Source organism: Paenibacillus sp. J22TS3 (assembly GCF_018403205.1).
Taxonomy (GTDB): domain Bacteria; phylum Bacillota; class Bacilli; order Paenibacillales; family Paenibacillaceae; genus Fontibacillus; species Fontibacillus tuaregi.
On record NZ_BOSF01000001.1, the window covers coordinates 690,899 to 806,241 of the forward strand.

The 115,343-nt window shown below is 49.8% G+C and carries 115 protein-coding genes, 3 tRNA genes and 1 other annotated feature (2 of these 119 running past the window's edge); of the genes, 14 read left to right on the forward strand and 104 right to left on the reverse strand.

Annotated features, from left to right (window positions below; translation table 11 throughout):
- Window positions 1–425 carry the 3' portion of an HD domain-containing phosphohydrolase gene (locus tag KJS63_RS03295; protein ID WP_244862474.1) on the forward strand. It extends 703 nt beyond the left edge of the window, so only the last 425 of its 1,128 coding nucleotides appear in the window; its start codon lies beyond the left edge, outside the window; the stop codon is at window positions 423–425.
- 99 nt (window positions 426–524) lie between these two features.
- Window positions 525–716 (forward strand): hypothetical protein, encoded by a 192-nt coding sequence (locus tag KJS63_RS03300; protein WP_213617925.1) that lies wholly within the window; start codon window positions 525–527, stop codon window positions 714–716.
- A 185-nt stretch (window positions 717–901) separates the two neighbouring features.
- On the opposite strand, the gene KJS63_RS03305 is transcribed toward KJS63_RS03300, so the two are convergent.
- Together KJS63_RS03305 and KJS63_RS03310 are read right to left on the reverse strand one after the other, a co-directional pair.
- On the reverse strand, window positions 902–1,861 hold the full coding sequence (locus KJS63_RS03305; protein WP_213617926.1) for a 3'-5' exoribonuclease YhaM family protein: 960 nt from the start codon (window positions 1,859–1,861) through the stop codon (window positions 902–904).
- 87 nt (window positions 1,862–1,948) lie between these two features.
- Complete coding sequence (locus tag KJS63_RS03310; protein ID WP_213617927.1) at window positions 1,949–2,419, reverse strand: general stress protein; 471 nt, start codon at window positions 2,417–2,419, stop codon at window positions 1,949–1,951.
- Between the two features lie 263 nt (window positions 2,420–2,682).
- Between KJS63_RS03310 and KJS63_RS03315 the strand changes: the two genes are divergently transcribed.
- The gene (locus tag KJS63_RS03315) at window positions 2,683–3,204 is read left to right on the forward strand and encodes a DoxX family protein (RefSeq protein WP_213617928.1); all 522 of its coding nucleotides are present in this window, start codon (window positions 2,683–2,685) and stop codon (window positions 3,202–3,204) included.
- A 191-nt stretch (window positions 3,205–3,395) separates the two neighbouring features.
- On the opposite strand, the gene KJS63_RS03320 is transcribed toward KJS63_RS03315, so the two are convergent.
- From KJS63_RS03320 to KJS63_RS03335, 4 genes are all read right to left on the reverse strand, one after another.
- Entirely contained in the window at window positions 3,396–3,980 is a 585-nt protein-coding gene (locus tag KJS63_RS03320; protein ID WP_213617929.1) for an LOG family protein, read from the reverse strand.
- Window positions 3,981–4,166: 186 nt separating this feature from the next.
- A complete protein-coding gene (gene glpX, locus KJS63_RS03325) occupies window positions 4,167–5,141 on the reverse strand; it encodes a class II fructose-bisphosphatase (RefSeq protein ID WP_213617930.1) in 975 nt (324 codons plus the stop codon).
- Window positions 5,142–5,169: 28 nt separating this feature from the next.
- The gene (locus KJS63_RS03330; protein ID WP_068616661.1) at window positions 5,170–5,973 is read right to left on the reverse strand and encodes a pyruvate, water dikinase regulatory protein; all 804 of its coding nucleotides are present in this window, start codon (window positions 5,971–5,973) and stop codon (window positions 5,170–5,172) included.
- A 13-nt stretch (window positions 5,974–5,986) separates the two neighbouring features.
- Window positions 5,987–6,604: a helix-turn-helix transcriptional regulator gene (locus tag KJS63_RS03335; protein ID WP_068616660.1), complete on the reverse strand. Its 618-nt coding sequence runs from the start codon at window positions 6,602–6,604 to the stop codon at window positions 5,987–5,989.
- Between the two features lie 504 nt (window positions 6,605–7,108).
- Here KJS63_RS03335 and KJS63_RS03340 point away from each other — a divergent pair.
- Window positions 7,109–7,315: a hypothetical protein gene (locus tag KJS63_RS03340; protein WP_213617931.1), complete on the forward strand. Its 207-nt coding sequence runs from the start codon at window positions 7,109–7,111 to the stop codon at window positions 7,313–7,315.
- Window positions 7,316–7,317: 2 nt separating this feature from the next.
- On the opposite strand, the gene KJS63_RS03345 is transcribed toward KJS63_RS03340, so the two are convergent.
- From KJS63_RS03345 to KJS63_RS03355, 3 genes are all read right to left on the reverse strand, one after another.
- Window positions 7,318–9,135, reverse strand: a complete 1,818-nt coding sequence (locus KJS63_RS03345) for an APC family permease (protein ID WP_213617932.1) — start codon at window positions 9,133–9,135, stop codon at window positions 7,318–7,320.
- A gap of 182 nt (window positions 9,136–9,317) precedes the next feature.
- Window positions 9,318–9,485, reverse strand: a complete 168-nt coding sequence (locus tag KJS63_RS03350; RefSeq protein WP_213617933.1) for a hypothetical protein — start codon at window positions 9,483–9,485, stop codon at window positions 9,318–9,320.
- 147 nt (window positions 9,486–9,632) lie between these two features.
- Window positions 9,633–10,655: a LacI family DNA-binding transcriptional regulator gene (locus KJS63_RS03355; protein ID WP_213617934.1), complete on the reverse strand. Its 1,023-nt coding sequence runs from the start codon at window positions 10,653–10,655 to the stop codon at window positions 9,633–9,635.
- Window positions 10,656–10,761: 106 nt separating this feature from the next.
- On the opposite strand from KJS63_RS03355, the gene KJS63_RS03360 reads away from it, so the two are divergent.
- Window positions 10,762–11,676, forward strand: coding sequence for an ROK family protein (locus KJS63_RS03360; RefSeq protein ID WP_213617935.1), 915 nt, complete (start codon window positions 10,762–10,764; stop codon window positions 11,674–11,676).
- A 30-nt stretch (window positions 11,677–11,706) separates the two neighbouring features.
- Window positions 11,707–12,651: a mannose-6-phosphate isomerase, class I gene (gene manA, locus KJS63_RS03365; RefSeq protein ID WP_213617936.1), complete on the forward strand. Its 945-nt coding sequence runs from the start codon at window positions 11,707–11,709 to the stop codon at window positions 12,649–12,651.
- A gap of 441 nt (window positions 12,652–13,092) precedes the next feature.
- On the opposite strand, the gene KJS63_RS03370 is transcribed toward manA, so the two are convergent.
- The 8 genes from KJS63_RS03370 to KJS63_RS03405 form a co-directional block, all read right to left on the reverse strand.
- Window positions 13,093–13,608, reverse strand: coding sequence for a DinB family protein (locus tag KJS63_RS03370; protein WP_213617937.1), 516 nt, complete (start codon window positions 13,606–13,608; stop codon window positions 13,093–13,095).
- Between the two features lie 29 nt (window positions 13,609–13,637).
- The gene (locus tag KJS63_RS03375; protein ID WP_213617938.1) at window positions 13,638–13,850 is read right to left on the reverse strand and encodes a DUF3006 domain-containing protein; all 213 of its coding nucleotides are present in this window, start codon (window positions 13,848–13,850) and stop codon (window positions 13,638–13,640) included.
- Between the two features lie 7 nt (window positions 13,851–13,857).
- Window positions 13,858–14,748 (reverse strand): ComEC/Rec2 family competence protein, encoded by an 891-nt coding sequence (locus KJS63_RS03380; RefSeq protein ID WP_213617939.1) that lies wholly within the window; start codon window positions 14,746–14,748, stop codon window positions 13,858–13,860.
- A gap of 308 nt (window positions 14,749–15,056) precedes the next feature.
- Complete coding sequence (locus KJS63_RS03385; protein ID WP_213617940.1) at window positions 15,057–15,464, reverse strand: DUF4395 domain-containing protein; 408 nt, start codon at window positions 15,462–15,464, stop codon at window positions 15,057–15,059.
- Between the two features lie 136 nt (window positions 15,465–15,600).
- Entirely contained in the window at window positions 15,601–17,760 is a 2,160-nt protein-coding gene (locus tag KJS63_RS03390) for an Ig-like domain-containing protein (protein WP_213617941.1), read from the reverse strand.
- 126 nt (window positions 17,761–17,886) lie between these two features.
- On the reverse strand, window positions 17,887–18,321 hold the full coding sequence (locus tag KJS63_RS03395) for a hypothetical protein (protein ID WP_213617942.1): 435 nt from the start codon (window positions 18,319–18,321) through the stop codon (window positions 17,887–17,889).
- 73 nt (window positions 18,322–18,394) lie between these two features.
- Window positions 18,395–19,057, reverse strand: coding sequence for a uracil-DNA glycosylase (locus KJS63_RS03400; RefSeq protein WP_213617943.1), 663 nt, complete (start codon window positions 19,055–19,057; stop codon window positions 18,395–18,397).
- A gap of 138 nt (window positions 19,058–19,195) precedes the next feature.
- Window positions 19,196–19,281: transfer RNA gene (locus KJS63_RS03405), tRNA-Leu, on the reverse strand.
- A 282-nt stretch (window positions 19,282–19,563) separates the two neighbouring features.
- On the opposite strand from KJS63_RS03405, the gene KJS63_RS03410 reads away from it, so the two are divergent.
- On the forward strand, window positions 19,564–20,349 hold the full coding sequence (locus tag KJS63_RS03410; protein ID WP_213617944.1) for a polysaccharide deacetylase family protein: 786 nt from the start codon (window positions 19,564–19,566) through the stop codon (window positions 20,347–20,349).
- 76 nt (window positions 20,350–20,425) lie between these two features.
- Here the strand turns inward: KJS63_RS03410 and KJS63_RS26550 are convergent, their stop codons facing one another.
- The 22 genes from KJS63_RS26550 to KJS63_RS03515 all read right to left on the reverse strand — a co-directional run bounded on the left by KJS63_RS26550 (window position 20,426) and on the right by KJS63_RS03515 (window position 37,559).
- Window positions 20,426–20,728 (reverse strand): hypothetical protein, encoded by a 303-nt coding sequence (locus KJS63_RS26550; protein WP_213618343.1) that lies wholly within the window; start codon window positions 20,726–20,728, stop codon window positions 20,426–20,428.
- Window positions 20,729–20,899: 171 nt separating this feature from the next.
- Window positions 20,900–21,196, reverse strand: coding sequence for a holin (locus tag KJS63_RS03420; RefSeq protein WP_213617945.1), 297 nt, complete (start codon window positions 21,194–21,196; stop codon window positions 20,900–20,902).
- A 13-nt stretch (window positions 21,197–21,209) separates the two neighbouring features.
- The gene (locus KJS63_RS03425; RefSeq protein WP_213617946.1) at window positions 21,210–22,070 is read right to left on the reverse strand and encodes a glycoside hydrolase family 25 protein; all 861 of its coding nucleotides are present in this window, start codon (window positions 22,068–22,070) and stop codon (window positions 21,210–21,212) included.
- 161 nt (window positions 22,071–22,231) lie between these two features.
- Window positions 22,232–22,438: a hypothetical protein gene (locus KJS63_RS03430; protein ID WP_213617947.1), complete on the reverse strand. Its 207-nt coding sequence runs from the start codon at window positions 22,436–22,438 to the stop codon at window positions 22,232–22,234.
- A 3-nt stretch (window positions 22,439–22,441) separates the two neighbouring features.
- Window positions 22,442–22,726 (reverse strand): hypothetical protein, encoded by a 285-nt coding sequence (locus KJS63_RS03435; protein WP_068616464.1) that lies wholly within the window; start codon window positions 22,724–22,726, stop codon window positions 22,442–22,444.
- A gap of 578 nt (window positions 22,727–23,304) precedes the next feature.
- Window positions 23,305–24,774 carry a hypothetical protein gene (locus tag KJS63_RS03440; protein WP_213617948.1) on the reverse strand — a complete coding sequence of 490 codons (1,470 nt, stop codon included), beginning with the start codon at window positions 24,772–24,774 and terminating at the stop codon, window positions 23,305–23,307.
- 21 nt (window positions 24,775–24,795) lie between these two features.
- Window positions 24,796–25,176 carry a hypothetical protein gene (locus KJS63_RS03445; RefSeq protein ID WP_213617949.1) on the reverse strand — a complete coding sequence of 127 codons (381 nt, stop codon included), beginning with the start codon at window positions 25,174–25,176 and terminating at the stop codon, window positions 24,796–24,798.
- Between the two features lie 11 nt (window positions 25,177–25,187).
- On the reverse strand, window positions 25,188–26,672 hold the full coding sequence (locus KJS63_RS03450; protein ID WP_213617950.1) for a phage tail protein: 1,485 nt from the start codon (window positions 26,670–26,672) through the stop codon (window positions 25,188–25,190).
- 1 nt (window position 26,673) lies between these two features.
- Window positions 26,674–27,240, reverse strand: a complete 567-nt coding sequence (locus KJS63_RS03455) for a YmfQ family protein (protein WP_213617951.1) — start codon at window positions 27,238–27,240, stop codon at window positions 26,674–26,676.
- On the reverse strand, window positions 27,233–28,351 hold the full coding sequence (locus tag KJS63_RS03460) for a baseplate J/gp47 family protein (RefSeq protein WP_213617952.1): 1,119 nt from the start codon (window positions 28,349–28,351) through the stop codon (window positions 27,233–27,235). Before KJS63_RS03460 ends, KJS63_RS03455 begins: the two co-directional genes overlap by 8 nt.
- Window positions 28,351–28,806, reverse strand: coding sequence for a DUF2634 domain-containing protein (locus KJS63_RS03465; protein WP_213617953.1), 456 nt, complete (start codon window positions 28,804–28,806; stop codon window positions 28,351–28,353). The genes KJS63_RS03460 and KJS63_RS03465 overlap by 1 nt, the downstream gene beginning before the upstream one ends.
- Window positions 28,799–29,158: a hypothetical protein gene (locus tag KJS63_RS03470; RefSeq protein ID WP_374706253.1), complete on the reverse strand. Its 360-nt coding sequence runs from the start codon at window positions 29,156–29,158 to the stop codon at window positions 28,799–28,801. Before KJS63_RS03470 ends, KJS63_RS03465 begins: the two co-directional genes overlap by 8 nt.
- 40 nt (window positions 29,159–29,198) lie before the next feature.
- Entirely contained in the window at window positions 29,199–30,173 is a 975-nt protein-coding gene (locus KJS63_RS03475; protein WP_213618316.1) for an XkdQ/YqbQ family protein, read from the reverse strand.
- Between the two features lie 17 nt (window positions 30,174–30,190).
- A complete protein-coding gene (locus KJS63_RS03480) occupies window positions 30,191–30,832 on the reverse strand; it encodes a LysM peptidoglycan-binding domain-containing protein (protein WP_213618317.1) in 642 nt (213 codons plus the stop codon).
- Between the two features lie 28 nt (window positions 30,833–30,860).
- Complete coding sequence (locus KJS63_RS03485) at window positions 30,861–32,492, reverse strand: hypothetical protein (protein WP_213617955.1); 1,632 nt, start codon at window positions 32,490–32,492, stop codon at window positions 30,861–30,863.
- Between the two features lie 102 nt (window positions 32,493–32,594).
- The gene (locus KJS63_RS26395; RefSeq protein ID WP_262363151.1) at window positions 32,595–32,726 is read right to left on the reverse strand and encodes a hypothetical protein; all 132 of its coding nucleotides are present in this window, start codon (window positions 32,724–32,726) and stop codon (window positions 32,595–32,597) included.
- Between the two features lie 23 nt (window positions 32,727–32,749).
- Window positions 32,750–33,184 carry a phage tail assembly chaperone gene (locus KJS63_RS03490; RefSeq protein WP_213617956.1) on the reverse strand — a complete coding sequence of 145 codons (435 nt, stop codon included), beginning with the start codon at window positions 33,182–33,184 and terminating at the stop codon, window positions 32,750–32,752.
- 286 nt (window positions 33,185–33,470) lie between these two features.
- Window positions 33,471–33,878, reverse strand: a complete 408-nt coding sequence (locus KJS63_RS03495; RefSeq protein ID WP_068616443.1) for a phage tail tube protein — start codon at window positions 33,876–33,878, stop codon at window positions 33,471–33,473.
- A 24-nt stretch (window positions 33,879–33,902) separates the two neighbouring features.
- Window positions 33,903–35,363, reverse strand: a complete 1,461-nt coding sequence (locus tag KJS63_RS03500; RefSeq protein ID WP_213617957.1) for a phage tail sheath family protein — start codon at window positions 35,361–35,363, stop codon at window positions 33,903–33,905.
- Between the two features lies 1 nt (window position 35,364).
- Window positions 35,365–35,598 (reverse strand): YqzN/YkzM domain-containing protein, encoded by a 234-nt coding sequence (locus KJS63_RS03505; protein WP_213618344.1) that lies wholly within the window; start codon window positions 35,596–35,598, stop codon window positions 35,365–35,367.
- A 6-nt stretch (window positions 35,599–35,604) separates the two neighbouring features.
- Window positions 35,605–36,444, reverse strand: a complete 840-nt coding sequence (locus KJS63_RS03510; protein WP_213617958.1) for a hypothetical protein — start codon at window positions 36,442–36,444, stop codon at window positions 35,605–35,607.
- A gap of 662 nt (window positions 36,445–37,106) precedes the next feature.
- Window positions 37,107–37,559 carry an ArpU family phage packaging/lysis transcriptional regulator gene (locus tag KJS63_RS03515; RefSeq protein ID WP_068616433.1) on the reverse strand — a complete coding sequence of 151 codons (453 nt, stop codon included), beginning with the start codon at window positions 37,557–37,559 and terminating at the stop codon, window positions 37,107–37,109.
- 155 nt (window positions 37,560–37,714) lie between these two features.
- Here KJS63_RS03515 and KJS63_RS03520 point away from each other — a divergent pair, with 155 nt between their 5' ends.
- The 3 genes from KJS63_RS03520 to KJS63_RS03530 all read left to right on the forward strand — a co-directional run bounded on the left by KJS63_RS03520 (window position 37,715) and on the right by KJS63_RS03530 (window position 39,083).
- Window positions 37,715–38,044: a helix-turn-helix domain-containing protein gene (locus tag KJS63_RS03520; protein WP_082926844.1), complete on the forward strand. Its 330-nt coding sequence runs from the start codon at window positions 37,715–37,717 to the stop codon at window positions 38,042–38,044.
- A 77-nt stretch (window positions 38,045–38,121) separates the two neighbouring features.
- Window positions 38,122–38,769 carry an ImmA/IrrE family metallo-endopeptidase gene (locus tag KJS63_RS03525; protein WP_213617959.1) on the forward strand — a complete coding sequence of 216 codons (648 nt, stop codon included), beginning with the start codon at window positions 38,122–38,124 and terminating at the stop codon, window positions 38,767–38,769.
- Window positions 38,757–39,083, forward strand: coding sequence for a hypothetical protein (locus KJS63_RS03530; protein WP_082926843.1), 327 nt, complete (start codon window positions 38,757–38,759; stop codon window positions 39,081–39,083). The genes KJS63_RS03525 and KJS63_RS03530 overlap by 13 nt, the downstream gene beginning before the upstream one ends.
- A gap of 58 nt (window positions 39,084–39,141) precedes the next feature.
- Here the strand turns inward: KJS63_RS03530 and KJS63_RS03535 are convergent, their stop codons facing one another.
- The 22 genes from KJS63_RS03535 to lspA all read right to left on the reverse strand — a co-directional run bounded on the left by KJS63_RS03535 (window position 39,142) and on the right by lspA (window position 64,688).
- Window positions 39,142–39,300 carry an asparagine synthase gene (locus KJS63_RS03535; protein ID WP_068616430.1) on the reverse strand — a complete coding sequence of 53 codons (159 nt, stop codon included), beginning with the start codon at window positions 39,298–39,300 and terminating at the stop codon, window positions 39,142–39,144.
- Window positions 39,301–39,377: 77 nt separating this feature from the next.
- A complete protein-coding gene (locus KJS63_RS03540; protein ID WP_068616428.1) occupies window positions 39,378–39,788 on the reverse strand; it encodes a hypothetical protein in 411 nt (136 codons plus the stop codon).
- Between the two features lie 290 nt (window positions 39,789–40,078).
- Window positions 40,079–40,186: a sporulation protein YjcZ gene (locus KJS63_RS03545; RefSeq protein WP_082926842.1), complete on the reverse strand. Its 108-nt coding sequence runs from the start codon at window positions 40,184–40,186 to the stop codon at window positions 40,079–40,081.
- A gap of 301 nt (window positions 40,187–40,487) precedes the next feature.
- Window positions 40,488–41,006, reverse strand: a complete 519-nt coding sequence (locus KJS63_RS03550; RefSeq protein ID WP_213617960.1) for a spore coat protein — start codon at window positions 41,004–41,006, stop codon at window positions 40,488–40,490.
- A 716-nt stretch (window positions 41,007–41,722) separates the two neighbouring features.
- Window positions 41,723–41,796: transfer RNA gene (locus tag KJS63_RS03555), tRNA-Ile, on the reverse strand.
- Between the two features lie 22 nt (window positions 41,797–41,818).
- A tRNA-Met gene (locus tag KJS63_RS03560) sits at window positions 41,819–41,892 on the reverse strand.
- Between the two features lie 422 nt (window positions 41,893–42,314).
- Window positions 42,315–43,811, reverse strand: a complete 1,497-nt coding sequence (locus KJS63_RS03565; protein ID WP_213617961.1) for an ABC transporter substrate-binding protein — start codon at window positions 43,809–43,811, stop codon at window positions 42,315–42,317.
- Window positions 43,812–44,023: 212 nt separating this feature from the next.
- A complete protein-coding gene (locus KJS63_RS03570; RefSeq protein ID WP_244862475.1) occupies window positions 44,024–45,520 on the reverse strand; it encodes an ABC transporter substrate-binding protein in 1,497 nt (498 codons plus the stop codon).
- On the reverse strand, window positions 45,517–46,407 hold the full coding sequence (locus KJS63_RS03575; RefSeq protein WP_068616422.1) for an ABC transporter ATP-binding protein: 891 nt from the start codon (window positions 46,405–46,407) through the stop codon (window positions 45,517–45,519). Before KJS63_RS03575 ends, KJS63_RS03570 begins: the two co-directional genes overlap by 4 nt.
- Window positions 46,408–46,410: 3 nt before the next feature.
- Window positions 46,411–49,299 (reverse strand): ABC transporter permease, encoded by a 2,889-nt coding sequence (locus KJS63_RS03580; protein ID WP_213617962.1) that lies wholly within the window; start codon window positions 49,297–49,299, stop codon window positions 46,411–46,413.
- The gene (locus KJS63_RS03585; RefSeq protein WP_213617963.1) at window positions 49,299–50,456 is read right to left on the reverse strand and encodes an efflux RND transporter periplasmic adaptor subunit; all 1,158 of its coding nucleotides are present in this window, start codon (window positions 50,454–50,456) and stop codon (window positions 49,299–49,301) included. The genes KJS63_RS03580 and KJS63_RS03585 overlap by 1 nt, the downstream gene beginning before the upstream one ends.
- Window positions 50,422–51,138 (reverse strand): ABC transporter ATP-binding protein, encoded by a 717-nt coding sequence (locus tag KJS63_RS03590; RefSeq protein ID WP_068622109.1) that lies wholly within the window; start codon window positions 51,136–51,138, stop codon window positions 50,422–50,424. Before KJS63_RS03590 ends, KJS63_RS03585 begins: the two co-directional genes overlap by 35 nt.
- Window positions 51,139–51,852: 714 nt before the next feature.
- A complete protein-coding gene (pyrE, locus tag KJS63_RS03595; protein WP_280520774.1) occupies window positions 51,853–52,494 on the reverse strand; it encodes an orotate phosphoribosyltransferase in 642 nt (213 codons plus the stop codon).
- Complete coding sequence (gene pyrF / locus KJS63_RS03600) at window positions 52,488–53,222, reverse strand: orotidine-5'-phosphate decarboxylase (RefSeq protein ID WP_280520775.1); 735 nt, start codon at window positions 53,220–53,222, stop codon at window positions 52,488–52,490. The genes pyrE and pyrF overlap by 7 nt, the downstream gene beginning before the upstream one ends.
- 49 nt (window positions 53,223–53,271) lie before the next feature.
- Window positions 53,272–56,493, reverse strand: coding sequence for a carbamoyl-phosphate synthase large subunit (gene carB / locus KJS63_RS03605; RefSeq protein ID WP_213617964.1), 3,222 nt, complete (start codon window positions 56,491–56,493; stop codon window positions 53,272–53,274).
- A 1-nt stretch (window position 56,494) separates the two neighbouring features.
- Window positions 56,495–57,631 carry a carbamoyl phosphate synthase small subunit gene (locus KJS63_RS03610; protein ID WP_213618321.1) on the reverse strand — a complete coding sequence of 379 codons (1,137 nt, stop codon included), beginning with the start codon at window positions 57,629–57,631 and terminating at the stop codon, window positions 56,495–56,497.
- Window positions 57,632–58,274: 643 nt separating this feature from the next.
- Window positions 58,275–59,555, reverse strand: a complete 1,281-nt coding sequence (locus KJS63_RS03615) for a dihydroorotase (protein ID WP_213617965.1) — start codon at window positions 59,553–59,555, stop codon at window positions 58,275–58,277.
- A gap of 54 nt (window positions 59,556–59,609) precedes the next feature.
- Entirely contained in the window at window positions 59,610–60,524 is a 915-nt protein-coding gene (locus tag KJS63_RS03620) for an aspartate carbamoyltransferase catalytic subunit (RefSeq protein WP_068616409.1), read from the reverse strand.
- 2 nt (window positions 60,525–60,526) lie between these two features.
- Entirely contained in the window at window positions 60,527–61,078 is a 552-nt protein-coding gene (gene pyrR / locus KJS63_RS03625; protein WP_213618322.1) for a bifunctional pyr operon transcriptional regulator/uracil phosphoribosyltransferase PyrR, read from the reverse strand.
- Window positions 61,079–61,582: 504 nt separating this feature from the next.
- Window positions 61,583–62,836, reverse strand: coding sequence for an LL-diaminopimelate aminotransferase (locus tag KJS63_RS03630; RefSeq protein ID WP_213617966.1), 1,254 nt, complete (start codon window positions 62,834–62,836; stop codon window positions 61,583–61,585).
- A 443-nt stretch (window positions 62,837–63,279) separates the two neighbouring features.
- Window positions 63,280–64,197: an RluA family pseudouridine synthase gene (locus KJS63_RS03635; protein ID WP_213617967.1), complete on the reverse strand. Its 918-nt coding sequence runs from the start codon at window positions 64,195–64,197 to the stop codon at window positions 63,280–63,282.
- Window positions 64,194–64,688: a signal peptidase II gene (lspA, locus tag KJS63_RS03640; protein WP_213618323.1), complete on the reverse strand. Its 495-nt coding sequence runs from the start codon at window positions 64,686–64,688 to the stop codon at window positions 64,194–64,196. The genes KJS63_RS03635 and lspA overlap by 4 nt, the downstream gene beginning before the upstream one ends.
- 202 nt (window positions 64,689–64,890) lie before the next feature.
- Between lspA and KJS63_RS03645 the strand changes: the two genes are divergently transcribed.
- Window positions 64,891–65,628 (forward strand): TraR/DksA C4-type zinc finger protein, encoded by a 738-nt coding sequence (locus KJS63_RS03645; RefSeq protein WP_213617968.1) that lies wholly within the window; start codon window positions 64,891–64,893, stop codon window positions 65,626–65,628.
- On the opposite strand, the gene KJS63_RS03650 is transcribed toward KJS63_RS03645, so the two are convergent.
- The 38 genes from KJS63_RS03650 to KJS63_RS03835 form a co-directional block, all read right to left on the reverse strand.
- Window positions 65,615–65,911, reverse strand: coding sequence for a DUF5665 domain-containing protein (locus tag KJS63_RS03650; RefSeq protein WP_082927094.1), 297 nt, complete (start codon window positions 65,909–65,911; stop codon window positions 65,615–65,617). The genes KJS63_RS03645 and KJS63_RS03650 overlap by 14 nt on opposite strands.
- 461 nt (window positions 65,912–66,372) lie before the next feature.
- Entirely contained in the window at window positions 66,373–69,465 is a 3,093-nt protein-coding gene (gene ileS, locus KJS63_RS03655) for an isoleucine--tRNA ligase (protein WP_213617969.1), read from the reverse strand.
- Window positions 69,466–69,525: 60 nt separating this feature from the next.
- Window positions 69,526–69,807 (reverse strand) — a binding site (T-box leader).
- 66 nt (window positions 69,808–69,873) lie between these two features.
- Entirely contained in the window at window positions 69,874–70,377 is a 504-nt protein-coding gene (locus KJS63_RS03660; RefSeq protein WP_068616394.1) for a DivIVA domain-containing protein, read from the reverse strand.
- Window positions 70,378–70,480: 103 nt separating this feature from the next.
- A complete protein-coding gene (locus KJS63_RS03665; protein ID WP_213617970.1) occupies window positions 70,481–71,263 on the reverse strand; it encodes a YlmH family RNA-binding protein in 783 nt (260 codons plus the stop codon).
- A 1-nt stretch (window position 71,264) separates the two neighbouring features.
- A complete protein-coding gene (locus KJS63_RS03670; RefSeq protein WP_262363149.1) occupies window positions 71,265–71,540 on the reverse strand; it encodes a YggT family protein in 276 nt (91 codons plus the stop codon).
- Between the two features lie 7 nt (window positions 71,541–71,547).
- Complete coding sequence (locus KJS63_RS03675; protein ID WP_068616389.1) at window positions 71,548–71,997, reverse strand: cell division protein SepF; 450 nt, start codon at window positions 71,995–71,997, stop codon at window positions 71,548–71,550.
- Window positions 71,997–72,689, reverse strand: coding sequence for a YggS family pyridoxal phosphate-dependent enzyme (locus KJS63_RS03680; RefSeq protein ID WP_068616387.1), 693 nt, complete (start codon window positions 72,687–72,689; stop codon window positions 71,997–71,999). Before KJS63_RS03680 ends, KJS63_RS03675 begins: the two co-directional genes overlap by 1 nt.
- A 7-nt stretch (window positions 72,690–72,696) precedes the next feature.
- Window positions 72,697–73,548, reverse strand: a complete 852-nt coding sequence (pgeF, locus tag KJS63_RS03685) for a peptidoglycan editing factor PgeF (protein WP_213617971.1) — start codon at window positions 73,546–73,548, stop codon at window positions 72,697–72,699.
- A 107-nt stretch (window positions 73,549–73,655) separates the two neighbouring features.
- Window positions 73,656–73,964: a YlmC/YmxH family sporulation protein gene (locus KJS63_RS03690; protein ID WP_213618324.1), complete on the reverse strand. Its 309-nt coding sequence runs from the start codon at window positions 73,962–73,964 to the stop codon at window positions 73,656–73,658.
- Window positions 73,965–74,108: 144 nt separating this feature from the next.
- Complete coding sequence (gene sigG, locus KJS63_RS03695; RefSeq protein ID WP_213617972.1) at window positions 74,109–74,891, reverse strand: RNA polymerase sporulation sigma factor SigG; 783 nt, start codon at window positions 74,889–74,891, stop codon at window positions 74,109–74,111.
- A 124-nt stretch (window positions 74,892–75,015) separates the two neighbouring features.
- The gene (sigE, locus tag KJS63_RS03700) at window positions 75,016–75,738 is read right to left on the reverse strand and encodes an RNA polymerase sporulation sigma factor SigE (protein WP_068616380.1); all 723 of its coding nucleotides are present in this window, start codon (window positions 75,736–75,738) and stop codon (window positions 75,016–75,018) included.
- Window positions 75,739–75,750: 12 nt separating this feature from the next.
- Window positions 75,751–76,707 (reverse strand): sigma-E processing peptidase SpoIIGA, encoded by a 957-nt coding sequence (gene spoIIGA / locus KJS63_RS03705; RefSeq protein WP_068616378.1) that lies wholly within the window; start codon window positions 76,705–76,707, stop codon window positions 75,751–75,753.
- Window positions 76,708–76,961: 254 nt separating this feature from the next.
- The gene (ftsZ, locus tag KJS63_RS03710) at window positions 76,962–78,071 is read right to left on the reverse strand and encodes a cell division protein FtsZ (protein WP_068616375.1); all 1,110 of its coding nucleotides are present in this window, start codon (window positions 78,069–78,071) and stop codon (window positions 76,962–76,964) included.
- A 55-nt stretch (window positions 78,072–78,126) separates the two neighbouring features.
- Entirely contained in the window at window positions 78,127–79,380 is a 1,254-nt protein-coding gene (ftsA, locus tag KJS63_RS03715) for a cell division protein FtsA (RefSeq protein WP_068616373.1), read from the reverse strand.
- Window positions 79,381–79,621: 241 nt separating this feature from the next.
- Window positions 79,622–80,389 (reverse strand): cell division protein FtsQ/DivIB, encoded by a 768-nt coding sequence (locus tag KJS63_RS03720; protein WP_213617973.1) that lies wholly within the window; start codon window positions 80,387–80,389, stop codon window positions 79,622–79,624.
- Between the two features lie 61 nt (window positions 80,390–80,450).
- Complete coding sequence (gene murA / locus KJS63_RS03725) at window positions 80,451–81,731, reverse strand: UDP-N-acetylglucosamine 1-carboxyvinyltransferase (RefSeq protein ID WP_244862476.1); 1,281 nt, start codon at window positions 81,729–81,731, stop codon at window positions 80,451–80,453.
- 16 nt (window positions 81,732–81,747) lie between these two features.
- Window positions 81,748–82,653 (reverse strand): UDP-N-acetylmuramate dehydrogenase, encoded by a 906-nt coding sequence (gene murB / locus KJS63_RS03730; protein ID WP_213617975.1) that lies wholly within the window; start codon window positions 82,651–82,653, stop codon window positions 81,748–81,750.
- 163 nt (window positions 82,654–82,816) lie between these two features.
- On the reverse strand, window positions 82,817–83,929 hold the full coding sequence (murG, locus tag KJS63_RS03735) for an undecaprenyldiphospho-muramoylpentapeptide beta-N-acetylglucosaminyltransferase (RefSeq protein WP_213617976.1): 1,113 nt from the start codon (window positions 83,927–83,929) through the stop codon (window positions 82,817–82,819).
- A gap of 5 nt (window positions 83,930–83,934) precedes the next feature.
- On the reverse strand, window positions 83,935–85,032 hold the full coding sequence (gene spoVE, locus KJS63_RS03740) for a stage V sporulation protein E (RefSeq protein WP_213617977.1): 1,098 nt from the start codon (window positions 85,030–85,032) through the stop codon (window positions 83,935–83,937).
- A 49-nt stretch (window positions 85,033–85,081) separates the two neighbouring features.
- Window positions 85,082–86,503: a UDP-N-acetylmuramoyl-L-alanine--D-glutamate ligase gene (gene murD, locus KJS63_RS03745; RefSeq protein ID WP_213617978.1), complete on the reverse strand. Its 1,422-nt coding sequence runs from the start codon at window positions 86,501–86,503 to the stop codon at window positions 85,082–85,084.
- A gap of 5 nt (window positions 86,504–86,508) precedes the next feature.
- Entirely contained in the window at window positions 86,509–87,474 is a 966-nt protein-coding gene (gene mraY / locus KJS63_RS03750; protein ID WP_213617979.1) for a phospho-N-acetylmuramoyl-pentapeptide-transferase, read from the reverse strand.
- A 25-nt stretch (window positions 87,475–87,499) separates the two neighbouring features.
- Complete coding sequence (locus KJS63_RS03755; protein WP_280520785.1) at window positions 87,500–88,912, reverse strand: UDP-N-acetylmuramoyl-tripeptide--D-alanyl-D-alanine ligase; 1,413 nt, start codon at window positions 88,910–88,912, stop codon at window positions 87,500–87,502.
- Window positions 88,912–90,402, reverse strand: coding sequence for a UDP-N-acetylmuramoyl-L-alanyl-D-glutamate--2,6-diaminopimelate ligase (locus KJS63_RS03760; protein ID WP_213617981.1), 1,491 nt, complete (start codon window positions 90,400–90,402; stop codon window positions 88,912–88,914). Before KJS63_RS03760 ends, KJS63_RS03755 begins: the two co-directional genes overlap by 1 nt.
- Before the next feature lie 77 nt (window positions 90,403–90,479).
- Window positions 90,480–92,426, reverse strand: coding sequence for a stage V sporulation protein D (locus tag KJS63_RS03765; RefSeq protein WP_213617982.1), 1,947 nt, complete (start codon window positions 92,424–92,426; stop codon window positions 90,480–90,482).
- A gap of 78 nt (window positions 92,427–92,504) precedes the next feature.
- The gene (locus KJS63_RS03770) at window positions 92,505–94,763 is read right to left on the reverse strand and encodes a penicillin-binding transpeptidase domain-containing protein (protein ID WP_213617983.1); all 2,259 of its coding nucleotides are present in this window, start codon (window positions 94,761–94,763) and stop codon (window positions 92,505–92,507) included.
- A gap of 73 nt (window positions 94,764–94,836) precedes the next feature.
- Entirely contained in the window at window positions 94,837–95,205 is a 369-nt protein-coding gene (locus KJS63_RS03775) for a hypothetical protein (protein ID WP_068616350.1), read from the reverse strand.
- Between the two features lies 1 nt (window position 95,206).
- Window positions 95,207–96,181 carry a 16S rRNA (cytosine(1402)-N(4))-methyltransferase RsmH gene (gene rsmH, locus KJS63_RS03780; protein WP_213617984.1) on the reverse strand — a complete coding sequence of 325 codons (975 nt, stop codon included), beginning with the start codon at window positions 96,179–96,181 and terminating at the stop codon, window positions 95,207–95,209.
- Between the two features lie 84 nt (window positions 96,182–96,265).
- Window positions 96,266–96,703 (reverse strand): division/cell wall cluster transcriptional repressor MraZ, encoded by a 438-nt coding sequence (mraZ, locus tag KJS63_RS03785; RefSeq protein WP_068616346.1) that lies wholly within the window; start codon window positions 96,701–96,703, stop codon window positions 96,266–96,268.
- A 256-nt stretch (window positions 96,704–96,959) separates the two neighbouring features.
- Entirely contained in the window at window positions 96,960–98,222 is a 1,263-nt protein-coding gene (locus KJS63_RS03790) for an adenosylhomocysteinase (protein WP_068616343.1), read from the reverse strand.
- A gap of 30 nt (window positions 98,223–98,252) precedes the next feature.
- Window positions 98,253–99,884, reverse strand: a complete 1,632-nt coding sequence (bshC, locus tag KJS63_RS03795; RefSeq protein WP_213617985.1) for a bacillithiol biosynthesis cysteine-adding enzyme BshC — start codon at window positions 99,882–99,884, stop codon at window positions 98,253–98,255.
- A gap of 151 nt (window positions 99,885–100,035) precedes the next feature.
- Complete coding sequence (locus KJS63_RS03800; protein WP_213617986.1) at window positions 100,036–100,971, reverse strand: ABC transporter ATP-binding protein; 936 nt, start codon at window positions 100,969–100,971, stop codon at window positions 100,036–100,038.
- Window positions 100,968–101,963, reverse strand: coding sequence for an ABC transporter ATP-binding protein (locus KJS63_RS03805; RefSeq protein WP_213617987.1), 996 nt, complete (start codon window positions 101,961–101,963; stop codon window positions 100,968–100,970). Before KJS63_RS03805 ends, KJS63_RS03800 begins: the two co-directional genes overlap by 4 nt.
- A 14-nt stretch (window positions 101,964–101,977) precedes the next feature.
- Window positions 101,978–102,925, reverse strand: coding sequence for an ABC transporter permease (locus KJS63_RS03810; RefSeq protein WP_213618325.1), 948 nt, complete (start codon window positions 102,923–102,925; stop codon window positions 101,978–101,980).
- A 9-nt stretch (window positions 102,926–102,934) separates the two neighbouring features.
- A complete protein-coding gene (locus KJS63_RS03815) occupies window positions 102,935–103,867 on the reverse strand; it encodes an ABC transporter permease (protein WP_213617988.1) in 933 nt (310 codons plus the stop codon).
- 163 nt (window positions 103,868–104,030) lie between these two features.
- Window positions 104,031–105,704 carry a peptide ABC transporter substrate-binding protein gene (locus KJS63_RS03820; protein WP_213617989.1) on the reverse strand — a complete coding sequence of 558 codons (1,674 nt, stop codon included), beginning with the start codon at window positions 105,702–105,704 and terminating at the stop codon, window positions 104,031–104,033.
- Between the two features lie 222 nt (window positions 105,705–105,926).
- Window positions 105,927–106,316, reverse strand: a complete 390-nt coding sequence (locus tag KJS63_RS03825) for a DUF3397 domain-containing protein (protein WP_068616326.1) — start codon at window positions 106,314–106,316, stop codon at window positions 105,927–105,929.
- A 62-nt stretch (window positions 106,317–106,378) separates the two neighbouring features.
- Window positions 106,379–107,329: a ketopantoate reductase family protein gene (locus tag KJS63_RS03830; protein WP_213617990.1), complete on the reverse strand. Its 951-nt coding sequence runs from the start codon at window positions 107,327–107,329 to the stop codon at window positions 106,379–106,381.
- 119 nt (window positions 107,330–107,448) lie between these two features.
- Complete coding sequence (locus KJS63_RS03835) at window positions 107,449–108,102, reverse strand: RsfA family transcriptional regulator (protein WP_213617991.1); 654 nt, start codon at window positions 108,100–108,102, stop codon at window positions 107,449–107,451.
- 289 nt (window positions 108,103–108,391) lie between these two features.
- Here KJS63_RS03835 and KJS63_RS03840 point away from each other — a divergent pair, with 289 nt between their 5' ends.
- Both KJS63_RS03840 and KJS63_RS03845 read left to right on the forward strand, forming a co-directional pair.
- Window positions 108,392–108,628 (forward strand): DUF2626 family protein, encoded by a 237-nt coding sequence (locus KJS63_RS03840; protein WP_068616319.1) that lies wholly within the window; start codon window positions 108,392–108,394, stop codon window positions 108,626–108,628.
- A 174-nt stretch (window positions 108,629–108,802) separates the two neighbouring features.
- Window positions 108,803–109,879: a coiled-coil domain-containing protein gene (locus KJS63_RS03845; RefSeq protein WP_244862477.1), complete on the forward strand. Its 1,077-nt coding sequence runs from the start codon at window positions 108,803–108,805 to the stop codon at window positions 109,877–109,879.
- On the opposite strand, the gene KJS63_RS03850 is transcribed toward KJS63_RS03845, so the two are convergent.
- Both KJS63_RS03850 and KJS63_RS03855 read right to left on the reverse strand, forming a co-directional pair.
- A complete protein-coding gene (locus tag KJS63_RS03850) occupies window positions 109,876–111,153 on the reverse strand; it encodes an ABC transporter substrate-binding protein (protein ID WP_213617993.1) in 1,278 nt (425 codons plus the stop codon). The genes KJS63_RS03845 and KJS63_RS03850 overlap by 4 nt on opposite strands.
- A gap of 412 nt (window positions 111,154–111,565) precedes the next feature.
- Window positions 111,566–112,897, reverse strand: coding sequence for a PhoH family protein (locus tag KJS63_RS03855; RefSeq protein WP_213617994.1), 1,332 nt, complete (start codon window positions 112,895–112,897; stop codon window positions 111,566–111,568).
- A 113-nt stretch (window positions 112,898–113,010) separates the two neighbouring features.
- Here KJS63_RS03855 and KJS63_RS03860 point away from each other — a divergent pair, with 113 nt between their 5' ends.
- Entirely contained in the window at window positions 113,011–113,706 is a 696-nt protein-coding gene (locus KJS63_RS03860) for a YhcN/YlaJ family sporulation lipoprotein (RefSeq protein WP_213617995.1), read from the forward strand.
- A gap of 39 nt (window positions 113,707–113,745) precedes the next feature.
- Here the strand turns inward: KJS63_RS03860 and KJS63_RS03865 are convergent, their stop codons facing one another.
- The 3 genes from KJS63_RS03865 to KJS63_RS03875 all read right to left on the reverse strand — a co-directional run.
- On the reverse strand, window positions 113,746–113,967 hold the full coding sequence (locus KJS63_RS03865; RefSeq protein ID WP_213617996.1) for a hypothetical protein: 222 nt from the start codon (window positions 113,965–113,967) through the stop codon (window positions 113,746–113,748).
- 113 nt (window positions 113,968–114,080) lie between these two features.
- The gene (locus tag KJS63_RS03870) at window positions 114,081–115,130 is read right to left on the reverse strand and encodes an LCP family protein (protein WP_068616305.1); all 1,050 of its coding nucleotides are present in this window, start codon (window positions 115,128–115,130) and stop codon (window positions 114,081–114,083) included.
- Between the two features lie 43 nt (window positions 115,131–115,173).
- A protein-coding gene (locus tag KJS63_RS03875) for a YlaH-like family protein (protein WP_213617997.1) crosses the window boundary here: on the reverse strand, window positions 115,174–115,343 show its 3' portion. Its footprint extends 127 nt past the window's final position; only the last 170 of its 297 coding nucleotides appear in the window; the start codon falls outside the window, past its right edge; its stop codon occupies window positions 115,174–115,176.

Below are 115,343 nucleotides of genomic sequence, written 5' to 3' on the forward strand. Positions count from 1 at the left end.
AGGTTGCCATTCCCGATGATATTCTCAACAATCCTGGCAAGCTGACTGAAGAAGAGTATGAGATTATGAAGACGCACGCTGAGATTGGCTACAACCTGCTCCGGAAGTCTTCCCGCCCTATTCTGCAGGCGGCGGCTATTGTGGCCTACCAGCACCATGAGAAGTGGGATGGTACCGGTTATCCTAGAGGTCTTCAGGGGGAACAGATTCACATTTATGGGCGAATTACTGCAATAGCAGACGTATTCGATGCGCTGGGCAGCCACCGGATTTACAAGGAGGCTTGGCCACTTGAGGATATTCTTAAGTATATCGAGTCTGAACGCGGCAAACATTTCGATCCCCGCGTGGTTGATGTGTTCATGGACCAACTTCCGGCCATCCTTCAGATTCGGTCAAGCTATTCCGATGTGAACCTGCGTTAAAAGACGATTCAATTCTAGATGATCGGGTTATCCTTACATATACCGGTTGTATCCGGAAGATTCTATAAGGGAATCTATAGGAAGGAGATGACACGGGTCATGAACCAGACGAATGAGAACCGAAAGCCAGGTTTTGACGAAGTGCCTGACGTTGATCCAAACCGGCCAGCCCCCACAGACGGTCTTGAGGATGTGGTTGGTGCCATTATGGATAATCTGGAGGGGAATTCAGACAAGTCCCCAAGCAAAAAGGAAACCAACGACAACAACGACGATACACAGCTCGTGTAGATTTATGGAGGCGCACACATAAAACAAGAGGTCGTCTCATAAGCAAGTAATCTTGAAGTAGAGGAACAGCTTTGGAAAAATTGCAAGCAAAAAGCGCCAGTCCAAGGATCCCGGGACTGGCGCTTTACTATTTTCGTCTACTCCATGCTCTTCAGAAGATTATCGGCAAGCGAGAGCCTCCATAGTTAGCTGTCCTTGCGACGGTATAGTGGCTTATTCTCCAGAGCCCTGATCGGAGGGGTCCAACCTCCCGCCTCAGCCATCGTATCGAGCGCATCCTCAGCAGCCTGCATCTTGGCATCAAGCTGGTCAATCAGATGGAGCGCAATCGCTTCAGGCAGCTGCGGCTGTACAGGGCTTCCCCACTCCCCGAGATTATGATGGGATAGAATTAAATGCTGCAGCATCACCAGCTTCTCAGAGCCCGTGTCAATTCCTTTCAAGAGCGCCGCTTCAATGATCCAGTTCACGGCTAGGGAAATATGTCCGATCAGTTTGCCCGTGAAGCTGTACTCCGAGACAATGCCAAGCTCTGCCGTGAGTTCCTCTGTCTTGGCAATGTCGTGGAGGATAATCCCTGCGATCAGCAGATCCCGGTTTAGGAACGGACGCTGAACAACGATAAATTCCGCCAGCTCTAGCATGCGGACCATATGATAAGCAAGCCCGGCATAGAAGTTGTGGTGCATTCCCTTCGCCGCGGGATAATGAAGCAGCTTATCCCCTACTTTGCGGATGCAATGATCCACAATAGAGCGCAGCTCTTCATCCTGAATACTGGCTGCGGCACAGGTGATCGTATAGAGCAGATCATTCGGAGGAACGGGCGCTGAACGAATAAAATCGGTAATATGATGCCCGTCATCCGGCGCGGCCGGACGCATTTGCATAACCTTGAACTGCAGCTTATCCCTGTACGTATGTACAAGACCCTTCACCTTAACCAGCATAGGGGCAAAAAATGTCTCTTTGTCCGTCACTGAAGCATCCCACAGCTTCGCGGTAATCTCACCTGTGGGATCAGCCAAGATCAGATCAAGGTAATCCTTGGGGACCGTCCCATTGGTTTGTTTGATACTAGCTGATTTGAGCAAATAGAAGCCTATGATCTCTTCCCCGTCAACAAACGCCTTAACTTGTTTCATCTGACAACTCCTGTAATAAAGTATAAATAGAATGCTTCTGCCCGAGATTTAAGTCTAGGTTGCTAGACTTCTATAAATCTACCATTTCTACTCGATTCCTACCACATGATGAGCTTTAAAAATATTAGCAACCCTGTCCGCTTCATGCGGCTCGCACTCCACCATGACAAGAACATGCCCTTTAAGCAGATGGGCTTCATACTGCTGTGCATCCTCCTTGGGAACTCCCGCACTCATCAGAGGCACGATGAAATCATCTGTCCCTTTTCCAATCTCGGTCCCAGCCATCTTCCGCGCTGCAGGCCCTGCTGCCACAACCTCTTTAGGATCATCCTCAATGTTGGCAACCATATTCTTTAGCATACCAAATACGCTGTTGCCCGCGTTGCCGGTCATCGGCTTCCCTATCCCCGTACTCTCGCTTATTTTATTCATTTGCTTAAGCTTTCGGGACAGTACGGATACCTCTTTATCGGAGTATCCCGTTTTATACAATTCGTCGATGACGATGGAAGCATCCTGTGTGGTCGAGAATATTCCTATTAGCAATTTTGCCATTTTCGCTACCTCCCCGGTTACTTACAGAGTATTACCCCACAGTCTTTTTGAGTAAAACATTGCTCCCAAAGAACGAGAAGTTATATCAATAATTAATAAGTCTGCAGGTCCCACAACTGATACTTATATCTTATATATTTGATAAAAATTACCATCTATAATGAGTTTATACCCTATACCAATAAGCTTAGAGAGGATTGATAAAACCGCCAAGTGTAACAATAGGAAACAACAAAATTTAAATTCGATGAAGGAGGAAATTAATGTTTATTGAATGGCTCAGGTCCAATGCGGCCGCTATGTGGTGTCTCACCATAATTCGCATTTATCTCGGTTATCAGTGGGTGACGGCAGGTTACGGCAAGATTAGCGGTGGTTTTGACGCATCTGGATTTTTGAAAGGGGCTATCAGTAAAAGCACCGGTGAGCATCCAGCAGTTCAGGGATGGTGGTCGGCCTTTCTACAGCATGGAGCTCTTCCAGGTGTAGGCTTTATAAACATTCTGGTGCCCTTCGGTGAATTCCTTGTCGGTTTGGGTTTGATTTTAGGCACTTTTACTACCTTCGCGGCATTGATGGGTGCGGTTATGAATACGGCCTATCTCTTCTCCGGAACGGTCAGCACCAACGCGCAGATGCTGATTCTGGAAGTGCTCATTCTGGCGGCCGGCGCCAATGCGGCCAAGATCGGATTTGACCGCTTCATCCTGCCTTCCCTGCGCAGCCGCACCAAGAATACTCATGTGAGTACCATACCTGCACAGACGCTGGTAGAAAAGCAGTAAGCCAAGGAACCTTCTTGTAGGCGGATGTATATAATGGGGGGACTTGGAAGCTTTTATTACAACAACACGATTCTGCCTTTAGTGCTGTACGAACTGCTTGTTATAAGTCTTCTGGCATAACAAAAGTCATAAGGAAACGCGATTCAGCCTTCAGGCCGATAAAGACCTGAAGGCTGAATTGATTTTAAAGCTTATTCACTAATCAATTGAGTCCACTTAGATCCCAGCTCCTGAGGCTGATACTCGCTCATTTGGTCCAGAAGCGCTTCAGGATCATCAGAAATCCGGATGAGACTTAAATGTGACTCATTCGAGAAGCCTTCCTTCACACTATGTTTGATTAGTTCAATAAGCGGATCGTAATAACCGTTAATATTTAAGAGTCCTATAGGCTTGGCGTGAATACCAATCTGTGCCCAACACAGCACCTCGAACAGTTCCTCGAACGTTCCAAGACCCCCAGGCAGCGCTATGAACCCGTCAGCAATCTCGCCCATCTTCGCCTTCCGCTCATGCATGCTCTCTACTTCAATCAGCTCGGAAAGCTCTCTATGGACAATCTCTCCCCTGAACAGCCCGCTCGGCATCACTCCAATGACATGACCCCCACGCAGCAGAACCTCATTTGCCACTTCTCCCATGAGACCCAGCCGGGAACCGCCGTACACTAGCCGGATATCCCGGTCTGCAAGTACACTCCCCAGCTGAATGGCCTGAGTCCGATATTCAGGCTTGACGCCCGGGTTGGAGCCGGCAAAGACACATACGGTTTTCATGTTCCTGATCATCTCCTTATCCCTGTAGCACTTTTACGTTTTCTTCCATTTCATATTGTACTATATGAATGGGCTGATGGAAATAAACGTGACTGACAGCAAATTCGCAGAATCCGCAGTTTCCTAGAATGATTCATGGCACCCTGCTGAGACAGCAAACTACCTGTGAAGACGATTATCTAAATTTTAAATCACGGCTGCCTGAAGCGTACTTATCTGTTTGGGATCATGATGGATTGTCCGCAGATAGCTGATCGTAGAAGTAACAGAATGCATAACTACAGAGTGGGTCTCAGCTTTATCCCCGGGAAGGTAGCGCACCCCGTTCAGAAAGTCTCCTGAAGTCACACCCGTAGCCACAAAGATGACGCTGCCGCTCCCAACCATATCTTCCATGGTTAAGAGTTTCCCTGGATCATCCATTCCCATGCGTTTGCAGCGAAGATGATCCTCTTCTTGTTCAGGCAGCAGCCGCCCCTGCATCTCCCCACCAAGGCATTTGAGTGCCGCTGCCGCCAGGACGCCTTCCGGTGCGCCGCCCGAGCCAACATACATATCCACTTCATTATCCATGGCCGTTTCGATCGCCCCCATCACATCTCCATGGCTAAGCAGCTTAATCCGCACCCCGGACTGCCTAAGCGCCGCTATCAAGTCACGATGACGTTCCCGGTTCAGAATGGATACCGTCATCTCCGGCAAAGACCTTCCCAGAATCCGCGAAGCCTTATGTAGTGTGGTCTCAATCGGATCGTCCAGGGAGAGCTGTCCCGCGAGCTTTGGACCCACAGCCAGCTTCTGCATATAGATGTCTGGCGCGTGCAGCAGATTCCCCTGCGGTGCGGCAGCAATGACCGAGATGGCGTTATCAAGCCCGTTCGCCACGGTCTCGGTTCCCTCCAGCGGGTCAACAGCGACGTCCATCCGCGGTCCGCGGCCATTGCCAAGCTTTTCTCCGATATACAGCATAGGGGCCTCATCCATCTCGCCCTCCCCAATGACAACAGTACCGTCCAGAGCCACAGAATCGAACTTGCTGCGTATTGCTCTTGTTGCCGCGTCATCCGCGCTGTTCTTATCCCCTCTGCCCGTCCATCTTGCAGATTCAAGTGCTGCGGATTCTGTAATTCGTACCAATTCCATAGCTAAATGACGTTCCATACTGTTCCCTCCACTCAAGTTATAGTAATTATAGAAACTTCATAATCAAGCCCGCTGTCTCCTCAATCGCCTTGTCGGTCACATCAATAACCGGGCAGCCCAGCGAATTGAACAAGGATTGCGCATACTGCAATTCCTCCTCCACTCTCTCAAGAGAGGCATACCGCACACCATCCGGAAGTCCCATGGCCTTAAGCCGTTCTGCGCGTATCTTCACCAAGTGTTCGGCTTCTATCGTTAAACCGAAGATTTTACCGGTAGTGACCTCCTTCAGCTGAGCTGGCGGGAGCATTTCCGGTACTACCGGGTAATTAACAACCTTCTTCCCTTTATGTGCCAGAAAAATAGACAGCGGAGTCTTCGATATCCGCGATACGCCAAGCAAAATGATATCCGCCTTCAGCAGCGCACTGACGTCCTTGCCGTCGTCATTCTTCACTGCGAATTCCACCGCCTCCACCCGGCGGAAATAGTCCTCATCCACCCGGTGCAGCAGCCCTGGAGTCCGCTTAGGCGAATCGTTAAACGTATCAATGAACGCCTGCATCATTGGGCCCATGATATCGACAGCACGTACATTAAGCCGAACAGCCTCTTCCTTAATGACCTCTCTCAGTTCAGGCTGTACGAGCGTGTAGACCACAAAACCGCCTCTGGCCGCCACCTCCTCCATCAGCTGGCTGAGTTCATCCTCATGACGAACATTCATGAACCGCTTAATCTCTGCCGATGGCAGTTCGAACTGCCGGAGAGTCGCCTGTACGACCGCCTCAGCGGTCTCCCCAACCGAATCCGAACAGATTGCTATGAAATGAGCCGCAGCATGATTCATCCCATTCCTCCCACTATTCCTCTGCTACTGTATCCAGCAGCATTTTTATAATATTTGTCTTGGTGATTCGCCCGACTACGTTCCACTCGCCTGGTTTACCAGACGGTGCAGGAACAACGACGGGCAGGCTGTCAATTTGGTAGGAAATAATCTTCTGTGCCGCTTCGAGAACAGAATCCTCGGGTGAAATCGTCACCACTTGGGGAAGTCTGGTCATAATTAGGCTTACAGGCATCGAGGATGCTGCCGCATTCCCCAAAGTCACTTTCAGCAGATCCTTACGGGAGACAATACCCGCAAGCTTCCCTTCTTCATCCGTTACAATCAGGTTCCCGACATTCTCCAGGAACAACGCTACCACAGCATCGTGAATGGTCGTCGTCTCACGCACAATAACCGGGACCCCATGCAGGTCCCCTACCTTCATATCCAGCAGGCGGACTTTGTTCTCGCGTTCCGCGGCTCCCCTTTTTCCCAGGAAATAACCGACTTTTGGCTTTGCATCGATATAATCCAGCATCACCAGGATCGACAGGTCGGAACGAATCGTCGGACGGGTTAAATTAAGCATTTCGGCGATCTGCTCCCCGGTAATTGGCGCATGTTTCTTGACAATATCAATAATTTCCAGTTGACGGGATGTCAGTTCGATATAGATCCCTCGCTTTTCAATTATGTTGGTGTTGATGTCCTCCTCCTATTAGAGATCATTTAATGAAGATATAATACGTCATATATAAACTAATTTCAATAAATAAAACGCATTATTTAAAAAATGTAAGTTAAATAAACGATTTTACGGGTAAAAAAATACGGGTGAAATGTCCTTTAGGCTGCTATTGCTCGGGGTTTGTTGGTTAAATCAGATCAGTTCAGTTCAGTACGTCAGAAATCTGTTCACTAATAAATTCTATTTTGCCGCGAATGAACCGGCTAACCTATGAAATGGGCGGTATTTCTAGTAGATTTAACTGTGCTTTTTAACCAACAAAAAAAGCGCCCAATGGCGCTTCGTATACGGCTATTACACGTTTTAGCCGAATCTATTTTCCTAAATATGCCCAAACCTTCGGCTTCCTAGAATCATACAATACGTTATGGGGTTATCCTGATTTAATAAAGGAGGTCGGTCAATATGAAACCGGTCCGTATCAAGCAGCAGCAGCCTACCAGCACAGAATCGGCTGTTGCACTAAGAAGAAGCAACCAGTCAGAATCCCGTGTGCTTGATTTCTGGTCTCTGGTCGCGGCAATCCTGGTGTTGGCAGCTGCTATAATCGGGGTCTATGTTGCCTACAGAACTGTAATTATTGGAGGAGGATCAGATGTGGTAATCGCCTAAACCTAACGGTCCATATGATATGGCACGGTTGCTACCACGACATTTTTGCGGTTAATAAGATAGGCTCTTATCATCAGGCTGGACTGATTATGCAGCAGATTCTGCCACCAATGCTTAGTAATGAACTGCGGAATAAGAACTGTAATATGATCACTCTCTGCTTTCTTCCATTCCACAGTATCGATAAATTTCCGGAGAGGGCCAAGTATGCTCCGGTAACGCGATTTTAGAATAATTAGACGGACGCCGGGATTCCACTCATTCCACCGCTGTTCAATCTTCCGGACCGACTCGTCATCAAAACCGACATAGACGGCAACCACATTGTCCGAGAGCGTCTTTGCATAACTTACGGTGTTAAGCACCACCCTAGTCACCCCGGCTATCGGGATAATCACGGTGTTCCCTTTAGCGATCGGCTTCTCATTGAACAGGTCAATGCGAAGCTGGTCCGCCGTGTTGGCGTAATGCAGCTTAATTCTCATAAAGATATATACAACCAAAGGCAGAAAGATAAATATGACCCATATTTGACTGAATTTGGTAAATATAAAGATCAGTGTGATCGACAGCGTTGTCAGCATCCCGATCGTATTGATTAACAGCTTAACCACCCAGCCTTTGGGCTTAAGCTTGATCCATCTGAGCATCATACCCAGTTGGGACAAGGTGAAGGGAATAAACACGCCTACCGCATACAGTGGAATCAGATTCTCTGTGTCCCCCTGGAACACCATAATCAGGATGGCAGACAGTATACTCAGGAAAATAATCCCGTTTGAGAAGCCCAGACGATCTCCTCTGACCATGAAGGCATGGGGCATGTATTTGTCCTTCGCCAGCATAAATGCCAGCAGGGGGAAAGCTGAATAAGCAGTGTTGGCCGCCAGGATCAAAATTACGGCTGTAACACCCTGAATTACATAGTATAAGGTTCCTCGTCCAAAGGTAGTCTCTGCAATCTGGGATACAACCGTCTCCTCTGCGGCTGGTTTGATGCCATACCAATAAGCCAGCAGGCTGATCCCGATGAACATTCCCGCAAGCAGGATACCCATCATCATGAGTGTTGCTGCTGCGTTCTTCTCTGCGGGTTTTCGAAAGTTGGGTATAGCGTTGGACATGGCTTCAACCCCGGTTAATGCTGAACATCCCGAGCTGAAGGCCTTTAGCAGCAGGAACAAGCTGACATTTGAGACGGTTTTGCCGAATTCAGGCGCAGCGGCATGGGCGCCACCAGAGAAATAATTGATAATTCCACATATAATCAATACATAAATCGCAACAACAAACAGATAGATCGGTATAGCAAGGACGGAAGCTGACTCCGTCACGCCTCTTAAATTCATAATGGTCAGAAACAGGATCATAACCAGGGCAATCAGCACCCGGTGATCATGCAGCACGGGAAAAGCCGAAGTAATCGCATCGGTTCCGGCCGAAGCGCTTACCGCTACGGTTAGAATATAGTCCACCAGCAGCGAACCCCCCGCAAGCAGGCTCGGAGATAAACCGAGATTGTCCTTGGCAACAATATAAGCCCCGCCTCCGCCTGGATAAGCAAAGATGGTCTGACGGTAGGAGACAATCAGGATGGTAAGCAGACCAAGAACCGCGATGGAGATGGGAATGGAATACCACAAGGCAGCAAAACCAGCCGCCATTAATACAATGAGTATCTGCTCCGTTCCGTAAGCTACCGACGATAATGCATCAGAAGACAAGATGGCCAGTGCCTTCAGCTTACTTAGTTTCTCGCCCTCAATCTCCGTGGATTTCATCGGTCTTCCGATCAGTAGGCGCTTAAATTTTCCTGCCATGTTCAACTTCCTTTACCTGAGTCTAGCGTCTCTTGGAAAAAGACACAAAACGTATTGTATATTGTTCGTTGGAATTAATCCAGTATATAGATTACTGTTTCTAATATTTTTTTACCCCCTATATTTGGAATGAAAAAAAATAAATCCCGCTCCGCACCCGGAGGGGATTATTTGGTGTATTTCTATAAGCCGATACGGACCGTATCAGACCCAGCATCCTTCATGCCTTTCTTGGAAAGGTATGTGATCGTAAGCGCACTGGCAAAGCAAAAGATTATAAGCAGCCTAAACGGCCAGCTGCTGAAATGACTGATTTCAAGTACAGGAGCAAGCACGACAATGCTTGCCACAATGAGCAGCAGCTCCCGCCATACCAGAATTCTGTTAAAAGGTTCATTAATACCTTAACACGCTTCAAGCCCAGAGAACATGTACAATCCGATAAAGCACATGAAATTTTTGATCATAAATCGGTAATACGGTTTTCGGCTGCTTGCCTACAGTTTGCTCACGGTGTGCCGCTCTATCAGCTTAGGCTGAATGCCCCAACGAATCGCGTGTCTTGTTCCGCTGAGCTCCGACATCAGCAGATCCACAGCGGAATCACACATTCCCTGTTTATCTACACGCATAGTGGTCAATGGCGGCTGTGCCGCTTCCGACATGTTCAAGTCGTCGAACCCCATAATCGACACATCTCCGGGAACCTGTATTCCACGTTCCTGCAGCAGCTCTCCAAGCAGCAGGGCGATCCGGTCGTTTCCACAAAAGAAAGCTGACGGCAGGGCTTCATGCCTATCCAGAAACCTGGCAATTTCATCCCGCGTGGCCTCAAAGCCCTCTGACTCAGTCAAGCACCAGGAGGGGTTAACCGCAAGGCCGCTGTCTTTCATCGCTCTCCAAAAGCCGTAACCACGCTCTTCATGACTCGTGGTCAGATTGCCTGGCCCGATGAACCCGATCCGGCTGTGACCGCACTGTATCAGATAATGTACGGCCTCATATCCCCCCTCGATATTGGCTGAGGTTACAGCCGGACAGGGCAGCTCCCGGTAATAGGAATCAAGCATGACCAAGGGGGCGTCCAGCTTCCAGATCCGCTCAGCATAGGGCTTGTCCATAATGCCAAATAAGATGATTCCGGCATAAGAAATATCCTCGAACACACCAGGCAGGACCAGATTCTTCTCCATAGCCTCATCAACCCGCACAATAATGGCATTGTATCCCTTTCTTCGGATGCTCGATTCCAATCCCCAGATCATATCATGGTAGAAATGAAAGTGGTCATTATCATCGTACCTGGTAATCCGGTCGGGAACGACAACCAGCAGGTTCGGATGCTCAAGCTGTTTCTTTCCATACGGTCCGTAGCCCAGCTCCTTGGCTGTTTGAATAATCCGGTGCCGCATTTCTTCACTTACTCCTTTTTTGTCCATAAGGGCAAGTGACACCGCATTTTTGGATATGTTCAGCTTATCCGCTATGTCCTGCATGGACACTTTTTTGGCACGTGCCATCCTCTTGCAATCCCTTCCGAATATGATACACTGACTTTAATCATACTTTACATTATTTAATTTAAGTCAAGTTTTGTCAAGTAAAACAGATCAGGGAGGACTTATCTTGAAGTATGCGATTGGAATTGACATTGGGGGCACCAAATCTGCAATCGGCTTAATTACCGATACCGGTGAAGTCGTAGCTAAAACCTCCATTCCTACAGATCCCGCTGTGAGCCCATATGTTATGGTTGAGCGGATTGCCGCTTCGGCAATGTCCCTCATTACTGAAAGCCAAATTGACACTTCCCTCATCAGCGGTGTCGGTATCGGCGCTCCAGGACCGCTCGATACCCGGAGCGGCCGGCTCACAGTTCCGCCGAATTTGCCAAGCTGGCATGACTTTCCGTTGGTTCAGGAGATGAGCAGATTGTTCCCGTTCCCGGTCAAGCTTGAGAACGATGCCACAGCAGCCTGCTTGGCAGAGAAATGGCTTGGAGCCGCCCAGGATGCGGACCATTTCGTATTCATCACCATCAGTACAGGGATTGGGGCAGGCCTCTATATGCACGGCAAGCTGATTACAGGGGCCAGCGGAAACGCAGGGGATGTCGGCCATTTCGTCATCGATCCCGCTGCCGGTGAATGTGTCTGTGGACAGCGAGGCTGCTGGGAATACATAGCCTCAGGCACTGCGGTGGCAAGGCAGGCCAGCGAGAAGCTCGGTCGCAAGGTATCTTCCAAGGAAGCCTTCGACCTTGCCGCAGCCGGTGATTCGCAGATGAGAGAGCTGGTTGATCAAGTATTCCGCTATATCGGTATTGGCTGCGTCACCTTGATCAACACGCTGGATCCACAGAAAATTGTCATCGGCGGCGGCGTGTCCCAGGTCGGCGAACCCCTGTTCCAAGCTGTTCAGAGCTATGTCTCAGCTCATGCGCTCAATCCTATCGGACGCAAAACGCCGATTGTGCCTGCCGCACTTCTGCAGGATGCCGGGCTTATCGGGGCAGCCGCCCTTGTCCATACTGAATACTAAATTATTCATCTGAAAGGAGATTTACTTACAATGAATCAACCTATTTTTCTAGAGCCCGTATTTAAAGACCGTATCTGGGGAGGAACCAAGCTAAAGGAGCTGTTCGGGTACGAGATCCCTTCGGATCAGACCGGGGAGTGCTGGGCTGTCTCTGCCCATCCGAACGGACAAAGTGTAGTTAAAGAAGGTCCTTACAAGGGCACTTCACTTGGAGACTTGTGGGCAGGCCATCCGGAACTGTTCAATTCCAACTCCAAAGTCTTCCCCCTGCTAACTAAGATTCTAGATGCGTCCGATGATCTGTCCGTTCAGGTTCACCCCGATGACGCCTATGCAGGAGTTAATGAGAACGGAGAGCTTGGCAAGACGGAATGCTGGTATATTGTTGACGCCGAACCGGGTGCCGAGATTATCTACGGTCATGGTGCGGACAGCAAGGAGCAGCTTGCGGACTGGATTCATCAGGGAAAGTGGGACCAATTGTTGTCCAAAGTTGAGGTTAAGCCCGGTGACTTCTTCTATGTGCCAAGCGGAACTCTCCATGCACTCGGTAAAGGTATCGTTGTCCTGGAGACACAGCAAAGCTCAGATACTACCTACCGCGTCTACGACTACGACCGGAAGGACTCAGAGGGGAACACCCGGGAACTCCACTTAGAGAAAGCCATTGAAGTGACCACGGTGCCTCAAGCTTATGTAAAAACAAACTACAAGGTTGCCAACCAACCGGGTGCCGTAGTAACGACTTTCGTAGAGAACGAATTTTTCACGGTTCAGAAATGGGAAGTTGGCGGTACCGCCGATTTCAAGTCCTCTGACAAATACCTCATTATCAGCATTATTGCGGGTGAGGGCGAATTATCGGCTGAGGGGCATAAGTATCCGCTCCATAAGGGGGATCATCTGATTCTGCCTGTCGGCTATGGTCCTTATCAGCTCAGCGGCAAATTCGAAGCGATTGCCTCCCACGAATAAGCCGCACTCATAAAATAAAAGAAGCCTGCCATACCAAGATGACTTGGTCGGCAGGCTTCTTTTATTTTATATAATGTGCTCCAGCAGCGGTTTCTCTTGGTGATGCTGCTTCGTGGTGTTGCTTGATAGTGTTACTTGGATTGCTTAGGTTCACTTGGAATCACCGGGGTTCACATAGTATCTCTTGGCTTACGCTTTGTATCGCTAAACGTCCCCTCGTGTCACTTGGCGCTGCTTGGAAATCACTTGGCGTCACCTGATGTCACTGGTCATCACTTGGAGCACTAGCTTTACTTGGAACACCAAGCATCACTTGATATCACTTCAAGTACCTGAAGTCACTCGGCTTCCATTTATGTAGCTTGGGGCTATTTAGCGCCCCTACTCGCCGCCTGATGGTTATTCACCACGTTCTGCCAATTACCACTTGCGAGACTACGCTCAAACTTCGTAGCGCTCTCTCAATATGCGCAAATGATGAGCCGTATGCCCTGCAATAGTATACAGCACAGCCCTTGCTGACGCTGGAAACCCATTGGCTACGCCCGTACGAAGCCAGGCTGCATCATCCAGCTGTCTTGCCAAGGCCAACGTTGAGGCACGTACCACCGCAAACTCGTTTACCAGCTCATCTACGGCCAGCCGCTCCGATCCCGCATGCAGGACATAATCATTCTCCTCAAATCCCGAAAGCGGCGTCTTGTCCCCGCGGGCGATTCTTAGCAAACGGTAGCTCATGATCCGTTCCGAATCGTTGACATGACCCAGCAGCTCTTTCACACTCCATTTCTCCGGAGCGTATCTGTAGTTACCCTTCTGATCATCCAAATTTTTGAGCGCTTCAAACTCTTCGGTTTGCGAAGCTAAATAAGCCAAAATATCTCCTTCAGGCAAGGCCTGAATGTACGGCTCATAATATGAAGCATACTCTTGCGGCAGCGGTTTTTGCAAAGACATAGTTCCAACACTCTCCCTATAATTTCCGGCTAGTCCTCCCAGACATCCTTCATCAGTGACTTAATCTCCTTGATCCGGATTTGTGTCTCCTCAGGATTCGTCACCCATTCATGACCATTCCACTCCACCACATCACAGGTCTTCACTGAAGAATTCACTTCATTAAGAGGCACATTCTTTGAATTTCCCTCAACTTCAATAATACAATAATTATCCTCGAAGCCTTCAACAATTCCCTTCATGTCCAAATCACCTCTCCGCTCTGATCTCAAACTGCTGTCCATCCGTTATGAATTCAACAGTTCCCTGCTTGTCGTTACGGTATACTTGGACGCCCTGCTTCTGCAGGCGCTTAAGCACGGTTTGGGTAGGATGCCCATATTTGTTATCTGCCCCAGACTGAATGACGGCATATTTCGGATTCACCTTGGTCAGAAAAGCCGCACTAGTCGAGGATTTGGACCCGTGATGGCCAACTAGCAGCACATCGGAGCGGAGATCCGCGCCGCTGGCCAGCATATCCTTCTCACTGTCCCGCTCAGCATCTCCGGTCAACAAGAAGGAATGCTGCCCGTAGGTCACCTTGATGACCGCGCTCATGTCGTTGGTATCCTCGTAATTCCGGACAGGCGCAAGCATCTTCACAGTCACCGCGTTATCCCATTCTAAATTGAGTCCTGCTTTAGCTGTGGATACCTTGAGACCTTTACGCTGAATAGAGCGAAGCACCGATTCGAAGGTTTTGGTTGTGGAGCTTACCTTAGGCATATAAATTCTCCCAACCTCATGCTGGTCAATGACCTTATCCAGCCCGCCAATATGATCCGCATCCGGGTGGGTGCCAATGACAATGTCAAGACGGCTGATCCCATACAATTTCAGCGCATCCAGCATCACCTGCTCCTTGTCGTTGTTCCCGGCGTCAATCAGCAGGGTCTTCCCCGATGGGCTGATCAGAAGCTGGGAAGCACCCTGCCCCACATCAATGAATATGACGCGGAGCTTGCCGCTTCCCTCTGTGAAGTCATGAGGCACCGGCAGGCTTCCTCTTGATGAGCACCCTGCTAGCAAAGCAAGGCAGAGAATCAGGCTCACAACCCCGAAGAGATGTGATTTGCACAAACGAATAAGTCTGATCATAGATGCATTCCTTTACATTAAGAACATTTGTTCCAATTATATTCCATAATCTGCACTTATTCAATCCTCGAGGCGGCCTGAACCGTAGGAGTTCGCAGGGAATTAGTAAGGCAGCGGTGTGAAATGTTCTCTAGGGTCGCTGTTGCTCCCAGACTTCCTGAATTAAATTCATAGGGTGAAAGTCCGGTCACAAAGGCAAACGCTTCGCTTCTCCTAAATCATTTCACGCGCTTGCCTTTTCGTAATTCTTAAGTCCAATTTACATAGCTGGGCCTTCAAATCAATAGTTCAACTTATATAGCCTGCGCTTATACCCGGCGCCATCTAGCCTTTAATTGCTTCAATTGAAAATATAACGTACAGCCGATACAGTAACCGCTTAAGGCGGCCAATGCCGCTGCGAATAATAACCATGAAAAGAGGTAACCCGCCCATGCTAATCCAACCAGAAAAGCTGCTAGGGAGAGGCTTAAGAATACAACCGCCAGCGTGTTGTTAAACCGCTGCAGCTCTGCAGCCTGGGTCTTACCCGGGTGAACCTTCAGAAAGGGCTTAGCCACAATCACAAACAAATTCCGGCCGGTTAGCAGACCCATGACCTGAACCAGCCACAAGCCTGCGAGCAGATATGGCTGTCTAAATAAAGAGGCAGCAATAACGAGCAGTACAATTCCAGTTTGGTTGGCTTTGACATAGGATTCCGGTATTTCTTTCAAGGAAGGTCCTCCTTTGCAAATATCTTACTTTAAACTATACCCGATTAATCCGATTTAAACAATCGGTTATACAACAAGAAAAAAGCCCCTTGCACTGAGCAAGGGACTGGAGACTAACCCACGGGGGGATCAATCTTTATTTTACCGAAATCGAGATAGTCACAATCTTGTTGTCAAACTTGGCCTTGATCGTTGCGGTTCCTTTGGCAACCGCTTCAATCTTGCCTGCACTCACCTTGGCAACCGAAGGCTTGGAGCTTGTCCATACGGCACTGCCTGTAACAGAAGTAGTTTTGCCTGTATCATATTCAGCTACTAAGTCAACCGTTTTGACAGCACCCGGTGCGAGAACGTATCTCTTCTCGTCTACAGTCAGTTTCATCAGCTTCGGTACGACTCTTATATCAACCTTAGCTGCGACCCCCTGGTAGGACCCGTTTAAGGTAGCTGTTCCTTCAGCCACTGACTTTACCGTTGATCCTGACACCGTTGCAACTTCTGGATTCGAGGATACCCAGTCCATTTTACTGGAGAGATTGATCTTCGTTCCGTTGGTGTAGAAGCCTGTTACCTTAATCGATTTGCTTCTCTTAAGGTTAAGCTCTAACGACTGGGGCTCTACAACGATCTTCGTAATTTGGGGCTCTACAGCAACCGGAAGTTTGAGACTCTGATTCAAATAAGTCCCCTTCAAAGTTGCATTCCCTTTCACCAGACCTTTGATCTTGCCTCCCTTAATTACAGCATTGGCTCCTGTCAGGCTCCATTCGATCTTGTCGGTTACATCCTCCTCATCACCATTGACACGAACCGCGGTGACTTTGGTAAGCGGCAGCTCTTTGCCTATAACCACACTAAAATTCTCTTTTTCAGGAAGAAGCACAAGCACCTTCTCCTGAACTACAACCTCAACCACAAGCGGAGCAGCTTTGCCAAGTTTGCCTGTCAGAGTAACCTTACCCGTACCCTTGGACACAAACTTGCCGTTCTCAACCACTACCGTATTGCTGTCGCTGGAAGTCCACTCCACATTGGAGGTGAAATCCTGTTTCTTCTCGTCAAGGGTAGTTGCCGTTACTTTTGGAACAGATATGCTTTCGCCCTTGAACATATCGAGGCTGGTTTTCTCTGTAGAGATCTTCGTAACAGTAGGGAATACAGTAACTTTGATCTCACGGCTAAGCCCCTTGTATGTCACTTTAACCGTTGATGTCCCCACCTGTCTAGGCGTGATGAGACCATTCTTGACAGTTACCGCAAGAGCGTTGGAAGATACCCACTCCGCCTTGTCGGTTACAATCTCACGTTCTGTATCCACACTATTACGAACTGATGCTTCAACTTGAACTGGTGAATCGCTGAGGAACAGCGTTTGGTCATTGGACGGATTTACAATAAGTGCCTCAAACTCTGTACGTACCAGCACGGTAACCTCAGCGGTAACGCCGCGGTACGAAGCTGTAATCGTAGCTTTACCGGTAGCTAACGCTTTGATTTTTCCTTTGTCTACCGAGACCACAGACGGAGCAGACGATTTCCAATCCGCCTGATCGGAGACAGTTTGCTTGGTGCCGCCCTCGCTCAGCTGAGCTACGGCATTCAATTGAAGCTCTTTGTCCCCTACGAGCATTTCAATGTCGCCATCGGGCAAGCTCTGTTCAGGAACCAATTTAAGCTCGGAGTATGGGGAAACCACGTTTACTTTGTAAGAAGCAGTTAACCCTTTGTATTTTGCCGTAATTGTGGATGATCCCTTGCCGACCAGAGTCAGCTTGCCGCCCGCCACCGTAATGACGGATGTGCTGGAAGATGTCCAATCGGCATTAGCGCTAACGTCATTGGAAGAACCGTCGTTATCGACAGCCAGCGCCTTGACGCTCAGGTTCTCATCACCCAGCTTATACTGCACTGTTCCACTCTGATCGAGCTTCAGCTCTTTGAACAGGTATGCGGAATCCGCGCTTAATGTAAGATTAAAGCCCTTATACTTGGCCGTAATCGTTACCTTACCGCTCTTGAGCGGAGTCAGAAGCCCTTTTTCCACTTTAATCACCGATGGATCAGAGGATACCCAAGTACTATCGCTGGTTACATCCTTCTTATCCGTCAAGCCTTCAATCTTAGCCAGCACCTTAAGCTGCTGGGTGGTTTCAGCTACATACAGATGTACTGCGGCCGGATTCTCAAATTCGATGGAAGTTACATCGCCGGAGGCTGCAAAGACGTTCGCCGGAAAAACCACTGCCACAAGCAGCATAACAAGAAACCACTTGGTCATTTTCCTGTTCCCAATCATTCATTTCTCTCCTTTGGTTATCTGATCTGTGTAAATTTTACCAGTCCTCCCCTAATTTATCGACAGTTATCTTCTAATTTGTTACCTTTTTTCGGAAATTGGTCAAAAATAAACACAAAGACCCATTCAGCCTCGAATGGATCTTACTACGAACAGATGTTTTTGCTTGTCTAATCTTTCCCCGCTCACGAGAATCACTTCATGCTCATTATGATGATGAATTGCGGTTCGGAAATGTAACAGATTATTGCCACTCCATACTGTGACTGGTGACTTAAAGTAAATCGCATTGTCGAACTGTACCTGGTTCTTCATTACATAACCAACGGAATGAGGGACTGCCCGGTCTGTCTTGGTTTTCATGACCTTTCTCGCATACCTTCGGTTCCGGCTGCCAGGCTGAATCTTAATAATGTCATCCAACGGCACCGCGATCGGCCTTGGCCCAAGGATCAGCTTATTCGCCGCCGCATCCCAGCTTTCAATGATCCCGGTATAAATATCATCCTGATTCTCACAATAAACAATGACTTCCTGTCCGATCCAGTCTTCATAACGCAAGCGCAGTTCCCCCTTTCTATTCATTATAAATATCCGTTATTTAGATCATTCCATATTTGTGGTCAAAATCCTGCTACAGGCTCTCCCACTTAATTGGAGTCTGTCCATGCCTTGAGAGGAAATCATTCGCTCTGCTGAAAGGCCGGCTCCCGAAAAATCCACGTCTAGCCGCCAGCGGACTCGGATGTGCCGAGGTAATCACCTCATGCCGCTCCTTATCCACGATCGCCCCTTTTTTCTGAGCCGGGGCTCCCCATAATATAAATACCATAGGCTCAGCTCTCCGGTTAAGCACTTCGATCACAGCCGTCGTAAATGTCTCCCAGCCCCGGCCATGATGCGAGCCCGCTTGTCCGGTGCGTACGGTCAACACATTATTCAGTAGCAGCACACCCTGCTCCGCCCAAGGAGTAAGTGTGCCACTGTGAGGAACCGGCACACCCAGATCGCTGGACAGTTCCTTATAGATATTTCGCAGGGAAGGCGGAATCTTAATCCCAGGCAGAACAGAGAAGCTCAGCCCATGCGCCTGACCCGGACCATGATAAGGGTCTTGTCCAAGAATAACCACCTTCGTGTCCGAATAGGAAGTCAGCTTCAGCGCCTGAAACAGGAACTCCCTTGGCGGGTACACCGTATGCTCCGCATATTCCTGATCAAGCCAAATCATCAGTTCCTTGAAGTAAGGCTTCTTTAACTCATCCCCCAGCAGTTCATCCCAATCATTGCCAAACATCGCAGTTCCTCCTTAACTAGCTCTGTCTCTCTATCTTATACCCAAATGGTAGATTCCGACACTACCCATAAGAATCAGAAAGACCGTCCCTGTGTGAACAGGAACGGCCTTGTCTGGTTTACAGCTATGTATTTCGGATGCCGAGGACCGGGATCGAACCGGTACGGTAGTCACCTACCGCAGGATTTTAAGTCCTGTGCGTCTGCCAATTCCGCCACCCCGGCGCGTATTCGCCAACTTACAGCAACGAATTAGATAATAACACGTTTTTAAGATACGTGTCAACACCAACATAGTCAGGAAGTTTAAAATCGCTTTTTCTAGCTTGTTGGCGATCTTAATTTATTGTAATTCTAACTTATCAATAAAAGAAATTAAATGCACCGGAACAGGCGGTGAATTACAACTTGCTTGTCCACCTCACCCACAGCATTTTTGCCAGAAATGCATGAATCCCCCCTTTCCTCACATACTAAACCGGATTATGGTTAACGAAGGAGGCAATCATGCGTAAATGGCAGACCCTTGCGCTTGCCCTGCTGCTTGGCACAGGATCACTTTCCTGCGCTTCACCTGCTGCCGCACTGGGAGCACCTAAGGGCAGAGATTATTATGAACCCCGCGGAGAGATTGTATGGGAAGTAGCGACTGATGATAAGGTGGTCGCCATAACTTTTGATGATGGGCCAGACCCTACCCAGACTCCGGCAATTCTCCACCTGCTTGACCAGTATCAGGCCAAAGCGACCTTTTTTGTCATTGGCAACCGGGTGAGCCGGTTCCCGGAGCTCGTTAAGACGGCCTCGGCTAAGGGGCACGAGATTGGCAATCACACGTATAACCATACTTATTTTAGCGCGGGAAATACCGCCCGTTTATTTGACAAAGAAGTCACCCTGACGGAGGAGAGCATATATAATGCTATAGGAAAACATTCAGCCCTGTTCCGTCCTCCTGGAGGCTACTATAACAGCATCATCGTGAACTCCAGCCACGCTAAAGGCATGCAGGTTATTCTATGGTCCTGGCACCAGGATACCAAAGATTGGGCAAGACCGGGAGCGAACCGGATTATTAATAAAGTACTTAATAATCTGCACAGCGGTGACATTATTTTGATGCACGACCATGTGGAAGGCAGCACGCAGACGGTCGCTGCACTAAAAGCTATTCTCCCAGAAATTCAAAAGCGCGGGTACCGCTGCGTCACCGTCAGCGAGTTAATGAAGCACCAGAAGCATGCGCAGCCAGTTAAAGACTCACACGATGAAAGCAAAAGATCAGGGTTGTGATCTGCCGACTCGAAGAAAGGCCAAGCGGGCCTGAAATGGCCCGCTTCGTGAGCAACTGCAGTAACCGCTGCGGCTTCTAAACCCACACTCCCCGCGTAATGATAACCAGCAGGATGAACAGGACGAGAATATAGCCTGTAGAGTTCCAAGGGGACGGAACTGGTGCAGGCGCATGACACACCGGAGCTTCATGCACCGGAGGGCAATGATGATGGTGATGATGGTAAGGGACGCTCTGCATGGTGGTGTGTGAGTCATATACAACACCGGTTACCTGAATAGGGGGAGTGGTATAGCTAGGCATAGGGCTGGTGTAGCTTGGGGAAGTGTAGGCCGGCCCTGGTTTTTTTTCTGGCATACCTCCAACGACACTGGTCATTTGTAAATTCCTCCTTGATAGTTGACTTACCCTACCATATGCCCTTGATGACCCGGTGGGCTGGGTGTACGCCCCTTTGACCAAAATAAACTTGTGCGGAAGTACCCTGGACAAGCCCAAATTGTTATATTGTAAATGTCAAGTCATCCTACAAGGATGGCTTGTTTATTTTTAAGGGCGGCCAGCTGAATTTGTATGATCTGTGGGCTTACTTTTGTTAAATGCGAGTTCGAACAACCCCGTTGCCGATAGCCCTGCAAGCCCTCCCGCCCACAGCCTGAGCACGAGTGTCAGCTCTGTAAAAGGATATGCGGCGACCCCAATAACCAGTCCGATGATTAGCCCGCTTAGGGGGATAAGCCGTTTAGGGATATCTATCGTTGATTTGACCAGCTGCACCAGCGCCAGCACAAACACAGCCAGTACCGAGGCAAAAGATAGGACATTCGTTAAAATCTCATTATTCATATGGACAGCTCCTTTATTTCGGTGAATTGTACAGTCTCGCCAGGATCGTGCCGAGTGTTCCGATGTCCACAGGGTCCCCAGGCTTCCAGTTCTCATGGATTCCCGCGTTGGCGATCAGCCATTTGCGGCCTTCTTCTTTCCATTGGGGAGCAGGCACAGGACTGCTTGGGGAAGAGGGTTTCGGCAACTCTTTATCCTTGTTATTTGGATTAGGCATGGAATTATCTCCTTTTGGCAAAATAAACTCATTCTTTAGCTCCTGCACCGTCCCGGCATATACGTTGAGGTCCACATTTCCTTGGATGCCAGGCACGCTTCCCTTGCTGCTCGTCTGCCAGAAATGCCATCTTGTCCATGCAGGAACATCACTTGGCACTTTACTGCTGCTGTATCTCGCAATCCACAGCTTGTACCCTGACAAGGCCGGGCCGAATTTAGCGGCAAAAGAATTCCCCGTGTACAGCATCGGACGACGCCCAGTCAGCTGCTCAATCTCGCGCAGGAAAGCGAGAGCAATCCCGGTGATCTGCTCATCATCCAGGCCGCCGGGATTGTTCTCGTAATCGAGCACCGGCGGAAGTGCAAAACAGCCCGGACCTCCGGCTGCCTGAATGGCTGCGGCGAAATTCCGGGCTTCTGCCCCGGCCTCTTCAGGAGTCCGGGCGTTGAGGAAATGATACGGGCCGGTGAGAAGGCCTGCGGCTGCGGCTCCTTTTACATTTTCCAGGAAGCGCTTGTCCCGGTAGGACTTGCCCTCACTAGCCTTCATAAAGGCAAACGTTATGCCGCTCGCTTTCACTTTGTTCCAATCAATTGTGCCTTGGTAATGACTGACGTCAATGCCTTGGGCGCTGTTTTGACTGCGGGGTTGCATATCAACTCTCCCCTTTCTGAGACCGTGAAAATAGTTAATATATGAACTAAACGACGGGCATTCGTTAGAATGTGGTCGAGCATATACGTTGTGTTCTAGAATGATCGATCTTTACGAAAATTATAAGCCAGACTAGAATACGCATCGAGGGCACAAAGGCACTAGTGAACTCTGTCCGAATGCAGTTCTTGAGGTGCATTTGGCGATGGAATATGAGCATAGTAGCTGCGCCCGATTTCCGTCTGGAGCTGTTTTGATGCGCTTTTGTATCTGGCAATGGTCAAGCTGATGCGGCTGGACGCATAGTTTAATTCCCTGTTTTTCTCACGATGGGCTGGAAAAAGCCGCTGCAAAATACGATTCAACACGTGTTACCCTCCCTTGTGATCCGATCCGTCCTGCTGCTTCAGGTTCTTCACCACTTCCAGCAGCGGTGTCATGAACCCCTCCCGTTCCTTATCGAGGATGGCCTGCAGCCGGTCCCGGTCCTCCTCCGCCTTGTCCAACAGACTGCGCGGCACCAGATCCCCCCGGATAATCATCCGGATGATGACCACAACGACGAGAAGCAGGATGAACGACAGCACAACGGCCAGGCCGTATCGCTCGGCGAGTGGGAGTAGATCCTTCAGACTGTTCATCTCTTCTTGCCCCATCTTCTCGCCCCTCTCTTTAGATTTGTAGATAGGTGGTGAGCCCCCGGGTGGGGGCGAAAAAAAGCTGCTATTACTTTTTCTTACTATGCGTCTGCCTCCCAGGATCGAAGCACGACAAAAAAACCTCCACAACTAGGAAGTTACTAGGAAACTATGTTATTTAAGTTAATTTATAGGGTTCTTCCCCTTACTAGCATCACATGAAAATGATGCAGGAGCTTGTTCGCGCAGGCGATGACAATGACTATCTAATACGGATTGCTGCCTTCAGCTTCCTACTCGAATAGCCCCTGAGCTTTCCGCTTGCGTCAAGAAGTCCACGTTGAACCCGCAGCGTCATTGTTTGTGAATGTTCTCCAATCTGCGAAATGTAAAAATACCTACTCTGTTTGTCAATCCTGAAACTTTGGAAAGGTAGTACGAATATACTAACTCTCCGCTAATAAACGAAGATCGCCTTGGCAATAGTTGAAGCAAGTAATAAGGAGTTACAGCAAGCGATTGCCGATTTAACCCTGAACCCTTGTTTGGTCATAGATTGTTTTTCAAGATTAAAAAAACATTTTATATTCCACTCCCTAAACTGAATTTAACTTGATCATTTGACTGAACAGGCTACACCCATTTGGTTGATAACCATTCACGAGGAATTCAACTTCTTTAGAGGATCTTGTTGTATTCTTTTCTATTGAAATGCCGTACCACCCTAGTGGGTTATCAGCCGAATAGTATTCCGGGGTAGTCCATAAGAGCGAATTATTGCTCCCCAAATATTTACTAAGCCTTGTTACTTTACGTTCACTATCACGTGTGAGAAGAAATAATGCTCCGTCACGTGCCACGTCAAAATCAAGTACCGTCTTATCGATACCAAAATCGTATACTTTACTAAGATCACTGGCTCTGAATTTGACGAGGTTATTAGCACCACTGCTAGCTAGTCGGTAGAACATATAGATATAACCATTTGCATCAAATGCCATTCTTTTTGTGTCCCCGCTGTAATAGCTACCTGTATTGTTTATCCAAATACTTGTTTGATAGAAACCAAGGCTATTGTATTTAATCATTGCCGCATTTCTTCCGCTATATTGACCGTCCGTCGCAAGAATTACAACATTACCGGAATCATCTAAAGTCGCGCCGGAAAACCAAGACATCCCAAGGCCGCCGCCGTAATTATTAGAAAACACTACAGACCCGTTTGAAGAAATCTTATGCCACGTAGTATCCCTAAAGATAAAGCACCCACCATCGCCAGTTCCTATAACTTTTCGGACGAGATAAATGTCGGGATTAGCGTTCCACGGTAACGGGTTGCCTGTCATGATGTTAAGCCTGATAGGATAGCCACTATTCCCAGATGAATCATAAAAAATATATCCATTCGTTAGGTCATGGTGTGCGTATCTGATGCCATTAGAACCGGAAACTGTCGTTACAAGTGCCTTGGTATCTAAGGCATAAATTGCAATACTGCTATATTCAACCACTGCCACTCTGTTTCTCCCGCGGTCAATAATTAAAGAATCATAGTTAGGACTAACGTATGTGTTTAATAAAGGAAATGAACTTTGGGGAAACGGAAAAGCTGTGCCAGGCACAAAATTGTCAATCGGAATCTCGTTTCCCACTTGATAAGCCGTAAGTGAACCAGGAACAACACCATTTTCCGTTCCAAACGTTTTACCCACGAGCACATCCGCAGCGGTCGCTGTTCCATACTCCCCCCCTTCACCCTGTAAGATAAAAGCCGTTGAGCCATTCCAGGCAACCGTGTATAGTCCGCCTAATTTAAAGTTTGCTGCGTTCCCGTTTGATTTAAGAATGGGTTTCGCACCAAGTCCATTAACATTAAGCGTAGGTGCCCCAGTACTATCTGCATTGACTAGTATCCGAATAGGTAATCCCGGTTCAAGCTTCGTAATATCCGATGATACCGTAACCGAGTATGCGTTACCGTTATTGATCGTTGTCCCGAATAGGCCAGTCTTAATGAGGGCAACTGTGCCCGAATCCATCTCTTGCAACGTAATTCGTTTTGACATTTGGGTTTCTTCCTCCTTTTCTCAGCTTCTTATGGTCGCAATGGCCCTAGTAAGATCGGCAATAGCTTGCCTTAGTTCCGTCACCTGTTCTGTAAGTGGTTGCTGTGGTTCTAATACCTCTCCGGGATTCGAATCGTCTGGATAATAAAACTGAATCTTTTTAGTGCTAGGGTCAAACCTCCAACTCGTTGATCTTGAAAAGTCTTCAGCGTATTGTCCATATTCAAAGGTGGTCATTTCAACAGCTTCCGGACTATAGCCAGCTAATTCTGCATATAACGCAAAGTCTTGCTCCTTCGTTGACTCGACAAGAGCACCTTCCATCTCGTTTCTTTGAGCAATAATATTTCCTGTGACTTTATCCCAAAAGAAGCGACGCCCGAGTCTATTTACCACTTCCATTAATCTACCTCCTAAATTCCAAATACAAAATAACTATCATACCAAGTTTTCATGCTGCTAGGAACAGCTCTCTCCAAAGCAATCGAATTTGAATAAAAGATAACACTTAGATACGAAGCAGCTTGCGGGCTACCACCATTCATATACAAAGCAACCTCTTTGCCATACCGTAGTGCTGACCCATCTAAATATGCGAGTGCATCCCCCACCGCGGTACCATTCACCTCATTTAAAGAACCAGAACAAGAGTAACGAACAACTACCAGCAGAGGTTTAAAAGCAAGATTAGATATAGTGTATGGTATAGTTGCAGATTGGCCTATTTGTCCGCTTGCAAATTTCAGACTTGAAGGTATCTGACCTATTTTCGCAGCCAACGAGTTGAAAGGATCTTCCATTGTCGCGGGCACACCTTTAGCAACCAGTGCATCTATAAACGCTCGCTTGCTTAAAGTGCCTGTCTGCTCTCCGCCATCGTTTGTAAATGTAAAGCCTGATTCAACTTGCGCAGGCTGCGCGTTACCCGTACCTCCTGCGCTATCTGCCAAAAAATCCGCACCCACCCGCCTGAATGTGTACGGCATCCCCGCTTTAAGCTTGGCCGCCGTATAAGCAATGCCCTTTTGGTCTTTTAACGCCACAGGACCTAGCCCGTTAATATTAAGCGTTGGGTTAGCACCGCATTCCGTATGCGGCACGACCGTTATTCCGAAGCCTGCCGGAATACTCGCAGGAACTGGTGACAAGGTAGCAGTATAGGCCGTAGACGTCCCGGAAGTCACCGCATAGGCTGGGGACCGCACATAATCAGCCTTCGTCACCGTTTCTGCCAATTGCTCGCTTAGCCCATTCACTCGATTAATCGGCACACTCCCCTCAGCCAGCACCGCCCCGTTAATCGCACCTTCCGCACCAATCGGTACGTTTTTAAGCACAACCATTGCGACCTCGGACGTTTTCGAGATGCCTTCCAACAGATTAAGCTTCGCCCGCTGGGTCACCATCCCGGACCCATTCCGAACTGTATTCGTAATGGTGTATTGCGTTGCATCCAGTGTTGCCCGGTTAATCGACACCAGCAGCGTATCAGTGTTTGAGTCAAAGGTATCGAGCGGAATCTCAAATGAAGTCTGATTATTGGTCGTTGCTGTCACCAGCAGCGGATAGCTAACCAATTTGGGTATGCCCGTTTCTGTTACAAGACCGATTTGTTGGTCGGTATAGGCTTTGGACTGCACTGTCACTTCTTCCTTCGCCTTCTTCACTGCATTCGGGGTTGCTGCATCCGTTACCGACGTGCTATTTGTTGAATCGTTAAGCTGCACCTTCCCCTTAGCCGTCAAGCTCGCGTCAGGGATATCAACCTTGATCCCCCCGACCGCCGCATCGATCTTATCCCAGTTGTCATTCAACATGGTCTTGATATTAAAAGTCTCGTTCCCATCTGTTACCGGGTCCTTCTTATGCAACCCTAGATTTGGTGTGCTGCTTGGCAAATCAAACACCTCCTGCAAATTTAGATAATGGGATTTTCTCGAGCTGGTTCAGCGTCTTAATCCCTTCAATGTCGCGGATCAGCAGGTAGCTGAACTCATACTCCACCGCCATATGCGCCGGCTTGATCTCCTCGATCACAGCCTTCAGGTCCTCCAGATTCGGTGGGATGCCAATCGTGTCCACGAACCGGATGGTAAAAGAATACTCCGCCGGCGCAAACGTCACGTTCACCGTCCCGCCGTCGTACGATTCCGCCACGTTCTTCACGAGGCGGCCGGTGAAATTCCCGGCTCCGCGGAGCCGGGACTCAACCAGCGCCCGGCGCTGCTCGACCGGCTTGCCCGGCTCGGGCGGAATGCCCAGCTCAGCCTCCCAGCGGTCTAGCCCCCAGGTGGCTGTTTTCACAAAAAACTGATCCAGCGTCTCGTCCATTGCCGCATAAAGCGAGTCCAGCTCCGCGCCCTTGGCATCCATGTCCGCCTTCATCACCCGGGATGTCTCGTAATACCCTGGCAGGAAGGAGAGCATCTCCTTCCCGCGTGTACTCTTCATCACAAAATCATTCATATACATCCACCGTTCCCAGCACTGCCACCTGACCCGGTGAGATCTGCAGGTTCGTATTATTCACGCCATTTACCGTCAGGTCGGCGTAGTCGATAATAGCGGAGAGATCCAGCAGAACAGCGGCAATGCGGGTATAACGGACGAGCGGATCGGCAAAAGCCACCGTTTTCAAATACTCGCGAACCCCCTTCTCAATCATTGCCTTCACCAAACCGAGTGAAGCTCCACTAGCCAGCGTAAGCTTCACACGGATGCTAACAGGCACCTCTTCCGCCGCCATTACCGTAACCACCGCACCAGCCGGAGCGGCTCCAAGTCCCTGACCGTCCTGGGACGGATCAATATACTTCTGAACGGCAGCGACCGTCTCGGCATTAGCGGCTCTTTTGTCCGTATCCAGCAAATAAATGCCAACTGTCCCCGGCCCTTTCCAGAGCGGACGGACCTGCACTCCACCAACTCCGGGCTGATCGAACGCCCATTGGGTGTACTGAGCCTTGTTTCCGCTAGTTCCCGGGCTGCGGACCTTGCCGTAAAACCGCTCCAGCAGCGAAGCGTCCGATTCCACGTCCGCACCTCCCTTGGTTTCGGCTTCGTTGACCACCGAAGTGATTCCACTAAGCGATGTGGTCATCACGGTAATGGTCCCCGCAGGAACATTCCCGTTTTTCCCGGCGACTTCCGCCTGCACATTGATTTTGCAAACACCCTCATCCCCAATGACCGCATCCACCGTAGTTGCAAATTCAATAGACACCTCACGGGACAACTCATCCGCCGGGGTTGCGACAACTGTCCCTTCAGGCACCAGTGTCCCCGGCTTCCCGATGAAGATCACCTCTCCCCTTGCTGCCACCGCCTCACGCCGGACCACCCCGTGCTCCGCGCAGCGCAGGTCCAGATATTCACCATAGGCCGTCTGAGCGAACCCTCGCTCAAGCACCTGCTGTGCCCATACCGCAGCTTCACTCAGCATAAAAGCCGCAGGAGCCGCGGCATCCCACATAAAAGAACCCTCCGATTTGTCCAAATCAGAGGGCACCCGTGCGAGCATCCGCCGCATTATTTCTTCCTCAGTCTGATCCTCCAAATATAAAGGCAGCTCTGTCATTAGACCACCACACTTCCTTGTAAAGTCACCTGCTCATCCCTTACACTGGACACCTTACAGGTGAAGGAGCACGCCTCTCCAGACCAGGCAAATATAAACCCATCCACCCGTTCAGTCCGGCTGTCCGTCATCAGCGCCTCGGCAATCATGCGCTGAATCTCGCTTTCATAGACCGCTCGCGACACGCCAGAGCCGATCAAATCCTCCAGCTCATGACCGTAGTCGCGGGAATACACGAGATAACGATACCTCGGCGTACGGATCACCTTCATGCACCACTGAATCCAAGCTTCCTGCTCATCCGCCACGGCCAATTTACCAGTCGGAGTCATAATAAACTCCCCGGCTTCATAATCAAATCTCCAGCTGCGGCCGAACATCACGTTGTCATCAGCAGCACCTTCCACTGCTTCATTTTCCGTGAACTCACTCTCCAACGGAAAAAGATTAGGCATGTCCATTCACCACCTTACACAGCACCACCACATCCTGCCCGCCGTTCAGGCGAAAAGCGAGGACGCGGTCGCCCGGCTGAAAGCCTTTTTTCACATCTAAAAGCGTCTTCTCAATGTCCGTCTTGGCAAATTTAAACTTCCCCTGACCATCAATCCCCTCGCCAGTACTATCCCGAAGCCCCTCCACGGAGCCGGAAATCGCAAAATCCGGGAGCTTTAACGTTCCCGGAAGCTCAGCCACCAAATATTCCGGGATCTCATGTTTGAAATCATCAAGCTTAAGCCCCCCGGCGGTTATCGTTCCCAGCACAGCTCCCGTGCCGCTCAGAGCCTGTTTGGTGTGTGCCGACATGGCGGTATTCACAAGAGAAGCAAGGGAGCCAAAAGCATCTTCACTCAAGATAAAACCTCCTTCTCACATCATCCATGGGAGCAAGCTCCAGGGTCATCGTCCCGGCGCTTTTCAGTTCCCGGCTGACAGAAGTTACAATTAAACGCTGCCCGCTCAGCATGACCACATCTCCGGCACGGATCGTATTCACATCCAGTCCTGTCACCGTAAGGAGACGCTGTACGCCTGCAAGCTTGCTGGCAGCCAGTTTTTTGGCGGCAGCTTCTGTCTTGACTGAGTCGTCCTGGACAATCTTAAGCAGTGTGCCCAGCTTGTCCGTCTGCCCTTTGGCGATCGCCAGCACCTTGGACGGCGTCTCTTCTCCGGCGCTGTCCGACGTGCCGAGCACCTTCACCTCAGTAACCGCCCCCTCCAGTGTTCTGGACTGGGACGCCTCTGTAAGATTTTCAAGTACATAGACCTTTGAATTCGAGCCGAGCTTGTACAGCGTAAGTCCGCCGGATACCATCCTTGGGTGGAACAAATCACCGCCGAGCTTTGCCGTCTCTCTCAGGTCATTTGTCATCATCGAATAGATGGTCTGAGTGCGGTACATGGCCCGGCCCAGCTTGGTCTTCGTGTCAGGCATGTTTTTGTCGAGTGGAATATGCCAGTGCTGCGCATATTTGCGCATCCGCTCATTCGCCGTCTGCCCTTTCGGGAACAGATATTCATCCTCGGACCGGTCCAGATAAATGGTCTTATCATATACCGTCAGCGTCAGCCGTTTCGGGCTGCCGGAGCTCTCGCACTCCCACACCACACCCGGGTGCAGCAGCGTTACCATCCCACTACCGCCAAAAGGAATCCCGCTCACCCGTATCTCCTGCCCTGGATCAACAGCAGGAAGACTATCGTTGACAACGAGAGTAATCGTCGCCTGATAAGCGATCTGATCCAGCGAGTCACGCAGAGAAATGCTCTCCACGAGTGGGGTGAGATCGTATTTATTTTGCAAAATGACTTTATAATTCACCTCATGCCTGCCGCCGCTCATGGCATCACCAGCTTCTGTCCGACCTTGATCTTATTCGGATCTTTCCCAATGACCTGCTTATTCAGTTTGTAGATGTCACTCCAGCGGGAGCTTGAACCAAGCTGCAGTTTAGCGATCTTGGAAAGCGAGTCTCCGGGTTTGACGGCGTAGGTTTTAGGTGTTTTCTTAAGATCGGGTCTGCTAACCTTCGTGCTCGCTCCCTTTCCTCCAGCTGCTGTATTGATTCTACCCACCTTCAGGTCTCTCCAAGTCCGCATGGTCAGATCAAAATACACGTCCCCCGTCTCCCCGCCCCGGAAGGTGGAGTTATGGGAAGTGATGATGACCAGCACATTCACCTGGGTATCGGTAATGATCAGCCGCAGCGGAGTTTTGCTGTGCATAAAGGTCGTCAGCTTGTTCATCGCCGTCTGCGGATCAGGCACAGGATTGTAATTGCAGTAGCTCTCGTTATACTCTCTTGGAAAAAAAGAAGAGAAGGTGATCTCCTTCACCCTCTCTCCCTGCGGAAAATCAAAATCTCCTAGCGACAAAAGGGATACCGTATCGTATCCCCGCTCACGCGTAATCTGTACCTCCTCAGGATTCACGGGAAATACAAATTTCTCCCCGTTCCCATCCGTCAGACTAAATTCCATACCGGAAATCATAGTTCACCTCCAGCATCTAATTGGCTAAAAATTTAGGTTTGCTGTTCTGCATGGCCCCTCTAAGCTGAGCCGCAACCCGCTGCCCAACCTGAGCCGCAATTGCATCATAGTCGATCTGTCCGTTCGAGGCCTGTACCTGAACGGCGCCAACCGGCATGTTGACGTTAATTTGATTAGTTGTCTCTAGCTTCAGGTTTTTGATTTCATTAAGTAAGCCATTTAACTGCGGCTCTGAAATTCGCACCGTTTGCATCTGCCCGTTCCCTGGCCCAGCAGGGATAGAACTCTTCGACTGAGCTTTCGCTGCTACTGCGCCAGTTGCCGATCCAGCGGCTGCTGCCGCGGCCAGGGATGCCCCTGTTGCTGCCGCTGAAGGAGGCCTTGGAGGTGGCAGCTTCGGTAGCGGAGCCCTGAATGTTGGCTTAGGCTCTTCCTTCTTCTTTCCCCAAAAGAAGTTCCCGATAGCACTTCCAATGTCACTGCCAGCGATACTTCCAATTAATCCACCGGCTGCGGCCCCAATTGCGGTTCCCACACCTGGGAAAATCATCGTGCCAATCGCTCCACCAGCTGAGGCCCCTGCCCAGCCGCCTGCGGCCGAGCCTACCGCCCGATTACGCTCCTCTCCAGGCTTAGCTTTGGCAATGTCAATGACATCCATTGCTGTGCTGAGTGGACCAAGAACTTTTTTGCCAATGTTCATTGCACCTTTAAAAAGGCTTTTCCCGGTATCAAACAGCCCGCTGAAAAATCCCTTGGCAGGTGAAGCTGATTTTGCAGCCTCGGCCACTTTGTTCAATGGCGGTGTCACAGCGGGTTTTGGCAGGACAGCAGGTTGTGGTGGTGGAACAACCGGTTTTGGCGGAACAGCTGCTGCTGGAGATGTATTGACCGCTGCAGGATTCGGCAAGATCGGAGACCCTGCCTGTATATTTAATGCAGGGGATTTTCCACCTGCCAAGGAGTCCGTCAATGTTTTTGTCGGAGTATCCGTTATGGATTTGGGCACAGCAGGGGACTTGCTGTTTCTGGTTTGCCTGCCTCTGTTTTTCCCGCCTTCACGGGGAGTTTTATTACTGACATCTCGGTTTTTATCTGAAAAAGTTTCGGTAGCATCATTGCCGGATTTACCTCTCTTTTTCTCTTTTCTTTTATCAAAATAGCCCTTACCTTTTTCAAACAAATCAGAGGCATCATTTAATCCTCCGATTATGCTTGTTGCCATATCAATCCAGTCTTTCAGACCACCCTCTTCCTCTCCCTTACAGCTACACTCCACCGCCAGCTTTCCCCCGGGAAAGATTTCGCTAAGTGCTGCCTTAAATGAAGCTGTAAGCTCGTCCGAACTAATTGTCGTCACGCTCACAGTAGTGCTTGGTGTAGTTGGAGCAGCGGTTCCCATCGGCATACCCTTCAGCCATTTTCCAAGTGCAGAAGCCAAGTCCCCAAAGACAACCTCTACCTTCTCCTTAATATTGACTCGGTAAGCAGCCGGTTTAGAAAGATACCTAAGGTGCACTTGGTCCAGAGCTCTCGATAAATTCTTTACAGACTGGGTCATCCGGTCAACCATGTTGACCTGGGACATGAGCTGTACGCGCTCAAGCTTTTTCACCCGCTTCTGGATAGAGTCAAGATATTTATCCATGTTTTTTAGCTCTCGGTTACCCTTGATCAGGCTCTGAAAGCCAACATTTACATTTAGCTTAACATCCGAAATTTCATTCATATCATGCGTTCACCCCCTTCTTTACGAACTACTCCCCGCCAGCATATCCAGCTCCAGCTCGGAGAAGGCAAGCAGCAGCTTGCGCTCTCCCTGCGGCAGCGTCCAGAACACTCCGGGACGGAGATGATGCCGCGACCACATGTGGTACAGCATCGTCGTCATTCCGCCGGAGTGAATCAGTTTTTTAGGTCTTCAATCGACACGCCGAAGCCCGACAGCTCCAGCACCTTGTCGCCCACAGCGTCAAGCTCTCCGGCCAGCAGCATGCGGCGGACGGCCTGATCGCCGCCGGACAGCTTCAGGCGGCTGACAATACGGGGATCGCCCCAGCCGCTGAGCTGAAGTCCTTTGACTTCAAGCTGCGCCGTGGCTTCCGAGATGAGCAGCGCGTTGAATACTTCAGTGTCCACCTTCTCCTCAGCCCGGCCCTTCACGGTTTTGCGGATCGTGCAGCGCTCGCGGATACTATCGACCTTGCTGGATGTGAGTCCCCGCAGCACCAACTTCATATCCAGACGCTGAATAAATACAGCCTCTTCAGGCAGCTTGTTCGCCGCCTCAAAGAGGCTGTCCAGAATTTGCTCTTCACTTAAGTTTTCATTTAGGGTCATGATTATCTTCCTCCGGCTTAATATAGTTACTTAGCTTGCAGCTATATAAGATGAACTATTGATTTACACGTAAGGAAGCCATATGAAATGTTCCGCAGGATCGCTGTTGCCCCCCGATTTCTTGAATTAAATGTATAAGGTCGAAGTCCGGTCACAAAGCTTATGCTTCCAATGTAGCTTTCTTTCAGAAAGCTTGTAGGCGAACGCTTCGCTTCTCCAGAATCATTTCACACTCTTGCCTATTGGTAATTCTTAAGTTCAACTTATATAGATCAATGCCTGCCAATTAATTGGCAACAATCGGGTCTACCAGCTCATATCCCTCAAAGGTGAACGTGGTTTCCTCAGCCACCTCTTCGCCGGCCGTCCAGTTCGCGAGCTGGATCTTATCCGGGGAGCAGCGGATCAGCTTAACAGACTCATAGCCGTAGGCTTCCGGGTCAGCTAGCTTGGAGATAATTTCAAATTTGGTGAATCCCCGGTTGATCATATCAGAGGTGATCTTATAACCGCTCATTGTACCTGTGCCCTTCTTGATCCCGTTCTTATGAACCTTCCAATCGGCGCCGCACAGATTCAGCTCACGCTTCTCCATCTCCACACTGGCTTCCAGCTTGTTAATATGTGTCTGCCAGACTCCGTCAATATGAACCTGACCGTATGTGCCAAGAATAATTTTTGATGCATCCAACATATTTTCTCATCTCCTCAAGAGTTATTATTGAACGTAAAATGTTCCAAACAGCTGCTCCATCACATCAGACAGCTTGGCATCCCAGTGCAGATACACTTGGTCCGGTTCCGGTTTATGGGCAGCCGACGGACCATAATAATCCGGGTCCAGTTCAACATTAAATCCGGTGGATTCAATCACACCGCTGGAAGCCAGCTGACGCAGATACTCCTTGCATGCCCCAATCAACGCTAGACGGCCTTCCGCGGTATTGTTCACCTTACCGATATAGGTTTCCTCAGCCGAACGCTGAAGATCGGCGTTAATGGCATCCAGCACACGGATGGTACGAATCTTCTTCCACGCGCTGTTTTGTCCCGTACCCGGCACAATCAGACTGTTCACACCGCGCAGCGCCTTAACCTGGCGGCCATCATGAACGAGCAGGAACACCCCATTCTTCACAGCCACTTCCTGTTCGGAACGTGTCCATCTGCGGGTTACGTCCTCAAATGGCGCCGCCGAATAGGTGGTCGATTCATTGAGCTTCTGGCCCGCGATCAAACCAGCCACATAAGCGGCTGTCTGGGCGGAGCTGTATTCCGTGCCGCCAAACACCACACCGGTTCCCACATTCACGATACCTTCGTGATTGAACAGTGCGGAACGGGCAGCTGCCTTGCTTGCTGCATCCGCTGCTTTGTCATCTGCAGCAGCACCGCCAAATACGGCAATCGCCTTCTTGCCTTCCTTGCGTACCCGCTTCAGCCAAGCCGCAAAGCTCTGGAGCAGAGCTGTGTCCGTCACGCCGTCCAGGGACAGCACATCGAACTCGCGGGTCTCCAAAGCATTTTGCGCCTCAATATAATCGCTGTTCTTAACTCCGCTAATACCGCTGACTCCACCCGTAAAAGCAGTATCCGTCACATTCGCAAGCGGACTCTGGCTCTCGGCGAGCTTCACAGCAGTAACCCACTTGTTCGATGGATGTTGATTCAACGCATCCACCACCGCATCCACCTGCCCTGTCCCGATGCCAAAGGTATACAGCAGCGTGGTGTTCTCATACAGCTTCAGTTCCTTCACTGAGCTGTCACCAAGGCTTGGCTGCACTGTTACTTTGAACTGATTAGCCCGGCTGCCTGGATATTTTGCCTCAAGCTTAAGAACTTCGGCTTTGCCATCCTGGAGAGTGAGCGAGGCTGGAGCAGCTGTGCTGTCCGCTAACCGGTACGCCAGAAGCTTCTTCGGACCCCCGAGCAGGGCTAAATATAGAGAGGTAAAAGCTGTTGCACCACCCATGTCACCGCTTGTGAACACTTCACGAATCGCAGCTTCACTCCCGATTTCCACGAATTCACGAACCGGTCCCCAGTTCGCCTTGACGGGAATGACAACTGTCCCACGGCTGCCGGGCTGAATCGCCGACGCAGCTGCAGCTTCAAAATTCATATATAATCCGGGAAGGACTTGTCCTTCCGTAGTTGACCAATTTCCTCCTGCCATTTCACTTCACCTTCGCTTTCAAAAATTGTTGTACCAATTCGGCGGATTCCAGTACGGAGTATTTCTCCCGGGCTGTGCCATACAGCGCTCCGGCCAGAACTTCCGGTTTGACATGAAAAAGAGCCTCGGATTTCTCCGAAAGCTCCTCAATTGAATATTGAATTTCTGTTTCGCTGAGTCCTGCCTGTTCGACCGCAGCTGTTGCCTTAGCCGCTCTGTCTGCTTTTCGCAGCATATCCACTCACCTCATTTGTTCAGGATTGGGTTTATAATAAATCTTTTGCATAAGCGGTTCCTCGGGGAAGGTCCGGCCTGTCTTCATGGATAACAAAACGGTGAGCTGTCCCGCAGCAATCCGGTCTGCCTGAGGGTTTGCCGTGCATTCACGCACTACCGCATACCTCTTTCCAGCAGCTTCAAGCGGCAGCTTGACCTGACCCCCAATCGCTTCAAGCAGCCTTCTGACCGTTCCCTGTTCTTCTTCAGGGCTTCGCCCGATCACATGAACGGAGAATCGGTGCTCATTTTCCAGACCAGACGATTGGGTCATTTTCAACTCGCTGCCCGTAAGTCTCCACAATACACAGGGCCTCTTATAGCCCGAAGGCCACCAGCCGGAATACACCGCCCATTCAGGACCAAGAATGCCCTCTGTCCAACTCTGCAGTCCCGTTAACCAGGGGTCCTCCGGATCGCTGGGCAGCAGGTTCGATGAAGGGTTCATCACCGAGAATCTTAAAGTGCGTGCCGCAGCTTTACGCTCCGTATCCACCGTATCCCCACCCACATTTCCCGTATAGATACACGTGATGGATTGCCCCGGGTCAGACGTCAGCACTTCTTCGTTAAGCGCCCGAATGATCTGTTCCGACAGCTGATCTACCTCGGTGAATCCTCCGGCTCCATATGGAATCACATCGAAATATCTCCGGTACCCAGTCCATGGGGATTCCACCGTTTCTTCCCCCTGCTTCACAATACACAGTGGAAGTGGCAGGCTTAACGCGGCATCCACATCATACACTCGTCCCGCGAGCTCGGGAACAGCCATACTGATCTTTTGCTTAATGACTCCTCTCATATTCAGCTCCTTTCTCCATCAAGGTGAACGGGAAGCCGCAGATGATGACCGCGGTAAAATAAATAGCCGGACTCTCGTATAGAGCCGGCTGTGCAATAAGGGCATGTGCGCCTTCGGTATCTCTTTGCTTAACTTCCCGATGATATAACTATAACACCGTTTTTGCCTAATGAACGGCCAGCTTCCGGCCAAGAAGCGGCCACTTTCCGGCCACGAGCATTCGATGCCGTATTTCGCTGGCAACTCGGCTGCACGGTGTTGTTCGGGTTTTACCTTTTGTATGTATTTGCTCCCCGAATGTCCGCAATTCCACCTATTAAAATCCTCAAGTTCCAGCCACTCATCATCTGCTGTGTTGTATCTTCTCCCCAAACTTTAGATCTTTCGTCTTCTCTCCCTGATAAAAACAGTACTGGAAACAACAAAACCAGTTGATCCAAGCTCAACTGGTCCATACTTTTAAGTCCTATATCAAAAGCAAGAGGTATCTCACAATTAGAGCCTTAAGAATCTAGTAATGCCCTATTTTATCATCTAACCCTCCAAGCGGCTGTTCTACCTTAAGGTTTTATCAAATTCTTCTGCTTCGCTCAATAACCGCTTTATCCCTAGTGCCTGCTGCCTACTGCCTGCTGCTCTCGCCCTAGCCGATCCTCTCCAGCTTAAGCCAGTACCTCCAACCTAAGGGCAAGCGCCAGCTTGTACATGGCCTGGGCCTTAACTCTGCGGTATTTCCGCTCACTTACGCCCAGATCTCCACAGACGAGATAATCGTAAGTATCATCCGTATCCAAATACCTCAGCCGAATCAGCTCCCGTTCCATTTCATTCAGGCACATCAGCGCTTTATCCAGCATAACCACCTTCTTCTCCATAACCTGCTCACGATCCACATTCCAGACAGCCGTGTTCTCCGTTGTCTTGCTTACGAGGTTCGTGGAACCGTGGACCCTTGGTTCATACCTGCCAACGGTTCCCACCTCCCGGCGGATGATTCCAATACGTTTATAGATGCGGACCGTCTCAAGCTCTTCCTCCACCCGTTTACGGGTCGCTTCCTTATTCACAGCCGGCAGTTCATAAGTTAATTGCAGAGCATGTCCATTGTTCTTCATTGTATATGCATCCCCAATCCAGTTTATTTGGGCAACAATTTGTTTCCTGACACTTTTTATTATACGCAACAAATTGTTTCTGTCAACACAAAATAGAAACTAATTGTTGCTTATCTATTTATATAGGGTATAATAATAGTAAGCGAGGTGATGAAGTGTTTACGGAACGATTGTCACAATTAAGACTGTCCAAGGGCTTGACCCACCAAGATATGGCTGATAAATTAGGGATGACACGGCAGGGATACGGACATTACGAGTCCGGCAAGCGCACGGTCGATTCCGAAACCTTATCGGCCATCGCAGATATCCTGGATGTGGATGCGGACTACCTGCTCGGACGGACTCCAAGTCCCAAGCCGACCCATGAAGAGACCGGCATCGCCTTCTATGGCGGCCCGGATAAATATAGCCAAGATGAGATTGAAGTCATGGAAGCCGCCCTCAAGGCCTACCGGGAACAGAAGAAGAAATTCCTGAAGTAATTTGACCGCCCTTTTCGGAGGGCTTTATTTTTCACCAAATATACGAACATACATTCTTATAACTGGAGGAATCTGTTATGGATTTATCCCTTTATTGTGAGACCGAGCTTGAGAACTGGATCAGCTCCAGGTACATAGAACATGGAATTCATCACCCTGCCGATTTGAACATTGAGGAGATCTGTGCCGCTTTTGCGGTTGATCTTGTGGAATATGAAGGACCACCCTTCAGCTGTAATCAGAGTGATGTTATATTTCTGCCCAAACGGATGGATGCCCGGGTCAGACGTGTTGTCTTCTTCCACGAGCTGTGTCATGTTCTCAGGCATGCGGGTAATCAGAAGCATATGCCGGAATTGTTCCTGCAGCATCAGGAGATGGAAGCAGAGCGATTTCTCCAGTATGCGGCGGCTCCATTTTTCATGATCAAGGAACTGCCCCTTTCGGAGAGCCAGAAGGAATCTGTGGATATTATTGCCTCGGAATTCTCTCTGCCTTATGAACTTGCGTATAACCGCCTGCTGCAGATTCAGAACCGGATTCTTAACCAGGTCACCACGAAGGAAAGCACCCGTTATATGCAGCAGCTGAATGAAGCTGACAGCAACGGAGAGCACGCGCCAGGCGGCCCACCACCGGCGGCTCCTTCCAAGGAGACCAGGCGAATTTTAAACCAGCTGTATGCCCAGCTGGACAAAGGAGTGAGCAAATCATGGCCAAAATAGGAATTATTTCCGAGTACAATGTGTATGCTGAGGCTCCCTCGCTGCTGCTTGTCAAGTTAAGCCCGGCCGAGAGGGATTGGTCAAGCATGCTGTATTTGAAGGTTGCTCCCCCTTGGGAGCACTTTGAACTCGAGGAGTTTGGCGATGCGTCCGGAATTACCGTTCTTCTGGAAGACATTACTGTTCTGGACTCAGAGGACCACATTATCGGGGTTAATCTCCCGCAAATTTATAGACGCCATCAGGTTGATGAGGTAGATCAGCTGGTCATCCGGCTTCAGGACGTGGAGGAGGTTCTAGGAGCTTATATGTAAGCCACCTTAACATGACAAAACCGGGAAGAGTCATTCTTCCCGGTATCCTTCAAACTGCTTATCGGTGCTCGATCAGATCGATGGCTCCAAGTACAATATGTGCCAGTCCAAAGCCCAATGCTCCGGTTGCCGCCAGCTTGTACCTCGTTCCCAGCAGGGAAGCGGCTGAAGCCGAGACAACAGCGCCCAGTACGGTTGGAATCAAACCTTCACGCATGCCTAACACTCCCTTTAAGTGGTTTGAAAGACACTAATATACTGTGTGAAGTGAGCGCAATTTATTCATCCCGGACTTCATCTCGGAGGAATTCGGTCCACTCTTCCCCGGCCATACAGCAGCCTAAGCTCCTCTAATACAGCCGGTTCCTCGTTCTCTATACACCACTGGCGCAGAGCTTCAATCGCTTTAATCTTGCCATTTCCGCTATCCCGCCATGTTAATAGTTCCGCCACCTTGACCATAAGCGCCACTAGGCTGCTGTTGTCCTGCTTGGTCTTCTCTGCTTTGATCTTCTGATACAGAGCCTCTCTCTCCCAATCCAGCAGGATCTCTTCCCCAATTGTAGGTTTCAGTAGAGAATATACTTTGCTGCATCCAGGACAGCGAACAGCTTCGACCTGTTGGCTTCTAAACCGGACTGCAATCTCGTGCTGGCAAACCTGGCAATCGAATTTAACATGGATCTCAGGTATGAAATCTTCCATTTGTATAGCCCCCCAACTTGGATGAAGCATTCGCGTCAAAAGTACAATATCTTTACCCAAAACTAGTAACCGGGAATCTGCTGTCACCACAAGTTGTTCATAGAACGAAATCGGCGGACCGTCAAAATGGATTTTTTCGCTTGTATATGGATATATTTTCTATTTCAACTATACCATATTTATTCCGATCAACAACCTCTAACTTCAAAATAACAAAGACGAGCCCGGAAGCCCGCCTTGTAGGTAAATGATGGTATTTGGGACACTTGGAATGTGCACTGTCTTATGCTTTAGACGAAAGTACGGCTGATAATAACCAGCAGAATGAACAGAACTAAAATCACACCAGTAGAAGTAAACACATTGTTAACAGGACGATTTTCTTGGCATTCGCTCATGTTGTTCCCTCCTCTCGTCTCAGGTACAAGGTAATGTATGCTCGGTACATCTGCATCGTAAGGGCATTCTGGTAATGTATATGCATTTTTCTATGTATGTCATAAGAGTGAGCCATCATGAGGACAAAATTGGACACCTTATTCGCAAAATAAGCAGCCTCTTAAAAAGCTTATCCGGCCGCATACAAACGACTATCCCCCACCGCGCCTGGTGGGCGGGCTGGAGGATTGTCGATACTCTATAAGTTATGCTGAGTGCTTCCTTATCTATATTAATCCTGTTATAGCTGCATTAATCCTGTTATAGCTGCATCGCTTTCTTGGCGTTTTTCACATCGTCAGCAAGAAGCTGATCCAGATTATAAGCTGGATACAGGTTCCGTTCGAGCATGAAATAGAACACTTTTCCGTGCAGATTGATTGCGTTATTCAGCTGCTTCTGGAAGGTTTCCCTCAGCTGCGGAGTTGCCGTCTCCGTAATGGCAATTGCGTAATTGCGGACGGCTGTCTTGGCGAACAGCAGCAAGTGAGCCGCATGAAAAGCTGTCAGGTCTCCGGAAGGTATACTTCTTGTTCCAACCACAGGTGCCTGTGAGAAGTAAGGCAGCAGTTCCTTCAGATTCTTCTCCAGGCTTCTTATCGTCTCTTCGTAGAGCGCACGGAGCTGCGGGTCAGTCACACCTGGTAATGTCATCTTGAATCCCATCAGGTGATTGGACTGGAAAGCTACTAGCTCGTGCATCTCCAAAGTCTCGTGCCAAGCTAAATGTTGTTTATTACGGTACAATATGATCCCTCCAAATTCTTGATGGGATAGCATATGCCCAGACCGATTAGAGGGGGACTGTCAACGGGATAATTAAGCGTGCTTTTTTATAAAATGAAGTAAGGGAACAACTCCTAGAACAAATTAAAGGACCGTCTTTGGAGACGGCCCCCTTGAATCAGTCTATTGATAAAGAAATTCACTTCAGTATAGGGTGGGTATCGGAGGGCATGACACGGATCTTATGAATCTAGGATCTAACCCATAATAAAACCAGAACTGGCCACTCCAACGATAACCTGAAACTTCACCATACTCAACCCTTGTTGGATAATACCAGAAGCTATCCCCATTCCAAAGCCATATATAAGTGAAATTGTGTATACAATCGATAATGTAAGATGGCCCAAATGGCATGGGCGGGGCATAAGAAGGTGGTGGAGGCAGCGCATCCGCAGGTGATCCAGGCAACGGCAGAAAAGACATTTTAACTTCACTCCTCTACAAGTTCTGTTCTAACAAAACGATGATAAGTAACTCCAAAAGCACTGACGTAAGATTTGAGCGTAACTAGCATGAAAATGGACTTGGTCCGAACAGGCAACACCCCCCGCATAACTAAATCGTACTTCTTATATAATTATGCTCGGGCCTTAGCCTAGGTTCCTCAATCAATACTCCGATTGACGCAGGACACGCTGCAAAATCAAGCAGTACAATGAACTTCTGAACAGCAAAAAACCCTTGCTCAGCAAGGGTTCTTCACATTATGGGCCCTGAGGGACTTGAACCCCCGACCAATCGGTTATGAGCCGACCGCTCTAACCAACTGAGCTAAGGGCCCTTGTTACCTTAATTAACAAGTATTGCGGGGGCAGGATTTGAACCTGCGGCCTTCGGGTTATGAGCCCGACGAGCTACCGGGCTGCTCCACCCCGCGTCAGTAAATAGCGACATCTAATAATATAACCCATAACCAGGCCCTTAGTCAAGAGTCTTGTTTCAGATGATGAATCTCACCCCATATTTGCCCCGACGGGATCGGAAAATTTCAATTTCGCTCAGGTCATCCAAGCCATAGATCCAGCCGTCATGTTCCAGCCTTCTAGCCAGACAGCCCGCCTGGAATTTCGTCCGATATAATTTATTGAAATAGACCCAACGCATACAATTCGCTCACTTTCTGTAGATTTTATTCTTAATTAGCCCTATTATGCCCATTTCTGGTCCAAATAAAGCTTTTTTTCTCCCCTTATAATTCCCTCCTTTTGTTATTTCAACCTTTTATACAAAAACAAAACGACCTCCCAGATTTACGCCTGGAAGGTCGCTACACGATGAAGCTACGACATGCTCAGTGTATTATTTGGCTGTCCCGCTGCCCCCAGCCTTGGAAGGAACCGGAGTTCCATCTGGAGTAAAGGTGGCCGTAGGGTCCTTTTCCAAATATTTGAGCATCTCATTTCCCTTAGACTCCCACTCAGCCAAGCCTTCCTTGACCGTTTTCTTTCCATCCACCACTTCCTGGAAGGCTGCTGTTGCGGCTATATATATCGCCCTGTTCAGCTGTGGCTTCTTGGAGGAAAGCTCCTCTTCATTCGCATTTGCTGGAGGAGCTGGGCTCAGCTTCAAAAAAGCCTCCACGTTATAGTTTTCTCCGTCGACCGGCTTGATAAAGGATTTGCGTGTCACCATTTCATAGCTGACAGACTTTGCTTTTACCTTAGCCCACTCCGGACTGTTCACGGACTTTATAAATTCCCACGCCGTGTCTGGACTCGGAGCATTGCTGTTAATCGCCATAGCATCACCAATATAAATACTGCTTCCTACGCCCGGTTTCTCAGGGTGTACCGGAGGAGTTACGACTCCCCATTCAATCGGGGTCATTTTCTTATTCGTTTTGGCTGCCTTATTATATCCTATCAATTCCCGGACTTTACTTATGTCGCCGAGTTCCATTGCAATCTTTCCAGTCATAATCCCGGTTTTGCTCATATCAACTATAGTTCCATCCTCTATTTCACCAGAGCCACCGTCGATAATTTTATCTTTATGCAGCTTGGACAATGTATTCCATACCTTTTCCCATCCAGGCGTATTAACGGTCATCTTCTCGGCTTTTTCATCATACATTTTGAGTCCTAGAGGTGCGGCATAAGTCCTCATATTAATTATTGGTGTTGCTCCGATGGGTGAAAGGCTTATTCCAGTGATGTGATCTTTCCCCTCACCGCTGGTAACACGTCGCGCTAATTCAAAGACTTCATCATAGGTCATGCCATCTCTGGGCAGCTCCACGCCCGCTTTCTGGAATATTCCTTTGTTGTAGTATAGAGCTGCCGGCTGGAATGTTGGAGACAAGGCATACAGCGTATCCTTTCCACTAATTTGTTTGAGTCCTTCCAGTACACCCGGAACAATATCCGAAGTATCGAACTTGTCCTGCTGAATCAAAGGATCCAGCTCTTTAAGCATATTGCTGTCAGCCAGTTTCTTCAGCGAGGTTGTGTCCGCCACAACGACATCCGGCGGATTGGTGCCTTTCATAAGTTTCTTCATATTGCCTATAACATCCGTTGTCTGAAATGAGCTATCTCCCACATCCGTGAACTGATTCACTGCCATCGAGGATACAACCTCTACCGTAACATTAGGATGGGTATATTCAAATGCATCCACATACTTTTGTCTGAACCAATCCTCCGATCCCCCATACAGCATCGCAATCCGTAACACCTTGTTCTCCTTCGTTTCAGCCGCTTTATTTTCAGAACAAGCAGCTAAGAGTGATGTTAACAATAGAAGAGTAAGACATACCACAATTGCTTTTTTTCTTTTACCTTTCCTAAAATTCACTTCATTTCCTCCTTAAGCTAAATACAATATTTCCCTGATCTTCACTTGATGTACGGATCACTATCCACGATAGTTACAGTTAATAACAAAATAATTAATCATTTGTTTAATTGGGCTTTTTATACAAAAAGAGACCGCCCCTTAAGCCATTGTCATGACTTGGGACAGCCTCTCTCATTAGAATGTTATAGAATTAAATATTGACTTGTTAATTAACCCTTGGTTCCATCTGCTGGCGGGATATACGGAGTTCCATCAGGCTGGAACTGTGTTTTTGGATTCTTCTTGATCTCCAGGAGCATTTGGTTCCCCTTTGTCTCCCATGCTTGAAGCGCCTCTTTCGGTGTCTTCTTGTTGTCAATAACGTCTTGGATGATCGTCTGACCCACATAACGGACGCTGTATAGTCCTGGCTTATCGGTATACAACTTCTCATCGTTGGAGCTCAATGGCGGTACTGGCTTCAACTTATAGAAGGCAGCCACATTGTAGTTCATGCCGTTCAAAGGCTTAATAAATGATTTACGGGACACCATATCGTAAGTAGTACTTCTTGCCTTAATCTTCGCCCACTCTGGACCGTTCAGGAATTTAATGAAATCCCACGCCGTTTCAGGGTTAGGAGCCGTTGCATTAATCGCCATGGTGTTGCTGAGATAGACATCCCCGCCAATACCCGGCTTCTCTGGGTGAGTTGGTACAGTTACTACATCCCAATCAAAAGATTTAAGCTTCTTGTTCGTTTTGGCAGCATCACCAAGGCTTTTCAGTTCGTTAACGAGATTAACGTCACCGATAACCATAGCTGTTTTGCCGGACATGAAGGTATCCGATTCAACCGGGTTGTAGGCCTGGTTTTGCTGATTGTTCTGCTGGCTCTCGAACAGAATTTTATCTTTTCTCAGCTGGGCAATCGTACTCAAGAGCTTCTCCCATTGCGGGGTATTCATGGTCATCTTTTCAGCTTTAGCATCAAAATATTTGAGCTGAAGCGCATCGCTGTATCTGCTTAGATCGTCGTAAGCCGTCGATCCGTTGTAACGGTTGAAGGAGAATCCGTAAACCCGGTCTTTGCCTTGGCCTTTAGCCACACGGCGGGCCAGGTTAAAGACCTCATCATAGGTCATGTCATCCTTAGGCATCTCAACGCCGGCTTTTTTGAAGATATCTTTGTTATAAAAGAGAGCTGAGGAAGAGAAAGTTGGCGAAAACGCGTAAATGTTATTATTGCCAATTTGCTTAATGCCATCGATAACCGATGGAACCATATCGCTTGTGTCAAATTTATCTTCCTGAATCATTGGATCGAGCTGCTTAAGCATGTTCTCGTCAATTAACCTCTTAAGCGTACTCGTGTCGGCAACTACGACGTCGACCGGATTGCTGCCTGTCATTAATCCCTTCAAGCTCTTGATCACATCAGGTTGTTCAGTGTTCTGATTCTCGGAGTAACGCATTTGGTCATAATTCACCGCAGGCACAATTTCAATTGTCACATTCGGGTGTGTGTACTCGTACACATCTGTGAATTGCTGTCTGAAATATTGGTCGTTACCTCCGCCGCCATAAGTCATGCCGATCCGAAGCACCTTTGGCTTGTCGTTATCGGTATTGCTCCCACTTGAACATCCCGCTATCATTCCCGTCAGCATCACCGCCGCAAGACTTGTCGCTAAGATTTTGTACGTTTTCTTAAATCCGTTTTTCAAGATTCTTCCTCCTTAATTGGTTTGGGTGGTGTGATTACAATCTTTCCTCCATCGAACTCCATGCTGGCCCTTCCCCCAATTCCGAGAGCCTCCAGATATTCTTTGGGAACTTGCAGTCTGCCTACCCGGTCCACAACAACGAACGCTTCATGCACTTCCTGAAGCCCGCCTTGACGATTAAATCCGTCCTCTGTCGAATCGAGCCCCGGATTCCTCTTCACGAACTCTGTGCTCGTGAGTCCATCCCGAATCGCAACGACCCGGTCCACCTTGCTTGCCAAAGTCAAATCATGGGTAACAATGACTATGGTAAGACCAATCTCCCGATTGATCCGGCGGAATATATCCATAATCTGATCTGAAGTCCGGGTGTCCACCGAACCGGTAGGTTCATCTGCAAGCAGCAGTTTGGGACGATTAGACAACCCAATCGCAATCGCCACACGCTGCTGCTCACCACCGGACAGCTGCTGAAGGCGGTTATGCATCCGGTCCTTGAGACCAACCCACTCCAGCAGCTGCTTGGCATATGCCCGGTCCACCTTGCCATTTAACATCATCGGCATTTCCACATTCTCGAGCGCCGTAAGATAAGGCAGTAGATTACGCGCATTGTTCTGCCAGATGAACCCTACTGTATTTCTTTTGTACTCAACCAGTTCCCGGTCGTTCACCTTCAGAAGGTTCCATTCTCCCACGGTGACCGTACCGGCAGAAGGGTGATCCAACCCTCCGAGTATATTCAGGAGCGTTGACTTGCCGCTTCCGCTGTTGCCGATAATCGCCATCATCTCGCCATCTTCGACGGTCAGGTTCAGCCCCTGCAGCGCAACGACTTCGATATCCTTGGTTTTAAAAATTTTGACCAATCCCTCGCAGTGAATCACGCTTTATCTCTCCTCTCCAAGCTTCACAGCCTGATGTACCTTAAGTCTGCGAATCTGCCACAGCAGCAGCCCAGCCCCCATAAGGAGCATAACTGCGACAACCAGGTACAGCTGCTGCGTATCCTTGGAATCAAAGACGATCCTAAATGGCGGCACCTGGGATGTGACGTTCTCTGCCGTCTGAAGAAAAGGAAGATACAAACGCCCAACGAGCTTGCCGATTCCAATTCCAAGCGCAATGGAAAGCCCGGCGGTAAGAATCTGCTCCGCAAGCAGCATAATCGTAAGCTGTCTGCGGGATAACCCCATGGCTCTTAGAATCCCGAACTGGACAACCCGCCCTGACAGATTAAAGAACCAGAACAAAATATATCCAATCAAGGAAACCATGACGGAAACGAGGAAGCCCATACTTAGAATCCCAAAGACACCGCCCCGGGTCGGCAGCTTGCTCTGCGTCACCAGCTCTGTTCTTACATCCTTGATCTTGGCAACCTCAATATCCTTCTCAGCCAGTTTGCTGTAGATCGGCGCGACCTTTGCTCCCGGCTTCATCTTCAACCATACTTCATAAGGCATCATCGGCAGCTGGTCATAGATATAATCCAGATTCGCAACAACAAATGGCGTTTGGTCTGGATACAGATTTGGCCAGTAAGGAATAATTCCGTATACCGCAAAATCGATCGTCTGGTCATTAATCGACACGGTGAATGTATCTCCAGGCTTGAGCTTGTATTTCTCGGCCAGACTCGATGGAATCAAGGCTGCCGCTTCATATTGTCCAAGCAGGTTTAAGTATCTGAATGGATGTGCCGGGAACAGATCGTTACGGAACCATGCCACCTTGGAGAAATCCACATTGTCGATGCCCATAATTTGCCCTTGACCGGCAGATTGGCCGGAGACCACGATATTTCCTTTGGTCTGAAGCACTCTTGCTGCATGCTCCACCCCAGGGAGGGTTCTGAAGATTTCAAAAGGCGGCTCCGAATAGATGATTTTGGCGTTCTTGTTCTGCTGCTGTCCAGAACCTCCGCCGCCTCCAGGTCCCGAAGGGCCGCCCCCTCCTGGGGCTCCGCCTCCCTGCTGTCCTCCCCCGGATGGTCCCTTACCAGGAGTAATCTCAGGTGTGCCGGACCACTGGGTCTCCACAACCACATCTGTTCCATATTTGTACAGGGTACGTTCCGTAGAATTCAGATCGATCGTCCTCGCGGCCGATGCATTATATACCCCGAGTCCCAAGGTCAGTACCAGCAGGATCATCAGCGGGTAGTAAGACAATGAAGAGCGGGACAACTGGGTAAGGCTCAGATAATACGGAACTGGCAGCCACTTCTTGCCAATCCAACCTATAAATCGAAGCAGCCATGGGAAAATGCGAAGGAAGAAAAGTCCAATCGCAAATATGGCAATGGCCGGAACGAAGAACAGAAACGGCTGAACCTGAAGCTGATCCGTAGTTAATCCGGTTGAGAACGTGAGCATTTGACGCTCATTGAACAAGTAATATCCATACCCTGCTACTCCAAGCAGCACAACGTCCACGAACCACCGCTGCCAGAATGGACGCCGGTCGGAACGGGCCTGCTTACGCTTGGCATTGACGATCGATGATCTTGCATAGGTGATCGCCGGAATCAAAGTGGACAGGATAGCAATGATCACCGCACCCGCCCCTAGAAGCAGGGCATCCGAATTGAATCCGACGGGAATGGATTTGCGGTCGACAAATTCCAGGAAGCCATTGGCTGAGCCGATCGATTTGGACATAAACCATCCAAGCAACGGCCCGGCGATCATCGAAACAACACCGAGAATGATGCTCTCCAGCAGATAGATCATAATGATCTGCTTGGTCGAAGCCCCCCTGCTTCGCAGCACTGCAATATCACTCTGCTGTTTATCCAGAGCCTGCCTGGCGTTCATAACGATATAATAGAACACCATCGCGATCATTGGCGCTGCCAGGGTGAACAGCATCGTTTGAAGCTGCAGACTTTGGGTGCGGAAGCTGTTCAGCAGCTCTCCGAAAGAGATTGTAACTTTCGTATTCTTAAGCTTCTGATACAGTTCCACGTTGAGGCGGTCCAGAACACTCGACAATGTCGTGATTTGACTGGTTTTAATTTCGCTTAGATCAAAAGCGTAATACCATGTCGCATTATTAAGTGGGATATTCTGTTCCTTCAGAAGGCTGTCGTTAAAGACAGACTCACTGGTATACAGACTGTTGGCCATGCCCTCAAAGCCCTGAACCCAATAAGGATCTGTTTCTTTTTTCGGTTTAAAGGAGCCCACGATTTGGACCCGCAGCGTGATATCGAGCCCGCTGTACACCGGATAATCCAGAATATCCCCAACGTGAAGATCGTTCTGGTACATTCCTTCTTCAAGCATCATAACTTCGACAACGCCATCCGACCGTTTGTCTCCGTACATGTTGCCCTTGGTAATTTCAATTTGATCTTTAAGTCCGCTCATCGAAGCTAAGGTCATCGAGCGGGTCCGGCTGGCATCCACCTTGCTCGGATCTTCCGGAACGACCTCGGTTCCGCGGATAGAGCGGGTATTGACATAGGCCTTATGCGGGAAGCCAATTTGTGCGGGAACATTCTGACTTATGTATTGGTCAACCGCCTTAAGCCCGGCTTGGTCTGTCTTCTCTCCGCCCGAAGCCTGATAGGTCATGAGCAGGGAGCCCGCAGGAAGACCGGTGCTTTGCTCCTGAAGCGTCTTGGCTACAACCCGTTTAAGGGCACCGTCTGAATACATCGGGATACTGACTGTGAACGACACGGCAACAATAAGTCCGATCAGTGTGCTCAATGTCAGCCACCTTGTATTCCACATTTTACGGAATAAGAATCGAACCAGCGGCATTCCCATTAGCGGCCCACTACTTTCTGTCCAGGTGTGAGGCCCTTCTTAATCTCAACATCCGTAGATCTCTGCTCTCCGACCTCAACATCCACCTCGCGTTTGCTTCCATCCTCCTCGACGACCTGAACATAATTCCGGGAACCGGTGGTCCGCAACGCCGAGATCGGAATGACTGTTACATTCTCACGCTTGGAAGTTGTAATCGTGACACTAAGCTGGGTTCCACGTTCAACTCCCTTAGGAAACTTGTCGAGCTGGATGATCATATAACCCTCAAGAGACTGCTTCTTCGGCGGGGTTGTCCCCCCATTACCGTTATTGCCCCCGTTGCCGTTATTACCGCCTCCGCCACCGTTATTGTTATTGCTGCCCGATGCCTTCTCAAGCGCGTCAGCCTTAGGAAGCACCTTGATCTTGCCGCTAACCTCACCCACCTTGTTAATATCCACCTTGGCAGGCATACCCACAGTCAGCTTCTCTAGATCTTCCTTCTGGATGTTGGCCGCAACCACCAAATTCGACGTATCCGCAATCACGGCAATTGTGTCATAAGACTTAATCATAGCACCCTTGTCCACATTGATTGAGGTAACTGTTCCGGTAAAAGGAGCTGTGAGTACAGCCCGTGAAACCTGCTCTTTCAAATCTGCTAATTCCTGACGGGCCTTCTCGAATTGAAGCTTCTTCGTTTCAAACTCAATCGGGTCCTTCTCATCCTTGGTACGCAGGGCTTCCTTCATCGTGACTTCCTGAGAACGGATATCAAGCTCCTTATCCCGGATACTCTTCTGAAGATCTTCCGTGTCCAGTGTGGCAATCACGGCCCCTTTTTTCACTTTATCGCCAAGCTTGATGTTCAGCTCTTTCAGATGAAGCTGCAGCGTATCTCCCAAGGTGAAGTACACAGGCTCCTCCCGTTGGCTTAGAAACTGCCCGCTGCTCTGAACGGTCGTCTCAAATGTTCCTGAGGTTACCTCATACTCCGGTTTCTTGGAAATTTTCGGCGCTTGGATATTCGGCAGCACCTCTTCCTCCTGCTCCTTCGGCAAAAGGCCGCATCCTGAAGCAGTTATAACCGAAAGACACAGGACGGCTGCTCCAGCACTGCGTGCCCACTTCCTCCTTCCCTTAGACAAATCTGCCATCCACCATTTCGTAAACATGGTCTGCTACCTCCAAGATTGTAGGGTCGTGTGTCGTCATACAAATCGTCACATTCTCTGTCTCGATAATATTTTTGAATACAGCCATGACCTGGGCCCCCATCTGCGAGTCCAGATTCGCTGTTGGTTCGTCCGCAAGCAGCAGATGAGGCCGGTGCGCAATAGCCTTGGCGATAGCTACCCGCTGCTGCTCTCCCCCGGACAACTCAAACGGCCGGTGATGCATCCGCTTGCCGAGTCCGACCAAATTCAAGCAGTGGGTAATTCTCTCTTTCCATTCCCGGGAGGGAACCGAAGCCATGCGCAGGGACAATTCCACATTCTCATATGCGGATAGAAGCGGGAGAAGGGCATATGCCTGAAAAATAAACCCGATCTGATCCCTTCTAAGCACAGTCCGCTTCTTGTCACTAAGCGTGTGAAGCTTCTGACCCCGGAAGTAGATTTCACCTTGAGAAGGCTGGTCAAGACCTCCCAGCATATTAAGCAAGGTCGTCTTGCCTGACCCGGATCTTCCTTTCAACATAACCAGCTGGCCCGGCATCACTTCCATGTTGATTCCTTTCAGTACATGAAGAGACTGGCCTCCAACTGGGAACGAACGATGAACTTCCCGAACTTCAAGAATAGGTTCACTCGGCGAAATAAGACCGATCTTCTCCTGACTGCCCGGTTCATCCATCTCCTCTACTTGGGCAGCGGGATCTGCAAAACCATCCTCTGAAGAATTTGATGTTTGAACCTCAACCAGTTCTCCCTCTAAAGGGCTTGCCGCCTGGGATTCCGTTATGGCTTCTTCCAAAGTACCCGCTGATGCAGGGACATCATCTGAAAGACCTTCTGGTGGAGCTTCTTCGAAGGAGTCTGCTGATGAGGCATTCATGGTGGCCTCTACAGAAGGTTCTGTTAGCGGGACGCTCTCAGAGCCTGCTTCGGCAATGCCTTCATCCATTATTTCGTGCTCCTTGGAAGCTTCGCTGTCCAATCTCGCTTCTGCCCCAGGCCCATCATGCTCTGCCTGAAGGGATTGGTGGGAATCCGGAATTTCCAAATCTCTCATACTCTCATTCACATCTCTATTATTTGCGGCCGGATCGGGATTCGGATTGAAAGAGGGCTCACTTTCAACTTCCGGTTTCTGGCCTGCAGGTTGCTTGCGCAGCCAACGCATCATGAATTACGCTCTCCTCCACCCTAATGTATGTAAATCCTTCCAAGTCCAACTGAATTATAAACGATCTGCCTTGTAAAAAAGTTACAATATGTTTATCCTTAACGTCCTATTTTTTTGCACCCGGTCAGAAAATAGAAAAAGACAACCGGAATCGGCTGCCTGTTATAGATTACTATAATTCAATTTAATAGATTATAAAAAAACTGTAACCTTCGAGGTCATTTATTGGCCAAATGCGGCCGGGTTCTCTCTCCAGGACTGAAGCAGCTGTAAATCCTGCTCCTGGATCGTACCCTTAGCAGCCGCCACCCGAATGAGCGCTGAATAGTTGGATAAGGACTCCACGTGAATGCCGGCTTCATCAAAACCTTGAACCGCCTTGTCCAGCTGGTAGCTGAAGATCGCAAGCACCGCCAGCGGCTCTGCTCCAGCTTCCTTAACAGCCTGGGCGGCTTTGATGGAGCTTCCGCCGGTGGAGATCAAATCTTCAATAACGATGACCTTCTGTCCCTCAGCAATCAGACCTTCAATCTGGTTCTCTTTCCCATGGCCCTTGGCCTTGTCGCGGACGTAGGCCATAGGCAGACCCAGTTTTTGCGAGACGAAGGCGGCATGCGGAATGCCTGCGGTTGCCGTACCGGCGATCACATCCGTATCCGGGTACTGCTCCCTGATCAGGGTTGCGAACGACTCCGCAATCAAATCCCGTACTTCGGGATAAGACATAGTCAGCCGGTTATCACAATAAATTGGGGATTTAATACCGGATGTCCAGGTAAAAGGCTGATGTGGACGCAAGGCAACGGCCCCTATATCAAGCAGGCTTTCTGCAATCTTGGATTCTATCTCTTGTTTATTCAGCACGAAGTTGTCATCTCCTCTAAAATTTGCTCGGCTGCGCGTCTTGGATCCGGACTTGCGGTGATCGGACGTCCTACCACAATGAAGTCCGTGCCACAGCGGATGGCCTCGGCTGGCGTCATGATGCGGGACTGGTCGCCTACAGCACTTCCAGTCGGGCGGATTCCAGGTGTGACGGTCCGGAAATCCGGACCACACGCCATCTTAATCGCCTCCACTTCTAACGGGGAGGCTACCACGCCATCAAGTCCGGCTTGAAGCGTTCGCTTGGCATAACGAACTACGGCCTCCTCAATGGTCCCTGGAATGCCGATCTCCTCATTAAGCGTGCTCTGATCCGTACTGGTCAGCTGGGTAACCGCAATAATTAGCGGGGAGGTTAAGGAAGCATCCTTGGCCAGAGCCTCGTCTGCTCCCTCCCTTGCAGCCGCCATCATAGAGACGCCCCCGGCTGCGTGAACATTGAACATATCCACGCCCAGGCGGGTAATACTATTGGCGCCGCCTTTTACCGTATTGGGGATATCATGCATTTTCAAGTCCAAAAACACCTTGTAGCCCTTAGCTTTAAGCTCCCGGACGAAATCAGGGCCAGCTGTATAATACAGCTGCATCCCTACTTTCATATAACAGGGTATCCCCTGTAGCCGGTTAATCAGGAGCCTGGCATCCTCCGCAGAGGGATAATCCAGAGCCACCATTAATTTTTCAGCAGTATGTTGAACCTTCACTTGTTACTCCTCCTTAAGATCAGTCATTGTTCCTGATGCGGTCGGGGAGTTATTTGGCCGATGCCACGGAAGGCATCGCCTGCGAAGTGAAGTTGATTGATTCAAGCATCGTCAGAAGAGCCCGGACCGTATCAAGCGAAGTCATACATACAATTCCGTTCTCCACCGCTTCACGGCGGATTCTGAAGCCATCACGCTCCGGCTCCTTGCCTTTGGTCAGTGTGTTCACAACAAAGTGGGCTTGACCTCCGCGGATCAAATCAAGAATATTAGGTGTTCCTTCACTCAGCTTGTTGACCGTAGTCACATGAATGCCGGCTTCCTCCAAAGCTTGGGCCGTACCGCCTGTTGCGATGATGTTGTAACCCAGATTGTTGAAACCGCGGAACAGTTCAATTGCCTCTTCCTTATCTTTGTCTGACACGGTGGCAATCATGGAACCGGTTGTCGGAATTTTCATCCCTGCTCCGATCAGTCCTTTATAAAGCGCTTTGGCGTAATGCTGATCCCGTCCCATAACTTCTCCGGTGGACTTCATTTCCGGTCCGAGGGTCGGTTCAACCCGGCGCAGCTTGGCGAAGGAGAATACCGGCACTTTCACCGATACATAGTCGCTCTCCGGCCATAAGCCGTCCACATAACCAAGATCCTTCAACTTCGTTCCAAGAATGCACTGGGTGGCCACATTCGCCATCGGAATATTGGTAACCTTACTTAGGAACGGAACAGTCCGGGAAGAGCGAGGGTTCACTTCGATCACATATACTTCGTCCTTGTAAATAACGAACTGGATGTTCACAAGCCCGACAGTCTTCAGCTCTTTGGCGATTTTGATCGTGACATCCACAATCTTATTTTTCAAAGTATCGGACAGATACTGCGGAGGATACACGGCGATGGAGTCTCCGGAGTGAACCCCGGCACGCTCAACATGTTCCATAATGCCTGGAATCAATACCGTCTCCCCGTCGCAAATCGCATCCACTTCCACTTCCTTACCGAGCATGTAACGGTCAATCAGAACCGGATGCTGCGGATTGATCTGTACCGCCTGTTCCATGTATCTAAGCAGCTCGTCATCCGAATATACAATCTCCATGGCACGGCCTCCAAGTACATAGGAAGGACGAACCAGTACCGGATATCCAAGGGACTGGGCTGTTCCAACCGCTTCTTCTACGGAGGTCACCGTGCTGCCTTTCGGCTGGGCGATTTCCAATCTGGACAGGAGCGCTTCGAATTTCTTGCGGTCTTCCGCCTCATCGATGCTCTCGAGGCTGGTTCCCAGAATGTTAACCCCTGCTGCCTTAAGTGGGGCCGCCAGGTTAATTGCGGTCTGCCCTCCGAACTGTACGATGACCCCGACCGGCTTCTCTTCTTCGATCACGTTCATAACATCCTCGAAGAACAAAGGTTCAAAGTACAACCGGTCCGATGTGTTAAAGTCCGTTGAAACTGTCTCCGGGTTGTTATTGATGATAACCGCTTCATAACCCGCTTTTTGAATCGCCCATACCGCATGTACTGTTGAGTAGTCGAACTCAATCCCTTGGCCGATCCGGATCGGACCGGAACCAAGCACGATGATCTTCTCCTTGGAAGAAGGGGTCACTTCGTTCTCCTGCTCATATGTGGAGTAGTAATATGGTGTAGTTGCTTCGAACTCTGCGGCGCAGGTATCCACCATTTTATAAACCGGGCGAAGACCTTGGGCAAGACGCAGGCTTCTTACATCTGCTTCGGTTGTATGTTCACTGAATGACGCCTGATTGCGAAGCTCAGCAATGGCCCGGTCAGTGAAGCCCATCCGTTTGGCTTCGTACAGCGTCCCTTGGGTAAGCTCAGATTCCGAGGCAATCTTCTTCTCGAACTCCACAATCCGCTCAATCTTGTCAAGGAACCACCAGTCGATGTTGGTCAGGTCCTGAATCTGCTGCAGTTCATACCCGCGGCGAAATGCCTCTGCAACCAGGAAGAGTCGCTCATCGTCAGGTTGAACCAGCCGTCTGTCAAGGTCCTCTTGGGTGAGCTGGTCCGCCCCTTTCAAGAACAGGCGGTGAGTCCCAATCTCCAGGGAGCGGACAGCCTTATGAATCGATTCTTCAAAAGTACGCCCGATCGCCATAACCTCACCGGTGGCTTTCATTTGGGTTCCCAATTTGCGGTTTGCACTAACAAATTTATCGAACGGCCAACGCGGGATTTTGCTCACGATATAATCCAGTGTCGGCTCAAAGCAGGCATAGGTCTGCCCGGTTACCGGGTTGACGATTTCATCCAAAGTGTATCCAAGTGCAATCTTGGCAGCCATCTTGGCAATCGGATAACCGGTTGCTTTGGAGGCCAGCGCAGAGGAGCGGCTTACGCGTGGATTTACCTCGATGACATAGTACTGATAGCTCTGAGGGTCAAGAGCGAATTGTACGTTACATCCACCTTCAATATTCAAGGCGCGGATAATCTTCAGTGATGCGGACCGAAGCATCTGGTACTCGCGGTCCGACAGCGTCTGGCTCGGAGCCACTACGATACTGTCTCCCGTATGAACGCCAACCGGATCAAAGTTCTCCATGTTGCAGACTACGATACAGTTATCGTTGGCGTCACGCATAACTTCGTATTCGACTTCCTTCATGCCGGCAATGCTCTTCTCGATAAGGCATTGTCCGATCGGGCTGTAACGGATACCTGCCGCCACGGTCTCCCTCAGTTCCTCTTCATCCGCACAGATGCCGCCGCCTGTTCCTCCCAGGGTATACGCAGGGCGCACGATAACCGGATATCCGATCTCCTCGGCAAAACGCACCGATTCTTCCACCGTCGTAATAATCGTACTGGCCGGTACCGGCTGCTCCAGTTCGCGCATCAGCTCACGGAACAAATCACGGTCCTCCGCTTTCTCGATCGAGGTGAGCTGTGTTCCAAGCAGCTTCACATTCTCGCGTTCAAGCACACCTGCCTTGGCAAGCTCCACAGCCATGTTCAGACCTGTCTGTCCGCCCAAGGTTGGCAGCAGTCCATCCGGACGCTCCTGGCGGATAATTTGGGTAACGAAGTCCAAGGTGATCGGCTCGATGTACACCTTATCCGCCATATTCGTATCCGTCATAATGGTTGCAGGGTTACTGTTGATCAGGACAACCTCTACCCCCTCTTCCTTTAGAGCCTGGCAGGCCTGCGTACCAGCATAGTCGAATTCCGCGGCCTGGCCGATGACAATCGGGCCGGAGCCGATAACCAGGATTTTCTTCAGTTCATTATTTTTAGGCATCTTAACGAGCTCCTTTCGCTGCTGCCATGATCAGGGCCTGGCGTGGTTTTTGTGGATTCTCTTGTTTGTGGTTGCGGATCATTTCCAGGAACCGGTCAAACAGATAGCTGTTGTCGTAAGGGCCTGGCGCGGCTTCCGGGTGGTACTGCACCGAGAAGGCAGGGTATTTCGTATGCTTAAGACCTTCGATGGTCTTATCGTTATTGTTGATATGAGTGACTTCCAGCTCTGTTCCAGCAATGGAAGACTCGGTTACGGTGTAACCATGGTTCTGCGAAGTGATATAGCAGCGTCCGGATTCCAGTTCCTTGACCGGATGATTCCCGCCACGGTGGCCGAATTTTAGGCTTTCCGTATCCGCTCCGCAGGCCAGCGCGAACAGCTGGTGTCCCAGACAGATGCCGAAGATCGGATATTCGCCGAGCAGCTCGGATACCATTTTCACGGCATATGGCACATCTTTCGGGTCCCCAGGGCCGTTGGAGAGCTGGATGCCGTCAGGATGAAGCTGACGGATCTCCTCTGCTGTCGTGTCATGCGGCACTACGATCACATCGCAGCCCCGCTTGGTCAGCTCGCGAAGGATTCCGCTCTTGGCGCCAAAATCCACCAGGACAATGCGCTCTTTGGCTCCTGGGCTGCTGTATATATGGTTAGTGGACGTACGCGCCACTTGATTTCTAAGTTCGTTAATGCTCGTTGCTTTAATCATCTCTTGAAGCTCTTCAAGCGATTTGGAGGAAGTCGTAAGTATCCCCTTCATCGTTCCGTGATGGCGGATGATCCGGGTCAGCATGCGGGTATCAATATCGCTTATTCCAGGAATGCCATATTCCTTAAGCAGGTCACCAATGCTGGTCTGGGCACGCCAGTTGCTCGGCACCGGTTCATAGCGGCGCACGACAAAACCGTGGATCGATGGGGCGACAGATTCAAAGTCATCCCGCGTGATCCCGTAGTTGCCGATTAGCGGATAGGTCATCGTTACGATTTGTCCACAGTAGGACGGGTCCGACAGAACTTCCTGATATCCGGTGATTCCTGTATTGAATACTACTTCACCGGTCTTTTCAACCTCGGCTCCAAAAGATTTGCCAGTGAATAAAGTGCCGTCTTCGAGCAATAATCTAGCCTGCATTGCGATATCATCTCCCATATTAGATTACCCTCCCAAACCCTCCCTGGAAGGGAGGGCCCCAAGGGCTTTGCCCTCTGGACACCCGAAAGTTTGGCGAAGGATTTAGAGTGTGCTTCCTTGCTGCTGATGGTGGTAGGAGCGCTTGCCGTCCCTGCGGGACCCGCTTTATTTCAGTGCTCCTTTGATTTGGAAAAGCATGGGTTCGTGGTGCTGCCCTTGGCACGATTTGGTGTTGCTTCGTGCTCCGTGCGCTCTCCCTGCGGGATTCGCTGCTCTTTCGAGCAGGGCCCTTGGGGCTACGGTGGTGCGGTTTTGCGTTGCTTCGTGCTCCGTGCGCTCTCCCTGCGGGATTCGCTGCTCTTTCGAGCAGGGCCCTTGAGGCTACGGGCGTGCGTTTTTGCGTTGCTTCGTGCTCCGTGCGCTCTCCCTGTGGGATTCGCTGCTCTTTCGAGCAGGGCCCTTGGGGCTACGAGCGTGCGTTTTTGCGTTGCTTCGTGCTCCGTGCGCTCTCCCTGTGGGATTCGCTGCTCTTTCGAGCAGGGCCCTTGGGGCTACGGTGGGCGTTTTTGCGTTGCTTCGTGCTCCGTGCGCTCTCCCTGCGGGAATCGCTGCTCTTTCGAGCATTACTTCCATCTATACTTGCTTACTCGGACCAGACTACTTTGCCGCTTACGATGGTAGCGACAGGCCAGCCCTTAAGCTTCCAATCGGTAAAAGGGGTGTTGCGGCCCTTCGACGCGAAGGTCGTCGGGTCTACGGCTCTCTCAGTCTCAAGGTCCACGATCGTCAGATCAGCTGGAGCGCCGGGCTCAAGCTTGCCGGCCGCCAGGCCGAACACCCGGGCCGGGTCAGCGGTCATCCGCTGGATGAGCTGGGCCAGCGGCCATTTGCCAGTGGCCACGAACTTGGTGTAGAGCAGTGGGAACGCGGTCTCGAAACCCACGATTCCGAACGGGGCAAGCTGCATGCCACGTTCTTTCTCTTCCTCACTGTGAGGGGCGTGGTCGGTGACGATAATGTCGATCGTACCGTCCTCCACCGCCCGAATGCAGGCCTCCACGTCGCGGCGGGAGCGCAGCGGCGGGTTCATTTTCCAATTGGCATCCAGTCCCGGAATGTCCTCTTCTGAGAGGATCAGGTGATGAGGGCAGACCTCAGCGGTCACCTTGATTCCGATTTCCTTGGCCTGACGGATCAAGCGGATCGACTGCTCCGTGCTCACGTGGCAGACATGGTAATGCACGCCAGTCGCTTCAGCCAGCAGAATGTCACGCCCCACATGAATCGCCTCGGATTCGTTTGGAATTCCTTTGAGCCCATGCTTTCTGGCAAATTCACCTTCAGCAACCGGAGCTCCTTCCACCAAGGTATTGTCTTCACAATGGGCGATGACCGGCATACCCAGCTCAGCAGCCCATTTCATAGCGTTCTTCATCATTTGAGCACTTTGCACACCGACTCCGTCATCGGTGAATCCGATAGCCCCAGACTCTTTAAGCGCCGGGAAGTCGGTAAGCTCGCGGCCCAGTTCACTCTTTGTAATGGCCGCATAGGGAAGGACATGAACCAAATCCGCTTCCTTGGCTCTGTCCAGCACCAGCTTTACCGTCTCCGGATTATCAGTTACCGGTCTTGTATTGGGCATGCAGGCAATGGTGGTGAATCCGCCTTTAGCCGCTGAGCGTGCCCCAGTCTCGATCGTTTCTTTATATTCAAAGCCCGGCTCTCTAAGGTGAACATGCATATCAATGAACCCTGCGGATACCAGCTTGCCTTGAGCATCTATCACTTGCGCATTGTCCAGGGCTACCTGTTCAGATGCCTCCACAATCTGCTGAATGACTCCCCCGGCAACCACGATCTTCTTCAGTCCAAGCTTGCCGTCCGTACCTACGATATTTGCATTTTTAATTATTAGTTCCATGATGACCTCCGCTTATTTTCCCTCTTTGTATCATATCGTTTTAGGCGTTTGCCGTTACAATTTCATTGCACGTTCCATAACCGCCATGCGGATCGGAACCCCGTTTGCCATTTGGGTGAAAATACGGGATTTCTCACTCTCCACCAGGCTGTCATCAATCTCAACGTTCCGGTTCACAGGAGCCGGATGCATGATAATTGCTCCTGGCTCAAGCTTAGCGGCTCTCTCTTCCGTGAGCCCGTACTGCAAACGATACTGTTCTGGAGACTTCAGCATACCTTCGGCATGACGTTCCAGTTGGACGCGGAGCATCATCACCACATCAGCTTTTAGCGCTTCTTCCATAGATACATAAGGTGCATGCTCAGCAAGCTCAGGTGCCTGCATATTGGCTGGAGCACAGAACTTCACATTGGCGCCGAATTTTTGAAGAGCCCACAGGTTCGATCTTGCCACCCGGCTTTGAATAATGTCGCCGATGATGGACACTCTCAGCCCCTTCAGTTCACCAAAATGCTGTTTCATCGTGTATAAATCAAGCAGTGCCTGGGTCGGATGCTCATTGTTGCCGTCTCCGGCATTGACCAGCGGAACCTTGACCCGCTCAGCCAGCTCAGCCAGCAGACCGATGGGCTTCAGCCGGATCACTCCGGCGTCGATCCCCATGGATTCAAGGGTTCGTACAGTGTCGTAGATCGATTCTCCCTTCTCCACGCTTGAGGCCGCTGCAGCGAAATTGAGCACCTGTGCACCAAGACGCTTCTCGGCCATTTCAAAAGAAAAACGGGTGCGTGTGCTGTTCTCAAAAAACATGTTCGCGACAAACCGGTTCTCCAGTACCGGTATCATCTTCTCCTGCTGGTTAGCCCAGTAAGCTGCCCGGTCCAGGATTGAAGATATTTCATCCCGGCTTAAGTCCTTAAGGCCAAGCAGGCTGCGCTCCTTCACCGCCGACATGGAAATGGTCATGATTAGATGTCCTCCCGCTGCTGTAAAATTCTCACTTGATCCACTCCGTCGAACTCTTTCAGGTGCACTTCGATTTCCTCCGCTCTGGAGGTGGGCACGTTCTTCCCGATATAATCAGCCCGGATCGGCAGCTCCCGGTGTCCCCGGTCCGCCAGAACAGCGAGCTGAATGGATTCAGGCCGTCCACAGTCCATCAGCGCATCCATCGCCGCCCGGATCGTTCTGCCTGTATAGAGCACATCGTCGCACAGGATAACCTTCTTGCCTTGAATGGTCTGACCGTTCAGCTGCTGCCCCAAGGATTCGTTCTTCCCGCTAGGGGCAGATCTGTCATCCCGATACTGGGTGACATCGATCTCTCCCCAAGGAACCGGCGTGCCTTCAATCTCTTCCAGTCTCTCGGCTATCCGCTTCGCCAGATACACACCGCGTGTGCGGATACCTACCAAGACACAGCCTTCGATACCTTTGTTCTTCTCCAGAATTTCATGAGCAATTCTTGTCAGCGCCCGCCGGATTGCGATTTCGTCCATAATGACATGTTGTAATTCCATACTCACAGATTAGCCTCCTAATGATCAGATTCATCAGGTTCCGTGAAGAGCAACAAAAAAACTCCTTGCCCAGTTCCAGGCAAGGAGTTCCGAGTCATGTCTGCACACAGAGCATGACTGTCACAGGTTATAAGGAAGGGGCACCTGCGCCGCAGCGCGGTGTTTATCCATTCCGAATAAAACCTCATTCACGTTACCTTGCCAGCCTCACGGGACTGATTTAAAGGTGCTATTGATTTACATGAATTATGACAGAACACCGGGAGCCTGTCAAGGCGGGGGAATACAAATCATGTCGATTATTGTCGATAATCAGTCTCCTCCCTGCAAGAGGAGGGTAAACTTTTCTCATCCCTATTTATAATTATACGTTATTATTGCATAAATATCCACATATAAAAATCATGATTTCTAATTTGGTACAGCCTTAAACTCATCTTTTAAGCATATTGGAATGACAAAAAGCCACCGTCACTAAACGGTGGCTTCCAGTTTCTTATTCACTTAAAATTCAAACTTCACATCGCCTAAACGACGTTTAATTTCAGAAATGACCCGCTTCTCCTCTTCCTCGCCTGCAGCAATGAAGGTCACGGAGAAGCGAACAAACGCCCCCGCATCATCCCAAGGCACCGTGGAAATCAGCTTCTCACGAATAAGGTATTGGGAGAAGGCTTCTCCGCTTTCAAAGCGAGGTCCCCCCTCTACGCCTTTAGGAGCGGCTACATACAGGAAGAATGAACCCTTAGGTTTCTTGGCCTTGAAGCCAAGCTCATTCAGGGCCGACACCAGCATATCATGACGGCGGGAGTATTTCTCCGCAATTTTCTCCGTGATCCCCGGATTCGCAAGACCGTAAGCAGCAGCCTTTTGAATCGCGATGAATTGACCGGAATCATTGTTGTCCTTCACATCACTGAATGCCTTAACCACAAGTGGATTACCAGCTACAAATCCGATTCTCCACCCAGTCATGTTATAGGACTTCGAGAGGGAGTGAAGTTCGATACCAACGTCCTTGGCCCCCGGCACCGACAGGAAACTGAGAGGCTTAAGACCATCGTATGTCAGGGCAGCGTAAGGTGCGTCATGTACAACTACCACATTGTATTTTTTAGCCCAAGCCACAACCTCTGCAAAGAACTCGGGAGTGGCACTTGCGCCTGTAGGGTTGTTCGGGTAATTCAGATACAGCAGCTTGGCCCGGCGGCTGATTTCTTCCGGAATGGAGGAAAGGTCCGGGAGAAAATTATTCTCCTCTGTAAGCTGAACGTTGTATACTTCCCCACCCAGATACTTGGTATGGGTGCCAAGTATAGGATAGCCGGGAACGGTCATTATAGTGACATCACCCGGGTTGATGAAGCAGGAAGGCAGCATGGCTAGTGCAGGCTTGGAACCAATCGAGTGCACAATTTCAGTCACAGGATCAATACCGTCCACGCTGAATACTTCTTTCAGGTATTTGGCAGCAGCCTCCTTGAACTCGGCGATGCCGTTGTCCGCATACCCGCGGTTCTCCGGTTTAGCCGCCTCTTCCGCAAGCTTGGCCACGATGCCCGCATCCGCCATCTCATCCGGTTCACCGACCCCCATGTCAATAAGCTCAACATCAGGAAAGTCTTTTTTGGCTGCAGCCTTTGCACGCTTAATCTTCTCAAATTTATAAATGGCGGTATCTTTGCCGTAGTTCGCTCCGCCAATCCGGTCTGCAAAATTGGTTTGAATATACGTTGATTGATATTGTTCAATACTCATGTTTAAGTCCATCTCCTTAACTGAATCTATGTCTAAATATGCTGTAAATCCCGGATGAACACAATGGATTTTCCGTCAGAACGTTTGTACTATTTAACCGCCCGGTCTTGGACACGCCAGCCCCATGTATTTCCGAGCAGAGCTGCGCTAAGCCCTAAACCTCTCTATGCAATGGTTCCGTCATTCCTTACCTAAAGGATTCTCCAATAAGGCAGTTCCTATCTGCCTATCTCGCAAAATATAGTTTTTATCTAAAAACGCTTTAACCTCTCCCTCCAAAATGTGTAAACCTATGTGTGATCGCCTTAGCCAATTTTAAACACAACAAAAAAAGCATCCAGAACACCCTGCTCCGGTTAATGCCGGAAGCTTGAAATACGTGTCCTGTGATGCCTTGTATTTGTGCCAATGTAAACCTGAATTTAAACGTACATAGCGATTCCTTATCTGTTCCGCAGCGAAATCAACAGCTCTTCCATATCACCAGGAATCGGGGCATTGAACTCCTTATACTCGTCAGAGGAGGGATGAACAAATCCTAGTACCGCCGCATGAAGGGCTTGTCCATTCATTTTAATGCCTTTGCTTCTTCCATACATCGGGTCGCCCACAAGCGGGTGCTCAATAAATTTCATATGTACCCGGATCTGATGGGTCCGCCCCGTCTCAAGCTTCAGCTCGAGCAAGGTGTAATCCCCGAATCTTTCCACAACTTGAAAATGGGTCACGGCCGTCTTGCTGTTCCGCTCGGTGACCGTAAACATCTTGCGATCATGCGGGTCACGGCCAATCGGCGCATCCACTGTTCCCTGGTCATGGACCACATTCCCGTGAACGAGAGCGAAGTACTTACGCGTAACCGAGTGGTCCTTCAGCTGCGCCGCAAGCGAGGCATGGGCCTTATCGTTCTTGGCAGCCATGAGCAGGCCTGACGTATCCTTGTCGATACGGTGCACAATGCCTGGTCTAAGCTCTCCGTTAATCCCGGAAAGGTCCTTGCAGTGATACATGAGCGCATTCACCAAGGTTCCCGAAGAATGGCCAGGTGCAGGATGTACGACCATGCCGCGGGGCTTGTTCACCACAATGACATCGGAATCCTCAAAGTATACATCCAGCGGAATGTCCTCGGGCACAAGCTCCACGGTGCTGGGTTCAGGAATCGTAACGCTGACCAGATCGCCCTGTGCCAGCTTATAGTTGGATTTCACCGGCGCGCCGTTAACCACCACATGGCCTTCCTCAATCCAAAGCTGAATCTGGCTTCTCGAATAATCCTCAGTCAAACATTCTTTAACATACTTATCTATTCGTTCTTTGGCCGATTCGGCTTCAACCGTCCACTCTAAAGTTTCATTCATGAAGTCTGTTCGCTCCCTGCCTCTGCCTCTTTTTTCTTCTGTCTTCCCATATCCAGGAACGAGTCAAGCACAATCAATGCCACACCGACAACGATACAGGAATCGGCAATATTGAAGATCGGGAATGTGTAGCTTCCGAAATTAAACATCAGAAAATCCACTACTTCCCCATTCAGAGCACGATCAAGGAAATTCCCAATCGCACCGCCAAGCACCAGTGCCAACGCCGTTGGGAGCAGTCTGTTCTTACCACCTTTAATTTTCTGCATATACCACACGATAGCAAGCACAACGATGACTGTAATTACAATGAAGAACCAGCGCTGGTTCTCAAGAATCCCAAATGCCGCTCCGCGGTTCCGGTGTGAGGTAATCACAAAAAAGTTCCCGATTACAGGAACTAGCTCATTTAGCTGCAATTTGGTTGCTATGATATATTTGGTTCCCTGGTCAATCAGAAATACAATTAGCGCAATCAAGTAATAAATCACTGCCATTCGTCACCCCGTTTTTGATATCATCCGCCATTTCATCCAGCAGATTTAACCACTATTCAGCCTTGTATATTGTAGCACAGCGGGAAAGAAGCCGTCCATGAACGATAGGATTTTCCTTCGCTAAAACCCCAGGCTTCTGCACAACCTACAGGAAAGCGAAAATTCTCAACATGTGTATGCGGAAAGGAGAATCCCTATGTCTCATCTAAGCAGTGAACAGCTTCAGCAACTGGAGCACCGATTACGGGAACAGCGGGAGGACATTGAGACCCGTCTCGCCTATAATGAGCACTATGGCATGGCCGCCACCACCCGGGAGAACATAGACGAATTATCTTTTTACGACAATCATCCGGGTGATTTGGGAACAGAAGTATTCGAGCGCGGCAAGGATTTGGCTCTAGCCGAACACAGCGAGCTTCTGCTTGACCGTGTTGATGCAGCGCTCGAGAGAATACAGGACGGCAGCTATGGCACCTGTATTACCTGCGGACAGCCTATATCCTACGAGCGTTTAAACGCGGTGCCTGAGACAGCTTACTGCATCGAGCATACCCCACAGCGGGAGGTTTCCAGCAAACGTCCGATCGAAGAAGAATTTCTGTACCCGCCGTTTGGCCGGACCAGTATGGACGAACATGATGACCAGAACGGGTTTGATGGGGAAGACGCCTGGCAAATCGTCGAGAGCTTTGGAACCTCCAACAGTCCGGCCATGGCAGAAGATAATGAAATTGATGATTATAACGACATGGAAATCGAAGCGTCAAATGAGCTGGATGGGTTCGCAGAGCCTTATGAAAGCTTTGTTGCCACAGATATTACCGGCACCCAAGTGTTCTTTTACCGCAACGGGGTATACCGCAAACATATGAGCAGCACCCGTCATTTGGAGTCCGAGGATTCGCTGGGCACGGGCTCTAACGAGTATTAAGCTCAAGCTGCCGCTGGACAATTCTGACGATGTCCGCAATGTAATCCCCAACAATCGGCAGGTTTAATGCGCCAAGCACCTGAAGGAAGTAAATGATGGTTGCCGCAAAAAAAGTAAATCCAACGGCAATTCCGATGCCCCGTGAGGTGCCAGACAGTATATTTAACCAAATCAGTCTCCAGGGCCTGACCATAAGCTGGGTGTATTCCATAATTCTCGACTTCTCCAACTCATGGGACCAGAACAAGGTGAGCTTATACATCGCATTTATCTTCTCATCCATCGTTCCATTCAGCACAGAAGCTTCAGGTGGGACCTGTGTGCGTGCATTTAGAGCTTTTACTGTCCTGTCTTCTTTCACCCTCTTACGGTGTATCATTGACCTGTTCCGCCCTTTCATGATGCAGCTCAATCGCTAACTATATAAAACAAACTTTAAAAATTAACCTCTCTCAGCGGAGAGGCCGAGTGATTCTGAAGAAGCGGAGCGTCCGCCTCTGTCTCCGAAATGCCCCTACTTGGATATCTAGTTCAAGCATTTCGGAGACAACAGCGGCCTTAAAGAACACTCGGCATCGCAGCGCCCCATAAGGTAACCTTTATAAGTTCGTTTTATATAAATCAGCATTCATTCAAAATACAAACGAGCCCGCCCTTCTCCCAACAGGAGAAAGGCTAAAGCTCGTTTGTTATTTTTGCTATTTAGTATGGCCCCGGAAACAGGGTCCCATCCTATATTTTTTACTATGCAATATAAACGCCAATCTGCTTCGTGCCCAGATCAATCTTCTCGGACTGTTCATGTGCGCCAAAAGTTACCTCGGTAACCAGGACATTCTCTCTCAGCACATGTTCAAATGCGGTGATTGCGGACTTCAGCTCATCGTCTACTTCAAGCGTAAGCTGTACCCGCTTTTCAATCGGCAGGTCCAGCTTTTTGCGGGTATCTTGAACCGCGCGTACGACCTCGCGCACCCAGCCCTCCTGCTCCAGCTCCGGCGTAATCTCTGTATTCAGGGCAACGGTGATGCCATAGCCTGATGCGGATGCAAATCCAGGCTTCGCCTGCTTCTCGATCAGAAGCTCGTCAGCGGTAATTTCAAGCTCCTCACCTTCTGGAGAGGTGATGTTCAGCACGCCGCTTTCGACGATCCGGCGGGTATCCTCGGCAGCCAAGCCTTTAAGATAGCCTTGAAGGAATCCGATATTCTTTCCGTACTTCTTACCGGCGAGTTTTAAATTCATCTTCAAGGTGAAATCAACGAACCCGCTGTCGCTTTGCTCAAGCTCGATACGCTTCACGTTGATCTCTTCTTTGATGATCTCCTCATAATCCGCAACTTCAAACGCATGATCAATCGAAATGATCAGTTCGGAGAGAGGCTGACGCGTCTTGATGCCTGTCTCATTACGCACGTTACGGGCAAGCTCCACAATTTGACGGGCACTCTCCATATCCTGCTCCAGCTGCTTATCGATCAGGGACTCATCCGCCTTCGGATAGTCGGCCAGATGAACACTCTCCAGCTCTCCGCTAAGATTGGTGTAAATATCTTCGGAGAGGAGCGGTGTATACGGCGCGGTTAACTTGGCCATAGTGACCAGAACATGGGTCAAGGTCTGATAAGCGCTCAGCTTATCTTCACTAAGTCCGCTTCCCCAGAACCGGTCACGCGAGCGGCGGATATACCAGTTGCTCAGCTCATCCACGAACTGCTCGATCGCTTTGGCCGGATTCAGGAAGTCATTGACCGACAAGCCCTTATCCACAATCAGGATCAGGCTGTTCAGACGGGACAGAATCCATTTGTCCAGCTTGTTCTCAGAAGCGCGATGCGGATGCTCCTCCGGACGATAACCATCGATGTTCGCATACAGGGTAAGGAACGCATGGGTGTTAACCAGAGTATCCACGACCTTGGATTTGGCCTCGGCCACAATCCCCTTGGAGAACCGTTTACTATTCCAAGGCGCGCTGTCCGACAGAAGCGCCCAGCGGAACGCATCGGTGCCATACTCTTCGATGATGTCCCAAGGATCGATGACATTGCCTTTCGACTTGGACATCTTCTGCCCGTTCTCATCCAAGATGTGTCCCGTTGCAATCACCGCCTTATAAGGTGCTTTGCCCGTAAACAAGGTGGACACTGCAAGCAGGCTGTAGAACCAGCCGCGGGTCTGGTCAATTCCCTCACAGATCATGTCTGCTGGATACTGCTCCGAAAATTCCTGTTCATTCTCAAAAGGATAATGCTGCTGGGCGAATGGCATCGAGCCGCTGTCGAACCAGACGTCAATAACCTCAGGTGTCCGTGTCATCACTCCATCTTCATGGAATGGGGACTTCAGTTTAATCTCATCCACATACGGCTTATGAAGCTCAATGTCTTCTGGCACCTCGCCGATGGCATGCTCACGCAGCTCAGCAATGCTTGCAGGCGCGAACTCCTTGCCAGTCTTATCGCAGACCCAAACATTAAGCGGTGTACCCCAATACCGGTTCCGGCTGATGTTCCAGTCTACGAGATCCTCCAGGAACTTACCGAAACGGCCCTCGCGGACGTGTCCTGGATACCAGTCAACACTGTTATTGTTGGCGATCAACTGATCCTTCACCGCAGTGGTTTTGATGAACCAGCTGTCCATGGCGTAATAGAGCAGCGGCGATTTACATCTCCAGCAGAACGGATAGCTGTGCTCATACTTCTCTTTGCTGAACAAGAGACCTCGCTCCGACAGCAGCTTCACGATATCCAAATCACAGTCCTTCACGAATCTTCCCGCTAGATCAGTCACCACATCTGTATATCTGCCCTGAAGATTTACGACGCTGATAAATTCAATACCATGCTCACGGCACGTACGGTAGTCATCCTCACCATGTGCCGGAGCCAAGTGAACGATCCCCGTACCACTGGAATCGGTAACGAAACCGGCTCCCACAACAACGAGACCATTCTTAGGGTGAATATAGTCAAACGGAGCTTTATAGCTCTTGCCGACCAGCTCAGCACCTTTTAGTGTAGAAAGAACTTCATATCCACCTTTAAACAAGCCTTCCGCGAGGCTTTTAGCCACAATATAAACTTCCCCATCCTGTTTCACACGCACATAATCGAGCTCTGGATTTACAGCCAGTGCGGTGTTGGCCGGAAGTGTCCACGGTGTTGTCGTCCAGGCCAGAATGTACTCATCCTGATCCACCAGCTTGAATTTGGCCGTCGCACTAAGATCCTTTACGTCCTCATAGCCCTGGGCCACCTCGTGAGAGCTGAGTGTGGTCTGGCAGTCCGGACAATACGGGCTTACGCGATGTCCCCGGTAGAGAAGACCCTTCTTGTGAATGGTGGACAAAATATTCCATACGCTCTCAATATAACTATTCTTCAGCGTGATGTATGGATTATCCAGATCTGTCCAGTAACCGATTGCTTCGGTCAGCTCTCTCCACTGCTTCTCGTATTCAAATACACTTGCCTTACATTTCTTGACGAATTCCTCAACCCCATAGTTCTCGATCTCCTGCTTGCCGGAGATGCCCAGCTGCTTCTCCACGCCAAGCTCAACTGGAAGACCGTGCGTGTCCCAGCCCGCTTTACGGACTACACGGTACCCGTTCATCGTCTGATAACGGCCGATAAAGTCCTTAATTACTCTACCTAATACGTGCCCGATATGAGGCTTCCCGTTTGCTGTTGGAGGACCTTCATAGAATACATAGTTTGGTCTGCCTTCCCGGTTCTCAATCGTTTTACGGAACGTGTCCTCACTGTTCCATTTCGCCAAAATCCGTTTTTCCCGTGCGCGGGCTTTTTCTTTCACATCTACTTTTTGCATGACCGACGCTTCCTTTCCTGAACAAAATACGAATTAAAGACAACAAAAAAAGCCCATCCCTAAAGGGACGAGGCTTGATCTCGCGTTACCACCCTTGTTCCAACCTTACTTCGGCATGCGAAGGAAGATTGACAACTTAGTCCCATACTGAATCATATGGGGCCGGGATAACGGTCGGCTGCCGGTACAGCTTAGCATTTCCGGAAGCTACAAATTCCGAAAACTTCAGCTTAACTTCTCCGGGAGGATATTCCGTCTGGGTCCTGAACATCGGCTTTCAGCAAAATGCCGACTCTCTGGGGATCAAGGGCGCAGCGTACTGGTTCCCATCATCAAAAGCTTGATTATACAGTTTCATTGCATATATTTATACCTGTTTTGACCCGGAATGTCAACCTGGGCAAGCGTTTAATAAGCTTCGCGGACCTCGCGCTCAGGCAGACTGGCTGCCTCCTCCTCCAGCGACTCCCAACCGTCTTGGCTGAGCAGCTCAAGCTGGGCTTCAACCAAAACACGGAAACGGGCACGGTAGACGGATGCCTGCTTCTTAAGCTCCTCAACTTCGAGTGCTACCTTGCGGGATTTACTGAGGGATTCGTTAATAATCCGGTCTGCGTTCTTCTCTGCTTCTTTTATAATAAGCTGAGCTTCCTTCTTCGCGTTAGTCCGAACCTCATCCGCCGCCTCCTGGGCAACGATGATCGTCTTGCTCAGCGACTCTTCAATATTGGCGAAATGGTCCAGCTTCTCCTGCACCGTTAGCAGCTGGTTCTGAAGATCCTTGTTCTCCCGAATGACGCTCTCATAATCCTTAATAATCTGATCAAGGAACTCATTCACCTCATCTTCATCATAGCCGCGAAGACGCCTAGAGAACTCCTTATTATGTATATCCAGCGGCGTTAATGGCATGCTGCGCACCTCCCAAAAATTTTAAGCAACAAAAGGCAGAAGTCTGGCCTATACTTATTTTATCGTAATCCAATTCGACAGAATGAAGAGAAATCCTGCTGCACTACACAAATTTACCGATTTTTACGCGATATCTACCTTTTTTTGTCACGCCGTCCAACTCAAGAATTTTGAACCGGCCAAAACCTTGCAGGGATACAACGTCCCCCTCCTGCAGCGATTTGGAAGGATCTTCCTCAGTCCGCCAATTAACCCGGCAGCGGCCGGCTTTGATTGGAATCAGCACCTTGCTGCGGCTGAGCCTGAATGCATCGCTTACAATCCCGTCCAACCTCAAGGAAGCCACCGTCAAATCCAGCGGCTCCAGCTTCTGGGCTGCAATCCGGAGCTGATCCAAATCCTTGATTTCCGTGTAGACATTCACCCGGTGAACCTGCCTTAGATGGGTACTTAAATATTCAGCAGTCTCTTCAGCTACTATAACATTGCAACCGTCTTCAAGTACATGAATATCTCCAATCTTGTCCCTTTTTAATCCAAGGGATAGAAGTGCTCCCATATAATCTCCATGTTCCAGGCTGTCCAGCTTTTGATCCAAAGAACTGATGACCAGAACTTTAAGCTTCATCGATTCTGTGGAGAGATCACGATAATCCGGGGCAACAAGAGCTCGTACCCGCTCAGCTCCTTCGTAACCTCCGTCCAGACGTACGGCCACATCGGGATGACGTCTCGCCAGCGAATCCAAGATGAAGATTTGACGGGGGTCCAAAAAATCAGTCAGCTTGACTTCATGGTAATCCCCTGCGCCAACCACCCATTCCCAGGCCCGGTCAACAAACATCCGTTCTTCGGGTCTAAAATGTGCGTAAATTTCCGTCTTCATTTTATCTGTTTCCTGTCAGATATCCAACCACACTGCTTAGACCCACAGCGGCAAGCCTCAGTACGAACAAGGCCACAATCGGGGAGATATCAATCATCCCCATAATTGGGGGAATGAACCGCCGAAACGGCGCCAGGAAAGGCTCCACCAGCTTACCGAGTAAATCACCAATAAAACTTTCTCTAATATTAGGTACCCATGACATCAGAATGTAGATGATAATCATGTACATATAAATTTGGTACAGCGCAAATATAATCGTATCGAAACTGCTCAAACTCCGGTCACCTCATTCTGTTATAGTCTTGTTCGTCGGCCAAAATTTCAGTAATGGAGCCCTGAATTTCGACCGTATCCGGGGTGCACAGAAAGATGTTCCCGCCAATTTTGGAAATGTTCCCACTTAGCGCATACACCGTGCCGCTCAGAAAATCAATAATCCGCAGCGCCTGATCATTGCGGACACGCTGCAGATTGACCACAACCGCGCGGTGGGAACGCAGATGGTCTGCAATCTCCTGGGCTTCATCGTAAGAGCGGGGCTCATTCAAGATCAGCTTCACATTTTTCTGGGAATGAATGCTAACTACATTGCTTCCCCTTTGGTTTCTACGTGCTTCGATGCTCGGAGTTTCATGTTCAGATTCTTCAGGGTCCACAAGCTTCTCCCGTTCCACTATTTCTTCTTCCTCCTGAAGGCCAAAGAAATTCATAAATTTATTCATGACGCCCATCAACTCTCCTCTCCTTTACCCACTAATAGGGTTCCAAGGCGAAGCCATGTCGCCCCTTCTTCCACCGCCACCTCGAAATCATTGGACATTCCCATGGATAAATGGGTTATCGGCTCGTCCGTTAACGACTTAAGATTGAGCTCATCACGAAGCTCTCTAAGGCCTCTGAAGATGGGACGCGTATCCTCGGGATCTCCCTCGAAAGGAGCCATGGTCATCAGACCAATCACCTTAACATGGGGGAAGCCGCGTATTTCCTTCAGGAATCCTTCCACGTCACCAGGCGCAAGTCCATGCTTGGTCTCCTCTCCAGATATATTAACCTGGACAAAGGTATAAATAACCGTATCTGCTGCGGCGGCCTTCTTCTCCAGCTCCTTCGCCAGCGAGAGACGGTCAAGCGAATGAACGTACTGGAACTTACCAATTACGTCCTTGACTTTGTTGGTCTGCAGATGGCCAATGAAATGCCAGGTGCCTTGGCCGTCCATCGCCTCCCATTTGGGTAAGGCAACCTGCAGACGATTCTCGCCGATATGGTGTAGCCCGCTTTCAAGCACCGCTAAGGTTGCTTCAAGGGAGACATATTTGGTCACTGCAACGATGTTAATATCCTCAGGCTGCCTTCCGCTTCGTTCGCAAGCCTGTCTGATTCGCTGGTTCACCAGCTCAATCCGCTCTTGAAGACCCATAGAAGGATCACCTCTCCTTCATGCCAATCCAGCTGGCCATTCTTCCTGTTGTTCCGTTTTCCTTGCGGTAAGAGAAGAACAAGTTGCTGCGGCAGCTTGTACAATAAGATGTACATTCGATATGACTCGGCAAAATTCCTGCTTTAATCATAATGATTCGATTCAGTTCTTTCAAGTTCAGCATGCTCCGGTCCGGAATGGTTGAAGGAGCAGCCACCTGATCCAGTCCCGATCCTGCCCCCTCGGGCACGATATCCCTCACCTTGGACATCACATATTCATCTACCTCATAACAGCAAGCCCCGATGGAAGGGCCGATCGCTGTGCGGATGTGCTGGGGCTCACTGCCGTACTCGCTTGCCATAGCTTGGATCGTTTCCCACGCAATCTGGCTAACGGTGCCTTTCCAGCCCGCATGAGCAAGTCCCACCGCCCTGTTAACCGGGTCAAAGAAGTACAGCGGAACACAATCCGCATAAAAAGACGTAAGCATAATGCCGGGCACATTCGTGATCAACCCGTCGGTAGACTGAAAAGCACTGGATCGGTCCGCCCTTCCCTTCCCACGGTCTTTCTCTGTAACTACACTAACCCGGACATCATGAACCTGCTCCCCACAAGTCCATGCCTCGAAAGAAAAGCCGGCTGCTTCTGCTAATTTGGCACGGTTTGCCGCAACTACAGCGGGGTTATCCCCCACATGGAGGGCCAGGTTCAGACTGCTGTAATGCCCTTCCCCAGCCCCACCGCCTCGCCCTGAGAACCCGGCACTCAAACCGGGGAAAGCATCCTCCCAGGATTGAATCGTCAGGCGCTCGGGTTCTCCGTCATTTATATTTACCCTAACAAACGGTTCCATATCCATATCCTCCTAACACCTCAGGTACCTTTACCAGTGTACCATATGAACCGGCCTTCTTATCTTAAAAAGCCGATAATTTATGCAAATCACCCGTTTGCTGCATATTATATGCTTCGGCGGCCTTCATGCCGATCATGTTCAATATATATCGTGTTATCCTGCTCCGGGGGCTTGATCCTGTTCTCATCCAGCTTCACAAGTACCACATCAGAGCCGATCTTGACAATGTTCCGCCACGGGATAACCATATCATTTCCGCCTCCAAATAAGCCCATAAACTTGCTGTAGCCCGGAACGACAATAGCTTCAATGAGCCCCTGCCGCAGGTCTAGCTCAAGATCGCTGATCTGACCGAGCCTTTTGCCGTCTATCACATTGATCACGTCTTTCGTCTGGAAATCGGAGATCTTCACCAATCTTCTCTCCTCCTCATCATTAAAGTTCGCTGTGGTCCACTGCCAGGCGGCTCATCCATCCTTGTCTGTTCAATAATTATATGAGGGCGGTCAGCAAAAAATAAGGCCATATCACAAAAAAAGACGGTCCCCATCGGGCCGTCATGATTTCACATGCTTTTGCATCTGTAGGATAGCGGACTTCTCCAGTCTGGACACCTGGGCCTGAGAAATGCCAATCTCATCGGCAACCTCCATTTGGGTCTTGCCTTCAAAGAAACGCATCGAAAGGATCATTTTCTCGCGCCGGTTCAGCTTGTGCATCGCTTCCCTGAGAGCAATCTCCTCAATCCAGGACACATCTTTGTTCTTGTCGTCGCTGATCTGATCCATTACATAGATCGGGTCCCCACCGTCGTGATAAATCGGCTCGAAGAGGGACACCGGGTCCTGAATCGCATCTAGGGCGAATACCACGTCCTCCTTCGGGATATTCAGCGCTTCGGAAATCTCAAGCACGGTCGGTTCCCTGGAATTCCGGTTCGTCAAGCTGTCCCTCATCTGAAGCGCCTTATATGCGATATCCCGCAGAGACCTGGAGACCCGAATCGGATTGTTATCACGAAGATAACGGCGGATCTCGCCGATGATCATCGGGACCGCATAGGTCGAGAACTTCACATTTTGCGACAGATCAAAATTATCAATAGCTTTCATTAGTCCAATACAACCGACTTGGAACAAATCGTCCACATACTCTCCCCGATTGTTAAACCGCTGGATGACGCTAAGCACGAGTCTTAAATTCCCATTCACTAACTTTTCTCTTGCTGCTCGCACGTGGTCTTGTTGTAAAGAGTGGAATAATTCACGCATTTCCGAATTCGTTAGAACAGGCAGCTTTGCAGTATCAACACCGCAAATCTCGACTTTGTTTCGTGTCATCGTGTCTTACCTCCCAAGGATACAGATCTTGCTGCCTTCCGGCTCTTCGCGCCTGAAGCTGATCTGCCGTGAAACTAATGTTCATTATCTCCGAGGGATGTATTTTTATTCCTGCTGCTCAGATCTATACCATTTTATTAAACTCCTTGCGAAGACGTTTGATAATCCGCTTCTCAAGTCTGGAAATATAGGATTGGGAGATTCCAAGCAGGTCTGCAACGTCTTTCTGGGTCTTTTCTTCTCCATCGGTCAAGCCAAAACGAAGCTCCATGATCATACGTTCCCGTTCGCTTAATTTATCAAGCGCCTTATGAAGAAGCTTGCGGTCAACCTGCTCTTCGATATTCCGGTAGATGGTGTCATTCTCGGTGCCCAGAACATCCGAGAGCAGAAGCTCATTCCCATCCCAATCAATGTTCAAGGGTTCATCAAAAGACACTTCTGAGCGGATTTTGCTGTTACGCCGCAAGTACATTAATATTTCGTTTTCAATACAGCGGGACGCATAGGTGGCCAGCTTAATCTTTTTCTCAGGATCGAATGTGTTAACCGCCTTGATGAGTCCAATGGCTCCGATCGACACCAAATCCTCAATGTTGATCCCCGTATTCTCGAATTTGCGGGCGATATAGACAACCAGTCTGAGATTACGTTCAATCAGCATGGCGCGGATGGCCGCATCACCTGTTGAGAGCTTCTGCAGCAGGAACTCCTCTTCCTCCCGGGTTAGCGGTGGAGGCAGGGCCTCGCTGCCGCCAATATAATAGATTTCTTCACTTTTCATCCCGAGCAGGAACAAGAACCGGTAGTACTGCAGCTGCAGCGTCAATTTCCACTTTACAAGCATGATTGAACCCTCCTATATCACGTTAACCGTTGCTTTATCTCCGTCACTCCCATGTTCTGTCAGTGCCGGGTGAATAATTGCCTGATAGGCGCCTTCTGACGACAGTTTTCCTGCATCAAACCCTACCAGCACCCTGTGTGTCGAAGTCAATTGGCCTGCCACCTTAACTTGGACTTCATCGGGTTTCAAGGCAATCATAAACTGTGATCCCTTGTTAATCCCCCGATAGGGCACCAGCCTGAGCCTCTCTCTCCATAGGAACCGGTCATCCTCGCTAAGCTCCATAATAAGGTTGTCCGCTCCTCCGCTGCGGATTTTGGCAGCCCAGCCTTCCGGAAGATACTCATCCCACAGCGAGGTCTCCATGACCATTACAGGCATGCGTGTCAAAGGATCTGTCAGCTGATTGCCGGTATCAACCAGCCCTGTGCAGGTTACACTTTGCTCCCCGATGCGGACGGTTACTTCTCCCAGATAGGAGCTGAGCTGAAGCTGTCTTTGCCTGGAGGCTTGCACCAGCCTGAATCCAATCAGAACACCAAAGAAGACAACCAGGATGAACACAGCTCCTATCTTCAGCTCGAAGCTGGCTCCACCGGTAGCCGAATACCACATCCCGTTCCATACTTCCCCTGAAGTCTGCAGCAGATAGTGAACACCCAGAATCCCCCCGGCAGCCACGAAGTTAACGATATAAAAGGCGCCCATATTCCGCAGATAGGTTTGCAGACTTCCAAAACCGAATGCCACAAACAACATCACAACAGAGAATAGAAACTTTGTCAGGAATGTATACAAAAAAGAAAGCTGAGGCAGAAACATCATAAGCACATAGGCTGCACCAATTCCAGCCGCAGCCGCCAGCCGCCATACCCTTATCCTCAGCTTCCTCATCCACGCTGTAACCCCAAGCAGGGCTGCATCGATGATCAGGTTCATCAGAAAAATAAGATCAATATAAACAACCACAGCTTCACCTGCCAATTTCCATAGGTTTAGTGAATATCATTTGTAACCTAATGGAAATACTACAGAGCATAGTCTCTTAAACGCGGGGGAGATGCTACCAGTATAAAGAGATCAAGATATGAAGTCTGTCTAATAATGCGCGCGGAGTTCAACTTTTTTTGTCGACCTTGCGGGGAAAATCTCTATATAAAAAAAGCCCGCCCACCGCGGAAACGGTGAACAGGCTTTAGTATCGGGGGAAAGCAATTTCTGAATTAGTCGTTGTTATTACGGCGATTCCGCAAAAATGTTGGAATATCCAGCTGATCCCCGCTTGGTTGGTTCCCGAACGGTCTCAGGTTATTCGTACGGCTCTCTTGGGATTCAGGAGCCGATACGGGAGGCTTGCGAACAGGTTGGGACGGAGCAGCCTTATGTTCGAAGCCCGTCGCAATTACGGTAACTTTGATTTCTTCTTTCATATTCTCATCAATAATCGCACCGAAAATCATATTCACTTCAGGATCTGAAGCGGAGATGACAATTTCAGCAGCTTCATTGACTTCATATAGCGATAGATTAGATCCGCCGGTAATATTCATAATTACACCGCGGGCCCCCTCAATCGTAGTTTCCAGCAGTGGGCTCATAATCGCCTTGCGTGCAGCCTCGGCAGCACGGTTCTCGCCGGTAGCCAGACCAATACCCATCAGGGCCGATCCGCGTTCCGTCATGATCGTCTTGACATCCGCAAAGTCAAGGTTAATCAATCCCGGTACGGCGATAAGGTCGGAAATACCTTGAACGGCCTGACGGAGAACATTATCTGCCTCCCGGAAAGCTTCAAGCATCGGAGTCTTCTTGTCCACCATCTCAAGCAGGCGGTCATTCGGAATCACGATCAGTGTATCCACTTTCTCTTTCAAGCCTTCAATACCGAGCTCGGCATGTGATGAACGCTTGCGTCCCTCGAAGGTGAACGGCCGTGTAACCACGCCGACAGTCAACGCTCCGCATTCTCTGGCGATTTCAGCGATAACAGGTGCAGCACCTGTTCCTGTTCCCCCGCCCATTCCAGCGGTGACAAACACCATATCTGCACCCTTCAGGGTGTTAGCAATCAATTCTCTGGATTCCTCAGCAGCCTTCTTACCGACTTCCGGATTAGCTCCGGCCCCAAGACCGCGGGTCAGCTTGTCCCCGATCTGAAGTCTGTGTTCGGACTTAGCCAGATGCAGCGCCTGAGCGTCTGTGTTCACCGTGATGAACTCAACACCCTGCACTCCATTCTCGATCATACGGTTCACGGCGTTGCTTCCGCCGCCGCCTACACCGATGACTTTTATTTTTGCCATACTCTCCATTTCAAAATCAAATTCCAACATACTCTTCCATCTCCCCCTCAGTGTGCGTGGATGGCCCGTCCATCACTAGGTCCAGTTATATAAATTCCTTAAAGATATTTTTGATGCTTCCCCAAATGCCCCCGCTCTTCGGTGCAGATTCTTGAGCAGCCGGTGCGGATTTGGGAGCCTTCGCCGGCTTCTTGTTGCCGGTACTGCGGATTCGGAAGTTACGAATCACATTATACAGGATTCCTACGCCGCTTGTGAAACCCGGGTCTCTCACCCCGATATAGTCCGGTACAGCAATTCTAACCGAAGCGGCCAATTCATTCTGCGCCACTTGCAGCAGCCCAGGCATGGAGACCGTCCCCCCCGTTAGTATATAACCCCCCGGAAGCTCAGTGTAACCGAGCCGTTTCACTTCCTGACGGATCAGATGGAAGATTTCCTGTACTCTCGGCTCTGCAATAGCAGCCAAATCTACTTGAGTAAATTCCTTGTCCACATTGCTTCCAATGCGGGTTACTTTGAACCTTACATCTTCCTCGGCATCTTCCATAAGCGCGCATCCATATTTCAGCTTCACTTTCTCAGCCTGATCAGTCAAGGTTCTAAGCCCATAGGCAATATCATTGGTAATGAACTCCCCGCCTATAGGAAGTGTGGAAGTTGCGGCAATTGTGCCCTCCTGATACACAGCAATTGTGGTTGATCCAGCCCCGATATCCACAAGCACGGAGCCCATAGTCTTCTCATCCTTAGATAAAGCCAGCTGTCCGGCTCCGAGTGACAGAAGCACCAGATCGGTAACCTTAAGTCCCGCCTTCTCTACACAACGAAGAAGATTATGTATCGCTGTCTTAGCGCCAGTGATAATCGTAGCCTCCACCTCAAGGCGGACTCCGATCATACCGCGCGGATCTTGAATTCCCTCCAAACCATCAACTACATACTGCTTAGCCACCACATCAATAATTTCCCGTTCCGGTGGAAGAGCAATGACTTCCGCGGCCTTCATGACCCGCTCAATGTCCTCTTCCCCGATTTCACGATCCTCGTTCGATACAGCCACGACACCGTGACTTGATTGAAGTCCGATATGATTCCCCGAAATACCGACGTACACTTCCGATATTTGAATTCCCACCATGCGCTCAGCATGATCGACCGCACTCTTGATCGACTGCACAGTCTGGTCAATATCTACAATTGCGCCTTTACGGATTCCTTCCGAATCGGCAGATCCAACCCCAATAATATTAAAGGTTCCATTCGAGATTTCCCCAATAATAGCACGAACTTTGGATGTACCGATGTCCAAACTAACAATGATGTCATTGTTGCTCAAGCCCCTGGCACCTCCTGTTTTCCTGAAAATTAATATGAGAGCGATATACAACTCTCTACTTATTCAACGTGTTTTATACTTTCCCTCTTTTTTCTACAAATTTTTTAATTGCCAACATTTACTTATAGCCTGATCCGACAAGGTTTTTCCAGGTTTTTCTCAGAGCAGACTCTCGCAAAAATAATAAGAAAAAAGAGGGAGATTGTTAACAAGCTCATAAATTATATTTTATCATTGTTTGTCACTGATTAGTAGTGTCTTTTTGCTGCTCGTCCTTATCACCCGAAGACGGAAAGGCTGAGTATGAATTAGCCTCCAGCATGGTGAGTGTACCCGGCTGCTGGGAATCAATGACAGACCCCAGATACTCTATTTTCTCGGGTAAAAGAGAGATCGCGGTAATGACCTCAAAGTGGGAGCTTGTATACATTTTGATCCGGTCCGGGTAAGCCGCCGTTGGTGACGGAACGATCTCCGAGATATCCGTAGTCAGATTATCCGGAATCTTGCCCAGTGCAAGACACAGACTCTTTAGGTTGGCATCCCCCTTCTTCCATCCGGAAAGGAGAGGCTTCTCCACGGCAATACTGCCTGTCTTGGCGGGTACTTCCGCACCGCTCGCCAAATAAGCAAGAAGACTGCCGTCTTTGTTCAACGTATATCCCACAGCACGGTATTCCTTGATCTTAATCAGCACAAGACCGGGGAACTGCTTCTCCACCGTCACCTTTTCGATAGAAGGGATTAAAGACAACCGCTGCTGTACCTCGCTCTCGCTAATTCCGAAATAAGAGGCACCGATCTGAATCCCAGCCTGCTTCAGCAATTCGGGGTTCGTCGTATACGTATTGCCGGAGAAACGAATTTCTGAAATTTTACTGATTTGTGACCGGAAGAACAACACCCCTGCCAGGACAACAAACAGCAGAAGCAGAATGGCAACCACCTTACGGCTTGTCTTCATTTTAGGTTTGGCGTTCTTCAGGACAGGTACATTTGCTTTTGGCATCGTCACTTCTCCATAAAGCCTGATAGCCCCTCCGGATCGGAGGGGACGACCTAGGCGTTAATCAGGCAAAATCAAGCTGCTTCAGCGCCGGGCTCTCTCTGTGCATACTCGCCCCCAGGCGCTGAAACATATTCTCTATGCGGTCATAACCACGGTCAATGTGATGAACCTGCTCAACCACGGTCTTCCCGTGCGCTGCAAGACCAGCAATCACAAGCGCGGCGCCAGCTCTAAGGTCAGTGGCTTCCACAGTGGCTCCATAAAGCCTCGATACGCCCCGGATATAAGCGGAGGTATGGTTGACCGAGATATCCGCACCCATCCGTACAAGCTCATCCACATGTTTGAACCTGCCTTCGAATACGGTCTCCCGCATCATGCTCGCCCCGTCGGCCAGAGACAACAGCACCATAACTTGGGACTGAAGATCCGTAGGAAAGGCCGGGTAGGGTGAGGTCACGATACTTTCAACGGCTTTAGGTCTGCCAAGGCTGCTGACATTTATTATATCATTGCAAGCCCCTATTTGAACACCAGCACGCCTCAGCACATGGATCAGAGAGACCAAATGGGAAGGATTGCAATGGGTGAGAGTTACAGTCCCGCGGGTCGCGGCTGCAGCAATCAGAGCAGTGCCCGCTACAATCCGGTCAGGGATGATCTCGTATTCGCACGGGAACAGCTGCTGAACCCCGCGAATCCTGATCGTATCCGTTCCCGCCCCCATGATGCTTGCTCCCATCTGATTAAGGAAATTCTGCAGATCCTGAATCTCCGGTTCGCGCGCCGCGTTCGTAATGATCGTGGTTCCTTCTGCAAGAACGGCAGCCATCATAATATTCTCGGTCGCACCAACGCTTGGGAAGTCCAGATGAATGTCTGCACCCACCAGTTTGCTGGCCCGGCACCAGATTTGCTCATCGCTCTCTTCAATCTCCGCACCAAGCGCCTTGAGGCCGTTCAGATGAAGATCGATCTTACGCTCTCCAATGGCACATCCCCCGGGCTGGTACACACATACCTCACCGAACTTAGCCAGAAGCGGCCCCATCAGGAATATGGAAGATCTCATCAGCTTCATTAAGTCTTCCGGCACTTGGCAGGAGTCTGTCCCGCTTGAATCGACCACCACGGTGTCCCCTTTGTGAATCGTACTGCAGCCCAACCGGTTCAATATGCGCAGCATAACATCAATATCAAGCAGCCGCGGCACATTTCGGAGCTGAACCTTGCCTCCGGACAGCAGGCTTGCCGCCAGAATCGGCAGTGCGGCATTTTTCGCTCCATGGATACGAATGGCTCCTGATAGGGGTTTCCCGCCTTCAATCACCAATTTGTCCAATGTATCACCTCCGAGTTTACCGCTCACCCACGCAGAACACTTCCGGAATCAACTTCACCTCGAACTTAGAGGCAACCACGGTTTGGATATGGTGCATTAGGGTGAGAACGTCCTCTGCTGTCGCTTGCCCGGTGTTTACAATGAAATTGGCGTGCATTTCAGATACCTGGGCGCCGCCCTGTCTATAGCCTTTGAGGCCTGCGGCTTCAATAAGCCTTGCCGCGTGATCTCCCGGCGGGTTGCGGAACACGCTTCCTGCACAAGGCTGCTGAAGCGGCTGGGTCTGTCTTCTGCGGTCTTTGTACGCTGCCATCGAGGCTGCAATAGCCGAACGGTCCCCTTCGATCAGCTGAAAGACCGCATTGACCACAATTCCGCTTCGTTCATGAAGAACCGAATGCCGATAGGCGAATTCCATCTGATCCGCATTGTAGTTAACCAATTCCCCTGTATCCAGAACAATCTCAGCGGATTTGAATATGCGTGACACATCAGACCCATGTGCTCCAGCGTTCATATACACCGCACCCCCCACTGTGCCGGGTATACCTGAAGCGAATTCCATTCCGGTCAGGCCCTTCTTTCCGGCCATGATGCTGAGACTGACAAAGCTCGCTCCTCCGCCAGCCTCCACTTCAGTTCCCGAGAACTGCACCTGCTCCAGCCCCTTGCCGAACCGGATCACAGCACCACGGATGCCTTTGTCGGATACCAGCATGTTGGAGCCCTTGCCCACGGGCATCCATGGAATTTTCTCTTCATGCAGGTAACGGATTAAATGCTGAAGCTGCTGCACATTCTCAGGCACAATCACCGCGTCGGCGGGACCCCCGATCTTCCATGTTGTATATTTGGCCATCGGCTCATTCGGCAGCACGCTGCCGACTTCCGCCTCGGAAAGTTTTGAAATCCACTGCTGCATCTTAAATTCCCCCCCTGGTTCGTTACCTTTACAGCCAATGAAAACTTGGATGAATCAAATCAATGCTAAAGCTTCACACCGGCACCCTGGGTTAGATTGTCACGATTATAGAGTATCTTATGTCAGCCTCCCGAGGAGTGTGACACCCGCCCAGAGCCTGGATTTATCTTCGCTTCTGCATAAGACGGCGCATCTCTTCCACTAACAGCTGAGCGGAATCCGGCTTGCCGAGCCTGCGTGAAGCGTTGGACATGGAGACCTGTATGGCGACATCTCTCATGATTTTCTGAATAGCGCCAAACAGGGTCTCTCCAGTTAATGCCGATTCAAGTATAACCTCCGCGGCTCCGGCTTTCTCCAAGGTGCGTGCGTTCTTCTCCTGGTGATTATTCGTAACGTTAGGAGAAGGGATCAGGATAGACGGGATACCCAGGGAGGTAATCTCCGCCAGGAATGAGGCCCCGGCCCGGTTGACGATAAGTGTGGTGCTCGCTAGAACCTCTGGCATGTTGTGCACATAAGGCAGCACCTGAAGACCGCGCGGCAGATTGCCCGTCTTGGCTTTAATCGCCTTCAGCGTGGGTTCATAGTAGTTCTCGCCTGTCACATACACAAACCGGACCTGGTCAAGGGTGTGCAGATAAGGCGCCATTTCTATCATGGCGTCATTAATCGCCTTGGCTCCCCGGCTGCCGCCGACAACGAGCACAATCGGAGTTCCCGGAATAAGACCGAGCGTGGTATATCCCTTGGTCTTGTCCGCCTCGTATACCGTCGTTGCCCGGGGATTCCCGGTGTAAATGATATTTTTAGCCCCGGGAAAAGCGTCTTCCATACCTTCGAAGCTAAGGGCAACAGTACTTGCATATTTGCTTAAGAACCGGTTGGTTAAGCCCGCAACCGCATTCTGTTCATGAATGATGCTCGGAATTCCCAATTTTGCAGCCGCATACACCACCGGTCCGCATACGTATCCACCCGTTCCGACAACCACATCAGGCTTGAACTCCTTCAGCAGCTTCTTTGAAGTGCTGACACCCCGGAGGAAGCGGACCACGGTTTTCAAATTCTCCGCAGACAGCTTACGCCGGAACCCGGTGATATTAATGGCTTCAAAAGGAATATTCTCTTTGGGAACAATGGAGCTCTCCAGCCCCTTCTGTCCTCCGATGTATAAGAATTTCGTATTCGGAAATTCAACAGCACACTGCTTCGCGATCGCGAGCGCAGGATAGATGTGACCTCCTGTGCCCCCTCCGCTAAGTACAACTCGCATTAGGTTCACCTCGAATGACGGGATAAATTAAGTAAAATACCCAATGCCGTCAGCATCAGCGTCAGCGAGGAGCCGCCGTAACTGATGAGAGGCAGGGTTATGCCGGTAACCGGCATCAAGCCAATGACAACTCCAATATTAATGACCACCTGGACGGCAACCATGCCGATAATTCCAACGGCGAGCAGACTGCCGAAGGTGTCCTGTACCGTCATGGCCACCCTCATTCCCCTCCATACCAGAATGGTAAAGAGAAGGAGCACCAGACAACCACCGATAAAGCCGAGTTCTTCGGCCAAAATAGAAAATATAAAGTCCGTCTGCGGCTCAGGCATATAGCTGTACTTCTGCCGGCTCATGCCAAGTCCAAGACCGGCAAGCCCCCCTGGCCCGATGGCGTATAGCGATTGAATGATCTGATAACCCGCCCCAAGCGGATCGGACCAAGGGTCCAGAAAAGCGGTAATCCGCTGAAGACGGTAAGGCGCTGCCAGAATCAGCCCCACAAAGCCGGCGACCCCTGCCAGTGCCAGTCCAAATAAATGCTTAAGCCGTGCTCCCGCTGTAAACACAATGAGCAGCGAAGCCCCCAGCATCACCGTGCCCGTACCCAGATCGGGCTGCATCATGATCAGGCCGAAGGCGAGGGCAATCAGGCCGAGCGGCCTAAGCAGTCCTTTTGCAAAACGGGTAATGTCCATTGTCTCCCGGCTCAGCCAGTCTGACAAGAACAGGATCATGCCCAGCTTCATGAACTCGGAGGGCTGAATCCCGAAAGAACTGATTCCGAGCCAACTTCGCGCTCCCCCGCGCACAACACCAACTCCGGGAATTAACACAATCACGAGAAGGAAAAAACAGATTATAAGCAGCGTTCTCGAATATTTACGTAAGTTCCGGTAATCCAGGTTCATGGTAAAGAACATCGCAATCAAACCCAGCACGGCAAACAGCAGCTGTCTTTTCACAAAATAAAAAGAGTCTCCATAATCGTGAAAAGCAAGCACCGAGCCCGCACTGTATACCATAACCATGCCGATTAACAGCAAAGCCAGAATGCAGATTAATAGCCAAATATCCGGCGCATGGCGCGTCTTGCTCATAGCGGAAGCCACCTCTAACTAGTATAGTAGGGGCTTTTCCACCCCTCTACTAAAGGTTATGCACCGCCTCTTTAAAAATGCGTCCACGCTCTTCATAGGAAGCAAACATGTCCCAGCTGGCACAAGCCGGGGACAACAGCACAATATCCCCAGGCTGGGCAAGCCCCGTTGCTTCCCGAATCGCGGTGTTCAAGGCAGAGGCGGAATCCTCCACAGTATCGACGAGCACGACACGGGTTAATCCCGCAAGCCCGGCCACGCGGCCGATTTTCTCCCGAGTCTCGCCCAAGGCGACCACCGCTTTGACCTTATCTTTGAACACCGGCAGGAGCTCCATATAATCGGAGCCGCGGTCCAGACCTCCAGCGATCAGGACGATAGGTGCATTAAGAGCACGAAGGGCCATAGTTGTCGCCTTGGAGTTGGTAGCTTTGGAGTTGTTGTAGTAGGTTACCCCGTTCTTCTTCTCTACGAATTCAAGCCGGTGCTCCACACCTCGGAACGACATCAGCGGCTCAGCTAATTGATTCGGCTGCGCCCCTGCAGCAATAGCAATGGCTGCAGCTGCCAGCGCATTCTCCACATTAAAGCGGCCGGGCAGGCCGATTTCACTAACATTCACAATCTCATGGGCTGCTCCCTGCGCATCCCGGTAAACCACCATTCGTCTAAGCTCATCCTGAACTTCAGGTATATAAGGCGGGTCCAAATACACTCCTTCTACAAGCTTCTCCGTAATGGAGAACGGGAGCAGCTTTGACTTAACGTAAGGAACCAGCTTCCGGCAGACCGGGTCGTCCCAGTTCAAGACCGCCGTGTCACTTTCGAGCTGATTAGCGAACAGCTTGGCTTTGGAATTCACGTAATCTTCCATATCCCCATGATAGTCCAGATGGGTCTCGGCCACATTAAGCAGACATCCGACTGTAGGCCGGAAATCGGTCGTCCCCTTCAGCTGAAAGCTGCTTAGCTCCACAACCATCCAGTTATCAGATGTAGCGGACGCCGCCGCCTCAGACAGCGGTGTCCCGATGTTCCCGGCCACTATTGGTCGCAGTCCCGCCGCCTCAAGCATTTTCCCTACCCAGGTGGTCGTCGTTGTCTTGCCATTAGATCCTGTAATCCCAATGATAGGGGCTGAGCAAATATGATAAGCGACCTCAACCTCGGTCACGACCTCAATGCCAAGCTCCATCGCTTTCTGAACTGGCCCTACGGAATAAGGTATACCCGGGTTTTTAACCAAAAGAGAGACACCCGGATGGATGAGTCCTTCCGGGTGACCCCCGCATAGAACAGAAATTCCCAAAGCCTCCAATTCGGATGCCTCGGGACACTGATCTCTATCCTTTTTATCATTTACAATGACCTTCGCTCCAAAGGCATGCAAAGTTTTGGCTACCTGAACCCCACTCTTGGCCAGGCCAAGAACTACAACTTCCTGACCTTTGTACGTTTCTGGATGTTTCATTGTCATTACAACCCCTTGTTGAGATAAAGTCCAATAAAGGCAAGTACGAGCCCAGCCGCCCAGAACGAGATAACTACTCTCCATTCGGACCAGCCCGACAGTTCAAAGTGATGGTGAATCGGACTCATTTTGAAGATGCGCTTCCCACGTGTCTTGAATGAGGCCACTTGAAGGACAACCGACAGGAGTTCGATGACAAAGATTCCCCCGATAACCAGGAACAGCAGCTCGCTCTTGGTTACAATCGCAATAGCGGAAATCGCACCGCCTATGCCAAGTGAGCCTGCATCCCCCATGAATACCCGCGCCGGGTGGGCATTAAACACCAGAAAGCCCAGAACGGCTCCGATCATGGCACCGGCACACACCGCTGCTGACAGAGACGTTGCCTGCATCGCCACAACTGCATAGGCACCGAGCGCAATCGCGCTGACCCCGGAGAGCAGTCCGTCAACGCCGTCGGTAAAATTCACCGCATTGGTCACGGCCAGCATCATGATGGTGATAAAGGGATAATAGAATATGCCGCCCCAATCAAAAGAAAGATTTGTGCCCGGAATACCAAGGGCTGTGCTGTGGCCGTTCGAGATCAGCAGAATACATATTATCGCAGAAAACACAAGCTGTCCGATCAGCTTTTGCTTAGCTGTAAGTCCTAAGGAGCGTTTAAATACGATCTTGATATAATCATCCAGGAAGCCGACAAGGCCAAAGCCAAGCGTGGCTACAAGCATAACGTAAAAGTCCGTGTTGATTACTGAGAATTTCATAAAAGCAAGTGTAAAAGCAATCATAATGATAATGCCGCCCATCGTCGGCGTGCCTGCTTTTTTCAAATGGGATTGCGGCCCCTCCGTCCGGACCTGCTGTCCGAATTTCAGCCTGCGCAGAACAGGGATGCAGAGAGGAGCCGCAATGACGGCGAGTATGAAGGAAACGCCTATGGTGAGAAGTACAAGTGAGAAATCCACGGGATCTCCCTCCTTTCGCTATCATTTAAGGTTGTTGAAGCCGATTTATCTTAATGGCCTGGGCCACCTCTTCCAATCTCATCCCCCGCGAGGCCTTTACCAGCACCACATCCTTCGGGGTTAACTCCTGCATAAGTCTATGCATGAGCTCGGTTTTGTCAGTATATGCATGAATACGCTCGGCGGGAAGATGCTCTGCCGCACCCTGGGCGATTTTGGCACCCAGTGTTCCGTAGGTAAACAGGATATCTACCTTCTCCGGGGTAATATAACGGCCGGTCTCTTCGTGATACCGCTCCTCATGTTCACCCAGCTCAAGCATATCCCCAAGGACCGCAACCTTCCTGCGGTAGCCTTTCATTTTCTCCAATACCCCAATGGCGGCTTTCATTGAAGTCGGACTTGCGTTATAAGCGTCATTAAGGATCGTAACCCCGCTTACGCCTTCAACCACTTCAATTCTCATGCTTGTAAGCTCAAGCTGGTCCAGCCCTTTGATAATATTCTCTTCAGTCACACCATAATGCCTGGCCACCAGCATAGCGCCAAGCGCATTAATGACGTTATGCTCCCCTAGCAGCGGAATCCGGTATGCTGAGGCTTCCTGCCCCGAGTGTGCTGTGAATACAGTCCCCGCACTTTGAAACATCATACCCGTCGGATAATCATCGTTGTCCGCATTCATTCCAAAGGTTAATGTCTTCAGGTCCGCAGGCTTATAGGTTCCCGATTCTTGAAGAACCTGGGGAATCAAAGGCTCATCCCCGTTGTATACCAGCAGGCCCCCACGCTTCACACCGGCAAGAATCTCTACCTTGGCCCGTGCGATTTCCTCGCGGGACCCCAGCTGAAGCAGATGCGACTCACCAATGTTGGTGATCAGCACGGTCTCGGGTTCAGCCAGCTTTGAAAGCAACTCAATTTCATAGCGGGCACTCATCCCCATCTCCAGAATGGCGATTTCAGAGTCTTCCGGCATGGCCAGAATGGTCAGAGGAACTCCAATATGATTATTGAAATTACCATTTGTTTTATGAACCTTATAGGTCGTCGCAAGCAGCGAGAAGACAATATCTTTGGTTGTGGTCTTTCCGTTGCTGCCGGTAATTCCAATTACCTTGGCCTTTGTCTCTTTCAAATAGGACTTGGCAAGCCGCTGTAGGGCCTCCAGAGTATCCTCCACAAAAATAACCGGGCCTTCCGTTTCCGGAGGAGTCCCATGGTCCCTCTGCCATAGACAGCCCGCCGCTCCCTGGCGGAGAGCTTCCGCTGCAAACGCATGTCCGTCGAAATTCTCTCCGGCAAGCGGCACGAACAGACAGCCCGCAGATATTTTCCTGGAATCTGTCACAACACCTTGGGCCGTAACCCCGGAATGCTCCTCACGGCCAAGAGTGCCGCCACACATTTCCGCAATTTGAGATAGGTTTCTAATTATCACTTTCGAGTACCCCTTATGGCTTCTTTTGCTACAACACGATCATCAAAGTCATGGACCTCTGTACCCACAATCTGGTAGGTCTCATGGCCTTTCCCCGCAATCAATACTACATCTTCAGAGCTTGCCATTTCAATAGCCTTTTGAATGGCCTCCTTCCGGTCCACCACAAGCACATAACGGTCTGAAGGCACACCATCGTCCACAAGCCCCTGTTCAATATCCTTCAGAATCGCATCCGGGTTCTCAGTTCTTGGATTATCGGAGGTTACAAACACAAAATCGGAATACTTCGCGGCAATTCGGCCCATAATCGGCCGTTTCGTTCTGTCCCGGTCCCCGCCGCAGCCGAACACACAAATCACCCGGCCAGCCGCAAATTCATCCACGGTGCGAAGCACATTCTCCAAGCCGTCAGGTGTATGGGCATAATCCACAATAACCGCAAAATCCTGGCCCTCATCTACAGCTTCCACCCGTCCTTCAACACCCTGCAGCGACTCCAGGCTCGCCTTAATCTGCTCCAGTGTGATGCCTTCCAGCAAGGCTGCGCTGATGGCGGCAAGCGCATTATAGACATTGAACTTGCCAACCATCCGCAGTGAAATATCCGCTGCACCTGCGAAGGTCTCCACATGGAAGGCCGTTCCTTTAGCGGTGATGGAGATGTCTGATGCTCTTACATCCGCTTCCTTCTCCACGCCATATGTAATCACTTCGGCGGCCGTCTGCCTGGCGAAATATTCCGATGCTTCATCGTCCACATTCAAGACAGCATAGCTGCGTTCCTGCGGATCCTCAAAGTAACGGTTGCCCAGACGGGAAAAGAACAGCCCTTTGGCCGCACGGTACTCTTCCATGGTCTTGTGATAATCCAGGTGGTCCTGCGTTAAGTTTGTGAATATAGCTGTGCGGAAATGTGTCCCCTTTACACGTCCCTGTTCCAAGGCGTGAGAAGATACCTCCATGACACAATAATCACAATCAGCCTCAGCCATTTCGTGAAGATAACGCTGCAAGTCAAGTGACTCGGGCGTTGTCCCGGACATCGGATAACTGTTCCCATCGTATTTACGCTGGATCGTGCCAATCAGCCCGGGTTTATTCCCGTGATCATGCAGAATTTGCTCGATGAGATAAGTGGTAGTCGTCTTGCCGTTCGTACCTGTCACACCAATCACGCTGAGCTTAGAACTAGGCTCTTGATAAAAAGCGTTGCCCAGCACAGCCATAGCCAATCTGCAATCCTTCACCTTCAATTGAGGAAGATCTACTTCCTCAAGCACCCGCTCAACTACAAGAGCAGCCGCCCCGCGATCTGCAGCCTGGCGGGCGAAGTCATGCCCATCCACCGTATGCCCGGGAAGGCAAATGAAAAGATCGCCCGGGTTCACTTTTCGTGAATCGATTTGGATACCTGTTATGGAAACTTCTCCGTCCCCGTGAAGCTGTGAAGCCGTGAGATAAGACACCAATTGATTAAGTAACATGATTATACCTCCATCTATCCTTACTGTAGCAAAACCACTATATCTAGTATCGTCAAAATCACACCATCTCAGGCATCTTATTCCTGGTGATTATGATTCGCCTCAGGGTCTTCCCCCATATAAATACGAATAGTTGATCCCCGCTCCACCCTTGCGCCAGGCTTCGGCGCCTGATTAATGACAAAGCTGCCGGACCCCGAGCGGGCCAGATTGAAATTCATATTCAAATCCTCATAAAGATCCTGAACCGATGCCCCTACCAGGTCGGGAACCTCGACAATAGGCTGCTCGCCCAGCTTATAATTTTTCGCAAGCTGGTCCTTTCTTGGAGGAATCTTCAAATAATGAAGTGAATCTTCAAGAATATTCTTGACAATCGGCGCGGCGACCACGCCCCCGAACTGGATCCCTTGAGGATTATCCACCGCCGTATAGACCACGATCTGGGGATCATCGGCGGGAGCAAATCCGATGAACGAAACAATGTGCTCACTCGCCGAGTAGCGGCCGTTAATTACCTTCTGTGCAGTCCCTGTCTTGCCGCCGACCCGGTAGCCATCGATGAAGGCCGGACGTCCAGTGCCAAGCGCAACCACACTCTCCAGAGCGCTGCGCACCTGCTTGGAGGTTGCTTCGGACACAACCTGCCTTACGAATTCAGGCTGCACCTGCTCTACAATCTGGCCGTTCTCCGGGTTCACCCAGGCCTTAGCCACATGGGGCTTAAACAGCTTCCCACCGTTGATGGCAGCAGAGACGGCCGCAACCTGCTGGATCGGGGTCACGGATACCCCTTGGCCAAATGCAGTCGTAGCTAGTTCAACAGGGCCAACCTGGGGAAGCTTGAACAGGATTCCATTCTCTTCCCCACCCAAGTCGATCCCTGTTTTGCTTCCGAACCCAAAGTTCCTTATGTAACTGAACAACGACTCTTTGCCCAGCCGCTGCCCCAGAGCGACAAAGCCCGGGTTGCACGAATTCTGAACGACTTGCAGGAACGTCTGACTGCCGTGTCCGCCCTTCTTCCAGCAGCGGAGACGGGCACCCCCGACCTTCACATAACCCGAATCAAAGAAGTGTTCATTTACAAGATCCACCTTCTTCTCCTCCAGGGCGGCTGCAAGCGTAATGATCTTGAAGGTCGAACCCGGCTCGTAGGTCATCCAAATCGGCAGATTCCGGTTATACACCGAAGAGGGATAATCCTGATACTCTCCAGGCTTATACCCGGGCCGGCTGGCCATAGCCAGAATCTCACCGTTCTTGGGATTCATCGCAATCGACCAGGCCCCATTCGCCTGGAACTTGGTCATGGCCTGATCCAGTTCACGTTCCATAATGCTCTGAACATTCTTATCGATCGTCAACTGCAGATTGAGGCCGTCTCTCGGCTCCACATATTTCTCCGACGAGCCCGGCATAATCCGGCCTCCGGCATCGGACAGGAATGAAATACTCCCGTTCATGCCATTCAGCTTCTCATCATATTTTTTCTCCACACCGGTCAAGCCTTGGTTGTCGATGCCTGTGAATCCAAGAATATGCGCACCGAGCCCTTCATAAGGATAATACCTTTTGTTGTCCTCGGCAATGACAATACCCGGCAGACCCAAATCACGAATTTTCTGAGCCTTCTCCATCGTAATTTTGCGCCCGCCGGGTCGTAATTTTACAATCAACTGTCTGGTCTTAATTGCCTTCAGTACAGCTTCCTCATTCATTCCAAGAAGGGGTGCCAGCTTATGGGCCGTGGTCTCGGGAGATTTGATCTGTGCCGGGATCGCCATAACTGTCGGTGTTGTAATGTTGTAAGCCAGCGCAACCCCGTTGCGGTCCAGAATCTCCCCGCGTTTGGCGGAGAAGGGAATATTTCTGCGCCATAGATCCTCGGCCTGCTCCGACAATTCACTCCCCCTGCTGAGCTGCACGTAAGCAAGCCGGATAACCAATGCTGCAAAAAGCATACAAAGTATCAAGAGCAGCCAGAACAGCCTGCGTCTTATCATCATTCCGGAAATCTTCATGGGCCGACCTCCTGTTCATCCTTGTCCATGATGGCTTTGATATCATGAATATTCAGGACAAACAGGGGTTAGAACAAGCTATCCGGAATCCTTTTGATCTTTATCCTGCCCCTTACTCTTGGAGTCCCCTTCCGGGGTCTTACCCTTGTCCGAAGATCCGGCACCCGGAGGCTGCAGGGTCAGGGCCACACTTCTCTTCCCTCCGGACTTGGTGACTTTCTGGCTCACCACATAACCCTCACCCTGAGCTGAGACACTCACCTGCATAATCGTCAGAATTTCCATTGCATCCCGAAGCGACACCCCTGTAAGATCAGGAATATCCATCGTCTTGCTGTCCTCAGTAAGCAGGAATACCCGCTGGGCAGAAGAGAGCATCGTTCCTGCTTTTGGATATTGGCTGATCACTTTGCTGCCCTTACCCAAAGTCTCAAACGGTATTCCCTTCTTGGTTAAGGTGCTTTTGGCATTCTTGAGCGACATTTCTTTAAGATCAGGAGCGGCTACCGCAGCTTCGTTCTGGTCGGCTGACGCCACATTAGATTTGGGAATACCCATGTATTCCAACGCTTCACCCACGATTTTCTTAAACACTGGCGCTGCGGCTGTACCGCCACCAAGGTCCGAATCCTGCGGCTCGTCAATGACAACCAGAACAAGAATCTTAGGATCATTAACCGGAGCATAACCGATGAAGGATACGACCTGTTTCGTATAGTCATATCCGGCCTCGCCGTTAGTCTTTGGTTTTACCGCTGTACCTGTCTTACCTGCAATCCGGTAACCTGGAATATAGGCATGACGGCCGGTACCGATCTTCTGGTCCGAGACCACCTGTTCAAGATAACTGCCAACTTCTTTGGCCTTATCCGGAGAAATCACCTGTCGGACTAATTCCGGCCCAAACGCCATCGGTGTACCCGTTTCCGGATCAATGGCGGGCTTGCCAGTTGCGGGATCTGTGATCTCCTTGATGATATGCGGTTTAAGCAGCTTACCGCCATTGGCGACTGCAGCTACAGCAGCAACCTGCTGGATTGGGGTTACCGTAATCCCGTGACCATAAGTGGTGGTTGCGATCTCAATATCACGCTGCGGATTAACCCTGCCCTTCAACTCCTTTGGAAGCTCAATCCCTGTTTTGGTACCAAAGCCAAAGTTCCGAATATAATTCAGCAGCTTGTCCTTGCCTAACTTCTGATACCCCAGCTTGACAAAGGCCACGTTACTGGAGTGCTTAACCCCGTCCAAGTAACTGATCGACCCCCAGCCATCCCGCTTCACATCATATAAGGGAGTCTTATACCCGGGAATCTTGATATGTCCCGACATATAATAATCATTCGGATTAAATAAACCTTCCTGGACCGCACCCGCCAGAGTCACGATCTTAAAGGTTGATCCTGGCTCATAGGTTGCCTCAAGAGCAAGATTTCTGAAGCCATTCTGATATTCCGGCTTCCAGTACTCATTCGGATCAAATGTAGGCATATTCGCCATACCCAGAATATCCATTGTGTTCGGATCGGCAGCAATGATCGTCATACTTTTAGGTTTAAGGCGATCATACGCCTCTTTCATCGCATCTTCGATATAATACTGTATTGTATCGTCAATCGTCAGCTTGATATTACTTCCATTCTTGGGAGCCTTGTATACTTCATCATCTTTGGACAGCTTGACTCCCTTGCGGTCACTTTCATATTTGATGTATCCGTTCGTGCCCTTCAGCAGATCGTCATACTTCTTCTCCAGCCCGATGACAGCATTTCCCTGCCGATCCATATAACCTAGAACCTGCGCAGCGAGAGTCTTGCGGGGATAATATCTCTTCTGCTCCTCCATCAAGGTGATGCCCGATTCTCTGATCTTTGGCTTGTGCTCACTTATGATCTTGTCTGATAAGGCCTTCACCTTATCTCTTAGATCCTGGCTGATCATCCAACCCTCGTTTCGCACTTCCCGCTGATCAAAGTATTGACCTTTTTCATCCTTGGAGTTGATCAAGTCCTTAATTTCACTTACCGGCTTGTTCAAGAGGGAATGAAGCCCTTCAACCACTTCATCCTCAAGGTTGTATTTCAAAATAACTTTAGGATTTACCGCCACCGTATATGCGGGAGCATTGGTGGCAAGCTTATCACCCTTACGGTCGGTGATTTCACCGCGGACCGCTTGAATCGTCTGTTCACGGGACCAATAATTGCTTTGGGCATAATTCTCCCAGAAGGAACCCTCCACGATTTGCAGCCAGAACACTTTGCCTATAATTACAATAAAAAAGAGGGTAACAAGTCCCCCTATAAGTAAAGTCCGAAGTTTTATTCTCTTGTTCATCTATAAGCCCTCTTTATTTCAAAAAATTGTTTAGTTCCAAGTTACGGAGCATCCACATCAGGCTTAAGTTTCTCTATGGTTTCGAATTGGCAGCCTCATCTTTCAATTCTGATGCTCCCAAAGCCTTGGCCGCTTTAGGAATCTCTTCCTCCAGCTGCTGCTTCTTCACTTCCAACACTGACATTTGCTTGTTCAAATTCTTTACGTCGTTGTCCGCCCTGTGAATCTTATATTTCAAATCATACACATGAGCATTCTGCCAAACCAGCACACTGGCCACCGCCACACAGAAAACAACTGTAAGTAAATACAAGAGCTTCTCCGCTACCGGCAGCGGCGCACGCCTCGTTACAACCTTGGTGGTCTCTTTGTATTTCGGTAAAGCCTGTCCACGTGCGGACGTCTTCTCTTTAACTGCCAGGTTCCCCCGTGTATATGCCATATCAGATTTCCTCCGCTAACGATTGCAATTTCTCCGCCACACGCAGTTTGGCTGAGCGTGCCCGGGGATTCTGAGCCAATTCCTCTTCGGTAGGAATCAGCGGTTTCCGGTTAACCAATTTGAGCGTACCCTTTCCGCCGCATACACACATTGGAAAGTCCGGTGGACAAGTGCATTTCTCTACATACTGGGCAAAAATCTGCTTGCAAATCCGGTCTTCCAGCGAGTGAAACGTAATTACGGAGATTCGTCCACCTGGTGCCGCACAGCGTACGGCCTGGTGCAGACTGTCCTCGAATACGCCAAGCTCATCATTCACCGCAATCCGCAGCGCCTGAAAGCTTCGCTTCGCCGGATGCCCACCCGTTCTGCGGGCAGCGGCTGGAATTCCCTGCTTGATCAGCTCCACAAGCTGGCCTGTAGTCTCCACAGGGGTCGTCTGCCGGGTATCGACAATCACCTTTGCGATACGTCTGGAGAACTTCTCTTCCCCATATTGAAACAGCACACGAGCAATTTCCTTCTCCGGCCACTCATTCACGATTTCCCTAGCCGTCAAATCGGACGAGCGGTCCATCCGCATATCGAGTGGTGCGTCCGCATTATAGCTGAATCCGCGTTCCCCCTCGTCAAACTGCGGCGAAGATACCCCAAGGTCATAGAGGATACCATCAACTTGAGGTATTCCGTCTACTTGCGGTACTCCGTCAATCTCTCTGAGCTTGTCTTCCAAATGGCGAAAGTTGCTCTTCACCAAGGTTAATCTGTCTCCATACGCCGCCAATCTGTCTTTGGCATTCTCGTGAGCCCAATCGTCCTGATCAAAAGCGATCAGCCGGCCACCTGGGCCGAGCTGGGACAGGATCACCGAGCTATGGCCTCCGCCACCTAAGGTGCAGTCCACATAAATGCCGTCCGGCTTGATGCGCAGCCCTTCTGTCGCCTCTTCCTTGAGTACCGTGATGTGATGAAACAAGCTGCAGCCCCCCAAACTTTAAATATACACAGATTCAGCTCTTCATATGGATGGTTTCCGTCCACATTTGTTTCTTTGTTCTCTCTATAGTTCGAAATTAAAGTCAACCAACTTCTCCGCGATTTCGTTGAATGTGTCCTCCGATTGCTGACAGTACATTTCCCACGTATCGCGGCTCCAAATTTCTACCCGATTAGATACACCAATTACAACACAATCCTTCTCCAGCTTCGCATACTGTCTTAGGGTAGCCGGTAAATTTACCCTTCCCTGCTTATCCCATTCACATTCAGTAGCCCCTGAGAAAAAGAACCGGGTGAAGGCGCGGGCATCAGATTTCATGAGCGGCAGTGCTTTAAGCTTCTGTTCCATGATCCCCCATTCTTCCTGGGGGTACACGAATAAACACTGGTCCAGTCCGCGGGTAACCACGAAAGAAGTGCCAAGAAGTTCACGAAATTTGGCCGGAATGATAATTCGGCCCTTATCATCAATGCTATGTTGATATTCCCCCATAAACATTGGTTCCGCTCACTCCTTACCTCTTTCCCCCACTTTGCACCACTTTCCACCACTTATAAATAATACTTATTCTCCACTTGCTTGTAAACTCCTTCTGGGCTGATGCAAAAAAATAATGGTAAATTGCGGCACAAAGACCTTGAAAATGAATGAACTCCCTTCCTGCGTTCAACAGGAAGGGAGTTCATATCCACTTTTGTAAACGGGCCCACGCCTCGGCGGAATCTCAAACCCATTTTCTAATATTCATCTACGTTTATTTCCAGCTATCCAGGTACGCCTTCTGCTCCTCGCTGAGCGTGTCAATCGTGATCCCGAGGCTTTCCAGCTTATATCTGGCCACCTGCTCATCAATCTCATACGGAACATTAATTACTGAGCTGCCCATCTCCTTGTAATGATCATTAACATATTTCAGAGATAATGCCTGAAGGGCAAAGGTTGTATCCATAATTTCGGCTGGATGGCCGTCTGCGGCACCAAGATTTACCAATCTTCCTTCGGCAATCAAATAAACCTTGCGTCCGTCCTTAAGCTTATATTCTTCAATATTCTTACGGACCGTGCGCACTGATACCGCCCGCTCAGCTAGCTCTGGCTTGTTCACTTCCACATCGAAATGACCCGCATTTGACAGAATTGCCCCGTCCTTGATCACGTCATAATGCTCGCCGCGGATTACAGAATGATTGCCGGTTACGGTAATGAAGAAATCGCCTACCTTGGCCGCTTCCAGCATCGGCAGAACCTCAAATCCATCCATATGGGCTTCAACCGCACGGATCGCGTCCACTTCCGTAACCACAACCTTCGCGCCAAGCCCCTTGGCCCGCATAGCTACACCCTTGCCACACCAGCCGTATCCGACAACGACTACGGTTTTACCGGCTACCACAAGGTTCGTGGTGCGAATCAAACCGTCCCATGCCGATTGCCCGGTTCCATACCGGTTATCGAACAGGTATTTGCAGTAAGCATCATTCACCGCTACCATCGGGAACTTAAGCGTTCCTTCTTTCTCAAGCGCCTTCAGGCGGATAATGCCGGTTGTTGTCTCTTCCGCACCCCCGCGAATCGTCTCAAGCAGGTCCGGGCGCTCAGAGTGAAGCACCGACGCAAAATCACTGCCATCATCAATAATAAGATCCGGCTTGGTCTCAAGCGCTTTGATAATCAGCTGTTTGAACTCGGCCGGGTCCGGATTATACTTGGCGAACACTGTGATTCCGTCCTCAACCAGTGCTGCACACACGTCATCTTGGGTGGACAGCGGGTTGCTACCGGTAATGGTTACTTCGGCACCCCCGGCTTGAACCACCTTCGCCAGATAAGCCGTTTTCGCTTCAAGATGAAGGCAGATCGAAACTTTAAGCCCCTTGAATGGCTGCTCTTCTTCAAATTGCTTACGTACACGGTTTAGTACCGGCATGTGGGCTTCCACCCAATCAATTTTCAGATGGCCCTCCGGAGCCAGGGAGAGATCGGTGATGATGCTGTTCTGAATGGCTTTCGTCGTCACTATGGGTTACCTCCACGTCTATTAAGTTGGTTACAGCTGGATTAAGCGATGCCCGCCTGAAATCTCATACGGAACCTGTATGAGCTCATGAATCCAATCTTTACCGTATTTATTTAAATAGTAGTATACATTAAACACGCGCTCTTGCAGTTTGCCCAGAGGGAACAGGGTCTGTCCGATACAGTCCCACTGCCTCAATGCCGCATCGTTGGCTTCCTCTACAGCAAGCTTGGTCCGTCGCCGGAGGAACTCGATCTGCTCCGCAATCTTATCCTGGTTAGCTGCACCTAACCGCACAAGTCCGCGCTGAATGGCGCCAAGCTCCTCAATAAAGGGCTCATATAGAGCCTCAAAAGATTTCTTAACCTCATCAAAGCGGGTGTCCACATCAATTTTGATCTGAGCGGCCAGCCAAGCTTCCCGCTTCTCAGCTAAACGGTCCTTTACGTCGGTAAAGGTCAATCCGTATTTGTCCATGTACTTCTGAACCGTACCATCCGTCACCGTAAAGGACATCCTTGGCAGAAGCAGCGGCATCTGCAATCCCAATACCTTAAAGGCCGCCCCGGTAAGTGCCCAGTAAGCGATCTCCCCGGCACCCAGCACCGTACCGAGCACCGGAAGAAGAGAGTCCTGCATCAAAGGACGGGTCAGCACATTGTTGCTGAAGCGTTCAGGATAAAGCCGCAGCTGCTCCAGCAGATCGGTTCTGGAAAAAGAAACGAGTCCTTTGCGGTCCTCGTACCTCCCCTCCCGCTTGAACAACAGAAGCCGCTCCTCTTCATGTATGTAAAACAGGTTCGCGCCATCCTCGGCAACCTCCGCCTGTGCAGCAAAGCCCAGTTTCCCGGACAGCTCCGCCGCCTCCTGATAAGCCTGCCCGAGCTCATCGTTATTTATAATGAGCCGTTCAAACACAGCCTGCTCGGCTGCCCTGAGTCCAGGGTCCGAGGAATCCAGCAGGATCAGCCCGTACCGGCCAAACCACAATCCCAGCAGCTTCGCAAAAAATTCAGACAGCGTGGCTGAACGCGAGGCCACCCCTCTTACCTCTTCCAAGAGATCCGCTTTATGTTCGCTGTCCGGCAGCAGCTCCGCCAACTCCCGGATCGCTTCGTTCCAGGTACCCGGATCCACCTTTGTCTGGCCTACCTGAGTCCGCTTCTCGTCTCCTTTGGCAATGCGAATCCGATTCACCTCAAGCTCCCCGGTCAGCACATAAGCATGATTCGCCTCTTCCCAGTCATGATCCTCGCCCGCAATCCAGAAGATAGGCACAACTGGCCGGTCAAGCCGCTTCGCAGCCTGTTCCGCTGCTTGAATAATGGTGATCGCCTTATATATTACAAGCACCGGCCCAGTGAACAACCCAGCCTGCTGGCCTCCTGTGATAACCAAAGTTTCCGGCTGCTCCAGCAAATCCAGCGCGGCAGCCACTTCGGGAGAAGGATTATGCCGGCGGTTAAATTCCCGCAGGACCTCCACAACAGCCTTGCGATCCACCCGGGTCTCCCCTGAACGGTCAAGCCATGCCGCCCGCTCTGTCCAACTTGCATCCTGCCTTGCATCATTTGTATATAACTGCCGAACGGCAGCATAGTCCGTTACCAGCGCTTCAGCCAGCGGCTGCTGCGATGGCAGCGGTTCAGATATCACATTCATGGGATATAATCCTCCTGTCTGTAGCCCATTCCAGCCCTACTTGATTGTACTCAACTTTGATGATCTCCGTCAAAAGAAAACGGAAAAACCGCCGACACTAATCATACCACTCTATAACCTTGGGTGGAATGATGGTGTGGCGGTTTTTTTATTATGAAGGCATAGCGACCCAGTGGCCTGGATTCACTTCAACAAGACGGGAATTTTCCAGATTAAAGATGTCTCCGGCAGCAGGCCCTTCCTTAGCTGAGTGTATCGGCCCTGAACCATGATCCTCCAGCAGAACCCGCTGCTTGTTCGCTTCAATCTCCGGATCGGGTACCGGGATCGCCGAGAGCAGCGTCTTCGTGTACGGATGCAGAGGATTCGCATAGAGCTCCTCGCTCTCCGCAAGCTCGACCACTCTGCCCAGGTACATGACCGCCACCCGGTTACTGATGTGTTTGACCATGGATAGATCATGGGCAATGAACAGATAGGTAAGCCCAAGCTTCTTCTGCAGGTCCTGGAGCAGGTTAACTACCTGGGCCTGAATGGACACATCCAAGGCCGAAATAGGTTCATCACAGATAATAAATTTCGGGTTCACCGCAAGCGCCCGGGCAATCCCGATCCGCTGGCGTTGACCTCCGGAGAATTCGTGAGGGTACCGTGTGGCATGGTCAGGATTAAGACCCACCATATCAAGCAGCTCCTCAACCCGTTTCTTACGCTCCGTACGGCTTCCGGCCAGGTTATGGATATCCAGGGCCTCGCCGATGATATCCGTAACCGTGAATCTTGGATTAAGGGAGGCATAAGGGTCCTGGAAGATCATCTGCATGTCGCGGCGCATCGCTTTCATTTTACCGGGAGACAGCTTGTAAATATCTGTTCCATTAAACTTTACGCTTCCCGCCGTAGGCTCATACAGCCTGAGGATCGTACGGCCTGCTGTGGATTTCCCGCAGCCGGACTCCCCTACAACCCCCAGTGTCTCGCCTTCTTGAATAGAGAAGCTGATGTCATTAACAGCCTTCAGCACATTGCCTTTACCCAGGTTGAAATACTTCTTAAGCCCTTGGACTTCAATTAAAGGTTGACTCATGATGATTTCACCTCCTGCGCCATAGGATGGTGCAGCCAGCAGCGGGACATATGGGTGTCACTCTTATGTGTTGGAGCCGGATCGATATTCTGACACACCTTCATCGCATGCTCACAGCGGGCTGCAAACGGGCAGCCCACGGGCGGTTTGATCAGATCGGGAGGTGTTCCAACAATCGGAATAAGTGGTTCATCCTTGCGCTGATCAATTCTCGGCAGGGAGCGAAGCAAGCCCCGGGTATACGGGTGCTGGGGATTTTTGAAGATCTCCATGCTTGTTCCGGTCTCCACTACTTCCCCCGCGTACATAACGATGACCCGGTCAGCCATACCAGCTACTACACCGAGGTCATGCGTGATCATGATAATCGAGGTTCCAAAACGCTTCTGCATGTCCTTCATCACACCAACAATTTGAGCTTGTATAGTAACGTCCAGCGCGGTCGTTGGTTCATCCGCGATCAGGAGCGATGGCCGGCAGGCCAACGCAATCGCGATCATCACCCGTTGACGCATGCCTCCGGAGAATTCATGGGGATATTGGTTAAAGCGGGCTTCCGCATTCTTAATGCCAACCAATTTGAGCATTTCTATTCCTCTTTGCTTCGCCTCGGCCTGTGCAAGGTTCTGATGCTTGATCAATCCTTCAGTAATTTGCTTGCCTACTTTAATTGTAGGGTTGAGCGAGGTCATAGGGTCCTGAAAAATCATCCCGATATCCTTGCCACGGATCGCTTCCATTTGTTTATTCGTCTTGGTCAGCAGATCCTGGCCGTTAAATATAACCTTGCCTGACTTAATCTTCGAGGGCGGTGAAGGAATCAGGCGCATAATCGTCTGAGCGGTTACACTCTTACCACTCCCGGATTCACCTACTATGGCAACCGTCTCCCCCTTGCCTACCGCGAAATTCACTCCTCTTACCGCTTTCACCTCTCCACCTCGGACAGAGAAAGACACATGAAGATCTTTAACTTCTAAGATCGGTTCCATTCCTGGGTCACCTCCTACTTCTTCAATTTAGGGTCAAGCGCATCGCGCAGACCATCTCCAAATATATTAAATGCAAGCATCGTCAAGCTGATTAAGAGAGCAGGAAACAGCATACGCCAAGGGTACAGCATCCAGCCTGACAAGGAAGCGCTGATCATAGACCCCAGGGAAGCAACAGGCTCCTGCACACCAAGCCCAAGGTAGCTTAGAAATGCCTCGGAGAAGATGGCATTCGGTACCGACAGGGTCAGGGTTACAATAATCGGACCCATCGCATTCGGAAGTAGATGACGGAACAGCAATCTTCCTGAGCCTGCCCCCATGGAGCGTGAAGCCAGCACATATTCTCTGCTTTTGAGCTGCATAATCTCCCCGCGGACGATCCACGACATGTTGATCCAACCGGTTATCGTCAGGGCCAGAATAATGGTGCCAAGGGACGGTTCAAAAACAACCAACAGCAGGATGGTGACGAGCAGATAAGGAATCGCATATAAAATTTCTGCGAATTTGTTCATAACCTCATCTACACGTCCGCCGAAGTAACCCATAATGCCTCCGTAGATTACCCCGATCATAAGATCAATCAATGCGGCGGCCAGTCCAACAATCAGAGAAATTCGGGCTCCCATCCAAGTCCGCACGAACATGTCCCTTCCCAGATCGTCTGTACCGAACCAGTGAAGTGAGGATGGTGGTTTGTTCGTATTCATGAGATCGTTCGTCTGGTAATCAAACTTGGAGATCATCGGGCCAACGATAGCCATAAGGACAACGAGGGCCATTACAATCAGCCCGGCCATCGCCAGCTTGTTGGAACGCAGGCGCTCCCATGAATCCCGCCAAGCGGAGAGACTCTCGCGCTGGATCACTTCGGACTGCTTCTCATCCGCTCCCATCTTCTGGAAGTCCTCAGCTGTCAAATTTGCGGCGGAGGCTTGCGGAATTAGCTCATTCTTCATTTCCAACGGTTAGCCCTCCTTTCTGTTCGACAATTTAATACGAGGATCTACGAATACATAAGCGATATCCGTTAAGAAACGGGCAAGCATCAGAATCACGCCATAAAATATGGTCACACCCATAATCAGTGTGTAATCTCGGTTACTGATACTGGATACAAACACTTTACCAAGGCCGCCGATTCCGAAGATCTGCTCGATAACAACCGAGCCGGTGATGATGTTCGCCGTCATCGGTCCCAAATAGGTGATAACCGGCAGAATCCCGTTGCGGACAACATGCCTGAACAGAATGGTTACCCAGTTCAGCCCTTTGGCTCTGGCCGTCTTAATGTAGTCGGCATGCAGCACTTCCAGCATGCTGGAGCGGGTCAGACGGGCAATGAATGCAATCGGCTGCGCGGCAAGCGCCGCCACTGGCAAAACATAGTCGAGTGGTCCATTGAAGCCCATGACATTGAAGATGCCAGCCTTCTGCGCAAACACGAACTGAAGCATGGAAGCAACTACAAAACTTGGCACCGCGATTCCAAGTACGGCCAGCACCATTGCCACATTATCAATCAGCTTGCGGTGATAGAGAGCTGCAAGAAGTCCCAGCAAGACGCCCACGATTACAGAGACTGCAATCGCTACGAGACCGAGCTTCAGGGAAGCACCGAAGGTATCTGTAATCAGACCGGTCACTTCTTTGTTCTGCATTTTCATGGAAATCCCAAAGTCGCCTTGGGCAATATTCTTCAGATACTGTCCGTACTGAACGATGAGCGGCTTGTTGAGGCCATACTGCTCCATTAGACGTTCCCGGATTTGAGGAGGCACCTGCTTCTCAGACATAAACGGATTTCCCGGGATAGCCTTCATTAAGAAGAAGGTGGCTGTAATTAGAATAAGCAGAGATACCAACATATATAGAAACTTACTGGCAATATACCGGGCCATAACAGCTGTTCACCCCAATCTTCCTTGTATAGTTCTAAAAAAGTTCTCCAACTGAAACAAGATATGGAAAAGACTCCTTGACATAAAAAATCGGGATATATATAGAGGATCAATTCCTCCATATACACCCCGAAGCCATCATTTAGTTATGACAGGATTACAATTAATGTTCCATCAGCTTGACACGAGTGATGTCGAGCTGACCGGCGTAGTCTACAATAACATCCTTCACGTAAGGTTTTACCAACTGAATATTGGTATAGTAGTAAATCGGAAGAATAACCTGATTGTCCTTGATAAGGATGTCCTCCGCTTTCTTCATCGCTTCATTACGCGCTTTGTTGTCGCTGTTTGCATAAGCATCTTTGACAAGTTTGTCATACTCCGCATTCTTGAAGCCGGTATCGTTATTGCCGCTAGTTGATGTAAACAGATCAATAAAGGTCATCGGATCATCGTAGTCAGCACCGAATCCGGCACGTGCCACTTGATAGTTCAAGTTTCTACGGTTCTGCAGGAAGACGCCCCACTCTTGATTCTGAATCGTAACTTCTGCGCCAAGATTCTGTTTCCACATGTCGGCAATGGCCAAAGCCAGCTTCTTGTGATTGTCATTTGTGTTGTAAATCAGAGTAATCTTAGGCAGCTTCGTAAGTCCGGATTCCTTCAGACCTTCCGCAAGCAGGGTCTTGGCTTGATTAACATCTTCATTGCCAAGTACGGAATCCGGATTCTCAGCGCGATATTCTTTATCCACGCCTTTGATTCCTGGTGGCACCAGTCCAAATGCTGGAATCTGATTGGCTAGCGTCACATTCTCAATCAACGCCTTACGGTTGATGGCTTTAGTGAAGGCCTGGCGGATTTTCACATTATCAAAAGGCTTGGCAGTTGTATTGAACAGATAATAGTACGTTGATGCAATTCCCTTGATCGTCAACTCATTAGGAGTCTCGGATTTCAAGGAAGCAATTTGATCCGTAGGAATCTCACCGATAGGTTGTCCCGCAAGATCAAGCTGTCCGCTCTTATAGCTGCTTACTTCCGTTGCCGCTTGGTCAACGATAGAAGCAGTGATTTTAGTCAGAGTAATATTCTTGGCATCCCAGTACTTGTCACTCTTGTCTACTTCCAAGGACTGTCCTGTAGTCCAGTTTGTTAATTTAAACGGTCCGTTAGAAACTAAGGTGCTGGGGTCAGTTGCCCACTTCGGGTTGTTCTTAACAGACTGATGAACAGGATAATACGTTGTGAAAGAGGTCAAACCCAGGAAATACGGGGTTTCATTCTCCAAAGTAACCTTCAGTGTTTTATCATCAATCGCTTTTACACCAACTTGGTTCGCATCCGTAATCTTCTTCTCATTGTAAGCCTGAGCATTCTTAATATAGTACAGCTGGTATGCATACGGAGGAGCTGGCACTGTCGCAGGGTTGAGCACCCGTTTCCATGCGAATTCAAAATCCTTGGCGGTTACCGGATCACCATTGCTCCATTTCGCATCGCTACGAATGTGGAATGTATATTCCTTCCCATTCTGCTCCCACTTCTCTGCAACGCCTGGAACAACGTTTCCGTCCTTATCCTTACTGGTCAAGCCCTCAAACAGAGTTCTGAGCACAGCACTGGATACATTATCCTGAGACTGGGCCGGATCCAATGTAGGCGGTTCCGAAGCCAGGTTGATATGGAAAGTTTGATCTGCAGCAAGCGTGGTATTTTGACTACCGGCATTACCTTGGGTTGAGTTTCCAGAATTTCCATTCCCACAGGCTGCCAGCACGGTACTGAAAGCAAGTATAAGTGTTACAACAATAAGCAGTCTCTTTCTGTTCATCTAGCTGTCTCCCTTACTTAGTTGGTGTGTGCTCTCGATTATACAACCACAGGTCAAAAAATCATATTGGTAATTGCTTCTTGAGAATTGGGGTTTAAAGAAAACAAAAAAGCATATCGATTTGGATATGCTTTAATTTAGGTGATTTTATTCATTTTTGAATTGTAAAGAAAGGATTTTATATCCAGTATACCATTTACATCTATATAGATTATGTCTTACTTACACACCTAATATGTATGGAAAAAAACCAACAATCATAAAAACAACATAACTCAAGCCTGTACCAAGAAAAGCCAATCGCCAGACCGCCCTCAGCAGCCTTCTCATATCCACCTGACCCTTCATCCGGTTCTGGGCCCCTCCAATAAGTCCACCGACAATGAGCAGGACAAGAACGATCAGATAAAAGCCGAATCCAGAGGCAAATATCTGGTTAAACAACGCGGATACAGAGAAAATCAAAAACACGGTGGTCACATCCACCGCAAGAAGCAGGGACTTCTTCTTGTTTCTCTTACCACTGCTTAAATAGTGAATGAAGAATACCAGCAGAAATGGAATCACCGGCATCACACTAAAAAATATAAACGGAGCAAGCAGAATGTTCATGCTTTACACCTCCCGGATAATTTAGCCAGGCTTTATAGAGGAAGATCCGGCGCAGCTGTCAATTACATTGCCGAGACCAAGCGCCAGACAAGCTCAAGCGTTGGAGCCTGTATTCCCCTCGCTTGTGCCAGCTTCACCAGATAGCCGTTGATCTGATCAATCTCCGTAATCTCCCCGGATAGAACGTCCTTAAGCATGGAAGACGTATTGCTTGATGTGGACCTGCACACCCCCAGCACTTGCTCCTCCATGTCCGGATCATATTGAATCCCATATTCGTCATATATTCTCAAGGTCTCACGGACCAGGCTCAGAAGGAGGCCTCTTCTCATCTCCGTAGCGAGAAGCTCTCCATTAGGAACTCTCCAAATTGCGGTAAGCGGATTAATAGCAGCATTAATCAGCAGCTTGCGAAAAATTTCCTTATCGATGTCATTCGACAATACCGCAGGAATTCCTGCCGCGGTCAGCCTTCCAACCAAAATTTCAGCCGATTCCCGCAGGCAATCTGACACGGGTTGTCCACCAGGAAGCCCGATCCGTGTCTGCCCTTTCCCCGCACGGACGATGGTGCCATAACCGGTTCGGCGTGCCCCCTCCGTCGTCAAGGCAGCCAGTACCTGCTCTCCCCCAAGCGCCTCACTTAGCCGCTGTACGTGCCCGACTCCATTTTGGAAACAAATAATGCCCGTCTTTGGCCCTTTCAGTGCTTTAATTCGTGCGAAGAGCTGCTCATTCATATGCCTCTGTTTGGTTGTGACAAACAGCCAATCCGGCCAGCCGCCCTCATCCGGATCATATAATTCCAATGAGCTGCTGACACCCACATAACACCGGCCAGGCGGAATCAAGATGTCCGCATCCTCAGCTGTTTGCAGTCTCACACCCTCTCTGCGCAAAGCCTCTGCCTGTCCTTCTCCCCGTGTCCAGAAGCGAACCTGTACCCCGGCCGAACACAGCGCAGCCCCAAACAACATCCCTAACGCCCCTGTTCCTATAATGTCAACTCTCATGCTCCTCAAGCTCCTTTCGCCCTTGTTTCTCCTATACTCTTTATACCAAATCAAGACATTACACCGCATCACAAAAAAATCCCCGTCCTTCTGGACGGGAATCTTGTTTTGTACAAATCCTATTCAATTCGTTCCAGGTTTCCGTTAGCATCCATCTTAAACCGGGATTTTGACTCCTCATCCTCTTCGTTCAAGAAGGCAAGCCGGCGTGCCCGGTCCATAATCTGAATTAGCGCTTTGTAATCATCATTTACAACTCTGTAGTCGGTTTGGACCTCATTCACCTGCATGGATAATCTGCGGTTCTCTTCTCTTAATGCAGAAATCTCTTCTTCCTTATCCCTGATTTTCTTTTCTAAGGATCTTAAATGACGACCGCTGTCCTGAATCGTATTTTTCCATTGGCGCAAAAAGCGGATTACCGCATCAATCGATATCGTTTCTTCGGAAACCCCTTCATTTTTGTACAATCCCTCTTCCAAATCTACGGAAGCAAGCGATGCCATACTGCCTGCGCCTACCAGCGGAGCTTGTTTCTTAAGATAGTTTCTCTTCTGGCGCTGGGCTTTGGCAATCTGAATAGCGGCCTCGTATTTCTTGCGGACGCAGCTGTTCCATCTAAACCCGCAAGCAGCCGGTGTTCTCGAGATTTTTTCCCCAACTTCTTCAAAAGCAGTCAGCTGTGTGCTTCCTTCACGGATATGGCGTAGTGTGACCTCAGCCAATATTAGGTCATCCTCTGCACTCCATGCGTCTTGTCTTACTGCTGTCATGCGATACAAACCCTCCTAACGACATCCTAATATAACCGTCTTCATAAACCGGTAGTCCGGCGACCTGAATAAGGTAAAAAAGCTGCTTAATCCATTCCTATGCCTCTCTTAGAGTTCATAGAATCTATTTGATACTAAAATGTATTTCCAAAAATCTAGCTCGTCATACCTCTAAGCTCCGAAAACGATCCTCTTATTTCTGGTTTCTCGTTTACACACCCCACCAATTTCGTTATAATGTATTTAGAAAAATGAGGTCGCTTACATACATACGAGAGGGGGATTAATCATGGCACGCATGTTCCGGGTGCTTGGTTTCTTCACATTAGCCATCGGGCTTATGGCTTACGCCGGGAACTTGATCGAAATGGCCCTGCTATTCTTCTTGCAGACTGCTTTTTTCGTCATTTTCGGATATTTGAAATTTACGGAAAGAACGTATATCCTGCTGTTCTGGGGATACATGATCGTCACATTTACCGGCTTCAGCTATTGGACGGTATTTAAAATGGGCTTGCCGCTGTAAACCGGCTATGCCTCAAAGATCATCTAAAGGTGATTCGGCTGCGGCCGGGTCACCTTTTTTTAGCCCTACCAAGCCTATTTCAGGGTGCTCAGACATATAATCTTATATGCTTCTACATATAGATTCTGAACCAATGAAATGGCCTTGATACAGTATACTAAGGAGAGGATCCCATTGTTACGCCGTTTTATTATCTGCAGCAGCCTGGCTGTGTTCTTCTCCGCTGTCATCCTTTCCTATCCCGTCCTTGCCGAGCCTTTGTCTGAAGAAACTCAGAAGATTCTGGAGAAAAGTCTTTCGATCGTGGAAATTGACCGGGAAATAAGCAAGACCGAGGAACAGCAGCGTCAGGCTGAGCTGGATCTGCAAGTCCTCGATAAAGAGCTTCAGTCCAAACAGCTTCAGATTACAGAAACCCAGTCCCAGACGGACGAGCGTATACGCGCCTATTATATGGGGGAAAGAGAAGATTTGTTCGCAGCCCTGCTCTCCGCGGAAAGCATCAGCCATTTTATTTCTATTCTCGATTATATGGATATGATATTTGAAAGGGACCATGACATTCTAACCGACTATCAGAATGCCTACCGCAGCCTTGCTCAGACCAGAACCCAGAAAGATCAGGCGCTTGCTGAACTTGCAGAGCTGAAGGCTAATCTTCTAACCCAGCGTGAACGTGTCCAGAAGCTTCAAGCCAGCGTTGACGGATCGCTTAAGGGCCGTTCGGATGCCGAGAGATTGAGAGCTCTGATTGCCGAAATGAATGCCTATTGGAACAACGTGGGCTTATTTGAAGTGAGGCGTCATTTCAAAGCTCTAGCCTCTGCTATGACAGACCTTCCGGATTTTCTAAAAGAGAACGGAAACCAAATCACTGCCTCGGGGACTAACTATACGATTACGATTAAGCAGGAAGATTTGAATACTTTCCTGAGAACCAAAGATGAGCTATTCAATCAGTTTGCCTTTTCATTTGAGGACGGGAAGATTATTGCCGAAGGGAAGCGCGACTCGCTGCAGCTGCGGGTGGAAGGCCACTATACCATAGAGAATGAACCTCAGAATTCTATCCAGTTCCATGTGGACAAGCTTGTATTCAATGGCCTTGTGCTGCCGGATACGACCTGCCGTGAGCTTGAAGAGGATTTCGACCTTGGCTTCTATCCGAAGCTGATCATTCCGCTTGTTGAGGCAACCGAAGTCTCCCTGAAGCCTGGGGTCATGACTATAAAATTAAAGCTCGCCCTTTAAGGGCGAGCTGCATGGTTTAATCTTGTAAAGGAAGCCATGAAAGACTCCATATTCCCCGTACCATTTAAATAAGCCGAAGCATCAGCAGAGAACTGTGATAAAAGTTCAGGAAGCTTCGCATCAACCGGCAGCGCGCCGGATTTGCCCCGGTTCTGAATAGCATTAAGCCATGCCTGCAGCTCCTTTAATCTGACATCCTGATACAGCTCCTTCATTGCAGGAAGCTTGTTTCCTTCTTTGTAAGATGAGATTTGCTGCTCCGGGGAAGTCATCTCAGTAATCCACGCCCCTGCGGTCTTAATGTGCTGGCTTTGGGCGGTCAAGCTATAGCTCCGGCCTTTCAGCCAGAGCATTCGGACTCCATTAGCTGACGAGGGGAACTCAAGCTTCAGCGAAGGGTTGTTGTCCTCATCAAAAGTGGAAGCCGGGGTTACATACAGCAAAATTTCCCCGCGCTCCATTTTGTCCCAAATCTGATCTCTGGCCGCCTGGTTGTCCGCTGCTGGAAAAAAGCGGCTCCGGAACTCGGCCACATGGGAGAAGGCGCTTTTCATGCCAGGTGTTAGATGAAAATCCTCATCCTTCCTGGAGTTCATACTCAGACCCATACGCCACAAAAGAGAGAGATCCGCATAGGGATCACTCATATTCAGCGCTACCCAATCCGCGGTCTGATTATGCTTCTTGAACCTGCTTGCAAGCTCGGCCCACTCCGCCTGAGTCTGGGGAAGCTGTTTGAACCCCAGCTCCTGAAGCCGGCCTGGCGAATATATGATCACGTAAGGATCGTGATCCTTGGGAACACCCCAAAGGTACCCGTTCCACGTATTCTGATTGAGTGAGGTACTCAGCGAATCTACTCCTGCCTGACCGGAATAATAAGATTCCACCGGCAGAAGATATCCTTTGGAGGCAAATTCCCTGACCCAGGCATTATCCAGCAGCAGGACATCCGGGGCCTCTCCCAGCTCCAGGCTGGTTTTATAGGTCTGATAAGCCTCTTTCTCTTCGATATTTACAAGCTCCACTTCCAACTGGTGCTTTACCATAAACTGCTCATTCAACTTATTCAGCCGGTCGAATTCCTCAGGCTCCATCGAGACTGCAACCCGGATGCTCCCCATATCCTTCTCCGCCTTCTGCTTAGGTTGAGGCACAAAGCCAGTTCCCCCCTGCCGCTCTTGCTGGGTCAGTGCAGACTCCTCACCCGGCGACAAGCTGATCAAGGCAAGCAGCAGAACAGCAAAAAGCACCCATTGGTTTCTTAACTTCACAACCTGATCTTCCTCTCGTGCCCTTAAGTTTGCATTCCTATATAAAATGGACTTGTGAAGGTTACCCTATTTGTGGAGCTGCGATGCCGAGTGTTCTTACGACCACTGCTGTCTCCAAAATGCTTGATATCCAAGTAGGGGCATTTCGGAGACAAAGGTGGACGCTCCGCTTCCTCAGAATCACTCGGGATCGAAGCTGGGATCGGTTAATTCTAAAGTTCATTTTATATAGTTGTATTGTAACAAATTCCCTGCGTCTTTGTCCCTATTAATGTAAACCAGTCTTCCTTAGCAAAAACATTCAAGCCCAAACAGCACCATCTCGTTTAGCGAAGGTGCTGTTCAGTCTTTCCTATTTACACAATGAACCGGATCATCCTAGTCATAACGGTTATCCAGAATTGCTTATCACCTACAGCAAATCCGCCGCCACCTGCGCGAGCTTAGAACGTTCCCCTTTTTCAAGGGTAATATGTCCGCTGATGCCTTCCCTCTGGAACCGCTCAACCAGATAGGTTAGTCCATTGCTTGACGAATCCAAGTAAGGATGGTCGATCTGCTCCGGATCACCTACCAATACGATTTTGCTGCCCTCACCTACCCTCGAGACAATCGTCTTCACTTCATGACGGGTTAAGTTCTGGGCCTCATCTATAATGATGAACTGGCCCGGGATCGACCGGCCACGGATGTAGGTTAACGCCTCCACCTGAATACTGCCGAGTCCCATCAAAATTTTATCAATATCGCCCGCTTTCTTGGTATCGAACAGATACTCCAGATTGTCATAAATCGGCTGCATCCAAGGCCGCAGCTTCTCTTCCTTCTCGCCTGGAAGATAACCGATATCTTTGCCCATAGGCACAACCGGGCGGGCGATCAAGAGCTTTTTATATTTGTGCTCATCCTCGGTTTTGAGCAACCCTGCGGCAAGAGTGAGCAGAGTCTTACCTGTTCCCGCCTTGCCTGTGATCGTCACAAGAGGAATATCATCATTTAAAAGAAGCTCAAGCGCCATGCGCTGCTGTGCATTTCTGGCACTGATGCCCCAGACCGGCTCATTGCTCATATACAGCGGCTCCAGTTGGGTAACATCCTCGTTCACCTTCAGCAGAGCGGATTTCCCGGTTCCCATCTCATCCTTCAAAATGACGAATTCATGCGGGTATAGGGCGAAATTCAGACCCAGCGTGTGAATCTGCAAAGAACGGTACGTGTAGAAGTTATCGATAATAGAAGGATGAACCTTTATATGTGAATACCCTGAATAGAGATCACCAGGACCTGCAGTCCGGTCGGTCAGATAGTCCTGCGTAGGAACCCCAAGCACATCCGCTTTGATACGGACAAGCACATCCTTGCTAACCAGGATCACGGCTCTGGGATTCAACGACTGCTGCTCCTCTAGATGATAGTTCAGCGCAACCGCAAGAATGCGGTTATCATTCGTGACCTCCCCGAACATTTCCTGTACTTTAACAAAGCTCTTGTGATTCAGCTCCACCTTCAAAGTTCCGCCTTGATCCAAGGTTACTCCGCTATGAAGCTGCCCTTTCTCCCTTAGCCCATCCAGCAATCTGGATACTACCCGGGCGTTCCTCCCGATCTCTTCCGGGTTGCGTTTCTTGGAATCAATCTCTTCCAGAACTACAGCAGGTATAACCACTTCATGCTCTTCAAAGGCAAAAATCGCATTGGGGTCGTGCAGCAATACATTCGTATCCAGGACAAATATTTTTTTCATCTTTATCCCCTCCACCGCGGTCTTTGCAGCCTGTTCATTCACATACATATTTTTCTTTCGGCTCGGGTAGCCTAAACCTACAATCAGAGATTACCCGAAAGGAAGGAACATTCATGCGAACATGGCTGTGTCTACTATTAACGGCACTACTGCTTTCAAGCTGCGGAACACCAGCTAATAAGAATGCATCACCCTCTCCTCAGAGTCAAAAGGGAAATAAGCCGCGTACACTTAGCAATGAGCAGACCGGAAGAAACAACATACCATCTAACCAAACTCAAAGCGGATTACCGCTTCAGGCACATCTTGAGTCCATTGCCAACCGGGTTCCAGGGGTGAAAAGCGCCCACTGTGTCCTATTTGGAAATACCGCTGTAGTGGGCCTCGATGTGGACGGGAACCTGGACCGGTCCAAGGTCGGAACCATTAAATATTCCGTAGCCCAAGCTCTTCGGAAGGACCCTCACGGGGCGAATGCCATTGTGACAGCCGATGTTGACTTGTCACACCGGATCGCAGACATCAACAAGAGTGTCCAGCAGGGTCATCCCCTCTCCGGCTTCGGCAATGAGCTGTCTGACATTATCGGCCGTATCGTTCCTCAGCTGCCCCGTGACGTTGCTCCTGCCAAGCCACCAGAAGGAGACCTCCGGACGAAGGGCAGCTCAAGCTCCGTTCCGCCGGGTAACGTGACTCCGAGGAAGCAGAATACACCTACAGGAGAACACGTTACCCCTCGGCATCGGCAGACTTCAAAGATGAAACATCAAACAGGGACCACGGAATATACCCCAGCAGAGCGTCCATAGATTGTCCCAAATGAACAGAAAAGCCCGGTGAGCTTAAGCTCACTGGGCTTTTCTTACGGCAGCAAACACTTGTCCTTCAAGCATATGCACAGCATTATTCAAATTCGCGAACCAAACCTGCTGCACAGATTTCTGCACCTTCATCAGGGCTTTCATCTTTGCACCAATGACAATAGAAATGACCGAATTCAAAAGTACCCCGGCACGGGAACAGAAGAAGTGAATTAAGGATTCATACCATTGCGCGACAGCTTCTGACATTCGGCCAGCCTCCCGTACAGTTGAATCGATCTTCATAGGATAACTTAATGCCTTATTAAAGCTTGGTTATCCCGTCTATCCTATTATATTATAACATGCGCCAAAACTTGCATTCAATTGGTAACTGCCTGTGTAACCTTGCCCGCCATTTCATCTTGAAGAGCTTTCTTGGCCTTCTCCAACTGATCGTCGTTGATATAGACATAAGGGCTCTTCCATTCCCCGGTTACAGGCATGAAATGAACATTATCCTTGGAAATGTTCCAGTACGTCGCAATCATATCCTTCAATTGTTGGGACTCAAAATCTGTCTCCATATTCTTGCCTACCGCCTTAATAACATCAGCAGCTCCCATAACTCCATTGATCGACTTCGCTTGGTCGATTAAGGCATGAAGCACCTCATTCTGGCGGCGGTTCCGGTCGAAATCGTCGGAGCCTTTCGTCTTCGGCTTACAGTTGGATTTGCGGTAGCGGACGTAGTCCAGCGCATCCTTCCCGTTCAAGTGGGCCGGCCCCTTCTTCAGGTTAATGTCGGTACCATCCGCACGATCACGGTAACACATGTTCATATCCACGTTCACGTCCACACCGTTAAGCGCGTCAACCACATCCCTGAATCCCTGGAAATTCAGAATGGTCACATAATCAATAGGCAGATCAAAGTAGTCTCCCATCAGCTTTTTCATCGTATCCCCAGCCTTTATCGGGTCCTTCGTATCCGCCAGAATATTCGGGTAGAACGAATTGATTTTGCCAGTTCCATAACCCTTGGCCTTAAACCGGGTATCCCTTGGCAGCGATACAATGGTGGCTGATTTCGTCTCTGGATTGAATGCGACCACCATGATGACGTCAGTAAGATGAGTCTTTGTTTCAGGACGGTAATCCGTACCCATGAGAAGCACAGTCAGCGGCTTGACTTTGGCCGACTTCTCGGCAGGCACTGTGTTGGAGGTTCCCGCATCATCGATCACTCGATTCAAGGTCAAATACAAATTACCAAGATATGCACCGACAGCCAGTACAGCCACAATGACAAGGATAAGCAGAACTCTAAGCCATTTGCGGCCTTTGCTTTTTTTCCTTTTATTTTGCGGGCGGCCTTTAGCCGTTCTTTGGCTTCCCTCTCTAGGGGGAAGACCGCTGGTTCTAGGATTCATGAATCAAAACACCTTTTTCCTGATCTGTTATAGCCTGCCCGCTTTATTCAGCGGGCGGGACTTGGGTTTGCTTCTTCTTCTGACGTCCTTCAACAAGATACCGGATCCGCACCATAAGCATCAGGACCACAGCTACAAACAGGCACTGGATAATCGGTAGTCTGAAGATCTGGAAGATCAGCAGCAAGACACAGCCGATCGCCATCAATACAT

Excerpts from the sequence above, each read along its gene's own strand:
- KJS63_RS03300 (WP_213617925.1), top strand. The coding sequence starts at position 525 with ATGAACCAGACGAATGAGAACCGAAAGCCAGGTTTTGACGAAGTGCCT.
- KJS63_RS03305 (WP_213617926.1), bottom strand. The coding sequence starts at position 1,861 with ATGAAACAAGTTAAGGCGTTTGTTGACGGGGAAGAGATCATAGGCTTC.
- KJS63_RS03310 (WP_213617927.1), bottom strand. The coding sequence starts at position 2,419 with ATGGCAAAATTGCTAATAGGAATATTCTCGACCACACAGGATGCTTCC.
- KJS63_RS03315 (WP_213617928.1), top strand. The coding sequence starts at position 2,683 with ATGTTTATTGAATGGCTCAGGTCCAATGCGGCCGCTATGTGGTGTCTC.
- KJS63_RS03320 (WP_213617929.1), bottom strand. The coding sequence starts at position 3,980 with ATGAAAACCGTATGTGTCTTTGCCGGCTCCAACCCGGGCGTCAAGCCT.
- glpX (WP_213617930.1), bottom strand. The coding sequence starts at position 5,141 with ATGGAACGTCATTTAGCTATGGAATTGGTACGAATTACAGAATCCGCA.
- KJS63_RS03330 (WP_068616661.1), bottom strand. The coding sequence starts at position 5,973 with ATGAATCATGCTGCGGCTCATTTCATAGCAATCTGTTCGGATTCGGTT.
- KJS63_RS03340 (WP_213617931.1), top strand. The coding sequence starts at position 7,109 with ATGAAACCGGTCCGTATCAAGCAGCAGCAGCCTACCAGCACAGAATCG.
- KJS63_RS03345 (WP_213617932.1), bottom strand. The coding sequence starts at position 9,135 with ATGGCAGGAAAATTTAAGCGCCTACTGATCGGAAGACCGATGAAATCC.
- KJS63_RS03355 (WP_213617934.1), bottom strand. The coding sequence starts at position 10,655 with ATGGCACGTGCCAAAAAAGTGTCCATGCAGGACATAGCGGATAAGCTG.
- manA (WP_213617936.1), top strand. The coding sequence starts at position 11,707 with ATGAATCAACCTATTTTTCTAGAGCCCGTATTTAAAGACCGTATCTGG.
- KJS63_RS03370 (WP_213617937.1), bottom strand. The coding sequence starts at position 13,608 with ATGTCTTTGCAAAAACCGCTGCCGCAAGAGTATGCTTCATATTATGAG.
- KJS63_RS03375 (WP_213617938.1), bottom strand. The coding sequence starts at position 13,850 with ATGAAGGGAATTGTTGAAGGCTTCGAGGATAATTATTGTATTATTGAA.
- KJS63_RS03380 (WP_213617939.1), bottom strand. The coding sequence starts at position 14,748 with ATGATCAGACTTATTCGTTTGTGCAAATCACATCTCTTCGGGGTTGTG.
- KJS63_RS03390 (WP_213617941.1), bottom strand. The coding sequence starts at position 17,760 with ATGATTGGGAACAGGAAAATGACCAAGTGGTTTCTTGTTATGCTGCTT.
- KJS63_RS03400 (WP_213617943.1), bottom strand. The coding sequence starts at position 19,057 with ATGTTTGGCAATGATTGGGATGAACTGCTGGGGGATGAGTTAAAGAAG.
- KJS63_RS03410 (WP_213617944.1), top strand. The coding sequence starts at position 19,564 with ATGCGTAAATGGCAGACCCTTGCGCTTGCCCTGCTGCTTGGCACAGGA.
- KJS63_RS26550 (WP_213618343.1), bottom strand. The coding sequence starts at position 20,728 with ATGACCAGTGTCGTTGGAGGTATGCCAGAAAAAAAACCAGGGCCGGCC.
- KJS63_RS03420 (WP_213617945.1), bottom strand. The coding sequence starts at position 21,196 with ATGAATAATGAGATTTTAACGAATGTCCTATCTTTTGCCTCGGTACTG.
- KJS63_RS03425 (WP_213617946.1), bottom strand. The coding sequence starts at position 22,070 with ATGCAACCCCGCAGTCAAAACAGCGCCCAAGGCATTGACGTCAGTCAT.
- KJS63_RS03435 (WP_068616464.1), bottom strand. The coding sequence starts at position 22,726 with ATGGGGCAAGAAGAGATGAACAGTCTGAAGGATCTACTCCCACTCGCC.
- KJS63_RS03440 (WP_213617948.1), bottom strand. The coding sequence starts at position 24,774 with ATGTCAAAACGAATTACGTTGCAAGAGATGGATTCGGGCACAGTTGCC.
- KJS63_RS03445 (WP_213617949.1), bottom strand. The coding sequence starts at position 25,176 with ATGGAAGTGGTAAATAGACTCGGGCGTCGCTTCTTTTGGGATAAAGTC.
- KJS63_RS03455 (WP_213617951.1), bottom strand. The coding sequence starts at position 27,240 with ATGAATGATTTTGTGATGAAGAGTACACGCGGGAAGGAGATGCTCTCC.
- KJS63_RS03460 (WP_213617952.1), bottom strand. The coding sequence starts at position 28,351 with ATGACAGAGCTGCCTTTATATTTGGAGGATCAGACTGAGGAAGAAATA.
- KJS63_RS03465 (WP_213617953.1), bottom strand. The coding sequence starts at position 28,806 with ATGCCTAATCTTTTTCCGTTGGAGAGTGAGTTCACGGAAAATGAAGCA.
- KJS63_RS03470 (WP_374706253.1), bottom strand. The coding sequence starts at position 29,158 with ATGTCGGCACACACCAAACAGGCTCTGAGCGGCACGGGAGCTGTGCTG.
- KJS63_RS03480 (WP_213618317.1), bottom strand. The coding sequence starts at position 30,832 with ATGGAATTTAGTCTGACGGATGGGAACGGGGAGAAATTTGTATTTCCC.
- KJS63_RS03485 (WP_213617955.1), bottom strand. The coding sequence starts at position 32,492 with ATGGATAAATATCTTGACTCTATCCAGAAGCGGGTGAAAAAGCTTGAG.
- KJS63_RS26395 (WP_262363151.1), bottom strand. The coding sequence starts at position 32,726 with ATGCTGTACCACATGTGGTCGCGGCATCATCTCCGTCCCGGAGTGTTC.
- KJS63_RS03490 (WP_213617956.1), bottom strand. The coding sequence starts at position 33,184 with ATGACCCTAAATGAAAACTTAAGTGAAGAGCAAATTCTGGACAGCCTC.
- KJS63_RS03495 (WP_068616443.1), bottom strand. The coding sequence starts at position 33,878 with ATGTTGGATGCATCAAAAATTATTCTTGGCACATACGGTCAGGTTCAT.
- KJS63_RS03500 (WP_213617957.1), bottom strand. The coding sequence starts at position 35,363 with ATGGCAGGAGGAAATTGGTCAACTACGGAAGGACAAGTCCTTCCCGGA.
- KJS63_RS03505 (WP_213618344.1), bottom strand. The coding sequence starts at position 35,598 with ATGCTGCGAAAAGCAGACAGAGCGGCTAAGGCAACAGCTGCGGTCGAA.
- KJS63_RS03510 (WP_213617958.1), bottom strand. The coding sequence starts at position 36,444 with ATGAGAGGAGTCATTAAGCAAAAGATCAGTATGGCTGTTCCCGAGCTC.
- KJS63_RS03515 (WP_068616433.1), bottom strand. The coding sequence starts at position 37,559 with ATGAAGAACAATGGACATGCTCTGCAATTAACTTATGAACTGCCGGCT.
- KJS63_RS03525 (WP_213617959.1), top strand. The coding sequence starts at position 38,122 with ATGGATTTATCCCTTTATTGTGAGACCGAGCTTGAGAACTGGATCAGC.
- KJS63_RS03530 (WP_082926843.1), top strand. The coding sequence starts at position 38,757 with ATGGCCAAAATAGGAATTATTTCCGAGTACAATGTGTATGCTGAGGCT.
- KJS63_RS03535 (WP_068616430.1), bottom strand. The coding sequence starts at position 39,300 with ATGCGTGAAGGTTTGATTCCAACCGTACTGGGCGCTGTTGTCTCGGCT.
- KJS63_RS03540 (WP_068616428.1), bottom strand. The coding sequence starts at position 39,788 with ATGGAAGATTTCATACCTGAGATCCATGTTAAATTCGATTGCCAGGTT.
- KJS63_RS03545 (WP_082926842.1), bottom strand. The coding sequence starts at position 40,186 with ATGAGCGAATGCCAAGAAAATCGTCCTGTTAACAATGTGTTTACTTCT.
- KJS63_RS03550 (WP_213617960.1), bottom strand. The coding sequence starts at position 41,006 with ATGCTATCCCATCAAGAATTTGGAGGGATCATATTGTACCGTAATAAA.
- KJS63_RS03580 (WP_213617962.1), bottom strand. The coding sequence starts at position 49,299 with ATGGGAATGCCGCTGGTTCGATTCTTATTCCGTAAAATGTGGAATACA.
- KJS63_RS03585 (WP_213617963.1), bottom strand. The coding sequence starts at position 50,456 with ATGTTTACGAAATGGTGGATGGCAGATTTGTCTAAGGGAAGGAGGAAG.
- KJS63_RS03590 (WP_068622109.1), bottom strand. The coding sequence starts at position 51,138 with ATGGATGAACCGGGCAGTCAGGAGAAGATCGGTCTTATTTCGCCGAGT.
- carB (WP_213617964.1), bottom strand. The coding sequence starts at position 56,493 with ATGCCTAAAAATAATGAACTGAAGAAAATCCTGGTTATCGGCTCCGGC.
- KJS63_RS03610 (WP_213618321.1), bottom strand. The coding sequence starts at position 57,631 with ATGCAGGCTAGATTATTGCTCGAAGACGGCACTTTATTCACTGGCAAA.
- KJS63_RS03615 (WP_213617965.1), bottom strand. The coding sequence starts at position 59,555 with ATGGAACTAATAATTAAAAATGCAAATATCGTAGGTACGGACGGCAAG.
- KJS63_RS03620 (WP_068616409.1), bottom strand. The coding sequence starts at position 60,524 with ATGACCATTTCCATGTCGGCGGTGAAGGAGCGCAGCCTGCTTGGCCTT.
- pyrR (WP_213618322.1), bottom strand. The coding sequence starts at position 61,078 with ATGGAATTACAACATGTCATTATGGACGAAATCGCAATCCGGCGGGCG.
- KJS63_RS03630 (WP_213617966.1), bottom strand. The coding sequence starts at position 62,836 with ATGAGTATTGAACAATATCAATCAACGTATATTCAAACCAATTTTGCA.
- KJS63_RS03635 (WP_213617967.1), bottom strand. The coding sequence starts at position 64,197 with ATGAATGAAACTTTAGAGTGGACGGTTGAAGCCGAATCGGCCAAAGAA.
- KJS63_RS03645 (WP_213617968.1), top strand. The coding sequence starts at position 64,891 with ATGTCTCATCTAAGCAGTGAACAGCTTCAGCAACTGGAGCACCGATTA.
- KJS63_RS03650 (WP_082927094.1), bottom strand. The coding sequence starts at position 65,911 with ATGGATGAGAAGATAAATGCGATGTATAAGCTCACCTTGTTCTGGTCC.
- ileS (WP_213617969.1), bottom strand. The coding sequence starts at position 69,465 with ATGCAAAAAGTAGATGTGAAAGAAAAAGCCCGCGCACGGGAAAAACGG.
- KJS63_RS03660 (WP_068616394.1), bottom strand. The coding sequence starts at position 70,377 with ATGCCATTAACGCCGCTGGATATACATAATAAGGAGTTCTCTAGGCGT.
- KJS63_RS03665 (WP_213617970.1), bottom strand. The coding sequence starts at position 71,263 with ATGAAGACGGAAATTTACGCACATTTTAGACCCGAAGAACGGATGTTT.
- KJS63_RS03675 (WP_068616389.1), bottom strand. The coding sequence starts at position 71,997 with ATGGGCGTCATGAATAAATTTATGAATTTCTTTGGCCTTCAGGAGGAA.
- KJS63_RS03680 (WP_068616387.1), bottom strand. The coding sequence starts at position 72,689 with ATGGGTCTTCAAGAGCGGATTGAGCTGGTGAACCAGCGAATCAGACAG.
- pgeF (WP_213617971.1), bottom strand. The coding sequence starts at position 73,548 with ATGGAACCGTTTGTTAGGGTAAATATAAATGACGGAGAACCCGAGCGC.
- sigG (WP_213617972.1), bottom strand. The coding sequence starts at position 74,891 with ATGACACGAAACAAAGTCGAGATTTGCGGTGTTGATACTGCAAAGCTG.
- sigE (WP_068616380.1), bottom strand. The coding sequence starts at position 75,738 with ATGCTTGTAAAGTGGAAATTGACGCTGCAGCTGCAGTACTACCGGTTC.
- ftsZ (WP_068616375.1), bottom strand. The coding sequence starts at position 78,071 with ATGTTGGAATTTGATTTTGAAATGGAGAGTATGGCAAAAATAAAAGTC.
- KJS63_RS03720 (WP_213617973.1), bottom strand. The coding sequence starts at position 80,389 with ATGCCAAAAGCAAATGTACCTGTCCTGAAGAACGCCAAACCTAAAATG.
- murB (WP_213617975.1), bottom strand. The coding sequence starts at position 82,653 with ATGCAGCAGTGGATTTCAAAACTTTCCGAGGCGGAAGTCGGCAGCGTG.
- murG (WP_213617976.1), bottom strand. The coding sequence starts at position 83,929 with ATGCGAGTTGTACTTAGCGGAGGGGGCACAGGAGGTCACATCTATCCT.
- spoVE (WP_213617977.1), bottom strand. The coding sequence starts at position 85,032 with ATGAGCAAGACGCGCCATGCGCCGGATATTTGGCTATTAATCTGCATT.
- murD (WP_213617978.1), bottom strand. The coding sequence starts at position 86,503 with ATGAAACATCCAGAAACGTACAAAGGTCAGGAAGTTGTAGTTCTTGGC.
- KJS63_RS03760 (WP_213617981.1), bottom strand. The coding sequence starts at position 90,402 with ATGTTACTTAATCAATTGGTGTCTTATCTCACGGCTTCACAGCTTCAC.
- KJS63_RS03765 (WP_213617982.1), bottom strand. The coding sequence starts at position 92,426 with ATGAAGATTTCCGGAATGATGATAAGACGCAGGCTGTTCTGGCTGCTC.
- KJS63_RS03770 (WP_213617983.1), bottom strand. The coding sequence starts at position 94,763 with ATGAACAAGAGAATAAAACTTCGGACTTTACTTATAGGGGGACTTGTT.
- KJS63_RS03775 (WP_068616350.1), bottom strand. The coding sequence starts at position 95,205 with ATGGCATATACACGGGGGAACCTGGCAGTTAAAGAGAAGACGTCCGCA.
- mraZ (WP_068616346.1), bottom strand. The coding sequence starts at position 96,703 with ATGTTTATGGGGGAATATCAACATAGCATTGATGATAAGGGCCGAATT.
- bshC (WP_213617985.1), bottom strand. The coding sequence starts at position 99,884 with ATGAATGTGATATCTGAACCGCTGCCATCGCAGCAGCCGCTGGCTGAA.
- KJS63_RS03800 (WP_213617986.1), bottom strand. The coding sequence starts at position 100,971 with ATGAGTCAACCTTTAATTGAAGTCCAAGGGCTTAAGAAGTATTTCAAC.
- KJS63_RS03805 (WP_213617987.1), bottom strand. The coding sequence starts at position 101,963 with ATGGAACCGATCTTAGAAGTTAAAGATCTTCATGTGTCTTTCTCTGTC.
- KJS63_RS03810 (WP_213618325.1), bottom strand. The coding sequence starts at position 102,925 with ATGAAGAATGAGCTAATTCCGCAAGCCTCCGCCGCAAATTTGACAGCT.
- KJS63_RS03815 (WP_213617988.1), bottom strand. The coding sequence starts at position 103,867 with ATGGCCCGGTATATTGCCAGTAAGTTTCTATATATGTTGGTATCTCTG.
- KJS63_RS03820 (WP_213617989.1), bottom strand. The coding sequence starts at position 105,704 with ATGAACAGAAAGAGACTGCTTATTGTTGTAACACTTATACTTGCTTTC.
- KJS63_RS03825 (WP_068616326.1), bottom strand. The coding sequence starts at position 106,316 with ATGAACATTCTGCTTGCTCCGTTTATATTTTTTAGTGTGATGCCGGTG.
- KJS63_RS03830 (WP_213617990.1), bottom strand. The coding sequence starts at position 107,329 with ATGAGAGTTGACATTATAGGAACAGGGGCGTTAGGGATGTTGTTTGGG.
- KJS63_RS03835 (WP_213617991.1), bottom strand. The coding sequence starts at position 108,102 with ATGACAGCAGTAAGACAAGACGCATGGAGTGCAGAGGATGACCTAATA.
- KJS63_RS03840 (WP_068616319.1), top strand. The coding sequence starts at position 108,392 with ATGGCACGCATGTTCCGGGTGCTTGGTTTCTTCACATTAGCCATCGGG.
- KJS63_RS03855 (WP_213617994.1), bottom strand. The coding sequence starts at position 112,897 with ATGAAAAAAATATTTGTCCTGGATACGAATGTATTGCTGCACGACCCC.
- KJS63_RS03860 (WP_213617995.1), top strand. The coding sequence starts at position 113,011 with ATGCGAACATGGCTGTGTCTACTATTAACGGCACTACTGCTTTCAAGC.
- KJS63_RS03865 (WP_213617996.1), bottom strand. The coding sequence starts at position 113,967 with ATGTCAGAAGCTGTCGCGCAATGGTATGAATCCTTAATTCACTTCTTC.
- KJS63_RS03870 (WP_068616305.1), bottom strand. The coding sequence starts at position 115,130 with ATGAATCCTAGAACCAGCGGTCTTCCCCCTAGAGAGGGAAGCCAAAGA.